Source organism: Nocardioides sp. NPDC101246 (assembly GCF_044767415.1).
Classification (GTDB): Bacteria; Actinomycetota; Actinomycetes; order Propionibacteriales; family Nocardioidaceae; genus Nocardioides.
Genome location: NZ_JBIWNX010000009.1, coordinates 114,681 through 228,682, shown reverse-complemented (window position 1 = coordinate 228,682; position 114,002 = coordinate 114,681). Strand labels below are relative to the sequence as shown.

Annotated in this window: 106 protein-coding genes (2 of these 106 cut by a window edge); 72 read left to right on the top strand and 34 right to left on the bottom strand. The window is 68.7% G+C overall.

Features of this window, described 5'->3' with window-relative positions:
* Positions 1-15, top strand: partial view of a MaoC family dehydratase gene (locus ACIRON_RS18465; RefSeq protein WP_402994154.1) — the 3' end only. Its footprint begins 402 nt before the window's first position; 15 of the gene's 417 nt are visible here — the last part of the coding sequence; its start codon lies beyond the left edge, outside the window; the stop codon is at positions 13-15.
* 7 nt (positions 16-22) lie between these two features.
* Here the strand turns inward: ACIRON_RS18465 and ACIRON_RS18460 are convergent, their stop codons facing one another.
* Complete coding sequence (locus ACIRON_RS18460) at positions 23-2,293, bottom strand: CoA transferase (RefSeq protein ID WP_402994152.1); 2,271 nt, start codon at positions 2,291-2,293, stop codon at positions 23-25.
* Positions 2,294-2,431: 138 nt separating this feature from the next.
* Between ACIRON_RS18460 and ACIRON_RS18455 the strand changes: the two genes are divergently transcribed.
* Both ACIRON_RS18455 and ACIRON_RS18450 read left to right on the top strand, forming a co-directional pair.
* Entirely contained in the window at positions 2,432-3,847 is a 1,416-nt protein-coding gene (locus tag ACIRON_RS18455; protein ID WP_402994150.1) for an aldehyde dehydrogenase family protein, read from the top strand.
* A gap of 93 nt (positions 3,848-3,940) precedes the next feature.
* Complete coding sequence (locus ACIRON_RS18450) at positions 3,941-5,665, top strand: amidohydrolase family protein (protein WP_402994148.1); 1,725 nt, start codon at positions 3,941-3,943, stop codon at positions 5,663-5,665.
* A 50-nt stretch (positions 5,666-5,715) separates the two neighbouring features.
* Here ACIRON_RS18450 and ACIRON_RS18445 read toward each other — a convergent pair whose 3' ends face one another.
* The gene (locus tag ACIRON_RS18445; protein ID WP_402994146.1) at positions 5,716-6,279 is read right to left on the bottom strand and encodes a nuclear transport factor 2 family protein; all 564 of its coding nucleotides are present in this window, start codon (positions 6,277-6,279) and stop codon (positions 5,716-5,718) included.
* A 61-nt stretch (positions 6,280-6,340) separates the two neighbouring features.
* On the opposite strand from ACIRON_RS18445, the gene ACIRON_RS18440 reads away from it, so the two are divergent.
* The 4 genes from ACIRON_RS18440 (at position 6,341) to ACIRON_RS18425 (ending at position 9,613) form a co-directional block, all read left to right on the top strand.
* On the top strand, positions 6,341-7,408 hold the full coding sequence (locus ACIRON_RS18440) for an aldo/keto reductase (protein WP_402994144.1): 1,068 nt from the start codon (positions 6,341-6,343) through the stop codon (positions 7,406-7,408).
* Positions 7,409-7,498: 90 nt separating this feature from the next.
* On the top strand, positions 7,499-8,704 hold the full coding sequence (locus tag ACIRON_RS18435) for a cytochrome P450 (protein WP_402994142.1): 1,206 nt from the start codon (positions 7,499-7,501) through the stop codon (positions 8,702-8,704).
* 49 nt (positions 8,705-8,753) lie between these two features.
* On the top strand, positions 8,754-8,972 hold the full coding sequence (locus ACIRON_RS18430) for a ferredoxin (protein ID WP_402994140.1): 219 nt from the start codon (positions 8,754-8,756) through the stop codon (positions 8,970-8,972).
* 122 nt (positions 8,973-9,094) lie between these two features.
* Positions 9,095-9,613: a zinc-binding dehydrogenase gene (locus tag ACIRON_RS18425; protein WP_402994138.1), complete on the top strand. Its 519-nt coding sequence runs from the start codon at positions 9,095-9,097 to the stop codon at positions 9,611-9,613.
* A 68-nt stretch (positions 9,614-9,681) separates the two neighbouring features.
* Here ACIRON_RS18425 and ACIRON_RS18420 read toward each other — a convergent pair whose 3' ends face one another.
* From ACIRON_RS18420 to ACIRON_RS18410, 3 genes are all read right to left on the bottom strand, one after another.
* Positions 9,682-11,301, bottom strand: coding sequence for a GMC family oxidoreductase (locus tag ACIRON_RS18420; protein WP_402994136.1), 1,620 nt, complete (start codon positions 11,299-11,301; stop codon positions 9,682-9,684).
* Positions 11,302-11,328: 27 nt separating this feature from the next.
* Positions 11,329-12,513: an epoxide hydrolase family protein gene (locus tag ACIRON_RS18415; protein WP_402994134.1), complete on the bottom strand. Its 1,185-nt coding sequence runs from the start codon at positions 12,511-12,513 to the stop codon at positions 11,329-11,331.
* Positions 12,514-12,598: 85 nt separating this feature from the next.
* Positions 12,599-14,251: a flavin-containing monooxygenase gene (locus ACIRON_RS18410; protein ID WP_402994132.1), complete on the bottom strand. Its 1,653-nt coding sequence runs from the start codon at positions 14,249-14,251 to the stop codon at positions 12,599-12,601.
* Positions 14,252-14,475: 224 nt separating this feature from the next.
* Here ACIRON_RS18410 and ACIRON_RS18405 point away from each other — a divergent pair, with 224 nt between their 5' ends.
* From ACIRON_RS18405 to ACIRON_RS18385, 5 genes are all read left to right on the top strand, one after another.
* Entirely contained in the window at positions 14,476-15,984 is a 1,509-nt protein-coding gene (locus ACIRON_RS18405; RefSeq protein ID WP_402994130.1) for a flavin-containing monooxygenase, read from the top strand.
* Between the two features lie 22 nt (positions 15,985-16,006).
* Positions 16,007-18,577, top strand: coding sequence for a CoA transferase (locus tag ACIRON_RS18400; protein ID WP_402994128.1), 2,571 nt, complete (start codon positions 16,007-16,009; stop codon positions 18,575-18,577).
* Complete coding sequence (locus tag ACIRON_RS18395) at positions 18,577-19,728, top strand: thiolase family protein (protein ID WP_402994126.1); 1,152 nt, start codon at positions 18,577-18,579, stop codon at positions 19,726-19,728. Before ACIRON_RS18400 ends, ACIRON_RS18395 begins: the two co-directional genes overlap by 1 nt.
* Positions 19,725-20,117, top strand: a complete 393-nt coding sequence (locus ACIRON_RS18390) for a Zn-ribbon domain-containing OB-fold protein (RefSeq protein ID WP_402994124.1) — start codon at positions 19,725-19,727, stop codon at positions 20,115-20,117. The genes ACIRON_RS18395 and ACIRON_RS18390 overlap by 4 nt, the downstream gene beginning before the upstream one ends.
* Positions 20,118-20,181: 64 nt before the next feature.
* Positions 20,182-21,396, top strand: coding sequence for a cytochrome P450 (locus tag ACIRON_RS18385; protein ID WP_402994122.1), 1,215 nt, complete (start codon positions 20,182-20,184; stop codon positions 21,394-21,396).
* 75 nt (positions 21,397-21,471) lie between these two features.
* Here ACIRON_RS18385 and ACIRON_RS18380 read toward each other — a convergent pair whose 3' ends face one another.
* Together ACIRON_RS18380 and ACIRON_RS18375 are read right to left on the bottom strand one after the other, a co-directional pair.
* On the bottom strand, positions 21,472-21,681 hold the full coding sequence (locus ACIRON_RS18380) for a ferredoxin (RefSeq protein ID WP_402994120.1): 210 nt from the start codon (positions 21,679-21,681) through the stop codon (positions 21,472-21,474).
* 1 nt (position 21,682) lies between these two features.
* The gene (locus ACIRON_RS18375; protein ID WP_402994118.1) at positions 21,683-22,888 is read right to left on the bottom strand and encodes a cytochrome P450; all 1,206 of its coding nucleotides are present in this window, start codon (positions 22,886-22,888) and stop codon (positions 21,683-21,685) included.
* 208 nt (positions 22,889-23,096) lie between these two features.
* On the opposite strand from ACIRON_RS18375, the gene ACIRON_RS18370 reads away from it, so the two are divergent.
* Genes ACIRON_RS18370 through ACIRON_RS18355 form a run of 4 tightly spaced genes read left to right on the top strand, consistent with a single transcriptional unit; the run spans position 23,097 to position 27,086 of the window.
* Positions 23,097-24,692: an FAD-dependent oxidoreductase gene (locus ACIRON_RS18370; protein WP_402994116.1), complete on the top strand. Its 1,596-nt coding sequence runs from the start codon at positions 23,097-23,099 to the stop codon at positions 24,690-24,692.
* The gene (locus ACIRON_RS18365) at positions 24,689-25,519 is read left to right on the top strand and encodes an alpha/beta fold hydrolase (RefSeq protein ID WP_402994114.1); all 831 of its coding nucleotides are present in this window, start codon (positions 24,689-24,691) and stop codon (positions 25,517-25,519) included. The genes ACIRON_RS18370 and ACIRON_RS18365 overlap by 4 nt, the downstream gene beginning before the upstream one ends.
* A complete protein-coding gene (locus tag ACIRON_RS18360) occupies positions 25,516-25,935 on the top strand; it encodes a hypothetical protein (protein WP_402994112.1) in 420 nt (139 codons plus the stop codon). Before ACIRON_RS18365 ends, ACIRON_RS18360 begins: the two co-directional genes overlap by 4 nt.
* Positions 25,935-27,086, top strand: coding sequence for an epoxide hydrolase family protein (locus ACIRON_RS18355; RefSeq protein ID WP_402994110.1), 1,152 nt, complete (start codon positions 25,935-25,937; stop codon positions 27,084-27,086). Before ACIRON_RS18360 ends, ACIRON_RS18355 begins: the two co-directional genes overlap by 1 nt.
* On the opposite strand, the gene ACIRON_RS18350 is transcribed toward ACIRON_RS18355, so the two are convergent.
* Positions 27,083-28,357: an acetyl-CoA hydrolase/transferase family protein gene (locus ACIRON_RS18350; RefSeq protein WP_402994108.1), complete on the bottom strand. Its 1,275-nt coding sequence runs from the start codon at positions 28,355-28,357 to the stop codon at positions 27,083-27,085. The genes ACIRON_RS18355 and ACIRON_RS18350 overlap by 4 nt on opposite strands.
* 118 nt (positions 28,358-28,475) lie before the next feature.
* Entirely contained in the window at positions 28,476-28,652 is a 177-nt protein-coding gene (locus ACIRON_RS18345) for a hypothetical protein (RefSeq protein WP_402994106.1), read from the bottom strand.
* A 152-nt stretch (positions 28,653-28,804) separates the two neighbouring features.
* On the opposite strand from ACIRON_RS18345, the gene ACIRON_RS18340 reads away from it, so the two are divergent.
* On the top strand, positions 28,805-29,002 hold the full coding sequence (locus ACIRON_RS18340) for a DUF255 domain-containing protein (protein WP_402994104.1): 198 nt from the start codon (positions 28,805-28,807) through the stop codon (positions 29,000-29,002).
* 78 nt (positions 29,003-29,080) lie between these two features.
* On the opposite strand, the gene ACIRON_RS18335 is transcribed toward ACIRON_RS18340, so the two are convergent.
* Positions 29,081-29,944: a phage integrase central domain-containing protein gene (locus ACIRON_RS18335; RefSeq protein WP_402994102.1), complete on the bottom strand. Its 864-nt coding sequence runs from the start codon at positions 29,942-29,944 to the stop codon at positions 29,081-29,083.
* Positions 29,945-30,081: 137 nt separating this feature from the next.
* Here ACIRON_RS18335 and ACIRON_RS18330 point away from each other — a divergent pair, with 137 nt between their 5' ends.
* The 5 genes from ACIRON_RS18330 (at position 30,082) to ACIRON_RS18310 (ending at position 34,327) form a co-directional block, all read left to right on the top strand.
* Positions 30,082-30,765, top strand: a complete 684-nt coding sequence (locus ACIRON_RS18330; protein WP_402994100.1) for a response regulator transcription factor — start codon at positions 30,082-30,084, stop codon at positions 30,763-30,765.
* A gap of 104 nt (positions 30,766-30,869) precedes the next feature.
* Positions 30,870-32,099, top strand: a complete 1,230-nt coding sequence (locus ACIRON_RS18325) for a cytochrome P450 (RefSeq protein ID WP_402994097.1) — start codon at positions 30,870-30,872, stop codon at positions 32,097-32,099.
* A gap of 14 nt (positions 32,100-32,113) precedes the next feature.
* Positions 32,114-32,317, top strand: coding sequence for a ferredoxin (locus ACIRON_RS18320; RefSeq protein ID WP_091046710.1), 204 nt, complete (start codon positions 32,114-32,116; stop codon positions 32,315-32,317).
* Complete coding sequence (locus tag ACIRON_RS18315; protein WP_402994095.1) at positions 32,281-33,522, top strand: NAD(P)/FAD-dependent oxidoreductase; 1,242 nt, start codon at positions 32,281-32,283, stop codon at positions 33,520-33,522. The genes ACIRON_RS18320 and ACIRON_RS18315 overlap by 37 nt, the downstream gene beginning before the upstream one ends.
* A complete protein-coding gene (locus ACIRON_RS18310) occupies positions 33,509-34,327 on the top strand; it encodes an SDR family oxidoreductase (protein WP_402994093.1) in 819 nt (272 codons plus the stop codon). Before ACIRON_RS18315 ends, ACIRON_RS18310 begins: the two co-directional genes overlap by 14 nt.
* Positions 34,328-34,329: 2 nt before the next feature.
* Here ACIRON_RS18310 and ACIRON_RS18305 read toward each other — a convergent pair whose 3' ends face one another.
* Positions 34,330-35,283, bottom strand: coding sequence for a LacI family DNA-binding transcriptional regulator (locus ACIRON_RS18305; protein WP_402994091.1), 954 nt, complete (start codon positions 35,281-35,283; stop codon positions 34,330-34,332).
* Between the two features lie 105 nt (positions 35,284-35,388).
* On the opposite strand from ACIRON_RS18305, the gene ACIRON_RS18300 reads away from it, so the two are divergent.
* From ACIRON_RS18300 to ACIRON_RS18275, 6 genes are all read left to right on the top strand, one after another.
* Positions 35,389-37,875 carry a glycoside hydrolase family 2 TIM barrel-domain containing protein gene (locus ACIRON_RS18300; protein ID WP_402994089.1) on the top strand — a complete coding sequence of 829 codons (2,487 nt, stop codon included), beginning with the start codon at positions 35,389-35,391 and terminating at the stop codon, positions 37,873-37,875.
* A gap of 37 nt (positions 37,876-37,912) precedes the next feature.
* Positions 37,913-39,187 (top strand): MFS transporter, encoded by a 1,275-nt coding sequence (locus ACIRON_RS18295; protein WP_402994088.1) that lies wholly within the window; start codon positions 37,913-37,915, stop codon positions 39,185-39,187.
* Between the two features lie 5 nt (positions 39,188-39,192).
* Positions 39,193-41,703 (top strand): glycoside hydrolase family 78 protein, encoded by a 2,511-nt coding sequence (locus ACIRON_RS18290; RefSeq protein ID WP_402994086.1) that lies wholly within the window; start codon positions 39,193-39,195, stop codon positions 41,701-41,703.
* A complete protein-coding gene (locus tag ACIRON_RS18285) occupies positions 41,700-43,919 on the top strand; it encodes a beta-glucosidase (protein ID WP_402994084.1) in 2,220 nt (739 codons plus the stop codon). The genes ACIRON_RS18290 and ACIRON_RS18285 overlap by 4 nt, the downstream gene beginning before the upstream one ends.
* A 5-nt stretch (positions 43,920-43,924) precedes the next feature.
* Positions 43,925-44,821 (top strand): glycoside hydrolase family 43 protein, encoded by an 897-nt coding sequence (locus ACIRON_RS18280; RefSeq protein ID WP_402994266.1) that lies wholly within the window; start codon positions 43,925-43,927, stop codon positions 44,819-44,821.
* A gap of 79 nt (positions 44,822-44,900) precedes the next feature.
* On the top strand, positions 44,901-45,743 hold the full coding sequence (locus ACIRON_RS18275) for a hypothetical protein (protein ID WP_402994082.1): 843 nt from the start codon (positions 44,901-44,903) through the stop codon (positions 45,741-45,743).
* A gap of 123 nt (positions 45,744-45,866) precedes the next feature.
* Here ACIRON_RS18275 and ACIRON_RS18270 read toward each other — a convergent pair whose 3' ends face one another.
* Both ACIRON_RS18270 and ACIRON_RS18265 read right to left on the bottom strand, forming a co-directional pair.
* Positions 45,867-47,627, bottom strand: a complete 1,761-nt coding sequence (locus tag ACIRON_RS18270; RefSeq protein ID WP_402994080.1) for an ABC transporter ATP-binding protein — start codon at positions 47,625-47,627, stop codon at positions 45,867-45,869.
* A complete protein-coding gene (locus ACIRON_RS18265; RefSeq protein ID WP_402994078.1) occupies positions 47,624-49,225 on the bottom strand; it encodes an ABC transporter transmembrane domain-containing protein in 1,602 nt (533 codons plus the stop codon). Before ACIRON_RS18265 ends, ACIRON_RS18270 begins: the two co-directional genes overlap by 4 nt.
* A 232-nt stretch (positions 49,226-49,457) precedes the next feature.
* Between ACIRON_RS18265 and ACIRON_RS18260 the strand changes: the two genes are divergently transcribed.
* Genes ACIRON_RS18260 through ACIRON_RS18245 form a run of 4 tightly spaced genes read left to right on the top strand, consistent with a single transcriptional unit; the run spans position 49,458 to position 55,147 of the window.
* A complete protein-coding gene (locus ACIRON_RS18260) occupies positions 49,458-50,918 on the top strand; it encodes an FAD-linked oxidase C-terminal domain-containing protein (protein ID WP_402994076.1) in 1,461 nt (486 codons plus the stop codon).
* Positions 50,919-50,959: 41 nt separating this feature from the next.
* Positions 50,960-52,129 (top strand): FAD-binding oxidoreductase, encoded by a 1,170-nt coding sequence (locus ACIRON_RS18255; protein ID WP_402994074.1) that lies wholly within the window; start codon positions 50,960-50,962, stop codon positions 52,127-52,129.
* 5 nt (positions 52,130-52,134) lie between these two features.
* Positions 52,135-53,463 (top strand): (Fe-S)-binding protein, encoded by a 1,329-nt coding sequence (locus tag ACIRON_RS18250; protein ID WP_402994072.1) that lies wholly within the window; start codon positions 52,135-52,137, stop codon positions 53,461-53,463.
* 43 nt (positions 53,464-53,506) lie between these two features.
* Entirely contained in the window at positions 53,507-55,147 is a 1,641-nt protein-coding gene (locus ACIRON_RS18245; RefSeq protein ID WP_402994070.1) for an L-lactate permease, read from the top strand.
* A 10-nt stretch (positions 55,148-55,157) separates the two neighbouring features.
* Here ACIRON_RS18245 and ACIRON_RS18240 read toward each other — a convergent pair whose 3' ends face one another.
* Both ACIRON_RS18240 and ACIRON_RS18235 read right to left on the bottom strand, forming a co-directional pair.
* The gene (locus ACIRON_RS18240; protein WP_402994068.1) at positions 55,158-55,691 is read right to left on the bottom strand and encodes a cupin domain-containing protein; all 534 of its coding nucleotides are present in this window, start codon (positions 55,689-55,691) and stop codon (positions 55,158-55,160) included.
* Complete coding sequence (locus ACIRON_RS18235; protein WP_402994066.1) at positions 55,691-56,587, bottom strand: LysR family transcriptional regulator; 897 nt, start codon at positions 56,585-56,587, stop codon at positions 55,691-55,693. The genes ACIRON_RS18240 and ACIRON_RS18235 overlap by 1 nt, the downstream gene beginning before the upstream one ends.
* 168 nt (positions 56,588-56,755) lie before the next feature.
* On the opposite strand from ACIRON_RS18235, the gene ACIRON_RS18230 reads away from it, so the two are divergent.
* From ACIRON_RS18230 to ACIRON_RS18190, 9 genes are all read left to right on the top strand, one after another.
* Positions 56,756-58,102, top strand: a complete 1,347-nt coding sequence (locus ACIRON_RS18230) for an LLM class flavin-dependent oxidoreductase (RefSeq protein WP_402994064.1) — start codon at positions 56,756-56,758, stop codon at positions 58,100-58,102.
* A 66-nt stretch (positions 58,103-58,168) separates the two neighbouring features.
* Positions 58,169-59,740 carry an ABC transporter substrate-binding protein gene (locus ACIRON_RS18225; RefSeq protein WP_402994062.1) on the top strand — a complete coding sequence of 524 codons (1,572 nt, stop codon included), beginning with the start codon at positions 58,169-58,171 and terminating at the stop codon, positions 59,738-59,740.
* A complete protein-coding gene (locus tag ACIRON_RS18220) occupies positions 59,737-60,765 on the top strand; it encodes an ABC transporter permease (RefSeq protein WP_402994060.1) in 1,029 nt (342 codons plus the stop codon). The genes ACIRON_RS18225 and ACIRON_RS18220 overlap by 4 nt, the downstream gene beginning before the upstream one ends.
* Positions 60,762-61,640 carry an ABC transporter permease gene (locus tag ACIRON_RS18215; RefSeq protein WP_402994058.1) on the top strand — a complete coding sequence of 293 codons (879 nt, stop codon included), beginning with the start codon at positions 60,762-60,764 and terminating at the stop codon, positions 61,638-61,640. The genes ACIRON_RS18220 and ACIRON_RS18215 overlap by 4 nt, the downstream gene beginning before the upstream one ends.
* Entirely contained in the window at positions 61,627-62,682 is a 1,056-nt protein-coding gene (locus ACIRON_RS18210) for an ABC transporter ATP-binding protein (RefSeq protein ID WP_402994056.1), read from the top strand. Before ACIRON_RS18215 ends, ACIRON_RS18210 begins: the two co-directional genes overlap by 14 nt.
* Complete coding sequence (locus ACIRON_RS18205) at positions 62,679-63,716, top strand: ABC transporter ATP-binding protein (RefSeq protein ID WP_402994054.1); 1,038 nt, start codon at positions 62,679-62,681, stop codon at positions 63,714-63,716. The genes ACIRON_RS18210 and ACIRON_RS18205 overlap by 4 nt, the downstream gene beginning before the upstream one ends.
* A 14-nt stretch (positions 63,717-63,730) precedes the next feature.
* Entirely contained in the window at positions 63,731-64,858 is a 1,128-nt protein-coding gene (locus ACIRON_RS18200) for an LLM class flavin-dependent oxidoreductase (RefSeq protein ID WP_402994052.1), read from the top strand.
* A gap of 35 nt (positions 64,859-64,893) precedes the next feature.
* Entirely contained in the window at positions 64,894-65,646 is a 753-nt protein-coding gene (locus ACIRON_RS18195) for an alpha/beta hydrolase (RefSeq protein WP_402994050.1), read from the top strand.
* A gap of 37 nt (positions 65,647-65,683) precedes the next feature.
* Positions 65,684-66,187, top strand: coding sequence for a flavin reductase family protein (locus ACIRON_RS18190; RefSeq protein ID WP_402994048.1), 504 nt, complete (start codon positions 65,684-65,686; stop codon positions 66,185-66,187).
* Between the two features lie 25 nt (positions 66,188-66,212).
* Here the strand turns inward: ACIRON_RS18190 and ACIRON_RS18185 are convergent, their stop codons facing one another.
* A complete protein-coding gene (locus ACIRON_RS18185; protein WP_402994046.1) occupies positions 66,213-67,721 on the bottom strand; it encodes an aminobutyraldehyde dehydrogenase in 1,509 nt (502 codons plus the stop codon).
* 307 nt (positions 67,722-68,028) lie between these two features.
* Here ACIRON_RS18185 and ACIRON_RS18180 point away from each other — a divergent pair, with 307 nt between their 5' ends.
* On the top strand, positions 68,029-68,232 hold the full coding sequence (locus tag ACIRON_RS18180) for a cold-shock protein (protein ID WP_091046756.1): 204 nt from the start codon (positions 68,029-68,031) through the stop codon (positions 68,230-68,232).
* A gap of 61 nt (positions 68,233-68,293) precedes the next feature.
* Here ACIRON_RS18180 and ACIRON_RS18175 read toward each other — a convergent pair whose 3' ends face one another.
* Positions 68,294-68,839, bottom strand: a complete 546-nt coding sequence (locus tag ACIRON_RS18175) for a YciI family protein (RefSeq protein ID WP_402994044.1) — start codon at positions 68,837-68,839, stop codon at positions 68,294-68,296.
* 82 nt (positions 68,840-68,921) lie between these two features.
* Here ACIRON_RS18175 and ACIRON_RS18170 point away from each other — a divergent pair, with 82 nt between their 5' ends.
* Positions 68,922-69,341, top strand: a complete 420-nt coding sequence (locus ACIRON_RS18170; RefSeq protein WP_402994042.1) for a DUF309 domain-containing protein — start codon at positions 68,922-68,924, stop codon at positions 69,339-69,341.
* Between the two features lie 49 nt (positions 69,342-69,390).
* Positions 69,391-70,764 carry a pyridine nucleotide-disulfide oxidoreductase gene (locus tag ACIRON_RS18165; protein WP_402994040.1) on the top strand — a complete coding sequence of 458 codons (1,374 nt, stop codon included), beginning with the start codon at positions 69,391-69,393 and terminating at the stop codon, positions 70,762-70,764.
* Positions 70,765-70,783: 19 nt separating this feature from the next.
* On the opposite strand, the gene ACIRON_RS18160 is transcribed toward ACIRON_RS18165, so the two are convergent.
* The 3 genes from ACIRON_RS18160 to ACIRON_RS18150 form a co-directional block, all read right to left on the bottom strand.
* Entirely contained in the window at positions 70,784-72,001 is a 1,218-nt protein-coding gene (locus ACIRON_RS18160; protein ID WP_402994038.1) for a hypothetical protein, read from the bottom strand.
* Between the two features lie 210 nt (positions 72,002-72,211).
* Complete coding sequence (locus ACIRON_RS18155) at positions 72,212-73,015, bottom strand: alpha/beta fold hydrolase (protein ID WP_402994036.1); 804 nt, start codon at positions 73,013-73,015, stop codon at positions 72,212-72,214.
* Positions 72,973-74,211 (bottom strand): MFS transporter, encoded by a 1,239-nt coding sequence (locus ACIRON_RS18150; RefSeq protein WP_402994034.1) that lies wholly within the window; start codon positions 74,209-74,211, stop codon positions 72,973-72,975. The genes ACIRON_RS18155 and ACIRON_RS18150 overlap by 43 nt, the downstream gene beginning before the upstream one ends.
* A gap of 142 nt (positions 74,212-74,353) precedes the next feature.
* Between ACIRON_RS18150 and ACIRON_RS18145 the strand changes: the two genes are divergently transcribed.
* From ACIRON_RS18145 to ACIRON_RS18125, 5 genes are all read left to right on the top strand, one after another.
* A complete protein-coding gene (locus ACIRON_RS18145) occupies positions 74,354-75,265 on the top strand; it encodes a LysR family transcriptional regulator (protein ID WP_402994032.1) in 912 nt (303 codons plus the stop codon).
* A gap of 138 nt (positions 75,266-75,403) precedes the next feature.
* On the top strand, positions 75,404-75,994 hold the full coding sequence (locus ACIRON_RS18140; protein ID WP_402994030.1) for a hypothetical protein: 591 nt from the start codon (positions 75,404-75,406) through the stop codon (positions 75,992-75,994).
* A 70-nt stretch (positions 75,995-76,064) separates the two neighbouring features.
* A complete protein-coding gene (locus ACIRON_RS18135; protein ID WP_402994028.1) occupies positions 76,065-76,691 on the top strand; it encodes a hypothetical protein in 627 nt (208 codons plus the stop codon).
* A gap of 3 nt (positions 76,692-76,694) precedes the next feature.
* On the top strand, positions 76,695-77,543 hold the full coding sequence (locus ACIRON_RS18130) for a hypothetical protein (RefSeq protein ID WP_402994026.1): 849 nt from the start codon (positions 76,695-76,697) through the stop codon (positions 77,541-77,543).
* 262 nt (positions 77,544-77,805) lie between these two features.
* Positions 77,806-80,658, top strand: coding sequence for a metallophosphoesterase (locus ACIRON_RS18125; protein ID WP_402994024.1), 2,853 nt, complete (start codon positions 77,806-77,808; stop codon positions 80,656-80,658).
* A gap of 26 nt (positions 80,659-80,684) precedes the next feature.
* Here the strand turns inward: ACIRON_RS18125 and ACIRON_RS18120 are convergent, their stop codons facing one another.
* The 6 genes from ACIRON_RS18120 to ACIRON_RS18095 form a co-directional block, all read right to left on the bottom strand.
* Positions 80,685-81,287 (bottom strand): hypothetical protein, encoded by a 603-nt coding sequence (locus ACIRON_RS18120; protein WP_402994022.1) that lies wholly within the window; start codon positions 81,285-81,287, stop codon positions 80,685-80,687.
* Between the two features lie 127 nt (positions 81,288-81,414).
* Positions 81,415-83,343, bottom strand: coding sequence for a caspase domain-containing protein (locus ACIRON_RS18115; RefSeq protein WP_402994020.1), 1,929 nt, complete (start codon positions 83,341-83,343; stop codon positions 81,415-81,417).
* Positions 83,340-83,747: a hypothetical protein gene (locus ACIRON_RS18110; protein WP_402994018.1), complete on the bottom strand. Its 408-nt coding sequence runs from the start codon at positions 83,745-83,747 to the stop codon at positions 83,340-83,342. The genes ACIRON_RS18115 and ACIRON_RS18110 overlap by 4 nt, the downstream gene beginning before the upstream one ends.
* A gap of 61 nt (positions 83,748-83,808) precedes the next feature.
* The gene (locus tag ACIRON_RS18105; RefSeq protein ID WP_402994016.1) at positions 83,809-85,761 is read right to left on the bottom strand and encodes a hypothetical protein; all 1,953 of its coding nucleotides are present in this window, start codon (positions 85,759-85,761) and stop codon (positions 83,809-83,811) included.
* Positions 85,762-86,184: 423 nt separating this feature from the next.
* The gene (locus ACIRON_RS18100; RefSeq protein ID WP_402994014.1) at positions 86,185-86,592 is read right to left on the bottom strand and encodes a DUF6188 family protein; all 408 of its coding nucleotides are present in this window, start codon (positions 86,590-86,592) and stop codon (positions 86,185-86,187) included.
* Positions 86,593-86,859: 267 nt separating this feature from the next.
* A complete protein-coding gene (locus ACIRON_RS18095; RefSeq protein ID WP_402994012.1) occupies positions 86,860-87,153 on the bottom strand; it encodes a hypothetical protein in 294 nt (97 codons plus the stop codon).
* A gap of 218 nt (positions 87,154-87,371) precedes the next feature.
* On the opposite strand from ACIRON_RS18095, the gene ACIRON_RS18090 reads away from it, so the two are divergent.
* From ACIRON_RS18090 to ACIRON_RS18065, 6 genes are all read left to right on the top strand, one after another.
* Positions 87,372-87,944 carry a hypothetical protein gene (locus ACIRON_RS18090; RefSeq protein WP_402994010.1) on the top strand — a complete coding sequence of 191 codons (573 nt, stop codon included), beginning with the start codon at positions 87,372-87,374 and terminating at the stop codon, positions 87,942-87,944.
* Positions 87,941-88,360: a hypothetical protein gene (locus ACIRON_RS18085; protein ID WP_402994008.1), complete on the top strand. Its 420-nt coding sequence runs from the start codon at positions 87,941-87,943 to the stop codon at positions 88,358-88,360. Before ACIRON_RS18090 ends, ACIRON_RS18085 begins: the two co-directional genes overlap by 4 nt.
* 176 nt (positions 88,361-88,536) lie before the next feature.
* Positions 88,537-89,328, top strand: a complete 792-nt coding sequence (locus tag ACIRON_RS18080; RefSeq protein ID WP_402994006.1) for a hypothetical protein — start codon at positions 88,537-88,539, stop codon at positions 89,326-89,328.
* A gap of 625 nt (positions 89,329-89,953) precedes the next feature.
* Positions 89,954-90,889 (top strand): hypothetical protein, encoded by a 936-nt coding sequence (locus tag ACIRON_RS18075; RefSeq protein ID WP_402994004.1) that lies wholly within the window; start codon positions 89,954-89,956, stop codon positions 90,887-90,889.
* Between the two features lie 345 nt (positions 90,890-91,234).
* On the top strand, positions 91,235-91,660 hold the full coding sequence (locus ACIRON_RS18070; protein WP_402994003.1) for an MmcQ/YjbR family DNA-binding protein: 426 nt from the start codon (positions 91,235-91,237) through the stop codon (positions 91,658-91,660).
* 187 nt (positions 91,661-91,847) lie between these two features.
* The gene (locus ACIRON_RS18065; RefSeq protein WP_402994001.1) at positions 91,848-92,393 is read left to right on the top strand and encodes a hypothetical protein; all 546 of its coding nucleotides are present in this window, start codon (positions 91,848-91,850) and stop codon (positions 92,391-92,393) included.
* A 26-nt stretch (positions 92,394-92,419) separates the two neighbouring features.
* Here the strand turns inward: ACIRON_RS18065 and ACIRON_RS18060 are convergent, their stop codons facing one another.
* A complete protein-coding gene (locus tag ACIRON_RS18060; RefSeq protein ID WP_402993999.1) occupies positions 92,420-92,803 on the bottom strand; it encodes an MmcQ/YjbR family DNA-binding protein in 384 nt (127 codons plus the stop codon).
* 79 nt (positions 92,804-92,882) lie between these two features.
* Between ACIRON_RS18060 and ACIRON_RS18055 the strand changes: the two genes are divergently transcribed.
* From ACIRON_RS18055 to ACIRON_RS18045, 3 genes are all read left to right on the top strand, one after another.
* Positions 92,883-93,338, top strand: coding sequence for a nitroreductase family deazaflavin-dependent oxidoreductase (locus ACIRON_RS18055; protein ID WP_402994264.1), 456 nt, complete (start codon positions 92,883-92,885; stop codon positions 93,336-93,338).
* A 1-nt stretch (position 93,339) separates the two neighbouring features.
* Complete coding sequence (locus ACIRON_RS18050) at positions 93,340-93,717, top strand: nitroreductase family deazaflavin-dependent oxidoreductase (protein ID WP_402993997.1); 378 nt, start codon at positions 93,340-93,342, stop codon at positions 93,715-93,717.
* Between the two features lie 181 nt (positions 93,718-93,898).
* Positions 93,899-94,528, top strand: coding sequence for a hypothetical protein (locus ACIRON_RS18045; RefSeq protein ID WP_402993995.1), 630 nt, complete (start codon positions 93,899-93,901; stop codon positions 94,526-94,528).
* Positions 94,529-94,545: 17 nt separating this feature from the next.
* Here the strand turns inward: ACIRON_RS18045 and ACIRON_RS18040 are convergent, their stop codons facing one another.
* On the bottom strand, positions 94,546-95,775 hold the full coding sequence (locus tag ACIRON_RS18040) for a hypothetical protein (protein ID WP_402993993.1): 1,230 nt from the start codon (positions 95,773-95,775) through the stop codon (positions 94,546-94,548).
* 152 nt (positions 95,776-95,927) lie between these two features.
* On the opposite strand from ACIRON_RS18040, the gene ACIRON_RS18035 reads away from it, so the two are divergent.
* A complete protein-coding gene (locus tag ACIRON_RS18035) occupies positions 95,928-96,470 on the top strand; it encodes an HDIG domain-containing metalloprotein (RefSeq protein WP_402993991.1) in 543 nt (180 codons plus the stop codon).
* Here ACIRON_RS18035 and ACIRON_RS18030 read toward each other — a convergent pair whose 3' ends face one another.
* The gene (locus tag ACIRON_RS18030) at positions 96,471-96,953 is read right to left on the bottom strand and encodes an NUDIX hydrolase (RefSeq protein ID WP_402993989.1); all 483 of its coding nucleotides are present in this window, start codon (positions 96,951-96,953) and stop codon (positions 96,471-96,473) included.
* Between the two features lie 6 nt (positions 96,954-96,959).
* On the bottom strand, positions 96,960-97,661 hold the full coding sequence (locus ACIRON_RS18025; RefSeq protein ID WP_402993987.1) for an XRE family transcriptional regulator: 702 nt from the start codon (positions 97,659-97,661) through the stop codon (positions 96,960-96,962).
* 206 nt (positions 97,662-97,867) lie between these two features.
* On the opposite strand from ACIRON_RS18025, the gene ACIRON_RS18020 reads away from it, so the two are divergent.
* The 7 genes from ACIRON_RS18020 to ACIRON_RS17990 all read left to right on the top strand — a co-directional run bounded on the left by ACIRON_RS18020 (position 97,868) and on the right by ACIRON_RS17990 (position 105,404).
* Positions 97,868-98,581 (top strand): TetR/AcrR family transcriptional regulator, encoded by a 714-nt coding sequence (locus ACIRON_RS18020; protein WP_402993985.1) that lies wholly within the window; start codon positions 97,868-97,870, stop codon positions 98,579-98,581.
* Between the two features lie 233 nt (positions 98,582-98,814).
* Positions 98,815-99,546: a hypothetical protein gene (locus tag ACIRON_RS18015; protein ID WP_402993983.1), complete on the top strand. Its 732-nt coding sequence runs from the start codon at positions 98,815-98,817 to the stop codon at positions 99,544-99,546.
* Between the two features lie 167 nt (positions 99,547-99,713).
* On the top strand, positions 99,714-100,046 hold the full coding sequence (locus ACIRON_RS18010; RefSeq protein WP_402993981.1) for a hypothetical protein: 333 nt from the start codon (positions 99,714-99,716) through the stop codon (positions 100,044-100,046).
* Positions 100,047-100,441: 395 nt separating this feature from the next.
* Complete coding sequence (locus ACIRON_RS18005; RefSeq protein WP_402993979.1) at positions 100,442-100,756, top strand: DMT family transporter; 315 nt, start codon at positions 100,442-100,444, stop codon at positions 100,754-100,756.
* Entirely contained in the window at positions 100,669-101,535 is an 867-nt protein-coding gene (locus ACIRON_RS18000; protein ID WP_402993977.1) for a TetR/AcrR family transcriptional regulator, read from the top strand. Before ACIRON_RS18005 ends, ACIRON_RS18000 begins: the two co-directional genes overlap by 88 nt.
* Before the next feature lie 300 nt (positions 101,536-101,835).
* Complete coding sequence (locus ACIRON_RS17995) at positions 101,836-102,468, top strand: hypothetical protein (RefSeq protein ID WP_402993975.1); 633 nt, start codon at positions 101,836-101,838, stop codon at positions 102,466-102,468.
* 638 nt (positions 102,469-103,106) lie between these two features.
* Positions 103,107-105,404: a hypothetical protein gene (locus ACIRON_RS17990; RefSeq protein ID WP_402993973.1), complete on the top strand. Its 2,298-nt coding sequence runs from the start codon at positions 103,107-103,109 to the stop codon at positions 105,402-105,404.
* 315 nt (positions 105,405-105,719) lie between these two features.
* Here ACIRON_RS17990 and ACIRON_RS17985 read toward each other — a convergent pair whose 3' ends face one another.
* The 3 genes from ACIRON_RS17985 to ACIRON_RS17975 form a co-directional block, all read right to left on the bottom strand.
* The gene (locus ACIRON_RS17985; protein ID WP_402993971.1) at positions 105,720-106,157 is read right to left on the bottom strand and encodes an NUDIX hydrolase; all 438 of its coding nucleotides are present in this window, start codon (positions 106,155-106,157) and stop codon (positions 105,720-105,722) included.
* Positions 106,158-106,300: 143 nt separating this feature from the next.
* The gene (locus ACIRON_RS17980; RefSeq protein WP_402993969.1) at positions 106,301-106,675 is read right to left on the bottom strand and encodes a DUF4345 family protein; all 375 of its coding nucleotides are present in this window, start codon (positions 106,673-106,675) and stop codon (positions 106,301-106,303) included.
* Between the two features lie 121 nt (positions 106,676-106,796).
* The gene (locus ACIRON_RS17975; RefSeq protein WP_402993967.1) at positions 106,797-107,159 is read right to left on the bottom strand and encodes a nuclear transport factor 2 family protein; all 363 of its coding nucleotides are present in this window, start codon (positions 107,157-107,159) and stop codon (positions 106,797-106,799) included.
* Between the two features lie 80 nt (positions 107,160-107,239).
* Here ACIRON_RS17975 and ACIRON_RS17970 point away from each other — a divergent pair, with 80 nt between their 5' ends.
* Complete coding sequence (locus ACIRON_RS17970) at positions 107,240-108,049, top strand: MerR family transcriptional regulator (RefSeq protein WP_402993965.1); 810 nt, start codon at positions 107,240-107,242, stop codon at positions 108,047-108,049.
* A gap of 116 nt (positions 108,050-108,165) precedes the next feature.
* A complete protein-coding gene (locus ACIRON_RS17965; protein ID WP_402993963.1) occupies positions 108,166-108,981 on the top strand; it encodes a TIGR02452 family protein in 816 nt (271 codons plus the stop codon).
* Between the two features lie 8 nt (positions 108,982-108,989).
* Here the strand turns inward: ACIRON_RS17965 and ACIRON_RS17960 are convergent, their stop codons facing one another.
* Positions 108,990-110,774, bottom strand: coding sequence for a beta-galactosidase family protein (locus ACIRON_RS17960; protein WP_402993961.1), 1,785 nt, complete (start codon positions 110,772-110,774; stop codon positions 108,990-108,992).
* 120 nt (positions 110,775-110,894) lie between these two features.
* Between ACIRON_RS17960 and ACIRON_RS17955 the strand changes: the two genes are divergently transcribed.
* The 4 genes from ACIRON_RS17955 to ACIRON_RS17940 all read left to right on the top strand — a co-directional run.
* Positions 110,895-111,677 (top strand): DeoR/GlpR family DNA-binding transcription regulator, encoded by a 783-nt coding sequence (locus ACIRON_RS17955; protein WP_402993958.1) that lies wholly within the window; start codon positions 110,895-110,897, stop codon positions 111,675-111,677.
* 91 nt (positions 111,678-111,768) lie between these two features.
* Positions 111,769-112,689, top strand: a complete 921-nt coding sequence (locus tag ACIRON_RS17950; RefSeq protein WP_402993956.1) for an SIS domain-containing protein — start codon at positions 111,769-111,771, stop codon at positions 112,687-112,689.
* Positions 112,689-113,609 carry an ROK family protein gene (locus tag ACIRON_RS17945; RefSeq protein WP_402993954.1) on the top strand — a complete coding sequence of 307 codons (921 nt, stop codon included), beginning with the start codon at positions 112,689-112,691 and terminating at the stop codon, positions 113,607-113,609. Before ACIRON_RS17950 ends, ACIRON_RS17945 begins: the two co-directional genes overlap by 1 nt.
* Positions 113,606-114,002, top strand: partial view of a 1-phosphofructokinase family hexose kinase gene (locus tag ACIRON_RS17940; protein WP_402993952.1) — the start only. It continues 512 nt past the right edge of the window; the window shows 397 of its 909 coding nt (coding positions 1-397); its start codon is at positions 113,606-113,608; its stop codon lies off the right edge, out of view. The genes ACIRON_RS17945 and ACIRON_RS17940 overlap by 4 nt, the downstream gene beginning before the upstream one ends.

Below are 114,002 nucleotides of genomic sequence, written 5' to 3'. Positions count from 1 at the left end.
CTGCCCGGGAGCTGAGCCGGGGTCAGCGGTAGCCGACCCCGACCACGGAGTGCATCGGCTCGCCGACCACGACGCTGCCGGACGTGATCAGCGTCTCGATCTCCGCCCCCGACAGCCCGGCCTCGGCGAGCAGCTCGCGGCTGAACTCACCGTGCCCGGTCGCCTTCATCACCGGGTGCGATCGGTGGCGGCTGAACGTGGCCAGGCGATGTGGCAGGAACGTCGAGTTGCCGTCGGGCCAGACGAGCTCGGTGACGTGACCGTCGGCCAACAGCGCTGGGTCGTTGACCACCTCACGGAAGTCACGCGCTCGTACGGCGGCGCCGCCGGCGCCGGTCACGACGGAGACCACCTGGTCCGACGTCATCGTGGCGAGGGCGCTGCTGATGGACTCGGCGACGTCGGCCTCGGGATCGGGGACGAGGCCGGCGGCGATCGCCTGGTCCGTGTCATGGAGGTGCACTCGCACCCACCCGTCGGCACACGGGTAGAACCGCGACAGCGGATCGGGGCCGGGGAAGTCACGCCCGCCGGTCTCGGCCGGGGGCCGGCCGGTGTAGCGGACGAGCTCGCCGCTCTGCATGAACGTCGCCGCCACCGCCAGGGAGGAGGTGACGTGCTGCCCGCCGCGACCGACAGCACGCTGGTAGAGCGCGACACAGGTTCCGAGCGCGGCCAGGCAGGCCACGGTCACATCGTTGATCGCAAGGGTGGAGAAGACCGGCTCGTCGTGGCCGCCCTGCGCCTTCATCATCCCGGACAGCGCCTGCACCACCGGGTCGTACCCGGGGTGGGTCGCCATCGGACCGGTCTCGCCGTATCCGGTGATCGAGGTGGTCACGAGGTCGGGCCGGGTCGTGCGCAAGGTCGCGTCGTCGATACGCAGGCGCCCGAGGACGCCGGGCCGGTAGTTGTCCAGCACCACGTCGCTGGCTGCCACCAGCCGAAGGAACGCGGCGTAGCCGTCGGGCTCGCGCAGGTTGATCCCCAGGCCGCGCTGGCCCCGGGCGATACCGTAGCCGCGTACGCGCAGCTCATCCCCGGTCACCGTCTCCACCTTCGCCACGTCGGCCCCCAGCGCGGCCAGCAGCATGCCGGCGTACGGCCCGGCGAGCACGGTGCCCAGGTCGGCCACCCTGATCCCGGCGAGCGGTCCGGTCCCAGGCGACGGCTTGTTGACCGGGGAGGGCTGCGCCGTGCGTGGCTCGCGCCAGGTCGCGTCGGCGTCGAAGGAGCGCGGCCGATGCTTCGGTACGCCGCCACACGTGAGTTCCGCGCCGACGCCGCCCATCACGGCGTGCCCGACGAGGGGATCTTCGAGCTCCACCCGCTGACCGATCGCCACGACCTGGGGGTGGTCGAGCCAGTTGTCACGGTCCCCGACCGGGCTGACCGGGCAGCCCGCCTCGGTCAGCTCGGTCAGCCACTCGGCACGGGTACGTCGCGCGAACGCCTCAGCGAGACGGGCACGCACCCAGTCCCGGTTGTCCGGTGCGTAGAGCCGCTCGCGCACGCCGTCGATCCGTGGGTCGGTGACGATGTCGGCGGTGTCGAGGTGCTCGAAGACGATGTCTTGGAACTTCGAGCCGAGGGCGCCGAGAAAGAGCCACTCGTCGTCGGCGCAGCGGTAGGTGCCGAACGTCGGGTTGGGGCCGCCGGGTCCGACGGTGGTGGCGGGCAACGGCTCGTCGGGACTGACCAGCATCGTCGTGATGGTGGTGGCCATCGAGCCGTGCAGCGGGTCGACCACGACCCGCTGACCGCGGCCGGTGCGCGCTCGCTCGACGAGTGCGGCGACGCCGCAGGTCGCTCCCCAAGCGCCCTGCATCGAGGACAGGAAGGGATAGACCGCGTCGACCGGACCACCGCTGAAGGAGGTCTGACGGCGAGCCGCTCCGAACTCGGCCGAGACCATGCGGTCGCGGGTGTAGGGGTCGATGCCCTCCTGCGCGTCGTTCCACAGAGGCAGATGCAGGTGAACGAGACCTGCAGGCGGCTCGCTGTCGAGATCGAGGCCGAGCGCGGCGGCCGTCCGTCCGTCTGTGGTGAGCACGATGTCGGCACCCGCGACGAGGTCGGCGCCGCGTGCCGGCGGCACGATCGTCTTGTTGCGATGCCATGCCACTGCCCCGGCGCGGCCGATGTCCTCGGGGTCGTCGAGCCTGATCACCTCGGCCCCGTAGTCGCCGAACACCATCCCGGCAAGCGGACCTGCCACGCCCCGGCTCGCATCCAGGAGCCGCACGCCGTCGAGCGCCGGTCGGTCGGGCGCGTTCCGGTTCGTCTCGTCCACTACCGGTCTCTCTTTCACGACTATTGTGTTACTAGTGACTTGCAATCTATATCATTGGTTCCCGACACATAATTAGGTCCGGTTGAGAATCGATGAAACACGATTGAATCGGCGCCTCCGACCCACCCAGGAGGGCACATGGTCCGCGAGCTTGATCACTGGATCGACGGCAAGAGCGTTCCGCGCGGAACGCAGTCGGCGATGACGGTCACCGGTCCGTTCGACCGCCGCCCCATCGCCCGCGTCTCCCTCGGCGGGCGCGAGCATGTCGACCTCGCCGTCGAGGCGGCGCGGCGTGCCGCGCGTGCCTGGGGCGACCGTCCACCTCTGGAACGTGGCCGTCTGCTCGCCGAGGTCGCCCGCCGACTCCGGGAGCGTGCCGACGAGTTCGTCGAGGTCGAGGTCGCGGAGACCGGCAAGCTGGTCACGGAGATGCGTGGTGGCCTCCAGGTCGCAGCCGACTACTTCGAGTACTACGGCGGTGTCGTCCGGGCTCTGTTCGGCGAGACGATCAATCTCGGCGCCGGGGATCACGCCTTCACCAGCCGCGAGCCGTACGGCGTCGTCGCGATGATCACCCCGTGGAACGGGCCCCTCACCCAGGCTGCTCGCGGGATGGCGGCTGCTCTGGCCGCCGGCAACACCGTGGTGATCAAGCCGTCGGAGTTCACCTCGAGCACCACCCTGATGCTGGCCCGGCTCTGTGAGGAGGTCGGCATCCCGCCAGGTGTCGTCAACGTCGTCGTCGGCGAGGGGCCGGAGGTCGGTGGACCGCTGACCGAGCACCCCGCGGTGCGGTTGATCGCCTTCACCGGCTCGGTCGTCACCGGCCGCCGTGTCGCGGAGACGGCCGCGCGGAGGCTGGTCCCGGCGATCCTGGAGCTCGGCGGCAAGTCGGCCAACGTCGTCTTCGCCGACGCCGACCTGGATCGGGTGGTCGAGCACGCGCTGACGATCTGCACCGGCGCCGGCCAGCAGTGCGCCGCACTGAGCCGTCTCCTCGTCCAGAACGAGATCCATGACGAGCTGCTGGAGCGGGTCGCCCAGGAGATGCGGGCTCGGATCCCCGGCGACCGGCTGGCGCCGATGACCACCGAGGCCCAGTTCGACAAGGTGCTGGAGTACTTCGACGTCGCGACCCAGGACGGCGCCCGCCTGGTCGCCGGCGGGCGGGCGGCGGCCGGCGCACTGGCGGCCGGTCGCTACGTCGAGGCCACGGTCTACGCCGAGGTCACCCCCCAGATGCGGATCTTCCGGGAGGAGATCTTCGGCCCCGTCCTCGCGGTCAGCCGATTCGCGACCGAGGAGGAGGGGATCGAGCTGGCCAACGACTCGGAGTACGGCCTGGTCGCGGGCGTCTGGACCGCCGACTCCGCCCGCGGTCTCCGAGTCGCCTCGCGGATCGATGCCGGGCAGGTCATCGTCAACGGCGGACGTACGGGTATCGAGACGCCGTTCGGCGGCTACAAGGCCAGCGGGCTGGGCAGGGAGAAGGGCTTCGAGTCGCTGCTCCACTACACCCAGCTGAAGACCACCGTCGTCTCGACGCGATGAGTGTCAATCATGTTGTAGTCGATTTACATGCATCTTGAACACATTTAGAGTCTCATCGTCACTCCATCGCAGCAGACCAGCAGAGGAGAGCAGATGAGCACAGCCGAGTTCGATCTCGTCGTTCGTGGCGGTGAGGTGCACGACGGCACCGGCGCCACCGGCAGGATCGCCGACATCGCGGTCAAGGACGGCCTCATCGTCGCCGTCGGCGACGTGGCCGGCAGCGGTGCGCAAGAGATCGACGCGACCGGGCGGATCGTCACACCCGGATTCGTCGACATCCACACCCACTACGACGGCCAGGCGGTGTGGGACGACGCCACCGCACCATCGTCGTACCACGGCGTCACGACCGTGGTGATGGGCAACTGCGGCGTCGGGTTCGCACCGTGCAAGCCGGAGGACCGCAACGGTCTGATCGAGCTGATGGAAGGTGTCGAGGACATCCCGGCTCCGGTGATGCACCAGGGCCTGACCTGGACCTGGGAGTCGTTCGCGGAATACCTCGATGTCCTGGAGCAGACCCCGCGCGACATCGACATCTGCGCGCTCGTGCCGCACGCCCCTGTTCGGGTGTACGTGATGGGGGAGCGGGCACTCAAGCTGCTGCCGGCCATGCCCGACGACGTCGCACGGATGCGCGAGATCGTCGCCGATGCGATCCGGGCCGGCGCCTGGGGCGTCTCGACGAGCCGTTCCACCGCCCACAAGAGCATCGGCGGCGACTACACCCCGACCCTGCTCGCCCGCGAGCGAGAGATCGTCGGCCTCGCGATGGGCATGGCCGACGCCGGCCGCGGGCTCTTCGAGTTCGTTGCCGAGGTGCAGGACCCGGACGTGATCGGTGAGTTCGAGATGGTTCGCCGAGCCCTGAAGAAGTCCGGTCTGCCGGGCGTCTACAGCCTGGTCCAGAGCGGGCAGACAGCCGCCGAGAACGAGGGCCTGTGGCGGGACCTGCTCAAGTACGCCCAGGAGGCCCAGGCGGACGGTGCGAACATGCGCCCGGTCGTCGCTCCCCGCGCGATCGGGTTGCTGTTGGGGCTGGAGGGCAGTCAGAACCCGTTCTCGGCGACCCCGACGTACCGCTCGATCGCGCACCTGCCGCTGGCCGAGCGGGTCGAGCGGATGCGCGATCCCGAGGTGCGTGCCCGGATCCTGTCCGAGGACCCGTACGCCGACAGCACGTGGCCGTTGCTCAAGGCACTGTCGTACTCGAAGATGTACCGCTTCGAGAACCCGCCCAACTACACCCCCGACGTCGCCAACTCGTTGCAGGCGATCGCCGACGCGGAGGGGCGACCGGTGACCGAGGTGGTCTACGACGTCCTGCTCGAGGACGAGGGGATGGGCTTCATCCACGTTCCGTTCGCCAACTACGCCAGCGGTGACCTGAGCGCGTGCCAGGAGATGCTCGAGGATCCGAACTCGATCATGGGCCTAGGGGACGGCGGAGCTCACGTCGGGTTCATCCTCGACGCCGGCTTCCAGACGTGGATGCTCACCTACTGGGTCAAGGACCGCGGGGTGATCCCGCTACCCGAGGCGATCCGCCGGATGACGTCCGACACCGCCGACGTGATGGGCCTCGCGGACCGCGGCCGGATCCGCGAAGGCCTGCGGGCCGACCTCAACGTGATCGATCTGGACAGGCTCGACTTCGGGTCACCGTACGTCGCCCACGACCTGCCCACCGGCGGCAAGCGACTGATGCAGAAGGCGGTGGGCTACGAGCACACCATCGTCGCGGGAGAGACCGTCTATCGCGACGGCGAGGACACCGGGGCCCGACCGGGACGTCTCGTCCGATCGGGACGCTGAGGAGACCCGAGGGGTCCGCACGTGGCGGCGTGCCGACCCCTCGGCCATCCTCACGAGTCCTGCACGCGCCGGTCCTCGGTGAGCAGCGGGCGGTCGTACGAGGTGTCGCTGCGATCGCGCGCGACGGTGCCGTTCGCCTTGCGGTCGACGGCGGGCAGGTCTGGTGTCGTGACTCCGCCGGTCCACTCCACCATCGAGACGCGGTGGGCGATGCGCCATTCCCCGTCTCGTCGTTCGAACTGGTCGACGTAGCGACCGCCGTGCAGGGTGACAGGCGTGCCGACCTTGTTGCGTCCGACCATCACGAAGTACGTCTCGGTGTGGGCGAGGTCGCCGTCGAGGTCACAGGTGTGGTTGGTGATGTAGTGCTGCTCACCGTGGTGGTTCGCGCGGTGCCCGGCGAAGGCCCAGGGGATGAACTCCTCGACAGGTCCTCGGAAGATACCGTGATCGTCGATCGCGCCCGGGTGGTATGCCGAGCGCAGCAGGTCCTCGTCGAGCCGATCCACCCCGCGGGTGTAGCGATGGAGGCAGTCGAGGATGTCCTGGCGGTCGAGGAGTTCCTGCAGTCGTACGGGATCGGGTCCGTCCTGCGTCATGTCGGTGATGGTCATGACGCCAAGTTAATGATGTTGTAGTTGTCATACAATCGTTTCGGGCGGGTATTCTGAATGGATGAGCGACCTTCCCGCGATGAACTACCGCCTCTTGGGGCGCAGCGGCCTGCGTGTCTCCGATCTGGCCCTGGGCACGATGACCTTCGGTGCCACCACGGGCTGGGGCGTCGAGGAGGCGACCGCCCGCAGCCTCTACGGGCTCTATCGGGAGGCGGGAGGAAATTACCTCGACACCGCCAACCAGTACGCGGGCGGTGCGAGCGAGCGTATCGTCGGCGAGCTCGTCGCCGGCCATCGCGAGGAGGTCGTCATCGCTTCCAAGTACACCAACGCCGCACCGCGCAACGGTGACCCGAACGCCGGGGGCAACCAGCGCAAGAACATGATGCAGTCCGTCGAGGCCTCGCTGCGCCGTATCGGCACGGACTACCTCGACCTCTATGTCGTCCACGCGTGGGACATGCTCACGCCGGTCGAGGAGGTGATGCGCGGGCTCGACGACCTGGTCGGCTCCGGCAAGGTGCTCCATGTCGGGGTCTCCAACACTCCTGCCTGGGTGGTCGCGAAGTCGAACACCCTGGCTGACCTGCGTGGATGGACGCGCTATGTCGGGCTGCAGATCGAGTACAGCCTGCTCGGACGGAGTGCCGAGGCGGAGTACATTCCGATGGCCGCGGACCAGGGCCTCTCCGTCCTGGCCTGGTCGCCACTGAAGAACGGGCTCCTGACCGGCAAGCACGCCGGCGGGGCGGCGGCCGGGACCCGGCTCGCCGCCGAGGTCTGGAACTCCTCGGCGATGGCGTGGACCGACCCGCACGGCAGCTCCGCGGGGCCGGTCGTCGAGACGGTGGTGACCATGGCGGCCGAGCTCGGGGTCACGCCGTCGCAGCTCGCGCTGGCCTGGTTGCGCCACCGCGAGGTGCACGTCGTCCCGATCGTCGGCGCCACCAGCCTCACGCAGCTGCGCGACAACCTCGGCTGCCTGCGGCTGGCGTTGACCGCTGATCAGGTGGCGCGGCTCGACGAGGTCAGTGCCGTACCGCTCGGCTATCCGCACCACTATCTGGCCAGCCCGATGGCGCGTTCGTTCCGTTCGGGCGGGATGTTCGACAGGATCGCCCGCTGACTCGACGCCTAGACTCAAACTAATTGTGTTCTTGCCTTTGATCAATTATGTTTGGGCGGGACCCAAGGCCGATACGGAGAAGGTTTGACGATGACATCGATGCTTGAGCGTGCGGAGGCCACCGGTCTGCCGATCCATCCCCTCAACCTCGAGGGCGACGAGCGACTGGGCGTCGACCCCTTCGCCGTCTGGGACGAGGCGACAGAGGTCGGCGGGCTGTTCTACAGCCCGGTCAACCGTGGCTACCTGGTTGCGGCCGACTACGACACGGTCAAGCAGGTGCTGCAGGACCCGCACACCTGGTCGAATCTGCCGAGCACGATCATCTACACCAAGGAGGAGGTGATCCTCGACGTCCCGCCGATCACGATGGACCCGCCGGTCCACACCAAGTACCGCAGGGCGTTGGCGCCACTGTTCGGGCCGAAGGCGGTCGCTCACCTCGAGGGGCGGATCGAGGAGATCTGCCACGAGCTGATCGACGCGATCATCGCCAAGGGGTCCTGCGACTACACCAAGGACTACGCCTCCAAGCTGCCCGCGCTCTTCTTCCTGGAGTGGCTCGGCATCGGAACCGACGACGTCGACCGGATGTTCCACCTCGCTGAGCGGGCGACCTTCGAGTTCCCGACGCAGGAGGAACGCGACGACATCGAGGCGCAGATCGACGCGATCGTGCGTGGCGCCATGAACGACCGGCGCGTCCACCCGCGTCCCGGTGATCTCGCGACGGCGTTCGTGGACATGACGGTGGACGGGGAGGAGATTCCCGAGGACCTGCTCGTCGGGATGGCGAAGCTCGCCTTCATTGCGGGCCAGGAGACGACATCGAGCCAGCTCGGCTTCATCATGTGGCACCTGGCCAGGAACCGCGACGACCGGCAGTACCTCATCGACGACCCCAGCCGGATCCCCGGGGCGATCGAGGAGCTGATGCGCTACTACAACACCGGTGGATCGGCAGGTCGCGTGGCCAAGCAGGACACCGAGCTCAACGGCTTCCCGGTCAAGGCGGGCGACCACATCTTCATCGCTCGTTCGGGCGCCGACCGCGCGTTGGCGGACGGCGTCGAGCTCAGCCGCACCGGTGTCCCGCACTCCGCGTTCGGCCTTGGCGTGCACCGCTGCATCGGCTCCCACGTCGCCCGTCTCGAGATGCGCATCGCGCTCGAGGTCTGGCACGAGCGGATGGCCGACTACAAGATCTCCGACGGCTTCGTCGAGGAGTACCGCTATGGCGGCTTCATGCAGCAGCTCCTGCATCTGCCGCTCGACTTCGAGGCTGTGCCCCGCTGAGCGGGCGGCCGAACGACACCCACCTCGAACCTGACGGAAGGAACAAACCATGACCGAGAACGCTGAGCAGGACCTGCGGTTCAAGATCGACACCGACCTGTGCGTCGGCCACGGGCGGTGCTACACGCTCGCGTCGCAGTGGTTCGACGCCGATGACATCGGCTACGGCGAGGTGAAGGACCTCGTCATCGGCGCCGATCAGCGCGCCGCGGCCGAGGACGTGGCTGCCGCGTGCCCGGAGGGCGCGATCACGCTCACCCTCTCCTGATCAGGTCTACGAGGGGCGCCGGACGAGCCAGTCCGGCAGCGCGGCGGCGGCTGCCGTGGTGAACAGCCGCCGCCGCGCGGACGTGGCAGTGAGAGCCAGGCCTCGACAAGTCCGGCTTCGCCGTGCGTCACGAACCGGCTGAAGGCGTCGGTGCAGACCGGCGACCCGGCGCTGTCGGGGATCGTCCCGAGGCCCGACTCGAGCGGGCCAAGGCCTTCGGTGCCACGCACGTGGTCAATTCGCGGACCACCGACCCCGTCGAGGCGGTCCGGGACATCACCGGGGGCGGCGCGGACCACGTCTTCGACTTCGTCGGGGCCCGCCCGGTCACCGCCCAGGCCATGCAGATGCTGGGTAAGGGCGGCGGGCTCTACCTGATCGGCGTCGCCGCCATGGACGCCGGCCTCGAGGTCAGCTCGATGGTCGCGCTGACGAACTCGCAGCGGGTCCAGGGCGTCTACATGGGCTCCTCGAACCTGAAGCGCGACATCCCGTTCTACGCCTCGATGTACCTCCAGGGCCGGATGAACCTCGACGACCTGGTCTCCAAGGAGATCGGCCCGACCGAGATCGAGAGCGGCTACGAGGCGCTCAAGGACGGTTCCACCGCTCGCGTGGTCGTCACCGACTTCTCCGTCTGAGCAGCCCGTCGGAACGAGGAGCCCGGGCTATCGGCCCGGGCTCCTCTCCGTGCCTAGGCGGTACGCCCTCAGCCCTGCTCGCTGAGGATGATGTCGGCGGCGATCCAGGCCAGCGCCATCGTCGGGGCGTTGTTGTTGCCCGACGGCTGGTCCTTGAAGACGGAGGCATCAACGACTCGGAGCCCTTCGGTGCCACGTACGCGCAGCGAGGCGTCGACGACGTCGTCGTCGTCGGGACCCATCGCGCACGTGCCGAGACCGTGCGCCCCCGCGTTGCCCTTGTTGATGGCGTACTCGACGATCTCGGCGTCCTCGGTGATCTGCGGTCCGGGCTGGAGCTCTTCCACGACGTACTGGGAGAACGGCTCCGAGGCGATGATCTCGCGCGCCTTCTGCAGGACCTTCGGCAGGATCTGCTGGTCCTCGGGTGTACTGAGGAAGTTCGGGTCCAGACGCGGCTCGTCCTTCAGGCCGGGGCCGGTGATGTGCAGCGAGCCCTGACTGGTCGGGTACATCGGCAGGGCGACGTACTTGAAGCCCGGCTCCTTGTCGACCACCATCTGCCCCGACATCGGGTTGACGCCCGAGGTGGAGATCGGGGTGAAGAAGACCTGGGTGTCGGGGTGCTCCGAGGCCGGGTCCGACTTGTAGATCGCGCTCAGCGCGAAGCCACCGTGGGCCACCATCCCGCTGCGGGAGAAGAGGTACTTGAAGCCGGTCCACAGGTAGCGCGGTGTGGAGGAGGCCTCGGCGTTGTAGCCCTTGATCCCCTTGAGCCGGCCCTGGAAGAGGATGCCGCGGTGCTCCTTGAAGTTCTCTCCGACCTTCGGGCTGGCGACCTTGACCGGCACGCCTGCCTTCGACAGGACCTCGGGGTTGCCGATGCCGGAGCGCTCCAGCAGGAGCGGGGAGTCGAAGGCGCCGCCGGACACCAGCACCTCTCGGGAAGCCGAGTAGGTGACCGTGCCTGCGGGAGTCCGGCAGAGCACGCCGGTGACGCGGGTCCCGTCGAGGACGAGCCGCTCCGCCTCCGTGTGCGTGACCACGGTCAGGTTCTTCCGCCTGCGAGCGGGCCGGACGTAGGCGCGAGCGGCACTCATCCGGGTGCCCTTGCGGATGTTGGAGGCGACGTACGAGACCCGCTCGCCACCGCTGCCGTTCATGTCCTCCTGGAAGGGAACGCCGTGGCGCGCGAAGGCGGCGATCAGTGCCTCGCAGGTGGCCTCGCGTGGTGCCGCGATCTCGATGTCGACCGCGCCGGCGCCGCCGCGGACGTCGTTGCCACCGAGCTCGTGCCGCTCCAGCTTCTTGTACGCCTCGAGGAAGCGGGCCCAGTTCCAGCCCTTGTTGCCGGCCTTCTCCCAGGCGTCGTAGTACGGCGCCCAGCCCCGGTTCCACACCATCCCGTTGATCGTCGACGAGCCGCCCATCACCCGGCCGCGAGGCAGCTTCTCGACGTGACCGTCCGGGAACTCGATGGTGGGGAAGAACTTGCCGTACCTCGGGTTGTTGAGGGTGAAGTAGAAGCCCTTCGGGACGAGATGCATCGGGTGCTTGTCACCGCCGCCGGCCTCGAGCAGCAGCACCGAGTTGTGTGGATCCTCGGAGAGCCGGTTGGCGAGCAGGCAGCCTGCCGAGCCGGCACCGATGATGATGTAGTCGTAGGTGGTCTGCCGAGGTTGAGCCATCGTGTGTCCGATCGAGGTGAGAGCGCGTCAGCGCAGGGTGCGGAAGGTGTCGCGGATGTCGGTGACGACGTCCTCCGGTCGCTCCATCGCGCCGAAGTGGCCACCGACGGGGTGCTCGACCTGGTGGACGACATCGGCGTAGACGGCCGGGATCCAGGCGAACGAGGCGCCCGGCGGGTTGTCGTCGAGGAAGAGCGAGAGTCCGGCAGGTGCCTGGATCACCGGGGTGCGGTCGTGCGAGGGCTGCCACGGATGTGCCGCTGCCTCGTAGTAGAAGCGTGCCGCGGTCGGGTAGGTCTCGGTCAGCCAGTAGATCATCGCGGTCGTGATCAGGAAGTCCTCCGGGAAGACGTCTTCGAAGGGCTGGGCCGGGTCGTGCCACTCCAGCCGCCGTTCGGTCAGCCAGGCGAGCAGGCCGATCGGGGAGTCGTTGATGCCGTGGGCGATCGTGCGCGGGTGCACGATCTGCGGTGCCAGGTGGCCTGCGCGGGTGCGTTCCCAGGCGACCACGGCCTCCCGGTTCTCCGGAGTCGATGCCTCGGCCGCCTTGAGCAGGAGGTCCCAGGGCCGGTCGGAGCTCCAGCCCGAGGGCAGGGCCACCAGGCTGCTGAGGTGGAGGCCGATCAGCTCGTCGGCGTACTTGTGCCCGAGCTGCGCGGTCACCAGGGCGCCCCAGTCGCCGCCGTGGGCGGCGTACCGGTCGTAGCCGAGCACCTCACGCATGAGGGTCGACCACAGGTCCGCCGTGCGTACGAAGTTGATGCCGGGCCGGGTGAGCGGTGAGGAGAACCCGTAGCCGGGCAGGGAAGGGATCACCAGGTCGAAAGCGTCGGCCGCGTCACCGCCGTGGGATGCCGGGTCGGTGAGCGGCCCGATCACTCGATGGAAGTCCCAGAACGTCCACGGGAAGCCGTGGGTGAGCAGCAGCGGGGTGGGTGAGGGTCCTTTACCTCGCACGTGCACGTAGTGGATCGGGATCCCATCGATCTCCACCCGATACTGGGGCAGCTCGTTGATAGCCCGTTCCTGGGCGCGCCAGTCGTAGCCGTCGCGCCAACGCGCCACGAGCGCCTTCAGGTGCGCGCTGGAGATCCCGGCGTTATCGGTGCCGTCGTCGATGTCGGGAGCGAACCGGGCGCTCGCCAGCCGGCGGTCGAGGTCGGCGAGGTCCGCGTCGGATACGTCTAGGCGGAACGGAACTGGCGTGCTCATGGTGCTCCCGGGCTGGTGGCTGATTGGTTGCGGGTCACGGACCGGGCAGATGCCCGATCCGCGACCCGCCGTCGAGGGGTGTCGGCTAGCTGACGAGGAAGCCTTCGTAGTCGTTGTCGCGGGCGTCCTCGAGACGCTGCACGAACTCCGGCAGCGAGCCGATGTAGGCGACGTACACCCGGGGCTTGCCGGGGATGTTGTCGCCGAAGAAGATCGACTTGGCCGAGGCCTGCAGGGTGCCGGCGGCCGTGTCGGTGACGCTCTTGGTCCAGGTGTCCTGCGCGACCGGGTCGGCTTCGACGCGCTTCCAGTCGTTGGTGAAGATGTCATCGACGACCTTGGTCACCCACTCGACCACCGGCTCGGAGCATCGCGGACCGTTGCCGTGCCCGCCCTTGCCGTGCGGGCCGCCCTCGATGAAGAGGTTCGGGAAGCCCGCGACCTGCATGCCCAGATAGGTGTGCGGGCCGTTCTGCCACGACTCGCGCAGGGTCTGCCCGCCGAGGCCGCGGATGTCGATCTTGTTCAGGGCGCCGGTGAAGGCGTCGAACCCGGTCGCGAGGATGATCATGTCGACCTCGAGCTCGCCGGCCTCGGTGCGGATGCCATTCTCGGTGAACTCGAGGATCGGGTCCTCCTTGAGCAGGACCAGGTCGACGTTCTCCTTGTTGTACGTCTCGTAGTAGTTCGTCTCGCAGGGGACGCGCTTGGTGCCGAACAGGTGGTCGTCCGGGACGAGCTTCTCGGCGAGCTCCTTGTCGTTGACCCGCTCACGGATCTTGTCGGCCAGGAAGGCGCAGTAGATCTTGTTCGCGTCGGCGTCGTAGGCGAGGTCGTTGTAGAGCCCGATCCACTTGGTGAAGCCGGGGGAGTTCCACGCCTCCAGGTAGCGTGCGTCCCGTTCCTCGGGGGAGACCTCGGTCGACTTGATCGGGTCCCAGCTGTGCAGGAAGCCGCTGAAGGTGTTGCGCAGGTGCGGGAACATGTCGTCGTATCCTGCGCGGATCTCGGCCATGTCCTCGTCGGAGAGCGGCCGGTTGCGCAGCGGGACGGCCCAGTTGGCGGTGCGCTGGAAGACGGTGAGGTGACCGGCGGTCTCGGCGACCTTCGGGATCACCTGGACACCGGTGGCACCGGTGCCGATCACGGCGACGCGCTTGCCCTCGAAGCTGACGTCCTTGTCCTTGGGCCACAGCGAGGTGTGGTGCCACTCGCCCTTGAAGTTCTCCAGGCCCGGGATGCGGGGGAAGTTCGGGTCGGAGAGGATCCCGGTGGCGGCGATCACGACCCGGGCGCAGTAGGCCCCGCCCTCGGTCGAGCGCAGGGTCCAGGTGTTGGCCTCCTCGTCGAAGGTCATGCTCTCGATGCGGGTGTCGAAGTCGATGTCGCGCCGTAGGTCGTACTTGTCGGCGACCCGGTTGTAGTACGCCTCGAGCTCGGGCTGGCCCGCGAACATCTCCTTCCAGCTCCACTCGTCGAGGAGCTCCTTGTCCCAGGAGTACTGGTACGAGTATGACTCCGAATCGAGCCGGGCGCCGGGGTAGGCGTTCCAGTACCAGGTGCCGCCGACGCCGGAGCCGGCCTCGATCACCCGGACGGAGAGACCGAGCTTGCGCACGAGCATCAGCTGGTACATCCCGGTCAGGCCTGCGCCGACGATGACGACGTCGTACGTGCGCACTCCCGCCTCCTCGGGCTGCGATCCTGCCGTGGCAGGGACGGTCGCGGTCTCGGTCATAGGTTCCTCCAATGAAAGTCTGGTGCCGACGGCCGCGAAAGTGGGGACCGTCGCGCTGTCCCACACGTGATGCTATCGGCTTACCCACCTATAACACCACAATGAGAGCATTGTAAACACGATAGCCCATGACTCGTGCCACGCCTCCGCAGTTGTGTTACTCGGGCGGCCATGCGTCTGGTCTTGCTTCCAACTATGTTAGAGTAATGGTGCTAACAAGTTGAGTGGATCTGGGAGGTCGTCCTGTGAGAGTGGGCATCATTGGTGCGGGTATGTCGGGGCTGTTCCTCGCGCATCACCTTGCCGAAGCCGGGATCGAGTATCAGATCTTCGAGAAGCGGGACGGCGTCGGTGGCACCTGGTACGACAACACCTACCCAGGTCTGCATGTCGACGTGATCACGCGGTCCTACGAGTTTCCGTTCGCCCGGAAGAACTACTGGTCCAAGCGCTACGCCCCCGGCTCGGAGATCCGCCGCTACCTGACCGAGTTCGCTCGCGACGAGGGCATCGTCCGACGGGTTCGGTTCAACACCGAGGTCCGCGAGGCGATGTGGGAGAACGGAGCCTGGACCCTGACGCTCCCCGACGGCACCACCGAGGTCTTCGACGTCGTCGTGGCCGCCACCGGGTTCCTGCACGTGCCCAAGCGACCGACCTTCCCCGGCGTCGAGGACTTCGAGGGCCACAGCTGGCACTCATCGGAGTGGGATCACGACGTCGACCTGCGCGGCAAGCGCGTCGGTGTCGTCGGCACCGGCTCCAGCGGCATCCAGATCGTCAGCGAGCTGGGCAAGCGTGGTCATGACGTCAAGCACTTCATCCGTACACCGCAATGGATCCAGATCCGGCAGAACAAGAAGATCTCGCCGCTCGAGCGGCTGCTGCTGAGGGTGCCGGCGCTCGCCGGCTACTGGGACCGACGCATCGCCAAGCTGCGCGTCGCGACCGAGGGCTCGGAGACCTGGCGGCTCGTCCCCGGCGCGGAACGGACCGTGCAGACCCAGCGGTTCTACGACGAGCTCGCCGAGGCGGTTCCGGATCCGGTGCTGCGCGAGAAGCTCACGCCGAAGGACCCTCCCGGCTGCAAGCGGATCCCGAAATCTCCCGACTACTACCAGGTGATCCAGCGGCCGAACGTGACGCCCGTTTTCGGCGGCGTGCAGCGGATCGAGCCGAACGGCATCGTCGACTCCGACGGTACCCGGCACGAGCTCGACGTCATCGTCTACGCCACGGGGTTCGACCCCCACGCGTACATGCGACCGATGGAGGTCACCGGACCGGACGGTCTGACGGTCGAGAAGATCTGGGCGGACGGGGTCTACAGCTACCGCGGTATCGGCCTTCCGGGGATGCCCGGCTTCTTCCTGCTCAACGGCCCGTTCGCGCCGGTCAACTCCGTGGCGATCCCGACCTGCCTGCGCGACGAGGTGGGCTTCCTGATGCGCCTGCTGGAGACGATGCAGCGCGAAGGGCGTGCGCTCGCCCCGTCCGAAGAAGCCACCGACGCCTTCTGTGACACCGTCCGGGCGGCGCTGCCCGGCACCACCTACTCGCTGTGCGACAACTGGTACACCGACAAGGGCGGCGTCCCCATCATCTGGCCCTTCACGCGCCAGCAGCACGCCGACCAGTACGCCGACGCCGACGTCGCCGACTTCGAGCGGTTCGACGCGCGTGGCGAGCTGGGCCGGCCGCCCGCCGCCGGCCGCCACCGGACCGCGTCCTGACGAACAGACTGGAGCAATCCCGATGACGACAACCCAGGAAACCGAAGACCAGTCCAAGCCCGGCCCTCTCGTCGGCGTGCGGGTCATCGAGGTCGGTGACCGGATCGGCGAGTACTGCGGTCTCGTGCTCGCCGGTCTCGGTGCCGAGGTGATCAAGGTCGAGCCGCCGGAAGGCGCCGAGAGCCGGCGGATGGGGCCGTTCGTCGATGACGTACCCGATCCGGAGAAGTCGCTGCACTTCTGGACCTACAACCGTGGCAAGCGGTCGGTGGTCCTGGATCTCGACACCGACGACGGGCGCAGCGGGCTGGAGGAGCTGGTCGCGGGCGGGGACGTACTCCTGGACGCGACGCCGGTTGGATACCTCGACGAGCGTGGCCTCGGCAGCGCGACCCTGCGCGGACGCCTCCCGGAGCTCGTGGTCGCCCGGATGACGCCGTTCGGCGAGGAGGGACCTCGCAAGGACTGGAAGGCCAGCGACCTGGTTCACCTGGCGCTGGGCGGTCAGGTGATGAACAACGGCTACGACCCGAACCCGTCGGGCGAGTACGACCTGCCGCCGGTGGCCGCGCAGCTCGACCACTCCTACGCCGTTGCGGGGGAGCAGCTGGCCTTCACCGTGATCGCTGCGCTGATCAGTCGTCGCCGGACCGGTCAGGGCCAGCACCTCTCCTGCGCCGTGCACGAGGCGCTGGCGAAGAACACCGAGGGCGACCTGATGTCCTGGGTCTGTCTGCGTACCCCGTTCAACCGGCAGACCTGCCGCCACTCCGCGCCCAACGTCTCGATCCACCGCTCGATCTTCCAGACGAAGGACGGCCGTTGGATCCTGGCCTCCACCCGCAATGCCAAGCTGCTCGGTCCGTTCCTGGAGAAGTACGGGATCGGCGACGAGATCAGCGACGGCAGCGACGAGAAGACCAAGGACTCCCGTGTCCTCCCCGGCATGGAGGGCGGCGCCGCCCGCAACATGGACGCCGTCGAGCACACCGTGCGGCGCTACCTCTTCGAGGACGTCCCGTGGCGGGAGGCCCAGGAAGCCGGCCTGATGTGGGTGCCCGTGCGCAAGCCGCATGAGTCGGCGTACGACGAGCACTGGCTGCAGCGTGGCACGTACGGAGACATCGAGCACCCTGAGCTGGGCCGTTCGCTGCGTTACCCGCTGAGCAAGTGGATCGCCACCGAGACCGCTTGGGTCAAGCCCGACCCGGCGCCGCGTCTCGACCAGCACGGCGACCTGCGCACCACGATCACGCCGCGACCGCTGGAGCGCTCCTCGTTGATCGTGCCCGAGCGGCTCTCACAGCACGGACAGCCGTGGGCCCTCCAAGGAGTACGCGTCCTGGACTTCACCTGGATGCTGGCCTCGGCCGGTGCCACCCGCTTCCTCGCCGCGCTCGGCGCCGACGTGATCAAGGTCGAGTGGCACAAGAACCTCGACCCGCGTCGAGGTGGTAACCCGGTCGGAGGCCGGGAGGCCCGCGAGGCGGCGACGGGACCGGTGCCCTCGCAGTGGCCCGCCGATCTGGGTGGCCCGGTCGGCGCGCAGTACAACAACAAGAACCCCGGCAAGCGCGGCATCTCGCTCAACGTGAAGCACCCCAAGGGCCTCGAGATGGCCCGCCGGATGGTCGCCGAGAGCACCATCGTGGCCGAGGGCTTCTCGCCGGGCGTCATGGAGAGCTGGGGCCTGGGCTACGACGAGCTGCGCAAGATCAAGTCCGACATCATCTACGCCAAGCAGTCCGGTATGGGCACGGCAGGCATCTACGGCCGCTTCCGCACCATCGGACCGGTGGCCCAGGCCTTCGCCGGTACGTCGGAGATGAGTGGCCTGGCAGACCCGTTCCCGCCGGCGGGCTGGGGCTACTCCTACCTGGACTGGTACGGCGCCTACAGCTTCGCGCTGGCAATCCTGAGCGCCGTCTACCACCGTGACGTCACCGGCGAGGGACAGGCGATCGACGCCTCCCAGAGCGAGGTCGGCATCTTCATGACCGGTGTCCCGGCTTTGGACTACCAGGTCAACGGACGGGAATGGCAGCGCGCGGGCAACCGCTCGCCCTATGCCACCGCCGCGCCGGAGGGTCTCTACAAGGCCAAGGGCCACGACCGCTGGATCGCCATCACTTGCGCCAACGACGCGGACTGGGTCGCGCTGGCAAAGGAGGCCGGTCACATCGAGTGGCTCTCCCATGCGGACTTCGCCACCGCGGCGGACCGGCACCGCAACCGGGCCGCGTTGGACAGGCTGATCCAGACCTGGACGGCCGAGCAGGAGCCGTTCGGCCTGATGCAGCGGCTGCAGGCCGTCGGGATCGCTGCCGGCGTCGCCCAGACAGCCCAGGACCGGGTCGAGAACGACCCGCAGCTGGCCTCGCTCGAGTGGCTGACCGAGCTCGACGCCACCAACTTCGGCCACTGGCCGGTGGCGGCGCCGTCGGTGAAGATGTGCGACACGCCCCAGTACGCGGGCGGCCAGGTGGGCCGCGGTGCGCCGATCTACGGCGAGCACAACTACGAGGTCTATGAGGAGCTGCTCGGGCTGAGCCGCGACGAGGTCGACGAGCTGGCCGAGGAGGATGCGATCTGATGGCGGCCACGCAACTGGGCGGCGCCATCCGGGGCCGGACCGCGATCGTCGCTGCCGGCAACACCGCCCAGGGCACGATCCCGGGGATCTCGGCCGACGAGCTCGCCGTGGAGGGGATGCGGATCACGCTGGCCGAGGCCGGTATCGACAAGTCCGAGATCGATGGTCTGATCACGTGCAAGTCGTACGGCGGCTTCGGGATCGACACTGAGATCGGCCGTCTCGCCGGCCTCAATCCGGCGTACAGCGCGACCCTCGACTACGGCACCTGCAACTTCTCGCTGCACCTGGCCTGCGCCGTGATCGACGCCGGCCTGGCCAGCGTGGTCGCGATCGTCTACGGCACCAACCAGCGCAGTGCGGGCAACAAGTTCTCGCACCCGTTGGGTCGCCAGGACGAGGCGTCGGTCTACGGCTTCCTCAACGTGGCCGGCCCGGCGGCGATGGCCTTCCGGCGCCACCAGAGCGTGCACGGCACCACCGAGGCCGACCTGGCCGAGATCTCGGTCTCGCAGCGGAAGTACGCCGTGGACAACCCGCTGGCGATCTTCCGTGAGCCGATGTCGGTCGAGGACTACCTCGCCGCGCCCTACCTGGTCGAGCCGCTGCGCCGCTCGGACCTGTGCATGATCTCCGACGGCGCCGCCTGCCTGATCGTGGCGCGTGCCGACAAGGCGGCCGAGCTGACCGACAAGCCGGTGCACGTGATGGGCATCGCTCAGCAGACGGGCCTGCGTGACCGGCAGAACGCCGATCAGTGGATGCGGCCATGGATCCAGCAGGTCGCCGATCGGATCTATCCGGCGGCCGGGATCGACCGGTCCGACGTCGGAGCGCTCTACATCCAGGATCCGACCAGCATCTGGGTGCTCCAGATGCTGGAGTACTACGGCTTCGTCGAGCCCGGGGGTGTCGGCGACGCGTTCCGCACCGGCGCCGTCGGCCACGGCGGGAGGCTGCCGCTCAACACTAACGGTGGACAGCTCTCCGAGGCGTACATGTGGGGCTTCCTGCATCTGTGCGAGGCCGTCCGGCAGCTCCGCGGCGAGGCAGGCGCGCGTCAGATCGACGGACTCACCACGGCGCAGTACGCATCGACGTTCGGCTTCATGAAGGCCGCGAGCACGATCCTCTCCCGGGAGCTGGCATGAGCTACGAGACCCCTGAGACCTCCGACGACTCGCGCTTCTGGGACGAGGCCGCGCAGGGCCGCCTGGTGTTCCAGCGCTGCGAGGCCTGCTCGTACGTGCGTTGGCCGGCCGCGGGCGTGTGCCCCGAGTGTCTGGACCGCCGCTTCGTCTGGGAGGAGGTCGAGCCCGCCGGAACGGTATGGAGCTACGCCGTCTATCACCGGGCCTATGCCGGTCACCTCAAGGAGCGGATCCCCTACAACGTCACCCTCGTCGAGCTCGACTGCGGAGTGCGTCTGTTGAGCACCCTCGTCGGCTTCGACGACGACGCTCCTGTGGGCGCGCGCGTGCGCGCCCGCTTCGAGGCGGTCGGCGACCACTCCGTCGTCCCCGTCTTCGGGCCTGCCTGAGCCTGCCTGTCGTAACGCTGACACGACGGGCCCACCCGGGGACCGTCGCCACGGAAGGAGCACGATGAACACGCCGCACGGTGTCCCCGTCACGGATTTCGACCACCACTCCCGAGCGTATGCCGAGCGACCGTTCGAGACGCTCGCCACGCTGCGCAACGACACGCCCGTCGCTTGGTCGACAGCCCACGACGGCTTCTGGGTCGTCACCGACCATGAGCACGTCATGGCCGGATTCTCCGACTACGAGACCTTCTCCTCGGCGCGCGGGCCGGCGATCCCGGCGCACCCGTTCGGCACCCGGCACATCCCGGTCGCCATCGATCCGCCGGACCACGCGATGTATCGCAAGGTGCTCAACTCCTGGTTCAGCAAGGCCTCGATCGACGCGCTGCAGCCGAAGATGAAGGCGATGGTGGAGGAGATCGTAGGAACGCTCGCGGCACGCGGCAGCTGGAACTTCGTCGACGACCTGGCGAACGTATCGCCGGGCGCGGTGACCCTCGACATCCTCGGGTGGGACGCGGGCCAGCGGATCGAGCTGCTCGACGTCATGACGTACGGCCTGATCAACATGGGCAACGCGGACCCGGCCGTGGTCGAGAAGAGCGCGGAGGGCAACCGCTGGATCCGCGAGCAGATCATGCGCGAGGTCGCCGATCGTCGCTCCGCCCCGCGCGAGGACCTGATGACGGTGCTGGCGACCGAGCCGATCGCCGGCGGCGAGATGCTGCTGGACGAGGAGATCACCGACATGGTCGTCCTGCTGCTGCTGGCGGGCTTCCACACCACCTCCGGTGCGCTCACCTCGCTGCTGGTGCACCTCGAGACGGACCCGGAGCTCCGCCGCCGCCTGGAGCAGGACCGGGACCTGATCCCGGCGGCGATCGAGGAGATCATCCGGGTCTACACCCCGGCCCCGCCGATCGCTCGGAACGTGGCCAACGACACCGAGCTCGGGGGCGTCTCGATGCGCGCGGGCGACTGGGTGCTGTTCGTGAACCAGGCCGCGAACCGCGATCCGTCGGCCTTCCCCGAGCCCGACGCCGTCGACCTCGACCGCAACCGGGCCAAGAGCGTGGCGTTCGGGTGGGGCGTACACCGGTGCCTGGGCCTGCACATGGCTCGCGCCATCCTGCGCCTGGAGGTCGAGGCGATCTTCGACCTGCTCCCGGGCTATGAGCTCGACCTGGATGCGGCGGTGCGTAGCAACGCCATGGGACAGGGATACTTCTTCACCTCCCTGCCGGCGCGTCTCCCGGCCGCAGCCGCCAGCTGAGAGCAGCCGTACGACCGAAAGACCGGTGCCCCCTCGCGAACCTCGCGAGGGGGGCACCGGTCTGTTGTATAGAGATCAGTCCAGGACGTCGATGGCGAGCCGGGGGCAGCCACCGACGGCTCGCTCGACCAAGGTCCGGTGCTCCTCGGCGACCTCGTCGCCGGGCCCGTGAGCTTCGGGCAGGACGCGCGCCTGATCCTGGTCATCGAGCTCGAAGACCAGCGGCGCGAGGGCCTCGCAGACGGCGTTGCCCTCACACAGGTCGGGGTCGATGGTGATGTGCATTTCAGGCTCCAGGAAGGTAGGCAGGAACGGAGTGGTAGAAGTAGCCGAGACCCATGTGATCGGACAGGACCGTGTTCTCCAGATCGATCCTGTAGTCAGGGATCAGATCGAGGCAGGCCTCGACCTCCAGCCGGAGGATCAGGCGGGCGAGATGCAGACCGAGGCAGCGGTGCACGCCCCACCCGAAGGCCATGCTCTTGGACCGGTCACGGTCCAGGTCGACCCGCTCGGGATCCGGGAAGGCTTCGGGGTCGTGGTTGGCTGCCATGTTCACGAAGAGGGTCCAATCGCCCTTCTTCATCTCGACACCGCCGAGCTCGGTGTTCTCGGTGACCCGCCGCGCGTGAGCGGTGGCGGGGGAGTAGATCCGGATGATCTCCTCGATCGCCGCGGGGATCAGGTCGCGATCCTGGTCGAGACGCTGCTTGACCTCGGGGTGCTGCTCCATGTGCACCATCAGGGCGGTGAACGCTCCGCTGGTGGTGTGGAACCCGGCGAGGATCAGCAGCACCACCATGTCCGCGAGCTCCTCGTCGGTGAGCTGCTTGCCGCCGACGATCGGCTCGGTGGCAAGGACCGTCATCAGGTCGTCGCGCGGCGCTGCGCGACGGTCGTTGGCCTCCCGCAGGATCTGCTCGCGGAACCAGCGGTTGCGCTGGGCGTTCTCCTCCTTGACCACCGGGTCGGGGTTGGCCTGGTTGCGCAGCGACACCGACATCACGTTGAGCAGCTCGACGCGTTGCGCGGGGTCCCAGCCGAGGATCGTCAGACTCACCGCGCCGGGTGAGACATTCGCGAGATCCGCGACGAAGTCCCAGCTGCCGCGCTCGGCGAGATCACCGACGAACCCCTCCACCATCGCCTTGATCTGTGGCTCTCGACGGGAGATCTCGGCCTTGCTGAACCACACGTTGAGCACCTTGCGGTAGGCCGCGTGGTCCGGGGGGTCGAAGGCCACCGGGATGTGACGAGCGCCGAACGGGTTCGCAGGAATCGCCGGCCCGGAGGCCGACGAGAACGTGCCGAAGTCGGCCAGCCCCTCGACGACGTGCTCGTGGTCGGTGATCACCCAGAAGCCGTCGTGCGCGGTCGACCACGCGATCGGTGCCTGGGTCCGCAGATCGGCGAGCACCTCGAAGGGACGCTCGGCGAACTCGGCGGCGTGGTGGTCGAAGTCGGTCACAACGACATCGGTAGGCGTGGACATCGTTCTCCTCTGTTGTTGCTGCTCGAATCGCAACTATGTTGTATCAGTACAGTTCCACTGGAAGAGGCTCCTGTCAACGCATCGGGAGCGCACACGGCATGCCATGGGGTGCGATTCCATTTGTGTTGCGTTATTATGAACCAATTGTGATGATCGGAGGAGGGGACTCCGACCCCACACGTTCCGCCCACCCGAGTACGGAGAGCCCATGACGTTCGTGATTTCGAAGGGATGCTGCAACGACGGATCGTGCGTCACCGTGTGCCCGGTCCAGTGCATCCGCCCACGCCCGGGCGACCCTGACTTCACCACCACCGAGCAGCTCTACATCGATCCCGACACCTGCATCGACTGCGGCGCGTGCATGGACGAGTGCCCCGTCGAGGCGGTGCACTCGGACTGGGATCTGCCGGAGGAGATGTCGGACTACCTGGCGATCAATGCCGAGTACTTCGCGATGAATCCGCTCGTCGGTGTCGGGCCTCCGACGTTCACCCGGCGGGTGCTGCCCGAGGACAAGCCCGCGCTGAGCGTCGCCATCGTCGGCACCGGCCCGGCCGCCTGCTATGCCGCCGCCACGCTGAGCGACATCAAGGGTGTCGCGGTGACGATGATCGAGCGGCTGCCCACGCCCTTCGGCCTGGTCCGGGCCGGCGTAGCGCCCGACCACGCCACGACCAAGAAGATCGCCGACCGGTTCGCCAGCGTGCTCTCGCGCCCGAACGTGACCTGCTACTTCAACGTCGAGGTCGGTGCGGACGTCACGATCGATGAGCTGCTCGAACACCACCATGCCGTGCTCTGGGCCGGTGGCGCGCGCGACGACCGCAAGCTCGGCATCCCCGGCGAGGAGCTCGATGGCGTGCACGCCGCTCGGTCCTTCGTCGCCTGGTACAACGGCCACCCTGACCACGCGTCCGAGCAATTCGACCTCAGCGGAGATCGGGTCGTCGTCATCGGCAACGGCAACGTCGCGCTCGATGTCGCGCGGACGCTGCTGCGGCCCACCGCCGACCTCGAGGCCACCGAGATGGCCGAGCACGCCATCGCCGCGCTGGCCGAGAGCAAGGTTGCCGAGGTGGTCGTCGCGGCACGACGCGGTGCTGAGCACGGCGCGTTCTCCCAGGGTGAGCTCCTTGCCCTGGAAGGGATCGAAGGCATCACCGTGGTGGCTGAGCCCGACGAGATCTCCGCCGACGGCAGCGGCCGCAAGCACGAAGCGCTGCTGCGCGCCACCCGACGCGACGGCTCCGACGGCCCGGCGATCCGGTTCCGGTTCGGTGTCGAGCCGGTGTCCATCGAGGGCTCGGACGGCGTCGAGGCGATCAGCTTCCGCCGCCCCGACGGCTCCATCGAGCAGATCGGTACCTCGCTGGTGCTCCGAGCCATCGGCTACCGAGGTACTCCGGTCGAGGGACTGCCGTTCGACGACGCCACGGCGACGCTGCCCAACGACGCCGGTCGGGTCGTCGATCCCGCGAGCGACGACCCGGTGCCCGGGTTGTACTGCTCCGGCTGGATCAAGCGAGGTCCCCGCGGCATCATCGGCAGCAACAAGCAGGACGCCGAGGAGACGGTCGACTGCATCCTCCAGGACCTGGGTGCGGGACGGCTGCGAGAGCCGAGCCGCACCTCTGAGGATCTGGCCAAACTGCTCGAGGATCGCGTCGAGGACCTTCTCGACAAGGCGGCCTGGGGCCGTATCGATCTGGAGGAGAAGCGTCGCGGTCGTGAGAGCGCACGGCCCCGGCAGAAGCTGGTGACGATCGAGGAGCTGCTCGCCGCGTCCCGGGTGCAGGCGTGACGTCGGCACCGGAGGCGGGAACCGAGCTGGTAGAGGTCGACGGCGTCGGCATCGCCTGGAGGCACCTGGGGTCGCCCGAGGCCGGCACCGTACTGCTCGTCCACGGGGGTGCCGCGCACTCCGGCTGGTGGGCAGAGGTCGCCCCGGTGCTGGCCCGAGATCACCACGTCGTACTGGCGGATCTGAGCGGGCACGGAGACAGCGACCATCGACCGGCGTATCGCGCCGGGCTGTGGGCCGAGGAGATGGCCGCCGTGCTGCGCGCCGCAGGCGTGGGTACGACGACCGGTCCGGCCACCGTGGTGGGGCACAGCATGGGTGGCCTCGTCGCGGTGGCGACGGCTGCTCGATTCCCGGAACTGGTGGAAGGCCTGGTCCTGGTCGACACTCGTCTCCCGTTGCGGGAGCTGCCGCCCCCGACCGCGCCGGCTCGCCTCTACGTCTCGGCACAGCAGGCGCTCGACCGGTTCCGGCTCCTGCCCGACCGGACCAACGCCGATTCCAGCCTGCTGCAGGAGATCGCTCGGATGGGTCTGATCGAGGCCGATCCCGGGTGGCGATGGAAGTTCGACCCAGCGGCCCGTCGTCGGTTGAGCAACGTCGAGGTGCGCGAGGACCTGGCGGGCGTTCGTTGTCCCGTCGGCTACCTGTACGGAGCGGAGAGCGACATGGGTGGGCCCGATTCGGCCGCCTGCCTGCAGGAGTGGCTCGGTCGGCCGGTGCCGGCCGAGGTCGTACCCGATGCCTTTCACCACGTCCCGCTGGACCAGCCGGCGCGCTGCGCGGAGGCGATCGAACACATGCTCGCCGAACTGGTGCGCCGATGAGCGGCTGGCGCGCGGTCGCCGGGTTGATCACTCGCCGGCGGTTGCCGACGACACCTGCGCTGGTGCCGGGCGAGCGGTACGTCTGTGACCTGGGCGGCCCGGGCGAGCGGCTGGCCGATCTCGAGCTCGTCCAGGTCGACCGTTGGGTCGAGGCCTATGCCGACGGCGTGCTGCACCAGGGCATGACGGCGCGCTTCCGGACTCCCCGGGGGGACAGCGTCGAGATCCCTCGTGAGGACGTGCTGTGGCACCGTGACCATCACCCCCTGATCGTGAAGGCGGCAGCTGTTCTCGACGTGCCGCTCGTTCCGCCGCGGCGACGGCCGTTGCCGCAGTGGCGAGTCGGTACGGCACGCGTCGGCTCGCTGGGCATGGTCGAGCTGGGCCGACTCCTGACGGGACAAGGTGAGCGATGATGCTCGGCGGGGACGACGTCCTGCCGTTCGAGGTCGATGTCGAGGATGACGTACTGACCGATCTGAGGCGTCGGCTGAAGCACACCCGCTGGCCCGACCAGATCCCCGGGTCCGGCTGGGAGCGGGGCACCGACGGCGGTTATCTGCGCACCCTGATCGACTACTGGCACGACGACTTCGACTGGCGAGCGCAGGAGCGGACACAGAATGCCTGGCCGCAGTTCGTGACCACGCTGGACGGCGCGCGCGTGCACTTCTTCCACGTACGCTCGCCGCATCCCCAGGCAAGGCCGCTGATGCTCACCCACGGCTGGCCGAGCACACCACTGGAGTTCCTCGGTGTGATCGGTCCGTTGACGGATCCGACGGCCTACGGCGGCCGGGCCGAGGACGCCTGCCACGTGGTGGCGCCGTCGATGCCGGGATTCGGCTGGAGCCTGCCGACCGCGGAGTCCGGCTGGCATGCCGGCCGGATCGCGAGCGCCTGGCTCGAGCTCATGCGGCGTCTCGGCTACGAGCGGTTCGTCTCACACGGGACCGACTGGGGCTCGGTCGTCTCCACCGAGATGGCGCGGCAGGCGCCAGAGCGCGTGGCCGGCCTCCACCTGACCCTTCTGATCAGTGGGCTACGTCCCGCGGACGGGGTGCTGACCCCCGAGGAGGAGGTGCAGCAGCAGGCGAACGACGCCTTGCGTGGCACCGAGCTCGGCTATGTGATGCTGCAGTCCACCAAGCCCCAGACCCTCGCCCATGCGCTCGCCGACTCGCCCGTCGGTCAGGCAGCCTGGATCGTGGAGAAGCTCCGGGGTTGGACCGACTGCGACGGCGACCTCGAGTCGGTTCTGAGCAAGGACGAGATCCTCACCAGCGTGACGACGTTCTGGGTCACGGGCACCGGCGGCTCGTCGGGGAGGCTCTACTACGAGGGACGCGTCGCCGCCGTCGACTCCGTGCCACGCCCTGGCCGGATCGAGGTGCCGACGGCCGTCGCACTGTTCCCGAAGGAGCTCTACCCGACCTCGCGCCGGATCGCGTCGGAGCACTACGACATCGTGCGCTGGACACCGATGGCTCGCGGCGGGCACTTCGGTGCGTGGGAACAGCCGGACCTGCTGGTGACGGACCTGCGCGCGTTCCTCCGCGGGCTCTAGTCCGCTCCCGGTTCCGGCTGGAGCTGCGAGTCCGCGCGGCGGGCTTCCCCGGCTCCGGGCGAGGCTGCCTCCAGTGCCGCGCGATGATCCGGGTGAGCGAGGCCGATCAGTCGCTCACGCCGCTGTGCCAGGGTGAGCCCGCGCAGCCGTGCAGCGCCGTACTCGGTGACGACCCAGTCGACCTCGCTGCGGGGTACGGCGACCGGGCCGTGCAGTTGCGGCACGATCGCGGAGCGACCACCGGCGGTCGCGCGCACGATGGTGATGGCGCCGCCTCCCGGAGACAGCATGGCCGGGCGGGCGAAGTCGAGCGCTCCGCCGGCGGCACCGACGTAGCGCCCGCCGGCGACCTCGGTGTTGACCTGTCCGGTCAGATCGATCTCGATCGCGGCGTTGATGGCGGTGAAACGCGGAAGTGAGGCGAGGACGGCGGGATCGTGGGTGTGCGCGGTCTCGCGCAGCGCGATGGCGGGGTTGCGGTGAGCGAGTCGGAACAACGCCTCCGACCCGAGAAGCAGACCGGCGACCGAGACACCGGTGTCGCGGGTCTTGTGGGCGTTGGTGACCACGCCGGCGGCGATGAGGTCGGCCAGGGCGTCGCCGAGGGCTCCGGTGTGCACGCCCAGGTCGTGATGACCGCTCAGACTCCGCACAGCGGCATCCGGCAGTGCCCCGATGCCCACCTGGAGGGTCGCTCCGTCGCTGACGATGCCGGCGACGTGTGCTCCGATCGCTGCGGTCCCCGTAGTCCGCGGGCCGCCGGGTAGGGGCGTGGGTAGGTAGGCGACCTCGACGAGAGCACTGATGCGCTCGGCCGGGATCATCGGTGCGTCCGGTGAGTGCGGCGCGGCGTGATTGACCTCGGCCACCACGACGCGGGCGTTGCGTACGGCGGCCATGAGGTACTCAGCGGCGAGAGCGAGGTGGTACGTGCCGGCGGTTGCGCCCGGGGTGACCTGGACGAGGGCGACGTCGACGGGCATGGCGCCCTCGGCGATGAGCTGCGGCAGATCGCTGTACCGGCTCGGGACGATGTCGAGGCGGCCGGCGTCGTCGAGGAGCCGGTTGACTCCGCCCCCGCCGTACGACTTGAAGCCGAGTCCGGCGGCGCCCACGGTGTCCTCGGCCGCGCTGATACCGACGAAGCAGCGTAGATCCGGGACGGCGCTCGCCGCCTCTCGGAGCGCGTGGGTCAGGGTGCGCGGCTCCGCGCAGCCTTGCCCCCAGACGACGGTGTCGCCGGCGCGCAGCAGTTCGGCCAGGTCGCGCATGGGTCCTCCGCTGATCTTCTCAAATGATGTTCAAAGTGTGCCCATCCGTATTCTTACCCCACGGTCTCGCTCGTACTGCGATGTCCTTATGGTGATCCGGCTTTGTGGAGGACGCCGATCACGCGGCGTCCTCCTGTGGCGTGTAGGGGCCTCGACGAGTTTCGCCGGGCATGAGCGTCGGCTTGCAGCCGCACTCGTCGTCGCACGCCAGGTAGATGTGTGCCGGGTGCCCGCACCACGGGCACGGCAGGTCGTGTGACAGATGGAACGGGTTGAACTGAACGACGTCCCACATGATCGCGCCTCCTCTCTGGTCTGTATCCGTTTCCGACGGTGAACAGTCCCTACCTTCCGTGCGTTGTGGCGCCTGTCACATCGGGCAGACTACGTACGTGGGTACGTAGATCGCGCCGGACCGCGACGCCGGGGCCGGCCCCGCCGGCACCGATGCCTCGTGCACGTGCGTGCAGGTCTGGGGGAGTGGCCAACCGACTCGCCTCCGCGACCTCGCCCTACCTGCTCCAGTACGCCGAGAACCCGGTCGACTGGTGGGAGTGGGGGTGGCGGCGTTCGACGAGGCGCGGCAGCGGGAGATTCCGGCCCTGCTGTCGTTCGGCTACGCCGCACGCCACTGGTGTCAGCTGACTTCGCTCCGCCGCCCGATCGCCAGTGCGTGCGGACTCACGCTCCAATCGGTGCCGTTTCGTGTCGATCCGGGTCGGTCTATGTCGAGGGCAGTCGGATGTGCTTGCGGAGTTTTCGTGCGTGCCGGTCATCGACCCATCGTCGTGGACCAGGATCAAATCCAGCGGTCCCGGTTCTTGACCCAGTTGGGCGCAGAGCGCGAGCATTCGGTTGTTGTCGCGGGTGATGATCGCGTCGCCGGCCGCGGCGCGGGTGCCGTTGGCGACGGTGATCGTTCGGCCGAGTGATGCACGGTGTCCACTCCAGATGCATGTCTGCGGCGACACGACTTCGAGCTGGGGAGTCACACAACGCGGGGCGCGTGCTGGTCGCTTGGCGAAAGCACCTCGTGGGCCGGAGACATCGGCCGGCGGGAGCCTGAGTCGGGAGGATCTGTGCGTCGTCGTGATCAGTTCCGGCTACAGCGAGGACGACTCCCGCAGGATCGACGCGTGGCGGGTCGACGCACGCACACTCGCTCTGAAGATGCGGAGCCGCCGGGCGGATGTCGTGACGCCGCGTAACAGAACCGCCGCCGCGCACCTTGGCGGGGTTGCCTGTTTTGATCAAGCCGCGTTCGACGGCCGTGCCGAGGATGGTTCGAAGTAGGCCATACGCCCGTGCCCGTGTGGTGTCCCGGCCGACTGCGGTGTTTCCGTACCACTTGTCGATGGCCTCGGAGGTGATGTCAGCGAGCGGAGCGTTGCCGAATGCGGGGAGGATGTGGAGGCGTAGCAGGTCCTCGTAGTCGGACCTGGTCCTAGGTGCCAGGGGTCGCCCTTTGACCATTCGTGCCGGCAGCCAGGCTGCCGCGTACTCCTCGAACGTTGTCGGAGTCGTTGTTCGGGCGGTCTTGCGTGCTTCGGGGGAGGTCGACGTGGGTGCGTCCGGATCCGGGCGCACCCACAACCCACAGAGGCGATCGTTGTCTTCCTCCCGTGTCCACTACGCGTTCACCGGCCAGGCTTCCGACTGCTCTCCGGACGGCTTCGTCCTGTCTGCCTGGCTACACTCGGGCGACGGTTCTCGGAAGGACGGGCATGGCAGCAGAGTTGGCGCGCGGGGAAGGTCGGGTCCTTGTCGTCGCGGCCGACGAAGAGCTCGTCGACCTGCTGATGAGCACGCTCTCGCTGGCTGGGTACGACGTCTCGCACGAGCCCTCCGGCCAAGCTGCCGTGGCCCGGATGCGGGCCGAGGGGATCGACCTGCTGGTGGTCGACATCGCCACGCCCGGACTGGTGCACATCCCACGGCTCAAGTCCGCCGAGCGGGAGGCGGCGATCCTGTTCCTGGCCACCGAGGAGAGGTTCACGGGCCTCCTCGACGAGGTCGGCTTCAGCGGCGAGGACTATCTGCTGAGACCGTTCCGGGTCTCCGACCTCCTCGCCCGGGTGCATCTCCTGGTACGCGACGGGGTTGCGGCGGCGCGCCGGTCGGTGCTCGAGCGTGGTGAGCTGCGGATCGATGACGGCTCCTACCGGGCTTGGCGGGGTGATCGCGAGCTCGGCCTGAGCCCCGCCGAGTACCGCCTGCTGCGTGAGTTCGCCCGCAACCCCGGCCTGGTGCTCTCAAAGGAGCAGATCGCGACCAGGGTGTGGGGCTGCTCGCGCGACGACAACGCCATCGAGCGGCTCGTCTCCCGGTTGCGGAGCAAGGTCGACCGCGAGGATCCGGCCCTGATCCGTACGCAGCGAGGGTTCGGATACTCGCTGGTCAGAGGGTGATCTCCGGCGCTCGCGGCAACTGTCAGGTTGCCGTCAGGTTCGTGTCCGGGTGGTGTCAGAACCGGCTGCTGTGATGGGGGACACCCGATCACAGGAGGCCGTTCGTGACCGACACGATCCTCGACGACTATCCGCTCTATCCCTCGCCGCGCGACCTGAGCTGCCCGTTCGCCCAGCCGGAGAACGTACTCTCGACAACGCGCGAGAATGCACCCCTCGGCAAGGTCCGCATCTGGGACGGGTCCACGCCGTGGCTGGTCTCGAAGTACGCCGACCAGCACGCGCTGCTGACCGACCCGCGTCTCTCGATCGACGAGAAGCGCGAGGGCTACCCGCACATGACGCGCGGGCGGAGCGAGTCGGCGAAACACACCCCGCCGTTGATCACGAACACCGACGCCCCTGAGCACACCAGGCTGCGCCGGATGGTGAACCTGCCGTTCACGGTCAAGCGGATCGAGGCGCTCCGGCCGCGGATCCAGTCGCTCGTCGGTGAGCTGCTCAACGAGATGCTCGCCGGTCCCCGCCCCGTGGATCTGGTGCAGGCCTTCGCGCTGCCGGTGCCGACCATCGTCATCACCGACATGCTCGGCGTCTCCTACGACAACCGCGAGGACTTCCAGCACGCCAGCCACACGCTGGTCAGCCACGACGCGACCCCGGACGAGTCCGCAGCAGCCGGTGCGGTCCTGGGCGGCCACATCGGGGCCGCGATGCAGGCCAAGATGGCCGAGCCCGCCGACGATGTGATGTCGGAGCTCGCTGCGCTGGTCAAGGCGGGGGAGATGTCGCCGCACGAGGCGCTGACGATGTCGACCGCGATCCTCATCGCCGGCCACGAGACCTCCGCGAGCATGATCGGGCTCGGCACCCTCGCGCTGCTGCAGAACCCCGACCAGCTCGACTACCTGCGCTCGGTCGCCGATGAGCCGAAGAAGGTGGCGGTCGCTGTCGAGGAGCTGCTGCGCTATCTGACGATCGTGCACACCGGCGTACGCCGGATCGCGAGCGAGGACATCGAGGTCGGTGGGACCGTGATCAGGGCCGGTGACGGCGTCGTGCTCGACGTCGCTGCGGCGAACTGGGACGCCGCCCGGTTCGCGGTGCCCGAGCGGTTGGACCTGGCCCGCGGTAATGCGCGGACCCATCACGCCTTCGGGTACGGCGCCCATCAGTGCCTCGGCCAGACCCTGGCCAGGGTCGAGCTCCAAGAGGCCTTCCGGGCGCTGGTGACCCGGGTCCCCGACCTGGCGCTCGCGGTGCCGGCCGCGGAGGTGGAGTTCGCGTTCGAGGGCGTGGCCTACGGGCTGCGCTCACTCCCGGTGACCTGGTGAACGGGGAGGATGTCATGACGTATCGCATCGAGTTCGACGAGCCGAAGTGTGTCGCGGCCGGCCAGTGCGTGATGGTCGCGCCGGACGTCTTCGACCAGCGCGACGAGGACGGGGTCGCGATCGTGCTGGACGAGACGCCGTCCGAGGACCTGCTCGACGAGGTGGAGGAGGCGGCAGCCGTGTGTCCGGCGGCCGCGCTGCGGGTGGTCCGCTCGTGACCTCGTCGGTGAGGCGGGTGGTGATCGTCGGTGCCTCCGCCGGCGGGCTGGCGACCGGCGAGGCGCTGCGTCGCGGTGGGTTCGACGGAACGATCACGCTCGTTGGAGACGAGCCGCACCTTCCCTATGACCGGCCGCCGCTCTCCAAGGAGATCCTGGCGGGGGAGTGGGACCGCGACCGGCTCCCGCTGCGGCCACCGGCCGACATCGAGGCGCTGGCGCTCGACCTCCGGCTCGGGGCCACGGCCACCGGCGTCGATCCGGTGCGTCGGTTGGTGGTGCTGGACTCCGGCGAGGAGATCGGGTTCGACGCCCTGGTCGCGGCGACCGGGGTGAGGCCCCGGCAGTTGCCGGGCGGCCAGGGGCATGTGCTCCGCACCCTCGAGGACGCCGTCGCGCTGCGGGACCGGCTGCGTCCCGGGAAGCGCCTGGCCGTCGTCGGCGCCGGGTTCCTCGGTGCCGAGGCGGCCGCGGTCGCGCGGAGGCTGGGGTGCGAGGTCACCATGGTCGAGCCCGCTCCGGTGCCGCTGGCCCATGCGGTGGGCACCGAGATCGGCACGATGTTGACACATGCCCACATCGATCACGGGGTGGATCTGCGTACGGGCATCGGGGTGAGCGCCGTGCACGACGGCGGCCTGATGCTGGCCGATGAGACCGAGGTCGAGGCCGACGAGGTCCTGGTCGCGATCGGGTCGGTGCCGAACACCGACTGGCTCGCGGCCGGCGGCCTCCCGGTCGACGACGGCCTGGTCTGCGACCGCTACTGCGAGGCCGCGCCAGGCGTCTACGGCGTCGGCGACGTCGCCCGCTGGCACAACGACCTGTTCGGTACGTCGATGCGCATCGAGCACCGCACCCATGCCGCCGAGCAGGGCCTGGCCGTGGCCCGCGCCATCCTCGACCCCGACCGGCGCCGTCCGTTCGCGCCCGTGCCGTACTTCTGGTCCGACCAGTACGACATGAGGATCCAGGCCTACGGCTATCTGCGCGGCCACGACGAGGTGCGGATCGTCGAGGGGAATCTCGACGAGCGTCGCTTCGTCGCGGCCTACCGCACCGGCGATCGGCTCGTCGGTGTGCTCGGGATCGGAACCACGCCGCGCACGCTGCGCGGCTGGCGCAAGAAGGTGGCCGACGCGGCGACCTGGGAGCAGGCGATGACGGACGTCATCGAGGAGGGAGTCAGCAGTGGCACACGATGAGGTGCTGGTCGTCACCGGCGCGGGCGGGATGGGGGAGGCAGTCGTACGCCGCATCGGCAGCGGCCGCGACGTACTCCTCGCCGACTACTCCCAGGAGGCCCTTGACCGCGTGGTCGCAGGCCTGCGGGACCAGGGGTACGCCGTCGAGGGCAGAGTCACCGACGTCTCCGACCGAGCGGCGCTGGACGAGCTCGCCCGAGCTGCCGCCGAGCGGGGACGGATCGCTGCTGTGGTGCACACGGCCGGCGTGTCCGCGGCCACCGCCGGGGTCGACCAGATGGTCGCCGTCGATCTGGTCGGTACCGCCCACGTGATCGACGCCTTCGAGCCGGTCGCCACCCCAGGCACGTCGCTGGTGTGCGTGGCGAGCATGGCCGGCCACTACGCCCAGCTGAGCGCGCAAGAGGAACGGCAGCTGGCGACCGCGCCCACCGACGAGCTCGCCACCCTTCCGTTCGTCCGGGCGCTCGCCGACGCCACCCGGGCCTACATCCTGGCCAAGCGGGCCAACCAGCTCCGCGTCCAGGCCGCCGCCCTGGCCTGGAACGGGCGGGGAGCACGGATCAACACCGTCAGCCCCGGCGTCATCTCCACCGCGATGGCCCGCGCCGAGGCCGTGTCGAGATCCGGCGGCCACATGCTCGGCATGCTGGACGCCTGCGGAATCGGCCGGATGGGCTCCACCGGCGAGCTCGCCGAGGCGGTCGCCTACCTGGCCGGCACCGGGTCGCGCTACGTCACCGGCACCGACCTGCTCATCGACGGTGGCCAAGCCGCCTGGATCCGCTGGCACATGGCGGACTAGGTTCAGGCGGTGCTGCCCGGCACGATGGTGAACTCCGGCGGCGCGGGGGTGTTCTCGGGGTCGCGGAGCCCGAGAACGGCGAGCACGTGCGCCGTCGAGGAGCGCGCGGTCGCCGCACGGTCGTAGGAGATCGTGGTCAGGGGCGGCACCGTGACCTGGCCGAGCGGCGTGTGGTCCATGCCGATGAGCGCCAGGTCCTCGGGCACCCGCCAGCCCCGCAGCGTCGCTGCCGACAGAAGTGCTGTGGCGACGTCGTCGTTGTAGCAGGCGACGGCGAACCCGGGGGAGCCGAGTTCGTCGAGTGCTGCCGCCGCCTCGTCGATGTCTATACCGATCCGAAGTACGGTCGGGTCGGGCAGGCCCGCCTCGCGGCACCGGTCGCGTACGCCGCGCTCGCGGGCGGTGCCGAACGGGTCCTGTCGGGCGTCATGGAGGTGGGCGAAGGCCAACCGCGTGTGGCCGCGGTCGATGAGCGTGCGTGCCTGGAGGGAGCCGATCGCCTCGTTGTAGTCGGCGTGCCCCTGGGTCGACGGGTCGACCGTGGCGACGCCACGCTCCGTCAGCAGCTCGCGCTCGGCGCTGGTGAACGGGGTCAGCGCGTGCACGGCTGCCGGCCTCAACGTGCTGACGAGCCGGTCCAAGGACGACGTCGTCGGCGTGGCCAGCCGCAGCACCAGGGTGAGGCCGTGCTCGGCGAGCTCCTCGGTCATCCCTTCGAACAGGTCCTGGAGGTTGTCACCGAAGGTCGTGTTGGGGATGAGCGCGATGACGACGTCGCTGGATCCCCGGGCCAGGGTCCGGGCCGCAAGGGACGGTTGGTAGCCGAGGTCGACGGCTGCCTGGCGTACGCGTTGCTTGGTCTCCTCGGAGAAGCGCGCGTCGCGCCCGTTGAGGATCTGGCTCACCGTGGCGCGGGACACCCCGGCGCGCTCGGCGACATCCGCACTCTTGATCACCTGAAGCATCTTAGTAGGTGACACGCGTCACCTGCAGGTGTTGACGCGCGTTACCTCGCCTGCGTACGTTAGTAACGCGCGTCACCAACACCCATGGAGAACCCGATGATCGAGCACGACGATGTGCGCACCGCAGCGACCGGTCGCACCGACTTCAACCGAGGCTGGTCCTACCGGACCCGGACCACGGCCTTCCAGGAGCTCGGCGGTGGTTCCGGCGCCGAATGGGTCGACGTCCCCCTGCCCCACGACGCGCTTGTCACCGAGGAGCGCCGCGCAGATGTGCCGCGCGGGGACACGACGGCCTACTTCCCAGGAGGCGCGTTCGAGTACCGCACGACGTACACAGCTCCCTCAGACCTCGCCGGCAAGCGGGTCAGCCTCGAGTTCGACGGTGTCTACCGTGACGCCCAGGTCTTCGTCGGGGGCGCGTTGGCGGGGCAGCACGCGAACGGCTACGCGCCGTTCGAGGTGCGGATCGACCCCTTCCTGGAGTGGGGCGCGGACAACGAGATCCGCCTCGAGTGCCGGGCTCACCTCGACAGCCGGTGGTACTCCGGCGCGGGCATCCACCGCGACGTCCGGCTCGTCGTCAAGGAGCAGAGCCACATCGCCTACCGCGGCGTACGGATCACCACACCGGACGTCGACGACGACCTGGCCACGGTCGAGGTCGAGGTCACGGTCGTGAACGACGGTCCGGTCACCAAGACCCTCACCCTCGACGTACGCATCGATGCCCCCGACGGGACTCCGGTCGCCGCGGGATCGTCCCCGGTCACACTCCTGCCGAACGAGTCGGCCACCGTCCGACAGCGTCGCTACGTCCAGGAGCCACGACGATGGAGCGTCGATGATCCCCACCTCTACACCGCCCGCCTGACTCTCGTCGACGGCGAGGAGGTCCTTGACGCCGAGACCGAGCCCTTCGGCATCCGCACTCTTCGGCTCGACCCGGTGCGTGGCCTGCGGATCAACGACGAGTCGGTCACGCTCCGTGGAGCCTGCCTCCATCACGACAACGGCCCGCTGGGCGCTGCCGCGATCGGGCGCGCCGAGGAGCGCCGCGTCGAGCTGCTGAAGCAGGCCGGGTTCAACGCGATCCGCAGCGCGCACAACCCGATGAGCGAGGCGATGCTGGCTGCCTGCGACCGGCTGGGGATGCTCGTCATGGACGAGACCTTCGACATGTGGACACAGGGCAAGTCCGACGACGACTACGCGTTCGACTTCACCGGCTGGTGGGAGCGCGACGTCGAGGCGATGGTCCTGCGCGACCGCAACCATCCCAGCGTCATCCTCTACTCGATCGGCAACGAGATCCCCGAGACCGGCACCAGGTTCGGGGCCCGTCTCGGCCGCCGGATCGCCGAGAAGGTCCGTACGCTCGACCCGACCCGCTACGTCACCAACGGCATCAACGGCTTCGTCTCCGTGCTCGACGAGATCATCCCGGCGATGCGGGCCCGGCGGGAGGAGTCCGCTGCGGACGGGGGTGGCGTGAACGCGATGATGGCCGGTTTCGGGGCGATGATGGACCACGTCCAGACCTCCGAGATGGTCACCACGCGTACGGCCGAGTCCTACGACGTGCTGGACGTCGCCGGGATGAACTACGGCGAGGCCCGCTACGAGCCCGACCGGGAGACGTTCCCGGACCGGATCATCGTCGGCACCGAGACCTGGCCGACGGTCATCGACCGCAACTGGGCGCTGGTCAGCGAGCACCCCCACGTGCTCGGCGACTTCACCTGGACCGGGTGGGACTACCTCGGCGAGACCGGTATCGGGATCACCAAGTACGCGGACGACCCCGAGGCCGGCATCGCCTCCTTCTCGACCGGCTACCCGGGCCTGACGGCGTGGTGCGGCGACCTCGACATCACCGGCCACCGCCGGACCGTGTCCTACTACCGCGAGACCGTCTTCGGCCTGCGCGACGAGCCGTACCTCGCGGTCTTCCGGCCCGAGCACCACGGCAAGGAGATCGCCCTGGCGACTCCGTGGTCGTGGAGCGACACCGTGTCGAGCTGGTCCTGGCCGGACTTCGAGGGCAGCCCGATCCGGGTCGAGGTCTACAGCGACGCCGACGACGTCGAGCTCCTCCTCGACGGCGAGCCGGTCGGCCGGGAGAAGGTCGGCGAGAGCCGCGCGTTCCGGGCGGACTTCGAGCTCACCTATGCGGCCGGAGAACTAACCGCGATCGCCTACCGGAACGGCCAGGAGAGCGGACGTACGTCGCTGCGGAGCGCCGCGGCCGACGACCTGCGACTGACCCTGGTGGTCGAGCACGACCGGGTCGCGGCAGACACCGCCGACCTCGCGTACGTCCAGATCTCGCTCACCGACGCCGACGGGACCGTGCACACCGCTATGGACCGCGAGGTCACCGTGAGCGTCGCGGGCCCGGGGGTGCTGCAGGGTCTCGGAAGCGCCGCCCCGGTGACCGACGAGCCCTTCAGCGGGCCCACGCGCCGCACCTTCGACGGCCGCGCCCTCGCCGTCGTACGTCCCACCGCCCCCGGTGACATCACCATCTCGGTCTCGGCTCCCGGCTGCGACGACGTCTCCGCGACCGTCCACGCCGGCTGAACCATCCCCCCGCAGCTCCACCGACCAAGGAGTCCCCATGTCCGTACACCCACCGCCGACCCGAGCCACCGACGACCTGCCGCTGGTGAGCACGCGGTTCATCTGGACCTACCTCGTGGCCAGCTTCGGCGCGTTCCTCGCGTTCGTGACCCCGATCGCGATCTCGCTCGCGATCCGGGTCAAGCAGATCGCGCCGGACAACGAGGAGCAGCTCGGGTATGTCATCGGCACCGCCGCCGCGGTGACGGTGTTCGCGGGTCCGGTCATCGGGATGCTCAGCGACCGCACCCGGTCCCGTCTAGGCCGACGGCGCCCATGGATCCTCGGGGGAGCGATCCTCGGTCTCCTCGGGCTGCTCGTCCTGGCGGTCGCGCCGACGGTGCTGCTGCTCGGTGTCGGCTGGGTGATCGCGGCGCTGGGCTGGAACACGGTGCTGAACATCATGGTGACGGTCGCGGCCGACCGGCTTCCCGAGTCGCAGCGCGGCAAGGTGTCCGGGATCGCCGGTTTCATCACGATGGTCGCCCCGGTCGCGGGTGCGGTCGTCGGCGGCGCGCTGACCGGGAGCCCGCTGCTGATGTTCCTGGTGCCCGGTGTCCTCGGCGGTGCCCTCGTCATGGTCTTCGTGCTGCTCTTCCGCGACGAGGACAGCCGTGACCTGCCCATCTCCGAGCCACTGACGCTGTCCAGGATCCTGGCCAACTTCGTGTTCGACCCGCGCAGGCACCCGGACTTCGCCTGGAACTGGCTCGGGCGGCTGCTGTTCTACTTCGGCCTGACGCTCAACACGACGTTCACGGCGTACTTCCTGGCTGCGCGCAGCGGCCGCGGCGTCGAGGAAGTCAGCACGATCGTGGCGGTCAACGGTGGGCTCTCGGTCGTCGCGGTCATGATCGGTGCCCTCTCCAGCGGTGTCATCTCCGACCGGATCGGGCGTCGCAAGCCGTTCGTGCTCCTCGCCGGTGCGCTGTTCTCGTCGGGCGCCCTGATCATGGCGTTCGCACCCGGCCTCCCCGTCATCCTCGCCGGCTCCTTCGTCGCCACCCTCGGCCTCGGTCTCTTCTCCGCTGTCGACCAGGCCCTGCTGCTCGACGTGATGCCCGAGCGGGAGACCGATGCCGGGAGGTTCGTGGCGATCAACCAGTTCGCAACCTCGATCTCCCAGGCGGTGGCGCCGGTCCTGGCACCGCTCGTGCTGACCTTCGGCGTCGTCGCCGGTGGCGAGAAGAACTACACGCTGCTCTACATGGTCGCGGCCGTCTTCACGTTGCTCGCCGGGGCCGCCGTGATGCGCGTGAAGTCGGTACGGTGATGGCGATGACACCCGAACCCGCTCGGTTCATCAGCGCAGACGCCCCCGCCGACGGCGGCCCGGCGCTCTACTTCCGCACCGAGTTCGATCTCGGCGACGGCCTCCGCCAGGCGACCCTGGAGGTCACCGCGCTCGGCATCGTCGTGCCCTGGCTCAACGGCACCCGGGTCGGCGAGGAGGTGCTGGCACCCGGCTGGACGTCCTACAGCCACCGGGTCCACGTCAGCAGGTTCGAGGTGACCTCGCTGGTGCACGAGGGGGCCAACGCGTTCGGCGCCGTCGTGGGCGAGGGCTGGGCGGTGGGCCCGCTGACCTGGGAGATGCGCCGCAACAACTACGCCGACCGCCCAGCCCTCTGGGCGCGCCTCGTGCTGACCTACGCGGACGGGACGGAGCGCGTGATCGGCACCGACGAGTCGTTCCGGGTCGGTGAGGGTGGGGTGCGCAGCAACGGGATCTACGCGGGAGAGACGTTCGACGCGCGGCTCGAGCCGAACGGCTGGAGCTCGCCGGGGTTCGACGACTCGGGCTGGTCCGCCGCGCAGCCGGTCGACCGGGACCTCGGCATGTTGGAGGTCGGCGCCGCACCGCCGGTGCGTCGCATCGAGGAGATCGCGCCGGTGACGATCTCGACGGCGCCGTCCGGGGCGAGGATCGTCGACTTCGGCCAGGTGCTCTCCGGGTGGGTCAGGCTCCATGTCGAGGGGCCGGCCGGGCAGACCATCACCCTGAGCCACGCCGAGCTGCTCACCCCGAAGGGCGAGCTCGAGCGGGAGACGCTGCGCAACGCCGAGGCCGTCGATCGCTACACCCTGCGTGGTGGCGGACCGGAGACCTGGGAGCCGCAGCTCACCTTCCACGGGTTCCGCTACGTCCAGGTCGACGGCTGGCCCGGCGAGCTCACCGCCGACGCGCTGCGGGCGGTCGTCGTGCACTCCGAGATGCGGCGTACGGGATGGTTCGAGTGCTCCGACCCGCTGGTCGACAAGCTGCACGGCAACGTGGTGTGGTCGATGCGGGGCAACTTCGTCAGCGTGCCGACCGACTGTCCCCAGCGCGACGAGCGACTGGGCTGGACCGGCGACCTTAACGCCTTCGCGCCGACGGCGGCCTTCCTCTACGACGTACGCGGCGTGCTCGGGTCGTGGCTGCGTGACCTCGCTCTGGAGCAGGCCGCGAGCGGCACCGTGCCGTGGGTCGTGCCCGATGTGCTCCCGCAGAAGTCCTCCGCCGCCGCGTTGTGGAGCGATGTCGCGGTGAGCCTGCCGTGGACCCTGTTCGAGGAGTACGCCGACATGGAGATCCTCCGCTCGGCCTACCCGTCGATGACCGCGTTCATGACGGAGGTCGAGGGGAAGCTCGACGAGGCAGGGCTGTGGAGCGAGGGGTTCCAGTTCGGCGACTGGCTCGACCCCGACGCACCGCCCGACAACCCGGCCGGCGGCAAGACCGACCCCCACCTGGTCGCCTCCGCCTACCTGTGCCGCACCACCTCGCAGCTGGCCCGAACCGCTGCCCTTCTCGGACATCGTCAGGACGCCGAGCGGTATGCGGCCCTCGCGCAACGGGTCCGCGCCGCCTTCCGTGCCGAGTTCGTCACCGCGAACGGCCGGGTCACCGACGAGTCGGCCACGGCGTACGCCCTCGCGATCATGTTCGACATCCTGGACGAGCCTCAGCGGCGAAAGGCCGGCGCCAGGCTGGCGGCGATCGTCGCCGCGGCCGACCACCGGATCTCGACCGGTTTCGCAGGCACCCCGCTGGTGGCCGATGCGCTGTCGAGCACGGGACACCTCGACACCGCCTACTCGCTGCTGATGCAGACCGAGTGCCCGTCGTTCCTCTACCCGGTGACGATGGGCGCCACCACGATCTGGGAACGCTGGGACGCCGTGCTGCCCGACGGCACCCTGAACTCGACCGGGATGACCTCGCTCAACCACTACGCGCTGGGCGCGGTCGCCGACTGGATGCATCGGGTGGTCGGCGGGCTGGAGCGGCTCGAACCCGGCTGGCGGCGCATCCGCATCGCGCCACGTCCGGGCGGTGGGCTGACCTCGGCCCGGGTGCGTCACGAGACGGTGCTCGGGCCCGCCGAGGTGAGCTGGCGCGTCGAGGACGGCGTGGTGGTGCTCGAGGCGACGGTGCCCGAGGGCGCGACCGCTCTCGTCGAGCTGCCGCTGTACCCCGACGGACGGTCCGAGGAGGTTGGGCCCGGCGACCACGCCTGGCGCTACCCGGCGCCGGCGGGCTACGGCGAGGAGCCCGAGCTCTCCCTGGACACCCCGATGGGTGACCTCCAGAAGCGCCCGGAGATCTGGGCCGCCGTGCTCGAGGTGATGAGGACGCACGTCCCCGGCGTCCCGTTCGAGGCCGGCGCCTCCCACCTGGCCGAGATGACCCTGAACATGGCGCTGGAGCGCCTCCCCGCGGCCGGCGACGGCTTCGCGGACGACCTGCGCGCCGCCCTGGCCGGGGCAGCGCGCGCCGACGACGAGAGGACGGCCGACCGATGACCGTGGAGACACTCACGCTGGAGCAGAAGGCCGCGCTGCTGAGCGGCGGCGGCTTCTGGTCGACGGCGGCACTGCCGGAGGCCGGCGTAGACGAGGTCGTCCTCACCGACGGCCCGCACGGCGTACGCCGCCAGATCCAGGGCACCGACCACCTCGGCATCTACCACAGCGAGCCGGCGACCTGCTTCCCGCCGGCCGTAGCCATCGGGTCGAGCTGGGACCCGAGCGTCGCCGAACGGCTGGGGGCGGCACTCGCCGCCGAGGCCCGGGCGCTGGGGGTCGGCGTACTCCTGGGGCCGGGGGTGAACATCAAGCGGTCCCCACTGGGCGGTCGCAACTTCGAGTACCTCTCCGAGGACCCGCTGCTCTCCGGGGTGCTCGGCGCGGCCTACGTCCGGGCGCTCCAGGCCGGCGGCGTCGGAGCGTCCCTGAAGCACTTCGCGGCCAACGACCAGGAGACCGAGCGCATGCAGATCAGCGCGGACGTCGACGAGCGGCCGCTGCGCGAGATCCACCTCCCCGCCTTCGAACGGATCGTGACCGAGGCGAGCCCGGCGACGGTGATGTGCTCCTACAACCTCATCAACGGCGTACGCGCCTCCGAGGACCACCGGCTCCTGACCGGGATCCTGCGTGAGGGGTGGGGCTACCGCGGCGCGGTCGTCTCCGACTGGGGCGCTGTGCACGACGCGGTCGCGTCACTGGAGGCCGGTCTGGACCTCGCGATGCCGGGAACGGGGCCGGCGCACGCCGAGTCGGTCGTCGAGGCGGTGAGGTCCGGCAGGCTGGAGGAGTCCGTCGTCGACCGGGCCGCGGAGCGAGTGCTGGCGCTCGGGACGTACGCGGTGGAGACGGGCTCGGTGGGGTCCGGGATCGACGTCGAGGCTCATCACGCTCTCGCGCGCGAGTTGGCCACCGAGAGTGCGGTTCTGCTCCGGAACGAGGTCAAGGACGGGGCCGCGACGTTGCCGCTCTCGAACTCGTCGTCGATCGCCGTGATCGGGGCGTTCGCCTCCGAACCGCGCTATCAGGGCGGCGGCAGCTCGCGGGTGAACGCCACCCGGGTCGACATCCCGCTCGACGCGATCTGTGCCCACGCCGAAGCAGCGGGAGGCACTGTCACCTTCGAGCCCGGCTTCACGATCGAGGGTGCTGACGAGGCGTCGCACGCTGCCGCGGTCGCCACCGCGGCCACTGCCGACGTGGCCGTCGTGTTCGCCGGCATCCCCGAGTCTGCAGAGTCCGAAGGCTTCGACCGCGACTCGCTCGACCTTCCGCCAGAGCAGGTACGCCTGATCATCGACGTCGCCGCCTCCGCCCCGCGGACCGTCGTCGTCCTGTCCAACGGAGGCGTCGTCTCCCTCGAAGGTTGGCACGACGACGTCGACGCGATCCTCGAAGGATTCCTCCTCGGCCAAGGCGGGGGGCAGGCCATCGCGGATCTGCTCTTCGGCCTCGCGAACCCGTCGGGACGGCTCTCCGAGACGATCCCGCTCAGGCTTCAGGACACCCCGGCGTACCTCAACTTCCCCGGCGAGCAGGGGCACGTCCGCTACGGCGAGGGGGTGATGGTCGGCTACCGGCACTACACGAGCGTCGAGGCCCCGGTCCGCTACTCGTTCGGACACGGGCTGTCGTACACGACGTTCGGAGTCGACGATCTGACGGTCACCGTGACCGGACCCGACTCGGCGACCGCGTCGGTCACGGTGGCGAACACCGGCGACGTGGCAGGAAGGCACGTCGTGCAGTTGTACATCGCGACCGATGCCGGACCGGTCCGACGACCCGCACGGGAGCTGGCCGCCTTCAGCAAGATCGGCCTGGAAGCGGGGGAGTCCACCACGGTCACGCTCGACCTCGACCGACGATCCTTCGCCTACTGGGACATCGAGCTCGACCGCTGGACCGTGCCGGCGGGGGAGTATCGGGTCCAGGTCGGCGAGTCGTCGGCCGAGGTGTCGAGGGAGCAGACGATCACGCTCGAGGGTGATGCCGTCGAGGCTCAGATCTCACTGAGCTCCTCGGTCGCCGCCTGGCTCGCGCACCCCGTCGCCGGCCCACTTCTCGCCGAGCGGATGGAGGCATTCACCTCCGGAAAGGAGGAGCAGTTCGCGATGGTGCGGTCGATGCCGATGATCCAGATCCTCGCGTTCACCGGCGGCCGGATCGACGGCGACTGGCTCATGGGCCTCGCCCGCGGTGCGGACGCGTGACGGCGATGAGGCTGAGCGAGATCCAGATCCGTGACCCCTACCTCGTGCGTGATCCAGCGAGCGGCGACTGGTTGCTGTTCGGCAGCACCGACCCGAACATCTGGGAAGGCCCGGGCATCGGCTTCGACACCTATCGCAGCGCCGACCTGCAGGAGTGGTCCGGACCCCACCCGGCGTTCCGGCCGCCTGCGGACTTCTGGTCCGATGGTCAGTTCTGGGCACCCGAGGTGCACCGGAATCAGGAAGGTTGGTTCATGTTCGCCACGTTCACCGGACCGGACGGACGCCGAGGCACGCAGGTGCTGAACGCGGAAGCACCCGAGGGGCCCTATCGGCCGTGGAGCGACGGCCCGGTGACGCCGCGCGTATGGCAGTGCCTCGACGGAACCCTGTTCGTCGATGACGACGGCGACCCGTGGATCGTCTTCTGCCACGAGTGGATCCAGATCGGCGACGGGGCGGTCTACGCACAACGGATGTCCGCGGACCTCAAATGCGCCACCGGCACGCCCGTTCACCTCTTCGACGCATCCTCCGCCGCGTGGGCCGAGCCGATGCCCGGAGGGCCCGTTCCGGCGTACGTCACCGATGGTCCGTTCCTACATCGCCTCGCGGACGGTGGGCTGGTGATGCTCTGGTCGAGCATCGGCAGGCAGGGATACGCCATGGGCGTCGCCCGTTCGACGACCGGCCGGGTCACCGGCCCCTGGACACAGGAACCCGAACCGCTGTGGCCCGCCGACGGAGGCCACGGGATGATCGCGCGTCTCGACGAGGGTGAACTGGTCCTCACCCTCCACCAGCCCAACGACACCCCCAACGAGCGCACCGTCCTCCGTCGCCTCATCGAGACCAACGGCACCATCGCCATCGCGCCTGAAAGAGAAGACTGGCGAGCTTGATCGGGTCGGCATGCGCGCACCGATGCGGCGACCGAAGCGGCCGTCGCCGAGGACCTCGAGGGCGGGCAGGTGCAGGCCTGTGCTTGACCGTCAGCTCGACCGCGGATTGAATCGGCTTTACTTACATGAGCGCTTTGAAAGGGTCAATCGGGTGGCCAAGTTCAAGTCATGGCGAGTAGCGACGACGATCGTCGCGCTCTCCTTGTTCGCGACGGCATGCCAAGGGGGCGAGGGCGCCGCGGCCGGCAAGGGCGAGCCAACGAGCAGCCCGTCGAGTAGCCCGTCGGAGGAGGGATGCCTCTCCTGGTCGGTGCCCTGTTCTCGGGGACCGTCGGGGTCGCCCACCCCCGACGTATGGCCGGCGGTGTCCACGTTGTCCTACAAGTCCGCCACCGTCAGGCTGCCGGGCACGGGGTGGACGGCGGTGCCGGAGGGCGAGGACATGGCGGTGATGCCGGCAGGAGCCTTGGACGAAACGATCTCCAAGAGTGCCGCCCTCGTCTATGACGACAGCGATCCCGACCGTCGTAAGAGCAAGGCGACGGTCAGTCTGGAGATCCACAGCTACGACCCGCACGCCGAGGGCAATGATCTGGACGTCGACTACATGCGCCGTGAGGTGGTCAAGATCGCCTTGGACATCCGGGAGGGCGGGGGGCCGGTGACTCAGAAGCCGTCGATCACCAAGGACGGTGTGGTCTACGACGTCATCGCCTCGGGCCAGGAGTCGTCGTGGAAAGACGAGCGAGGCAAGATCGACACCTGGCGGTGGGAGTACGTCGGGGTTGTCATGCGCAAGGGCGGCAACGAGGCCGCCGGCATCAACACCGTTGTCGAGTGCCGGGGCGAGTTCTACACGGAGAAGAAGTGCGCGAAGCTGGCGAACGACGTGTTCGCGACGCTGCGAGTGAAGAAGCAGTGACGGCGGGGATCCGCCGGCACATTGCCTCGCCGCAGGAGTAGGGATCGAGGTAGTCCCAGACGTTTCAGCCCGTCCACCCAGCGGTAATGGGCTGGAACGTCTGGGACCATCTCGGCGGATGCCTCAGCGGCCGGCGTCGTAGGCGGTCCACATCTGGGCGTAGATGCCGTCGGCCTCCAACAGCTCCTCGTGCGTGCCGGTCTCGATGATCGCTCCGTCGGCCATGACGAGCACGCGGTCGGCGTGCTGCGCCTGCTGGAGGCGGTGGGCGATGACGAGCCCCGTGCGGCCGGCGAGGACGGCGGCTGCGGCGGACTCGAGGCGGGCGGCGCCGCGGCTGCCGGACTCGGCGGTGGCTTCGTCGAGGAGAAGTACGGCGGGGTCGGCGAGGGCGGCGCGGGCGAGCGCCACTTGCGCGACCTGCTCGGCGGTGAGCGCGTGGCCGAGCTCGCCGACGGAGGTGTGGATGCCCTCGGGCAGCGTCGCGACCCACTCGTCCGCGCCGACCAAGGTCAACGCCTTCGAGACGTCCTCGTCGGTGGCGTCGGCACGGCCGAGGCGTACGTCGTCGACGAGCGGTCCCGCGAAGACGTGCACCTCCTGCGAGACGAGCACGACCGGGCGGGGGTGCGTGCGGGCGTACCGCTCGATCGGGCTTCCGCCGACGGACACGGCGCCCTCGTCGGGGTCGGTCAGGCCCGCGAGGATCGTCGCGAGCGTCGACTTTCCGGCGCCGCTGGGGCCGACGAGCGCGATCTGCTCGCCAGGGGCGACCTCGATGGAGACCTCGTGGAGCACCTCGTGGTCGCCGTAGCGGTGGGTGACCCGGTGGCCCTCGATCGTGCCGGACGGCTTCTCGGCGACCGGAGGTACGGCTTCCAGGGACCGGCCGGCCTCGATGACGCCGATCATCCGCTGGAGGCTGGCGGCGGCGGACTGCATCTCGTCGAAGCTGAAGATGATCAGGCCGAGCGGGTTGAAGAGCCGGTGGAAGTAGAGCGCGGCGGCGGTCACCGCGCCCACGGTCGCCGCCTCGGTCGAGACCAGCACGAAGCCGGTGGCGATGATCGCGCCGAGCCCGACGGCCTCGGCGATGTTCATCCACTTGCCCCAGCCGGTGGCGAACCAGAGTACGTCGCGCGACAGCTTCCGCGCGCGGTCGGAGGCGGCGGTGATCGTGGCGACGTGGGCGTCCTCGGCGCCGTAGGCGTGCACGGTCTGGCGGCCGTCCAGGGACGACACGAGCGCCTCGGCGCGGTCGCCGAAAGCGGCGCGCTCGGCGCTGTAGCGCGGGGCGGCGCGGGGGAGGTACCAGCGCAGGGACAGTACGTAGACCGGGATCGAGGCCAGGCCGGCCAGCGCCAGCCAGGGGTTGAGCGCACCGAGGCCGGCGATCGTCAAGACGACGGTCAGGGCCGCGCCGACCCAGGGTGCCAGCAGGCTCGCGATGACCTCGCTGACGACGCCGACGTCGTCGCCGACACGGCTGGCGAGGTCGCCGCGCCCGGCCTCCTCGAGCTGTCCGGGTGGCAGCCGCAGCGCGGTGGAGACGACGTCCTCGCGCATCCGGGCGAGGACTCGCTGTCCGACCCGGGCGACGAGCGCGGCACTGACCGCGGTGAGCACGGCGCTGAGGGCACCGGCCCCGGCGACCCAGGCCGCGAGAGTGATGATCTCGCTCCTCTCGCCGCCGCTCAGGACCGCGTCGACCATGAGCCCGATCGCCCACGGGGCGACCAGGCCGGAGAGTGCGGCGGCCGCGGCCAGCACGATCGTCGTGGCAGTGAGCACCCGATGGGATCGGACGTAGTGCCGCAGGGCCTGGCGTACCTCGCCCGCGGTGGCCAGGGGCAGGCGTACGTGCTGCGGTTCGGTGGCGGTCATCCGAGGATCCTCGTGCGGTAGCTGTCGTGGCTCGCGAGCAGTTCGTGGTGGGTGCCGTCGATCGGCTCCTCGCCGGCGCGGAGGACGATCACGCGGTCGGTCCTCGCCAGCAGCACCGGGCTGCTGGTGACCACCACGGTCGTGCGCTCCGGCTGAGCGTCGCCGTGGCGCAGCTCTCGGATCCCGTCGGCGATCAGGTTCTCGGTCATCGAGTCGACCGCGGTCGTCGGCTCGACCAGCACGAGCACCTCGGGGTCGGTGTGCAGGGCCCGTGCGAGCGCGAGCCGCTGCCGCTGGCCGCCCGAGAGGGTCAGCCCGCGGTCGCGGAGACGTTCGTCGACGCCCGCGGGCTGGGCGTCGATGAACTCGCGGGCCCCGGCGGCGTCGACCGCGTCGCTCGGGTCGCTGGGGTCGACCTCGGTGTCCGCGCGGCCGAGGGCGAGGTTATCCGCGATGGATCCCGCGAAGAGGTCGGCCCGGTGCGGCTCGACGTGCATCCGGGTCCCGTTGGGGGAGCGCAGCGCCGCCGCGACCCGGTCCAGGTCGCCCGGCTCGGCGACGATCCCGACGAACTCACCGGGCTTGAGGTCGATCCGGCTGTCCTCCGAGGGCTGCTCGGCAGCGGGCGCCGGTGACTCGGCCAGCACCGCGCCCAGCCGGCCCGCGCTCGCCTTGGCCGAGGCGCCCACCTGCAGGTAGAGACCGATCGCCGTCAACGGCTCGGCGATGAACTGGGCGGCGCCGACGGCGGCCACGAACGCGCCGACGGTGATCGCCCCGTCGAGGGCGAGCAGGCCGGCGACGCCGACGGAGACGGCGAGGACGATCGTCCCGGCGAGCACGCTCGCACCCTGCTGCAGCGACTTCGCCATGCCGGCGCGGATTCCCGCGATCTCGGCCGCGTGGCTGACCGTCCGGTAGCGGGCGGTCGCGTTGTCTTGGGCTCCGAGGCCGTGCAGGACCCGCAGCCCTGCCATCAGGTCGGTCGCCAGCGCGGAGGCACCGGCCAGGCTCTCCTGCTGGTCTCCGACCCGACGTGAGATCAGCGGCGAGAGCGCGTTGAGCGCGAGGGTGACCACGACCGCGGTGGCGATCAGGATGGCGCCGAGCCGCAGGTCGATGCTCAGCAGTACGCCGCAGCTGACCGCGAGCGCCGCGCTCGCGCCGACGATCCCGGAGACCCAGATGATGCTGTCCGCCGACTGGTCGGCGTCGGAGGAGGCGATCACCAGCAGCTCGCCGTGCTTGCGCCGGCTAGCGCCAGGAGTCAGGACCTTCCTGGCGAGCTCGGCGCGCAGTGCGTGGCTCTCGTCGATCACCGCCCCCTGCGCGAGCCGCGCGAACCAGCGATAGCACATCGTGAGGACCGTGAAGAGCAGGGCGATCCCGGCCAGGCTGAGCGTCAGCATTGGCACGCTCCCGCTGACCACGGCCGCGTCGATGGCCAGACCGATGGCGACCGGCACGAGGGCCTCGCACGACTGGTGTCCGACGAGACACAGGGCCGAGCCGACGACCCGGGGCCGCTGTCTCCTGAGGATCTCGCGGCGCAGTGACTCCGGCTTCGTACTGCCGGGGACGGGGACGGACGTGACCATCGGGGCCTTTCTGGGGGAGGACGCGGGTCCAGGTTAGCCTCACCTAAGTAATGCGCGTGCCTCGGCGGCCATCAGGTCGAGCGCCGGGCGGCATGCCCGCCTCGAGCACGAGCGACGCGCGCAGAATTTTCGGTGACCTGAGTCACACGAATCCATTGCCCTTCGTGACCCTGTCCTCTAAAGTTCCAGGGGGTAGAAGATCGCTTCCACGATACGGAATATGGGGGCCGGTGTGGCACCACTGGAGACTCTGATCCGGCGGGCGCGGGCGCTCCTCCCCGACGAGGGCGTGATCACCGACCGCGCCCGGCTGCGGACGTACGAGTGCGACGGGCTGGCCCACTACCGGGTGACGCCGGCGCTGGTCGTGATCCCGGAGACCGCCGAGCAGCTGGCCGAGATCGTGCGGTGCTGCGCCGAGCAGCGGATCCCGTACGTCGCGCGCGGCTCCGGCACGGGGCTCTCCGGCGGCAGCCTGCCCCATGCCGAGGGCGTGCTGGTGGTCACCTCGCGGATGCGGGCGATCAAGGAGGTCCGGCGGGCGGACCAGCGTGCCGTCGTCGAGCCCGGGGTCATCAACCTCGACGTGACCCGCGCGGCGACGCCGGAGGGCTACTACTACGCGCCGGACCCCTCCAGCCAGCAGGTCTGCTCGATCGGCGGCAACGTCGCGGAGAACTCCGGCGGCGCCCACTGCCTCAAGTACGGCTTCACCACCAACCACGTGCTCGGCGCCGAGTTCGTCACCGCCGGCGGCGACCGCGTACGCCTCGGCGGGGACGCGCCCGACAGCCCCGGCTACGACCTGCTCGGCGCCGTCGTCGGCTCCGAGGGCACCCTCGGGATCGTCACCGAGGTGACGGTGCGGCTGGTCCGGCTGCCGGAGAAGGTGGTCACCCTGCTGGTGGGCTTCGACTCCACCGACCGCGCCGGTGCCGCGGTGTCTGCGATCATCGCGGCCGGCATCGTACCGGCGGCGATCGAGATGATGGACGCGCTCGCGATCGAGGCGGCCGAGGCCGCGGTGCACTGCGACTATCCCGAGGGTGCAGGCGCGGTGCTGGTCATCGAGCTGGACGGCCCGGCCACCGAGGTCGACGCGGAGTACGCCGACGTGGTCCGGTTCTGCGAGGAGACCGGCGCCTTCGAGATCCGCACTGCCAAGACCCCCGAGGAGCGGGTCCTCATCTGGAAGGGCCGCAAGTCCGCCTTCGCCGCCGTCGGCCGGATCAGCCCCGACTACATCGTCCAGGACGGGGTGATCCCGCGCACCGCCCTGCCCGAGGTGCTGCGCGCGATCGCAGAGCTCTCCGATCGCTCCGGCGTACGCGTCGCCAACGTCTTCCATGCCGGCGACGGCAACCTGCATCCGCTGGTGCTCTTCGACGACGCCGTCCCCGGGGCGGGGGAGGCCGCCGAGGAGGTCAGCCGCGGGATCCTCGACCTCTGCCTGCGGCACGGCGGCTCGATCACCGGCGAGCACGGGGTCGGTGCCGACAAGGCCGCCCACATGCCGAAGATGTACGCCCCCGACGACCTCGACACGATGCAGCTGGTCCGCTGCGCCTTCGACCCGGACCGGATCTCGAACCCGGGCAAGATCTTCCCCACCCCGCGGCTGTGCGGGGAGCGACCGGGTCGGCGGCAGGGAGCGCACCCGTTGCAGCAGGCCGGCGTGGCGGAGGTCTTCTGATGAGCGATTCCCCCGCTGGTCGAGCCGTGAGCGAAGCGAGCGTGTCGAGACCAACACGGTCCATCTCCGGGGTACGTCCCGGCCGCATCGAGCACCCGACGAGCACCGCCGAGGTCGCCGAGGTCATGCGCGCCGCGGCGGCCGCGGGGGAGACGGTCGTCCCGACCGGGGCGGGCACCAAGCTGGGCTGGGGAAACCCGCCCACCTCCGCCGACATCCTGCTCGACCTCTCCGCGCTCGACCAGGTCAGCGAGCACGCCTCCGGTGACCTGATCGCCACCGTGGGGGCGGGGACGCCGCTGGCCCGGCTGAAGGACCACGTCGCCGCCGCCGGCCAGCGCCTCGCGCTCGACGAGACGGTCGCCGGCGCGACCGTCGGCGGCACCCTGGCTACCAACACCAGCGGCCCGTTGCGGATGCTGGCCGGCACCATGCGCGACCTGCTCATCGGGGTGACGATGGTGCGCGCCGACGGGGTGGTCGCCAAGGCGGGCGGCAAGGTCGTCAAGAACGTCGCCGGCTACGACGTCGGCAAGCTCCTGGTCGGCTCGATGGGCACCCTCGCGGTGGTCACCGAGGCGACGTTCCGGCTCCACCCGGTCCCGCAGACCTCTCGCTGGGTCAGCCTCGACGCGCGCGACGCCGCGCACGCCGCCGAGCTCACCCAGGCGGTCCTGCACTCCCAGACGGTGCCCTCAGGTCTCGAGGTCGACGCCACCGCCGGCGGGGTGCGGGTCGATGTCCTGGTCGAGGGACGCCCGGAGGGCGTGGCGGGACGTACGGCCGTCCTGACCGACCTGCTCCCCGGCTCCGAGGTCAGCGAGCACGCACCTGACGGCTGGGGCCGATATCCATGGGACGACACCGAGACGCATCTCGGGATCAAGGTGACCTTCCGCCTCTCGGGCCTCGCCGACCTCATCGAGGCGGCCGGCGAGCACGGGCTGCGCGGCTCGGCCGGCGTCGGGGTGGCGTACGTCTCCGTCCCGGCCGAGCAGGAGATCACCGAGATCCAGACGACGCTCGCGAGGCTGCGCGAGGCCACCGCACGCCACGGCGGCAGCGCCGTCGTCCTCGACGCTCCCGGCGCGGTCAAGCAGCAGCTGGACCTGTGGGGACCGGTCCCGGCCCTGGACCTGATGCGCCGGGTCAAGGACGAGTTCGACCCCGATCACCGGCTCAGCCCGGGCCGCTTCGTAGGAGGGATCTAGCCGACATGGCAGACATCGACATCCGGCAGCTGGGTGCCTTCGACGAGCAGCACCCGCCCGACCAGCAGCTGCTCGACGACTGCGTGCACTGCGGCTTCTGTCTGCCGACCTGTCCGACCTACCTGCTGTGGGGCGAGGAGATGGATTCCCCGCGCGGGCGGCTCTACCTGATGAAGGAGGGCCTGGAGGGCGAGCCGATGTCGGACTCGATAGTGCAGCACTGGGACAACTGCCTGGGCTGCATGTCGTGCGTGACCGCCTGCCCCTCCGGTGTCCGCTACGACACCCTCATCGAGCAGACCCGCGCCCAGGTCGAGCGCAACCATCCGCGTACGCCCCAGGAGAAGGCGCTGCGGAGCCTGATCTTCGCGATCTTCCCGCACCCCAAGCGGCTCCGGGCGATGCGCGGTCCGCTCCGGCTGCTGCAGCGCACCGGCCTGGACCGGTGCCTGCGGCAGACCGGCCTGCTCGAGAGGATGGCGCCGCACCTGGCCGCGATGGAGCGGCTCACCCCGACCATCACCGAGGCGGCCCCGCTGCCCGAGCGAGTGCCCGCGGCGGGGGAGCGGCGTGCGGTGGTCGGCATGCTCACCGGCTGCGTCCAGGGGGCGTTCTTCCCGGGCGTCAACGCCGCCACCGCCCGGGTGCTCGCCGCCGAGGGCTGCGACGTCGTCATCCCGCCCGGCCAGGGCTGCTGCGGCGCGCTCTCGGTGCACAACGGCCGCGAGCAGGAGGCCCAGACCTACGCCCGCCGGATCATCGACGCCTTCGAGGACGCCGGTGTCGAGCACGTCGTCATCAACGCCGCCGGCTGCGGCTCGACGCTCAAGGACTACGCCCGGCTGCTCGCCGACGACCCGCTCTACGTCGCGAAGGCCGAGGAGTTCGAGGGCAAGGTCCGCGACATCGCCGAGATCCTCGACGAGCTCGGCCCGGTCGCCGAGCGTCACCCGCTCGACCTCACCATCGCCTATCACGACGCCTGCCACCTCGCCCACGCCCAAGGCGTACGCACCCAGCCGCGGGCCCTGCTGAAGGCAATCCCCGGCGTCGAGCTGCGCGAGATCGCCGAGGGCGAGATCTGCTGCGGCTCGGCCGGCATCTACAACATCCTCAACCCCGAGCCCGCCCGCGAGCTGGGCGAGCGCAAGGCGCGCAACATCGTCGCCACCGGCGCCGACGTGCTCGTCACCGCCAACCCGGGCTGCCTGCTCCAGGTCGCCTCCGCGATCACCGCGCAGGGGCACCAGCTCGGCATGGCCCATCTCGTCGAGGTGCTCGACGCCTCGATCAGCGGCTCCTCACCCGAGGGGCTGCGCCACCGCACCATCTGATCCACCCGACAGCTCAACAAACCCCCACACTCTCGGAGTCGCCATGTTTGAGCCAGTACCCGACCAGGTCGGCGGTTCGCTCGTCCTGAGCGCCCTGTGCGGCGCCCTACCGCTGATCACCATGTTCGTCCTTCTCGGCGGCCTCAAGATGAGGGCCTGGCTGGCCGGCCTCATCTCGCTGGGCGTCGCTCTGGTCGTCGCCGTCGCGCTCTTCGAGATGCCGGTCGACGACGCGCTCCTGTCCAGCGCCCAGGGTGCCCTGTTCTCGGGCTTCTTCCCGATCATGTGGATCGTCATCAACGCGGTCTTCGTCTACAACCTGACCGTGCACACCGGCCACTTCGACGTGCTGCGCCGGGCGTTCAGCAAGGTCAGCGACGACCAGCGGATCCAGGCCCTGATCATCGCTTTCTCCTTCGGGGCGCTGCTGGAGGCGCTGGCCGGGTTCGGTACGCCGGTCGCGATCACCGTCGTGATGCTGATGGCGATGGGCTTCAAGCCGGTCAAGGCGGCCGCGGTTGCCTTGATCGCCAACACCGCCCCGGTGGCGTACGGCGCGATGGCCTCTCCGATCAACGCGCTCTCGACCCAGACCGGCTTCGACGTCGACACGCTGGGTGCGATGGTGGGTCGCCAGACCCCGATCCTGGCGGTCGTGGTGCCGCTCATCCTGGTCTTCGTGGTCGACGGCAAGCGTGGACTCCGGCAGACCTGGATCCCGGCGCTGCTCTGCGGCGTCAGCTTCGGCATCGCGCAGTTCGTGGCCTCGAACTACATCTCCGTCCCGCTGGCCGACATCGTCGCCTCGCTCGTCTCGGCCGTGGTGATCGTGGGCCTGCTGCGGGTGTGGCAGCCGAGCGAGAAGATCCGTGCCGAGTCGCTGGTCGGCGCCGGCTCGGGCCCGGGTGCCGAGGAGCATGAGGTGCGCGACAGCAGCAGCGAGATATTCAAGGCCTTCCTGCCGTACGCGATCATCATCGTGATCTTCGTGATCGTCAGCATCCCCGCGATCAAGGACGCGCTGGCCCACCGGCCGTTCACCCTCTCCGGGACCGACTACACCCCGACGGTGGTCTTCCCGGGTCTCGGCGATGTCGCCGGCGCCCAGGGCGGCATCAAGTTCGACTGGTTCCCGGCCGCCGGCACGATGCTGCTGCTCTCGGGCATCATCACCGCGATCTGCCTGAGGATCCGGCCCGGCGCGGTCGCGGCGATCTACCGCGACACCTACCGGCAGCTCGCCACCGCCATCGTCACCGTGATGGCGGTCCTCGGCCTGGCGTACGTCATGAACTTCTCCGGGCAGACCGGCTCGATCGGCGCCTGGCTGGCGGGCGCAGGAAGCGCGTTCGCCATCCTCTCGCCGATCCTCGGCTGGCTCGGCGTGGCGGTGACCGGCTCCGACACCTCCTCCAACGCCCTCTTCGGTCTCCTCCAGGTGACCACCGCCAAGGAGGCCGGACTCGACCAGGTCCTGATGGCCGCCTCGAACTCGTCCGGCGGTGTGCTCGGCAAGATGGTCAGCCCGCAGAATCTCGCCATCGCCGCGGCGGCGGTGGGCATGGCCGGCAAGGAGGGCGAGATCTTCCGCAAGGTCTTCGGCTGGAGCATCGCCATGCTGGCCTTCATGTGCGTCCTGGTCGCCCTGCAGTCCACCCCGGTGCTCGGCTGGATGGTCCCCTGAGGACGGGGTCCTAGGTCTGGGCGTCCTCGGTGAGGCGTACCTCGGACCAGTCGAGCCCGTCGAGATTGACGACGATCGCCTCCTGGGTGGTGCGGGCGATCACGACGACGGCCTCGGAGTCCGGGTCGGGGTTCTCCTCGCGGTGGGGGACCCACGGGGGGACGAAGATGTAGTCGCCGGGGTTGGTCTCCACGCGGGTCTCGACGGGCTCCTCGCCCTCGACGTCGAGGAAGACGAAGACCGGGTTCCCGGAGACGATGTAGATCGCGGTCTCGGAGGCGCCGTGGTGGTGGTTGGCCGAGGCGGTCGAGGCCGGGACGTGGGTCTGGCCCATCCACAGGTTCTTCGCGCCGACGGTCTTGCCGCTGACCGCCTCGAGGCGTCTCATCCCCGAGGTCTGCCCGGTCTGGTCGACGAGGCCGGCGGGGGCGATGTGGTGGAGGTGCCGGTGGAACGGGTCGATCTCGGCCGGCACCAGGACCCCGCTGGGGGTCCGGATGTGCTCGCCGTCCGAGGATCCGGCGGGGATGTGAATCGCGGGCATCAGGCTCCCTTTGCGAGTGTGAGGACGGTGTCGTTCCTGGGTGTGGTGAGCAGTGGCCGGAGGACGGAGGCGACCTGCGTCGCCGTCTCCTTGGGCAGGCCCGGGCGGGCGCTGACGTAGAGGGGGAGCGGGTCGGGAGGTGGCAGGTTCGTCACCGGCGTCAGACCGTCGGGTACCTCTCCGAGAGTAGCCATCAGCGCTACCCCGAGGCCGGCGCCGACGGCCGCCTGAACGCCTGCCAGCTGGAAGGCCTCGGCGCCGATGGCTGCCGGGATCGAGTGCTCGGCGAGCGTGTCGAGCGCTCGGCTCCGGAGCGCGCACGGTTCGTCGAAGGCGACGACGGGCACCGGCTCGGAGGGCGTGGGGCGCCGCCAGACGGGGGAGGCGAACCAGGCGAGAGTCAGGTCGCCCACGTAGATGGCCTTGGGGTCGTCGGCCTGCTGGAGGAGGAGGGCCAGGTCGATGCTCCCGGAGGCGAGGCCGTCGCGCAGCTTGTTGCCCCGGTCGATCCGGAACCGGAAGTCCCGCTTCGGCACCGTCTGCGCCAGGGCCGTGGACAGGCTGGGGAGCAGCTGGGCGGCGGCATGCTCGGTCGACCCGATGCTGATGGTCGTCGGGCCGCTGACGCCACCGGGCAGGAATCCCGCGACGGTCTCGTCGTGGAGAGTGATGATCCGGCGTGCCTGGGTGAGCAGCAGCTCGCCGTCGGCGGTGAACCGTGAGCCGCGGCCGTGCCGTTCGACCAGTGGGCGGCCGATCACTGACTCCAGGCGGCGTACGTGCTGGCTGACGGCGCTCTGGGTCAGGTGCAGTGCGGTGGCGGCGCGCTGGAATCCGCCGAAGTCCGCGACAGCGACGAGGCTGCGCAGCGGGGCGATGTCCAGATTCCGACTCATGTCGATCAGACTAATACACAATTGATGAGCGTTCGTGATGGTTCAACATCGTGGAACGTCGTTGGACCGAGCACCTTTTGTCTATCAAACTCATAGACATAAGGCTCTCTGAAACGGAGGGCTGCCGTGGCCGGCATCAGGCCACGGTTCGACCATCAGGGAGGCAGCATGTCGCGACGGACGATCAAGCTCGGCGCCGTTCCGTACGGCACCGGCGGCCCGGGCCAGCACCGGCTCTGGCTCGACCCGGAGATCCCCGGTGACGCGAGTGTGGACATCGACTGGTTCATCCGGATCGCCGAGCTGGCCGAGCAGGGCCGCTTCGACCTGATGTTCATCGTGGACAGCCAGTTCATCACCCCGCACAGCCCGCCCCACTACCTCAACCGGCTCGAACCCCTCACCCTGCTGTCCGCGGTGGCCACCCACACCAGACACCTCGGCCTGGTCGGCACCGCGACCACGAGCTTCAACAGCCCGTTCAACCTCGTGCGCCGCTTCGCCTCCCTCGACCTGATCAGCCACGGTCGCGCCGGCTGGAACGTGGTCACCACCGGTGACGCGGGCACCGCGACCAACTACGGACTCGAGGAGCACTACGACTACGACACCCGATACGGCCGCGCCCAGGAGTACGTCGAGCTCGCCCGAGCTCTGTGGGACTCCTACGAGGACGACGCGTTCGTACGCGACCGTGAGACCGCGACCTTCCTGGACCCGGCCAAGCAGCACGCCCTCAACCACGAGGGCACCTACTTCGACGTCGCCGGCCCGCTCAACCTGCAGCGCAGCCCGCAGGGTCATCCGGTCATCTTCCAGGCCGGTGACTCCGACCAAGGACGCAACCTGGGCGCCTCGGTGGGGGAGGGGATCTTCACCCACGCCCCTGACGTCCCCAGCGGGAAGGCCTTCTACGACGACCTCAAGACGCGCGCGAAGAGCTTCGGCCGCGATCCGGAGGAGCTGGTGATCATGCCGGGCGTGAAGGTGGTCGTCGGCGACACCGACGAGGAGGCTCGGGAGATCGAGGCCGCGAACCACGAGCGTGACCACGGCTTCGAGGAGGCGCTGGCCGAGTTCGGCCGGCCCTTCGGGTGGCACGACTTCGGCCAGTACGACCTCGACGCGCCGTTCCCGGCCCAGGCGCTCGCGCACGGCGAGCGGTCCTTCTTCACCCAGGCCACGAGGATCACCGAGCGTGCGGTCGCGAACGGCTGGACGCTTCGGCAGGCCGTCGAGGCCAGCCGGGTCTTCCGCAAGTCCGAGTTCGTCGGCAGCCCCGAGACCGTCGCCACGAGGCTGCAGGAGTGGTGGGAGGCGCGGGCCTGCGACGGCTTCAACATCGGCGTCGATCACCCCGCCAACTTCCGGCGGATCGTGGAGGAGGTCATCCCGATCCTCGCCGAGCGGGGCGTCTTCCGTCGCGAGTACGAAGCCACCACCCTGCGCGGGAATCTCGGCCTGCCGATCCCGGAGAACCGCCACACGGTCGCTCGCCGCGCTCAGCCGAGCTGACCCCGACGCGCTCGGGCGCCACGACACGTACCTGACCGTCAGACACACAGGAAGATCGATCACCCCATGGCCAACAAGGCACTCACCCGGACCGACAACCCGCTCGCATCGTCCCCGACCCCCGCTATGGCCATGACCCGGCGCGGCCTGCTCGGGATCAGCCTCGGCGCCGCGGCCGCCTTCGCGCTGGCGGCCTGTGGGTCCGAGACCGGTGCCGGCGCCGCCGGCGCCCGGATCACCTGGGCCTGGCAGCTGCCCACCACCTGGGACCCGGTGACGTCCTCGGCCGGCTCCGACGTACAGATGCTGGCTCTCGTCTACGAAGGCATCACGGGGTTGGACGAGAAGGGGAACCCGGTGCCGTGGCTGGCCGAGAAGTGGACGTACGACCCGACCGGCACCCGGGTGACGTTCACGCTGAAGAAGGACCTGAAGTTCAGCGACGGCACCCCGCTGGATGCCACCGCGGTGGCCAAGTCGATCGAGCGCGGCCGGACCGCTGACGGGTCGCTGATCGCGCCGCAGATGATCGGGATCACCAAGGTGACCGCCTCCGGCGACGTCGACGTGGTGCTCGACCTGGCAGAGGTCGACTACCAGATCCCCGCGCTGTTCGCCGGGAAGACCGGGATGGTCGTCAACCCGGCCGCCTTCGAGAAGGACCCCGCGTCATTGGCCACCGCACCGGCCGGGTCGGGTCCGTTCAGCCTGACCACCTTCGTCGAGAACGACCATGCCGAGCTGGTCAAGAACACCCACTTCCAGCTCGCCGAGGAGATCCAGGTCGACGAGTTCCACCTCTACCCCCAGCCCGATCCGGCCACCGCCGTCGCCTCGGTCCAGTCCGGCCAGTTCAACGTCGCCCGGATCTCCGGCGCCCAGGTCGAGCAGGCCGAACAGGCCGGCCTCGACGTCCAGATCCTCGACTCGATGTTCGTCTCGTGCCTCGACGTACACGCCGGGATGAAGCCCTTCGACGACCCTGCCGTCGTCGAGGCGCTCAAGTACGGCATCGACCGCGAGAAGATCAAGAAGGTCGCCAACTTCGACATCGGTGACGTCAACTACCAGCCCTTCCCCAAGGGGTACGTCGGCTACAACCCCGAGCTCGAGGGCATCTACGACTACGACCCGGAGAAGGCCAAGCAGGTCCTCGCCGAGGCCGGCCACACCGGCACCGTCAAGGGCGAGTTCACCAGCGCACAGCCCGTGGCCGCCGTCGAGCTGATCCAGGCCCAGCTCAAGGAGGTCGGGATCGAGCTCACGATCAAGTCGATCCCGGCGACCCAGCACACCCAGCTGGTCTACATCGAGCACTCCCAGGCGCTCACCTACGACGGCTTCGCCGGTCGCGAGTCGCCGGTGCAGGCGTTCCAGGTCCTCTTCGGCAAGGAAGGGCTGATGAACCCCAGCCGCCGCACCGACCCCGCCCTGGAGGCACAGCTCAAGAAGGTCCGGGCGACGCCGACCGACGACCCCGCCTACCCGGCGATCCTGCAGGAGGCGACGAAGATCGCGATCACCAGCTTCCCCAACACCTTCCTCTACAACGCCCCGCGGATCATCGTCCGCAAGAAGGTCTCCGAGCTGCCCGCCTCACCCAGCCTGCAGCGGTTCGAGGGAGTGACGACCTCGTGAGCGTGGCCCAGGCCACGAACCCGGTCGTGGCACGGCCGACGGCCGATGCCGTCGGGAGCTGGGCGCGGCGGATCCTCAATCTGGTGGCGATCACCGCGGCAGTCCTGCTCCTGGCCTCGGTCATCACCTTCGCGCTCGGGGCGATGGCGAAGACCAACCCGGCGGCAGCGGTGCTCGGTGAGACCGCGACCGACGCCGACATCGCCAGGCTCGACCATCAGTTCGGTCTGGACCGGCCGCTCGTGGTCCAGTACGCCGACTGGCTCGGCTCCGCGGTGCGAGGTGATCTCGGGGTCTCCTGGTTCACCACCGTCCCGGTCTCCGACAGCATCGCCCAGGCGCTCCCTGTCGACCTGTCCATCGCGCTGCTCGCGATCGTGCTGGCGATCCTGATCGGAGGGGCCGCCGGGATCGGCGCGGCCTTGAGCAACGGCGGGATCTTCGACCGAACGGTCACCATCGTCTGCTCGCTGCTCGGCACCTTGCCGCCGTTCGTGATCGGGATGGCTCTGATCGTGGTCTTCGCGGTCAAGGCCGACCTGCTCCCGGCCGGCGGGTACGTCCCGATCCAGGAGGACCCCGCCGAATGGCTCCGCTTCGCGATCCTTCCTTCCTTCGCGCTCAGTCTCGACGTGGCCGCCTCGATCGCCCGACAGCTGCGTACCTCGCTGGTCGGGGCGCTGCGGGAGAACTACGCGATCGGTGCGCAGATGCGCGGCTTCAGTCGCAGGCGAGTCCTCTTCGGCCACGTTCTCCGCAACGCCGCTGCTCCCGCCCTGGCCGTCATCGGCCTCGCGATCCCGCTGGTCATCGGCGGCGCCGTGATGACCGAGAAGCTCTTCGGGCTGCCCGGCATCGCCCAGCTGGCGCTGCAGGCCTCGGAGAAGGGGGACGTCCCGGTCGTTCTCGGCACTCTCCTGGTCACCGCCGTCGTGGTGGTCCTGGCGAGCCTGGTCGTCAACGTCGCCCAGACCGCTCTCGACCCGGCCTCCCGCCGTGAGCCGGCGAAGGGTGGTCTCGGGTGAGGACCCTGAAGGCTCTGTGGGCGCAGCCCGCCAGCCGCTTCGCCTTCGCCACCCTGAGCGTGATCACGTTCCTGGTCGTCTTCGGTGGTGCCGTCGCTCCGTACGACCCGCTGAGGCAGTTCAGCGACGAGGTCCTCCAAGGACCGTCGGCCAAGCACCTGCTCGGCACCGACTACGTCGGTCGCGACGTCCTCTCCCGGCTCCTCGCCGGGACCCGGCTCTCCGTGGTCGGAGCCCTGGAGGCGGTGGTGATCGCCGCGGTCCTGGGCGTCCCGTCCGGGTTGGCATCGGCGTGGATGGGACGGGTCGGCGAGTGGGTCTCGCTGCGGATCGCCGACACCCTGATCATCCTGCCGTTCACCGTCTTCGCGATCGCCGTCGCCGGCACCATCGGCAACGGCCTGCAGCAGGCCATGGTGGCGGTCGGGGTGCTGATCAGCCCGATGTTCTTCAGGGTCACCCGGGCGGTGGCGCTCGGTCTGAGAAGGACGCAGTACGTCGAGGCGGCCGAGCTGATGGGCGCCACCCAGTGGTGGACCCTGCGCAAGCACATCTGGAGCAAGGTGCTTCCCAACGTCGCCGTGGCCGCGGCGCACGCCACCGGCGCCAGCCTGCTCGTGGTCGCGTCGCTCTCGTTCCTCGGAATCGGAGTGCAGCCACCTGCGCCGACCTGGGGCGGGATGCTCTCGGCCGACCTCGGCTACCTCGCCCAGCAGAGCTGGGCTCCGATCTTCCCGGCGCTGCTCATGATGGCGACCGTCGGCTCCCTCAACATCCTGGCCGACGGCATCCGCGACGCCGGATCCCCGCGCCGCCGCCGGCCCGGCCTCGTCGCCAGGCTCCAACGGAAGGAGACCATCGATGTCGCAGCCTGACTACGACACGTACGCCACCAGCCCCCGCACCCTCGAGGTCGAGGACCTGCACGTCAGCGTCGGTGACCACCTCGTCGCAGTGAGTGGCGTCTCCTTCCAGCTCCGCCGTGGCGAGGCCGTCGGCCTGGTCGGCGAGTCAGGTAGCGGCAAGACCCTCACCTGCCGAGCCGTCCTCGGGCTGCTGCCGGAGACCGGCGAGGTCGACCGCGGGTCCATCGTGCTCGGTGAGCGCGATGACCGTGTCGACCTCATCGCGGCGGGACGCACCGTCTGGGACCGCGTCCGCGGGTCCCGGATCGGCGCCGTCTTCCAGGACCCCGGCTCCTATCTCAATCCCGGCATCACCGTCGGCCGCCAGCTCGTCGAGCAGCTCCGCGTACGCGGAGGCCTCGGCAGGACCGAGGCCCGTGAGCGAGCGGTCGGCCTGTTCACGGAGGTCGGTCTCCACGATCCCGCCGGCGTCTTCCACCTCTACCCCCACCAGCTCTCGGGCGGCATGCTCCAACGCGTCCTGATCGCCATCGCGATCTCCTGCGAGCCCGAGCTGCTCATCGCCGACGAGGCCACGACCGCCCTCGACGTCGTGATCCAGGCCGAGATCCTCGAGCTCGTCGCCCGGCTGCGTCGCGACCACGAGCTCTCCCTGCTGCTGGTCACGCACGACCTCGCCGTGGTCGCCGAGACCTGCGACCGGATCCTGGTCATGTACGGCGGCGAGATCGTCGAGTCCGGCCCGACCGAGCAGGTGCTCACCGACCCGCGGCACCCCTACACCCGGGCGCTGCTCGCGGTCGCCACCATCGGGGACTGGACGCGCCGCACCCTCGACGTCATCCCCGGCCAGCCGCCCCCGGCGGGGGAGGAGATGCCCGGCTGCCGGTTCGCGCCGCGCTGCCGCTACGCCACCCAGGCGTGCGTCAGCGCTCCGGTCGCGACGACCGAGATCGGCCCGGGGCGCAGCGCTCGCTGCGTACGTCTCGACGAGCTGGACACCGAGCACGGTGCCGTTCTCGTCCAGGACCGGATCGAGGCCACCGCATGAGCACACCGCTGCTGCGCATCACCGACCTCTCGGTCAGCTACGCGCTCCCACGGCAAGGCACCGGGCTCGGCACCGGGGCCGCGCTGCGCGAGGTCAGTCTCGACGTACGCGCCGGCGAGATCCTCGGGATCGTGGGGGAGACCGGATCCGGCAAGACCACCCTGGCCAGAGCCACGGTCGGCCTGGTCACCCCTGCCACCGGCACCATCACCTTCGACGGCGTCGACATCGGCGGTCTCCAAGGATCCGCGCTGCGTGGGTTCCGTCGACGTGGGCAGATCCAGCTCGTCTTCCAGGACCCGCTGCGTTCTCTCGACCCCGACCTCACCGTCGACCAGCTCGTCTCCGAGCCGCTTGCCATCGCCGGGGTGCCCCGCAGCGAGCAGCGCGCTCGGGTCGAGGAGGCCATCGGGCTCGTCGGCCTCGACCCGAGCACCATCCACGACCGGCTCCCACGCCAGCTCTCCGGCGGCCAGCGGCAACGCATCGCGCTCGCCCGCGCGATCGTCACCCGCCCCCAGCTGCTCTTCTGCGACGAACCGGTCAGTGCGCTCGACGTCTCCAACCGGAATCTCGTCCTCAGCCTGCTGGACCGGCTTCGCCGCGAGCTCGGCCTCGCGGTCGTGATCATCGCTCACGACCTGTCCTCGCTGGCCGGTGTCGCGGACCGGATCGCGGTGTTCTACCGCAGCCGTCTGGTCGAGAGCGGACCGGTCGAGGAGGTCCTGACCAGGCCGGCGCACCCCTACACCGGGCTGCTGACCGCGTCCGCGCCCTCGGTCGCCCACGAGGACCGGCTCCGGCCGGCCGATCTCCGCCTCGAACAGGGCGCCGAGCCACCGAAGGGCGGTCCGGACAGCTGTGTGTTCCTGACCCGATGCCGGTTCGCGCACGACGCCTGCCACCAGCAACCGCTCACGACGCCGCTTTCCGGCACCGCCGACCGCACCGCCGCCTGTCACGCCGCCACCACGTGGCCCAGCCAGATCGCAACCACCTCCACCGGCGCTGCCCAACCGGCAGCTGCCGGCTGACGAAAGGACCGAGCATGACCTACTACGACGACGTCGAGATCCTCGGCATGATCGGCACCGCCGACGCCTCCGAGATCCGTCCCTCCGACGGCACCGTCATCGACCCCGAATACACCGCCCGCTTCGCCAAGGCGCACGAGGACGGCGGCTTCGACCGCGTACTCATCGGCTATGGCTCCGGCTGGTCCGAGGGGACCCAGGTGGCCGCGTACGCAGCCGCTCACACCGAGCGGCTGGGCCTGCTCATCGCCCACCGGCCCGGCGTCGTCCACCCGACCCTCGCCTCGCGGACCTTCACCACGCTGGACCAGTTCACCAAGGGCAGGGTCGCGCTCAACATCGTGACCGGGAGCAGCAACGTCGAGCAGCGGCGCGAGGGCGACTACGTCCCCCACGACGAGCGCTACGCCCGCACCGACGAGTACCTCCAGATCCTGCGTGCCTCCTGGGACACCAAGGGTCCACGGGACTTCGACGGCACCTACTACCGCTTCGAGGGATTCACCCCGCAGGTCTTCCCCTACGGCGACCGCCACCTCGAGCTCTTCTTCGGAGGCAGCTCACCCGCGGCCTACGGCGTCGGGGCCGAGCACGCGGACACCTACATGCTCTGGGGCGAGCCGCTGAAGCAGACCGGCGAGCAGATCGCCACCATCACCGAGAAGGCCACCGCCGCCGGACGTACGCGGCGCCCCAGGGTCTCGGTCTCCTTCCGGCCGATCCTCGGCAGGACCGACGAGGAGGCCTGGGAGCGCGCGCACGCCATCCTGGACACGATCAACGGCGAGATCGGCTCGCAGTTCAAGCAGAAGGTCAACAAGCTGCATCCCCAGGGCTCGGCCCCGGAGAATGCCGGATCGCAGCGGCTGCTCGCCGTCGCCGAATCAGGCGACCTGCACGACCGCTGCCTGTGGACCCCCACCACCACCGCGGTCGGTGGCGGAGGCAACTCCACCGCCCTGGTCGGCTCACCGGAGACCGTGGCCGCCGCGATCCTCGACTACGTCGAGATCGGGGTCAACACCGTCCTCATCCGCGGCTACGACCCGCTCCAGGACGCCATCGACTACGGCCGCGACCTGCTCCCGCTGGTTCGCCAGGAGCTCGCCCACCGCGCGGCCCGACCGAGCGTCGCGGTCTGATCCGAGTCCGACCCGCACCACCGATTGGAGCACACATGACCATCACCTCCGAGGCGAGCAGCGCGAGCGGCTGGGACGAGCCGCCCGGCGGTACGCCACGCGGCACCCTGATCCTGCTGACCGGACGCGGTGAGACCGCGGCCACCTACCAGCGCTTCGGCAGGCGGATCTCCGCGGACGCCTACAAGGTACGTCTCGTCGAGGCCGACCTGGACGACGTGACCACAGCGCGCGCCGAGATCGAACAGCACCTGGCCGATGCGGCCCTGCCCGCACCGAAGGTCCTGGTCGGCAGCGACACGGGCGCGACCCTGGCCGCCACGCTGGTCGACCAGGTGGCCGCCGATGCCGCGGTCATCGCCGGAATCGTGCTGCCCGAGTCCGCCGCCATCGACGGCTGGGAGGAGGAGATCGAGGCCCGGAGCGCATGTCCCGTCCACCGCAACGTGATCGGACAAGACGGCGCCTTCGGCCGAGGGACCCTGGCCAGCGGCCTCGGCGGCGAATGGTCCGAGCTGACCCTCCCGGTCCCCGACAAGCCGGTGCTGGTCGTGCACGGTGATGCCGATCCGGTCACTGCGGCCGAGCAGGTCACCAAGGCGTACGCCGATGCGCCCGGCGTCCGCCGCCGTCTCGTCGCCGGCGGGCGCCATGACATCCTCAACGACCTCTCGCACCGGTCGGTCGCCGCCACGATCATCCTCTTCCTCGAGTCCCTCAAGCTCGGCAGCGACCTGCCCGCCATCGTCTACGCGGCAGACGAACCGACCCGATCGGACGCATCGTGACCACGCCGAAGGTCGCCGCGCTGCTCGGGACCAGGTCATGACGACCCTGCGGACGAACCAGGACCTGGACCCTGCCGCCCTTCGTCAGGCGTTCGGCGTCTTCCCCACCGGGGTGGTCGCCGTCGCCGCCGAGGTCGACGGAGCGCTGACGGGCCTGGCCGCCAGCTCGTTCACCAGCGTGAGTCTCGATCCGCCGCTGGTCTCCTTCTCGGTCGCCACGACGTCGAAGACCTGGCCCGACCTACGTCGCTCCTCGCACCTGGGTGTCAGCGTGCTCGCCGACCATCACGACGAGGTCTGCCGTCAGCTCGCCGGGCCGGTCGAGCACCGCTTCGACGGGATCGCCCTGAGCATCTCCGAGAACGGCGCGGTCGGCCTGGACGAGGGGGTGGCGCAGTTCGACTGCACCGTCTACCGCGAGGTCGAGGCAGGTGACCACATCATCGTGCTCCTGCAGCTGCACGCCGTCACCGACCCCGGCACCGGCAACCCCCTCATCTTTCACCGCAGCGGATTCGGGAGACTCGCGGACACCGCCTGATCCGGAGGTGCGATGGCGGCCGACGTCAGGAACGGGCGTGGTTGTGCATGACGTGCTTGGTGCGGGAGTAGTCGTCGAGGGCGTAGAGGGAGAGGTCGCGGCCGTAGCCGGACCCCTTGAAGCCGCCCCACGGGACCTCGTTGGCGAGGACGAGGTGGGCGTTGACCCACACCGTGCCGGCGTCGAGCCTGCGGGCGACGTCGTGGCCGCGGCGGCCGCTCTCGGTCCAGACGGAGGCGGAGAGGCCGAGAGGGGTGTCGTTCGCGCGGCGGATCGCTTCCTCCTCGGTGGAGAAGGTCTCGACGGTCACGACGGGGCCGAAGATCTCGTCGCGGGCGCACTCGGCACCCTCGGGTACGTCGACCAGGACCGTCGGGGCGATGAAGTAGCCGGTTCCCTCGAGGGCGGCGCCGCCGACGGTGGCGCGGACACCCTCCTGCGCCGCCCGCTCGAGGAAACCGGCGACGCGGTCGTAGTGCGCCTTGGAGACCAGCGGGCCGATCTCGACGTCGTCGCCCGCGCCGGGCTGGCCGACGACGATCTCCTGGACCTGTGCGCTGAAGAGGGCGACGAACTCGTCGGCGACCGACTCCTCGACCAGGACCCGGCACGCGGCGCCGCACTCCTGCCCGGAGTTGTAGAAGCCGGCCGCCCGCAGCGCCTCGGCGGTCGCCTTCAGGTCGGCGTCGGCGAAGACGACGACGGGTGCCTTGCCGCCGAGCTCGAGGTGTACGCGCTTGAGGCTCTCGGCCGCACCGCGTGCCACCGCGCGTCCGCTGTTGACCGATCCGGTCAGGGCGACCATGTCGACCTCCGGGTGGGCGGTCAGGCCGGCTCCGACGACGGGGCCGAGGCCGGTGACGACGTTGAGGACGCCTGCGGGGACGATGTCGGCCAGCAGCTCGGCGAGCTTCAGCGTGGACAGCGGGGTCTGCTCGGAGGGCTTGATGACCAGCGTGTTGCCCGCCGCCAGGATCGGCGCGATCTTCCAGGCCGCCATGAGCAGCGGGTAGTTCCACGGCGTCACCACCCCGACCACGCCGATCGGCTCGCGCAGGATCAGGGAGAGGTGGTCCTCGGCGTACTCTCCGGCTGCCATCGAGGTGGTCGCCCGCAGCGCACCCGCCATGAAGCGGAACGTGTCGACGGTTCCGTCGACGTCGTCCTGGGCGACCGAGAGGGGCTTGCCGGTGTTGGCGGACTCGAGGCGTACGAGGACCTCGGCGTGCTCGGCGATCCGGTCGGCGATCCGGTGGAGCATCTCCGAGCGGGCCTTGGGCAGGAGCGCACCCCACGCCGGCTGGGCGGCCCGCGCGGCGGTCACGGCGCGCTCGACGTCGGCCGCGGTGCCGTTCGCCACCTGGGTGATGACCCGCTCGGTCGAGGGGTCCACGACCTCGGTCGTGTCGGCCGCCTGCGACGTCACGAACGAGCCGTCGATGAAGTGTCCGGCCGGCGGGAGGTCCGCGGGAGTGAGCAGGCTGTCGCCGGTGGCACGCTGGACGGTTGCGGGCTTCAGGTCGGTCGGAGTCATCGGATCGCTTTCGTCGTCGGGAGAGTGGGGCTGATCACACCGTAGATTGTGATCACAGATCACACAATCCTGATGTCCAACTTCCGGGAAAGCTTCCGGCAGACCGGGATCGTGGAAGCCACGATCCCGGTCCCGGTGCCGTACTGTTGATCTCGTTGAAGGGACGGCTCTGTAAGCCGTCCTGGCCGCACACCACGTCGCGGCTTGTATCTCTTATCTGGTTTTCGGTTCGCTGGACATCAGCACAGATGGATGTCTTCAGCGGCTAGGGGCACGGTGTCCCTAGCACCGAACAGAGGAAAAGATCATGGCTCAGGGAACCGTCAAGTGGTTCAACGCTGACAAGGGCTTCGGCTTCATCGCGCAGGACGGCGGCGGCGAGGACGTGTTCGTTCACTTCTCCGCCATCCAGGGCAACGGCTACAAGTCGCTCGACGAGAACCAGAAGGTCGAGTTCGACGTCACCGCCGGCCCCAAGGGCCCGCAGGCCGAGAACGTCCGCGTCTCCTGATTGACCACGAAGTGCCCCGACCGCAGCTGCGGTCGGGGCACTTCGTGCGTGTGGGGCCCGTTCAGGCGGGTCGCCCGCCGAAGTCCCACTGGTGGACCTCGATCGCGGTGAAGCGAACAGGGGAGAGGACTCCGTGTGCGTCGTCCGCGGAGGCGGCCGCCAGCAGCACTGCCGCCCCGACCACCACGGCTCCGTCGTCGGACAGGAGCGGTCCGCAGGCGATCAGCTCCTCGCCGCCGGGCAGGTCGATGTCGTCCGTCGTCGGTTCGCAGAAGCCGAGGACGAGGTAGCGGTTGCCGTCCGGCCGGCCGTCGCCGAAGTCCCACATGGTGCGGCCGAGTGTGTTGCGCCACCGCCGCAACAGCACGTCACGGTAGGCGCCGGCCTGGTAGCCGGGCTCCGCGAACGCGAACGCGCGAGCCGCGGTCGCGTCCGGAAGGTCGAGGATGTGCACGCTCCCGGTCAGGGTTTCGTCGCTGGTGAAGGTCGGGCCCCGGGCGATCATCGTCGCCGCGAACCGGTCCATGTACGTCCAGTGCTCCTCCACCATCTGGGTGCGCAGCGGCGTCGACCCCGGGCGGTCGCGGTGATAGCAGAAGAACTCCATGGCCCGAGACTCACCCGCCCCGCCGTCCCGCGCAATCGGTTATCTCAGCGGGTCCGTAGGGTGGGAGCCGAGGAGGGCTGAGATGGTGAGCGATCGCGACCGGAACGAACAGGGGCGGGCACAGCAGGCCCGACCCCGCGACGCGCTCGGCCGCCCCCTGCCGTACGGCGAGGTCGGCGTCGAGCCCATCTCCGAGGAGCCGCTCCCGCCGGCGGAGACCCTGGCGTACGCCCGCAGCCTGCTGGACGAGGGGCGCCCGTTCGCCGCCCACGAGGCGCTCGAGGTCCGGTGGAAGTCGTGCCCGGAGGAGGAGCGCGAGCTGTGGCAGGGTCTCGCCCAGCTGTGCGTCGGCCTGACCCATCACGAGCGCGGCAACGCCGTCGGTGCCTCGCGGCTGATCGAGCGGGCGGCGCGGCGGCTGGAGACGTACGAGCGAGGCGGTGGCCCGAGGTACGGGCTCGACCTCGGAGCACTCGTCGCGTGTGCCCGAGACCGGGTATAGCCCATCTGCCTATTGACCCCGAACCTCGGCGCCGTGCTTGGCTGGAGACATGAGCCGCACGGTCGAGGTCGACTATCTCGTGGTGGGTGCCGGCGCCATGGGGATGGCGTTCACCGACGCTCTGATCGACCACGCCGACGTGCGGGTGGCGCTGGTCGACCGACGCCACGGTGTCAGCGGGCACTGGCTGGAGGCGTACCCGTTCGTCCGCCTGCATCAGGCCTCGGCCTTCTACGGCGTCGCCTCGACCCTGCTCGGTGGCGGGCAGCTGCAGCAGCGCGGACCCGAGGAGGGTCTTCAGGAGAGGGCCAACCAGCCGGAGATCTGCGCCTATTACGCACGGATCCTCGAGCGGATGGTGGAGTCGGGCAAGGTCGAGTTCTTCTCCAACAGCGACTACGTCGGTGACGGCGCCGTCGTCTCGCGCATCTCCGGCGAGCGGCTCGAGATGCCCGGCGCCCGGATCGTCGACGCCCGCTATCTGGCCCCCAGCATCCCGGCCGAGAAGCCGCCGCCGTTCGCGGTGGCCGACGGCGCCCGCGTGCTGCCGGTCAACGATCTCGCCCGGCTCGAGGAGACGCCGAGCCAGTACGTCATCGTCGGCTCCGGCAAGACCGCGACCGACGCGTGCATCTGGCTGCTGGCGCACGGCGTCGACCCCGACGCGATCTGCTGGGTGCGGCCACGTGACCCGTGGATGCTCAACCGTGCCCTCATCCAGCCCGATCCCGCGATCTTCCTCGGCATGGCCGCCGACACGATGCAGATCGCCGAGAAGTCGACCTCGCCCGAGGACCTGTTCCTCGGGCTCGAGGACGCCGGCATCATGCTCCGCATCGACCGGTCGGTCATGCCGACGATGGCCAAGGCGCCGACGCTGGCGACGTGGGAGCTCGAGAAGCTGCGTACGGTCGAGAACGTCGTACGCCGCGGCCACATCCAGCAGGTCGACCGCGGCTCCCTCACCTTCGTCGACGGATCCGTCGCCGTCGCCGAGGACGCCCTGGTCGTGCACTGTGCCGCGGACGGCCTGAAGTATCCGCCCCTGCTCCCCGTCTGGCGCCCTGAGGCGATCACGCTGCAGCCGATCCGTGCCGGCTTCCCCTGCTTCGGCGCCGCGGTCACCGGCTACGTCGAGGCCACCCGCGACACCGACGCCCAGAAGAACCGGCTCTGCCCGCCGAGTCCGTTCCCGGACTCGATGGCGACCTGGGCGCTGATGAACCTCCTGGGCACCCAGGCGGCCATGTCGTTCTCGTCCGAGCCGGACATCAAGGCCTGGTCGGACGGGGTCGCGCTCAACCCGGCTCGGATCCCGCCCGGACATCCCGGATCCCCGGCCCTCGACGACGCGCGGGAACGCCTGGCGAAGCACACCAAGCCCGCGCTCGCCCGGCTCGCTGAGCTGGCCGGCTCGACCTGAGCCGACGGGAGGGGTCGGGTCACTCGACCGGTGGGGGACAGGCGATGCGTACGAACTCGTCGTACTCGTGCGCGAGCTCGGTGGCGACCTCCGCGAGCTGAGCGAACCCGGCCTGGCTGGCGCTGCTGGCCTCGGCGTGCATGAGGGCGGCCGACTCCTTGTACTGCGAGCACAGGACTCCCAGCGGTTGGGGCGCGGGCAGCGACTCGGGCTCCTGCCGTTCCTCCTCCGGCAACGCCTCCCACTTCTGGTTGGCGGACTCGATGGCTGATCCCAGGCGATCCACCGGGTCGCGCGGGATGTTGGTCGTGTCCATCCTGCTGGCGGAGAAGCCGTTGCCGATCTGGTTGCCTTGATGGGGTCCGTCGAATCCCAACGACCCGGTCGGGTCCTGCTCGCCGTTGCCGCCGTAGCGGAGCCAGCGCAGGTCGCCGTTCGCGTCGACGAAGTAGAAGACGCGCGCAGGCGCTGCCTGACCCTCGAGTCCGGGGCGGTCGGTCAGCCCGCCGAACAGGTGGCGCACCGTGTCGAAGCCGTTGCCGATCTGATTGCCCGAGTTGTTCTCCGCGAACCCGTTCGTCCCGGACGGATCGAGTTCACCGTTGCCCGTGTAACGGAACCAGATCAGGTCGCCGTTGTCCCGGACCGCGATGAACGCGCCGTCGCCGACGCCCACGATGCGGCGGAAGCCGAGGAAGCCGTTGCCGATCTGGTTGCCCTGGTTGGGTCCGGGGAATCCGCGAACCCCGGTGGGGTCGTGCTCGCCGTGGCCCTCGTACCGGAACCAGAGCAGATCACCGTTCTCGGCGACGGCGAAGATGGTCGTCGCCGTGGTCTGTCCTTCACGGGGAGAGACGAACAGGTGGCGGAAGCTGTGGAAGCCGTTGCCGATCACGTTGGCGGGGTTGTTCTCCACGAAACCGTTCGTTCCGGACGGGTCGTGCTCGCCCGCTCCGGTGTACCTGAACCAGGTGAGGTCTCCGTTCGGCGCGACCGCGAGGACGATGCCGTTGCCGCCGCCCAGGACGTGGAGGAAGTGGTCGAAGCCTCGGCCGACCTGGTTGCCTGAGCCGTTTCCCACGAAGCCGTTCGCGCCCGTCGGGTCCAGCTCGCCGAACCCGTCATATCGGAAGTAGCGCAGAGCACCATCGTCCTCGACCGTGAAGAAGCGGCCGACGTGGGGGCGCGCGACGCCCGGGGGCGCGGTGCCGTTACCGGTGTAGAAGATGTGCCGCATGGGTCGGCCTCCGATCGCCCGCTGCCTTCGCTCGTTCGAGCGTGTCAGTGGCGGTGCTCGTCGGCATCGCTCAGATCGAGGAAGTGTCGCTCCGGCGAGGTCAAGACGCTTGCCGGACCGTGTCGGCGCCGGGCACAGTGCACAGTGGCGGGGCCGCCAGGGTTGGCGGCGGCCGCCCACACCACCGAACGACGCCGGGACGCCGCTCGGTCAGCCGAGTTCGTCCTTCAGCCGCTCGGCGAAGGCCTCCGGATGGTCCACGAAACCGGTGTGGTCGCCGGGGAACCGCGTCGCGGTGAGTCCGAGCCGCGCGGCGAGCGCCTCGGTCGTACGTTCGCACAGCTGACCGGCCGACTCCTCGCCGATGCCGAGGACGATCCGCGGGCCTCGGCGCAGCGCTTCCTCGTCCGGCTCCCACCGCACGGACGCGGGCAACTCGTCGGCGTACCAGAACGCCTCCTCCGCCAGGTCGCTCGAGCTGCGCTCGCCGCCGAACATCGCCTCGAGCATGCCGTCCGGCACGACGATGTTCGCCTGCTCGAAGAACATGCCCCACGCGCCGATCACGTCGCCGTCGGCGTGACGACGCCTCATCGTGTCCGTCAGCGTGCGCTGCTCCTCCCGGTCGTCGAGAAGCTCCAGCAGCGGGGGCTCGTGCGCCACGATCGTCGTGGCGAGCTCGGGATGTCGCTGGGCGAAGGCGAGGGCCGTCACGGCACCGCCGCTGGAGCCGAGGATCGCGACGGGTCCCAGGCCCGTGCGGCGTACGAGCTCGGCGAGATCGTCCGCGCGCTGCTCGGGAGTGGAGCCGACGGACCGATCGGCCAGGACGCTCCCGCCGTGGCCACGTGGGTCGTGGGTCAGGACGGTGTGGCCGGTGGCCAGCGCATCGGCGAGCGGCGCGAACTCCTCGGCGGTCATCGGCGATCCGACGAGCGCGAGGGCAGGCCCGGATCCGCGGAGCTGGTAGCTCAGGCGTGTTTCGGGCAGGTCGATCTGGACGGGTGCGTGCATGGCGTTCTCCTCGGTGTCGGTATCGGTGATGGCAGTGGTCGGGTCTGGGCTGGGCGCAGGAGCCGGGAGACGAGCGGCGGCGCGGCGGTCGCGAGCAGGACCGTGAGCACCGCGGGGAGCACCATCGCGCCGGCCAGCCCCACCCCGGCGGCGAGCCCGCCGATGAGAACGGGGCCCACGAACCCGCCGAGGTATCCGATCGTGGTGACGACCGAGAGCCGTCGCGGGTCGATCCGGGTGGCGCCCAGGCTGCCGATCACGATCGGCCAGACGAGGGCCGTGCCCGCGCCGGCGAGCGCCCATCCTCCGGTCGCGACCACGACCCGTGACGCCTCGGGGGCGGTGGGGGAGAGGAGCACCACTACGAATCCGAGCATCGTCACCCCGGCTGCTGCGGCCACGAGGATCGGTGCGGTGACCAGGTCGCGCAGACGGTCTCCGGCGAAGCGGACCGCGGTCATCGCGGCGAAGAAGACGGCGTACATCGTCGCTCCGGCGGCCGGGTCCGCGCCGAGGACGCGAGTGGTGTGGATCCCCGCCCAGTCGGTGGCGGCACCTTCGACCACGAAGGCAGCGGCGGCCACGGCACCGGCGCCGAGGAGAACCGGGTTCGCCGCGCGGGTCGGCCCCGGAGAAGCCGCCGGATCCGCGGCATCGCCCGGATCGGTGCCGGCCGCCGGAAGCCGCAGTGCCAGCAGAGTGAGCACGGTGCCGGCGCTCAGCGCGGCCGCGGGCAGGAGCAGGTGGCTGTCCCCGCCGGCGCGCAGCGCCGCTGCCAGTGCCGAGGATCCGAGGACGGCGCCGAGCGTCCAGAATCCGTGCATCCGGGCGATCACGGGTCGTCCCGCTGCGCGCTCGGCGGCCGTGGCTCGCGAGGTGAGCCCGACGTTGATGGCGCCGCAGCAGAGGCCGAAGACGCCGGCGAGCGCGATCATCGGCTCGGCCGTGCGCATCGCGCCGATCGCGGCGAGGAGGAGTGCTGCGGTGGGGAGGGCGACGCGGAGCACGGTGGCGTCGCTCCAGCGGTGGGCGAGGTGTCCGGCCAACGGCATCGCGATCGCCGCGCCCAGCGCGAGAGCGAGGAGCAGGAAACCGAGTCGCGTGGGACCGAGGTCGACGCGGGCGTCGAGGACGGGAAGCCCCGCGCCCCAGACCGCGACGAGCATGCCCACCCCACCGTGCAGCGCAGTGATCACGCGCGTGCTTTCCCTGGATGACGACATGCCTCCAGGTTGCTCGCGGCTCCGGACGCGCGTCCAACACCGGCACAGCACGGATCGACGCACTTCTGTTGTCGATCCGCTCTCGCCCGGTTCGCCGACCGGACAGAATGGGCCCGTGGCGGGCGACCTCGAGATCAGGCTCCTGCGCCGCTTCGTGGCGGTCGCGGAGGAGCTGCACTTCGGGCGTGCCGCCGACCGGCTCTTCATCGCCCAGCAGGCGCTCAGCCGAGACGTACGCCGGCTCGAGGACGCCGCGGGCGTCCGCCTCCTCGACCGCTCCTCGCGCCGGGTCGCACTCACGCCGGAGGGCCGTCGTCTCCTGGACCGGGCGCGTGAGCTCATCGCGCTGCACGACCGTGCCGTACGCGACCTGCGTGCCGATACCGGCAGCCTCGTCGTCGACGCCGTCGCGCCGGGAACGACGCCTGCCCGCGTACTGGACGCGGCTCGGCGAGCGGCCCCCGACATCGAGTTCATCGTCCGCTACGGCGGCGGATCCGCGGACACGGTGGTCGGGGCCGACGTCGGCTTCGGTGCCACCCCGCATGGCGCCTCGGCCCCGCGCCGGCAGGCGGTACGTCATGAGCGGATCGTCGTGCTGCTGCCCGACGACCACGAGCTCACCGCGCTCGACGCGGTCCCGCTCGAGGCCCTCCGGACGGCCCAGGTGTGCACGCGCTCCGGCGACCACGTGACTCCCGCATGGGCCCGCGCGATGGGGCAGCTGCTCGCGCCGTTCGGCGTGGACCCGACCGACGGGCATCCCCACGTCCTCGGCGGTGCCGAGCTGGGCGCGCACCTGCGGCTGCACGGTGCGCCGGGCCTGGCCCTGGAGAGCCAGCCGCCGGTCGAGGGCCTCGTCATGCGTCCGCTCGTCGAGCCCGCCGCGCTGTTCCCCTGGACGATGCGCTGGCGTGCGGATCTGGACCACCCCGGTCTCGACGTGCTCAGGCGCAGCGCACGGGCGCTGTCCGAGGCGCAGGGCTGGACCACGGTGCCCGACGGCGCCCTGCTCCTGAGCTCCTGATCGGGAGCGGACGAGCAGCTCAGCGGCGTGACGGACGTCGGTCACACACCGCGATGACGAAGGCCCCTCGTCGGCCACGTCGTCGTGGCGTTGTGTTGGAAGCAGCACGTCGCGCCCGCCGGACGAAAGGATCAGCCGATGAACACGGACAGACCGAGCTCGACCCCCGTCGGCGCACGATCAGGTCCGCTGCCGCAATCGACCGCGTGGCGCGCGGTGGCTCGCTGCGTCCTCGAGTCGGTGCGGATGCTGACCACGCGGGCGGTGCACTGGCCGCGCATCAACGTCGGCCGCCGACTGCGGTTCGCAGACGGGACCACCGGTGAGGTGTATCGAGAGACAGCGGTCTCACGGGCACCTCACGAGGCGTGCCTGCTGGTCGTGTGCTTCCGGCTCCGCTTGGTCCGCGGCCGCGGGCACGTCCTGTTCCGGTGGGAGAGCTGGCTGAACACCCCGCTGTTCGTGGGGTTCCCGGGATTCGTCTCCAAGCTCTGGCTCGCCGCCGACGAGCAGGGCCGCTACCGCGGCATCTACGAGTGGGACGGAGCCGACCGCGCCGAGCACTACGCCCGGTCTCTGTGGAGGGTGCTCGCGCTGGTGAGCGAGCCGGGATCGATCGACTTCCGGATCGTGCCCGGACTGCGGCGCGACGAGGCCCTCGCGGATCCCGGCCTGCTCGAAGCCGGCACCTCGGCCCCCGACTGGTGGTGCCCGATCGGGCCGTCATGAGCGCCCTGCCCGGCCGTATCAGCGGTCGGCGGCAACACCTCCTAACTCTCAGGAGGTGTTGATCATGTGGATGAGTCGTTCACTCCTCGCTGGCATCGCCAGCACGCTGCTGCTCCTCTCCGCCTGCGGCTCGAGCGACGAAGGGTCGGAGGTGGAACTCACCGACGCGAGCTCTGCGACGAACGGGCAGGTCGATCCTGATCCCGACGACCCGACCGATCCCGACGAGCCGGTGGTGGCCGTGCCGACGCTCCCGATCGGTGGTGGGTCCTACCCGCTCGACGGCACTCCCGGCGTGGTCTGCGCCGACGTCAGCTGGCTCTGGCCGAGCGACGACCCGTCGGTCCCCGAGGGCGTCTCGGTCCTGGTCACCGGCTATGTCGTCGACCCGGATGTCTTCGAGCCGGCCGACGCGTCGTGCGAGGGCGCATCCTGCCTGGATGGATTCGTCTTCACCGCCGACTCGCTCAGCTGCCAGGTCGCGATGCTCTCCCTGGTTCCGTGGACCGATGAGCAGGAGGGCGAGGACGCCGTGCTCCGGCTCAGCGGTGAGATGACCTGCGATGCCGTGCCCTGCGTGCTCGAGGACGCCGAGGGCGGCGACACCGAGGTGTTCTTGGACGCGCCGGAGGTCGAGACGGAGTCGGAGGAGTCGGAAGAGTCGGAAGACTCGACGCACTCGAGCGAATCAGGCTGAGTCATGCCCGAGACGCCGCCGTCAGGGGTCGATCGCTGGGTGAGCCTGGCGACGAGCTTCGTCGCGCCGGTGACCCTGATCAGCGCCGTCCTCTTCTACTTCGGGTACGTCGCCGCCCGCGCCCAGTACGACTACTTCGGCCTCGACGTCGATGTCATCGGGCTCAGCACCCGCGCGTACGTCATGCGCAGCCCACAGCCGCTGCTGACCCCGATGCTGGTCCTGGTGCTGGGTGGCGTCGCGGTCGTGGCCCTGCACCGCTGGGTCCGCGGGCATGCCACTGCGGGGTGGTTCCGCCGGCTGGTCACGGCCGTCCTCGGCGCCGGGCTGGTTCTGCTGGCGGCGGGGACGGTGCTGCTGGCGGGTTTCACCCTCGTCGGCGGCTGGGCCTACTACTCGCTGGTGACGCCGGTCCTGCTCGGTGGCGGCGCGGCGCTGGTGGCGTACGCCCTGCGGTTGCGACTGGGCGGCCGGCTCGAACCGCGCATCGTGCTGCTCTGGGTGGGCGTGGCCGCCTGCGTGATCTGGGCGACCGCCACCACCGCGCAGTGGACCGGGCGTGGCCTGGCGATGGAGCAGGCCCGCAACCTGCGCAGCCTGCCCAGCGTCGTCCTCGACACCAAGGAGCGGCTCTACATCCCTGCCGGCGCCGGCGTCCAGGAGGTCGTCCGAGCCGATGCCGGTGAGGACGAGTACCGCTTCCGCTACTGGCGACTGAGGCTGCTGATCCAGGGCGAGGACCGGATGTTCCTGGTGCCCGACACCTGGAGCGCAGGCGGCACCACCATCATGGTGCGGCTCGACGATGACGTACGGGTCCAGTTCCAGTTCCGGAACTCCCCGCCGGACTGATCGGAGCTGTCAGTGGCCCCTGCATGCCTCGCCGGGCTTCCGTCTTCGGTGCCCCTGACCCTGACCTGCCGTGGCACCGAGATTCGGTTGGCGTTCGGGGGGTTGGATTTTCATCATCTGTCCGGCGTCGACGTGTTGTCATACGCCAATCTGGGGGAGTACCACGCGCTACCGATCTGCCGGGTGGCGATCTGTCTACACCTGTTGCATGCGGTCGCGCGGGGTCCACACCGACCAGTTCCGTCCTACGGAAGGGATGTCCATGGCTCAGGGCGATGACACCGAGACCGGAACCACGGACTGGGGGCTTACGAAGGCCTATCTGCAGAGCGACCCGACCAAGTGGAACAGCCTCTCCTGGATCACTGCACGCTCCCTCGTCGACTCGGTCAACGACATCTTGGGGCGAGGTACGCAAGGGCTCGTCGAGAACCTGCGTGCGCACTGGACGAAGAACGACGAGGACCTGACGATACGTCGCCCGGGGGTCTCGAGGTTCCTGGTCATCGGCGACACCGGCGAGCAGGACCCGTCCCAGTACGTGGTCGCGCCCGCCCTGGCCCGAGCCGCGGCCGAGCGCCTGGACCGGCATGGGCGCGTGGAACAGCGACAAGCCGGCTTCGTGCTCGTCCTGAGCGACGTGATCTACCCGTCGGGCAACGTCAACGACTACGTGGACGGTTTCTACAAGCCGTACCGGGCGAACCGGGTGCAGGGCCTGCGGGCGCCCGTCGACGTGCGGGACAGGTTCGCGCTTCCCGAGAGCGTTCCGATCTACGCGATTCCGGGCAACCACGATTGGTACGACGGCCTCTACGGCTTCGCCCACCAGTTCCTGTACGCGGCGAACGAACCTCCGACCTGGCCCAGCGATCTCCTGGCGCCGTCGTTCGACGACACCCTCGGGCCGCGGCAGCTGATCCGGGACCGGTTCGGCCGGAGCATGTGGCGTACGCCCAGCGAACCGGCCGGCACCACCGCGCCGGCGCGATGGGGAGAGCCGGCCGACGAGGGCCGCCCGGCACTAGAGGCTCGGCTGCAGCCAGGGCCGTACTTCGTCATCGAGACCGAGCATGTGGACCTGGTGTGCATCGACACCGGTATCGACGGGATGATCGACGGGCCGCAGTTCGACTGGCTGAGCTCGCTGCGTGGTGAGATCCCGAAGATCCTGATGACCGGCAAGCCGCTGCTCGTCAACGGTGAGCGCCACAAGCGTGATGTCTCCGGACGACCCGGCAAGACCGTCTACGACGTGGTAGCCGAGACCAAGCGCCGCTACGTCGCGACGCTGGGCGGTGACACGCACAACTTCCAGCTGTACGACCCGCAGAGCGAGGGCAGCTCGCGCGACGGCCTGTGGCACTTCGTCAGTGGTGGCGGCGGCGCGTACACGCACGCCACCCATCCCATCCGGACGGCCGCCGCGGACGCGCGAGCCGATCTACGATTCCGGCCGACCAAGCTCTTCCCGCGGTCGGCGGAGTCGCTGTCGTACTTCGCCCAGCAGCTGGTCCCCAGCATCTGGCGGCTGCTGCTGACCGTCGTGCTGTTCGGAGCTGGCGTGGCCTTGGGCCCGTGGCTCGCCGGCGCCGGGGGAGTGGCCATCGCCGCGATGATGGTGCTGATGCTGCTGCACCAGCTGCCGCAGCGTCCCGGCCGCAGCCGCTTCCTACGCCGCCTGCTCGTGTGTCTTGAAGCGCTGGTCATGGGGGTGTTGGCCTCGCTGTTCCTGCACCAGTACCTGCCTGATGCGTCCGGAGCGCTGCTGGCGCTGTACGGGTCCTGCACCCTGTGGATCTGCCTGAACGCCTGGTGCATGCGCTGGTCGAGATGGTGGAGCCCTGTCGAGACGGTCACCCGTTGGCATCACGTCGCGTTCGGGTGCGTACTGGCGGCTCTCGTGGTCCTGGCTCTGGTGCCGTGGGCCTTGGCGGGACGAGGCTCGGACGACGGACGCACGGTGCCCTGGCTCCTGGTCGTCGCGGTCGGCATCTACGCCATCGTGGGGATCGTCGGGTGGCGCAGACGGATGGTCACCACCGTGAACGGCGCGAGAGCGGCGAGCTGGCTCGAGCGCTCGGTCGTGTGGGCCGTGCTCGCGCAGGCGGCCGTCGTGTTCGGCGAGATGTTGCGCGTGCTGAGCGGCGAGGGCCGGACCCTGCTGTTCTTCAGCGGCCTGCTCGGACTCGTGCCGCTGGCGGTGATCGCGGTGGTGGTGCTCGCAGCGCTTCTGGCCCCGGATCTCCTGACCCGCCACCTGCGAGACGATCCCGTACGCCGGGCGCAGGCCTGGCTCAGCTGGCGGCGTTGGATGGTTCAGCCCCTCGTGTTCCTTGCCGCGCCCGTGACGCTGGTGCTCTGGGCGTGGGTCGCCGGCGCCTTCGACTCGGACTGGATGCGAGCCGCCTTCGCCCTGCCGACGCTCATCACGGTGACAGCGATCGGCCTGCTGGTCATCGACTGGGTACGCCGGGAGCACGAGCTCCTGTACGCGCCGCTGATGATCGTGGTCGTCCTGGCCCTCGGGGGCTTTCTGCTGGGAGCGGCGGAGCCGGGCGTGCTCGACGTTCTGGGCTTCGAGGATCCCGGCCGTCTCGCCGACGACCTCAGGACATGGTGGCCGGCCGTGGCGGTCGGCGGCGCCCTCTTCACCGTCGTCGCGGTCGGCGCGGCTGTCCTCCTCGCTCACCTGGTGTTCGTCGGCGCCTACTTGCTGATCGCGGACCCCAAGGCGTGGGTGAGTCCCCGCTACCGCCCGGGTGGCCCGACTCCGTTCGACTTCATCAGCGAGGCGGACGCGACGTCCATCATCGAGGCCGAGCAGGAGGAGATGGGTGGCGAACCCGCCGTCGTCGAGGGCGTCGATCGGCGCACCAGACGTCGCGCGCAGATCGCTTTCCCCGGCCTGAACCCGCCCTTCGGGCCGATCCAGAGATTCGTCTCCGAGATCTACTCCCTCGACGAGCCGCCGTTCTTCAAGCACTTCCTCGAGTTCGAGACCTCACCCACCGAGGTCGTGGTGAAGATCCACCGCGTACGCGGAGACCAGCCGGTCGAGATCGAAGAGGTGGCGAAGATCAGTCTCACGGAAGCGGCCGTCGTACGTCGCTGATCGCTCCCAACCGGCTGAGGTCGTCCTCAAGCCATCTCGGGGACGTGCAGGTGTGCGTAGGCGAGGTCGAACTCGTGCACGTCGAGGATCTCGCCGCCCGCCTCGCCGGCGGCCCGGCTGCGCATGTCGTCAGCCGCCGAGCGGCTGGCCTCCATCGCGGCGCGGGTCTCCCAGGCGGTGGTCGCGCAGCCCAGGCCGCTCGACCGGTTCACGAGCAGGCTCGCGCTGCAGAAGCCGGGAGTCTGCTCGAGCTCGGGAAGGATCCCGACGCGGAAGATCTCCGTCATCGCGGCGAGGTCACCCTGCAGCCAGCTGGCTCGGCAGCACTCGCCGTGGTGGGTGCGGTGCATGACCTCGATCTCCCACTCGTCGACCTGCATGGTGCCGCCCAGGATGTCTCGGCCGCGGTCGCGGATCGGGCGCAGCTGCTCGTCGCTGGCGAGCATGGTCGCTTCGTTCTCCCAGGAGCTGGTGGCGATGCAGTGTCCGGTCTCGCGGTCGACCAGCATCGAGAGACCGCGACAGCCCTCGACCTGGTCGAGCATGGGCCCGACCTCGGTGTTGACGAACGTGATGCCCGCGTCGATGTTGGCGGGCCTGCCTTGGAATGTGGTGGAACGCGCGTACACGGCCCACTCCTCTCGGGACGGGGCAGCGCCCGGTCCGGCACTGCCGGTTACTCCCTGCCTACGCCCTCCGAGGCGAGGATGCAATAGCCCGTTCGTCGGTCCCCGGCCCCACCTCGGCGAATCCGGGTCAGGTCGTGCCGGACCCCGCGCCGCCCCGTGTCAACGACTGCTGGATCTGCCATGCGGCGAAGGCGGCCAGCAGGCCTCCGGCGATGCCGACCCACCCGGCGGAACCCACCTCGCCTTCCTCGCCGATCGCCTGCCAGGACGCGATGACGACCCCGACGTAGTGGACTGCGGTGAGGGCGCCGGTAGAGATCAGGACGGCGGTGGCGAACCGACGACGGGAGGAGAGAGACAGGATGCCGAGGGCCAGGCAACCGACCACTGCCGCTGGCTCGAAGACGTACTCGGCGCTTGCGCCTTCCTCGACCTCGGTCCAGTACGAGCTGAAGCCGTCGTACGGGATGAACAGCGCGAGGATGGCCAGTCCGGCGCCCGCCAAGGCCACTACCAGCCAGACGGGCTCGACGAGACCGAGGTCGCGATCCCGCGACGACACGCTCAGGCACGCCCGGCCTGCCACGACAGCCCCCGCTGCGCCGCACACGACAAGGAGACTCAGTACGACACCGACGGCGCCGATGTCCTCGAGGGAGAACTTCACCAGTCCGATCCCGGCGGCGCCCAGGAGGATCCCGACCACGATGAACAGTCCCGCTGCGTTGGCGGTGGCCAGCTGCTGACGGCGGAGCTGACTCGCAGCGACGAGGAGAGCAAGGGCGGCAATCGCCACCTCGAACGGCGTGACGACCGCGAACGAGTTCCAAGACGTCGGGGCCTCGGCCAGCAACGGCAACGGAATCGCGGCCAGCAGCCCCACGGCAGCGAGTGACGCGACGGCGGGAACCCACGCGGCGGGCTGGGGCTCGGTAGCCGCCACCGGCCGCGGGCGGGGCTCGGGCTCGGGTTCGCGCGCGACAGCGGCTTCGGCCGCCGGTGCGGGTGTGTCGGGTGGCGGCGGCGCGACCGTCGGCTGCTCCGGGGTGGCCGGTGGCGGTGGCGGTGGCGGTGGCGGTGGCGGCGGGGGCTCGGCGGGTCGGCGAGCTCGTTCGGCCGACCCTCGTACGAGACGCTCTGTGTCGTGCTCAGCCATGTCGTCCAGCGCCATGCGGGCCGCGGCGGCGCGAGCCGAGTCCGCCTCGTCCAGCAACGCGGCCAGCTCCTCCACCGCACCGAGACGTACGTTGGTGAAGGGACTCGAGATGGCACCACGCAGGTCGGCCAACAGGTCCACCGGTTCAGGTGGGCGGTTGCTGCGGGCGATGTAGAAGTCCCCTTGGACGTCGAAGACCCACTTGCCCGGAGTCTGCGACGGCGTGACGGTCCGCACCCGGTCGAAGGCGAAGTCGTACAGCTCGTCGACTGACACAAGGCCGTCACGATCCAGGTCCGCCTCGCCAGTGGCCAGACCCTCGACCAGAGCCGAGGTGAACACCGACGGCTTGCCCTGGCCGGCAAGCTGGTCCCCCTCGAATGAGTACTCCATCGCGCTCGACGCCGTCAGCACGATCCGCCCGCGGCCATCGAAACGCTCCATGATGTCCATGCGCTCATCGCCGCGATTCATCTTCCCGCGCGCGAACGCGCCGCTGTAGCAGCAGTCCAGGAACAGCACGATGCGCCGGGATCGACTCCTCGTCATCTGCCTGTTCACGTAGTCGGCGGGCAGGGACGTGGCGTCCAGGTGGTCGACCTCGGTGTCCGGCGTAGCGAAGTAGAGCCTCCCGTCCTCGTCCTTCACCCCGTGGCACGAAAGATGCAGCAGGAGGAGATCGTCAGGCCCGCGGTCATCGAAGAAGCTCGAGACCTTGCGTCGGACCACATGCTCCGGCTCGTTGAGTGACACCTCGACATCAAAGCCCCCGATCTCGGCGTTCCGGAGCACGCCTGCCAGTTGCTCGGCGTCGCTGGCGGGCGCGCGAAGCCTGCTCAACCGCTGGTCGTGGTACGTGTCGTTCGCCACCACCAGGGCGCTGCGCCGCCCCGCGGTCATGGCACCGGTGAGGAAGCAGGTGGGTCCGGCTCCCCTGAACGGTGCAGGGCCGCGACGAACTCATCGATGAGTCGATCCTGCTGCTCCAGCGACGCCGAGTCGATCTTGAGTGTCTGGCCGCCGATGGTGAGCTCGACCGCGCGGGCCCCGCGAGTAGACGACACCCACCCCCGGATCACCCCCACGATGGCGGTCACGGCGACCAGCGGCTCTTGGAAGGCCACGAGCAGAACTCCGATCGCCCCGACGTCGATGCCACGGGCGCCGGTAGGCGCCTCGCCCGCGCTCGCGCGCTCGACATCATCGACGCCGAGGTCCAGCAGCTCCCGGCGCAAGACCGAACTGAGCTCATCGAGACGCTCCTCATCAGGATCGTGGATCGTGATGGTCATCTGGCGACTCATCCTCGGCTCCTCGCTTCAAAGGACTCCCCTTACGTCAGTGTCCTCCCAGACAGGGGGCTCGTCACCAGCCGGTGCCGATGACGTTTCCCGAGCGAGCGATGAACCCGCTCGCGCCGGTCTCGTCCCGTTCGCCCTGACCTCGGTAGTGGAACCAGCGGAGGTCCCCGGCCCGGTTGACTGCGAACATGCTGTGCCCGAAGCCACCCTGATTGGTGACCCCGCCGAAGAGGTGCACCACATCACCGAACCCGCGGCCGATCGGGTTGCTGGTGTTCGAGGCCCAGCCCAGTACGCCGGACGGGTCCTCCTCACCGTTGCCGGAGTAGGAGTACCAGCGCAGCAGGTTGTCCTCGGTGACCACGAAGAACACGTTCGCCGAGGCGTACACCAGGCGTACGCCCTGCCAGCCCTGCCCGACGATGTTTCCCGAGTTGGGGTGCCAGCCCATCGTGCCGCCCGGGTCGTGCTCGCCGTTGCCCGTGTACCGGTACCAGCGCAGGAAGCCATCGGTCTCGACGGTGAAGATGTTCATCCCCTGGATGCCGATGCCGAGGCGCGGCGCGACGAACATCTTGGTCACGTTCCCGAACCCGCTGCGGATGGTGTTGCCGGAGTTCGGTACGAACCCCGCGGCGCCGGTGATGTCGGGCTCGCCGTTGCCGTCGTAGCCGAACCAGCGCAGCGTCCCGTCGGTTTGGACGACCAAGATCACCCCGTCCCCGGCGCCGACGACCTGCTTCAGGTGAGCGAACCCGCGGCCGATCAGGTTCCCGGTGTTGGGGGACCACGACTGGAGGGCCAGCGGGTCACCGGCCTGCTCGCCCTGGCCGTTGTAGCGGTTCCACTCCAGGTTGCCTTCGGTCGTCACCCCGAAGAAGACCCCTTGCCGGGTGAGACCACCGACGCCGTCGGAGCCGTTGCCTCCGTGGAACAGCCGCAGGTGCCGCACCGAGCTGTCGTGGGTCAGCGCCTCACCCCAGGAGACGCGCACCCGGCCGTCCGGGGCCGCGGCGAACTTGAGGGTCACGTTTGTCGTCGTCCCGTCGGACCAGGCAAGTGGGGGCGTCTCCTGGCCCACCTGCCAGACTCCCTGGACGCCGGCCAGCAGGTCCGGCGGGCGCAGGTTCTGGACGATGGGTCCGTTCGGGGTCGACTTCTGCACTCGCCAGACGCAGACACCGTCACCGGGGAAGTCGGCGTCGTAGCGCCGGGCCGGCCCGGCGGACCTGCGGCGCTCGACCAGGAAGTACTCGCTGTCCCGCCGGCTCTCGTCCCAGAGGATGAAGGCCCCGTCGGCGGTGTCGTCGCGTACGTCCTCGGACCGTTGGCTCTTGAGCGCGAACCGGCGTGGTTCCGCCCAGCCGAGCTGCATCTTGTGCCACATGTCGAGGTGCACGATGACCTGATCGTCGCTGGTGAAGGAGAACGAGCTCATCAGCGTCATCAGCACGTTGCCGTTGTTGGGCTGCTGGCCCATGTTGTACATGTCGATCGTGCGCAGCAGGTGGGAAGTCTCGTGGGCCAGCTGATAGAAGGGTGTCAGGGGGCCGCCTCCCGCCAATCGGATCCGAACCTGGATGCCGTCAGGGAGGAAGGGGGTGGTGCTGCCGGTCAGGGTGAAGACCTCGTTGAAGGCGATGCCCGGCAAGGCGCCGGCGAAGTTCTCCACCATCACGATGCTGAGCTCGCTCTCCTCGAGCATGGCGTCAGCGTCGACGTTGTGCTGCGCGAGCATGTTGGGCGGAAACTTCTCCAGCACCTGCCTGCAGCGTTTGGACGGCACCCCGTCCGGAATCGTTGATCCCATCGTGACCTCGAACAGGCCCACCCGGGTGTAATTGAATCGGCCCAGGCTGTTCTCCCGAAAGTAGTCGGAGAGGCTGGCCGGGTTGACCGGGTTGGCCGTCGAGAACGGCGGCGCCGGGTTGCCGAACGCCAACTGCTCGTAGTAGCCCAGCCCGTGGAAAGTCGCGATCTTGCTCGGATTGCTGTCCCAGTCGACAAGCAGGGCCATCAGTGGACGAGTGCCCAAGGCTTTCGTCCCGTCGCCCAGAGTCATGGAGCCGTGGCCGAAGTCGGCCAAAGACGCAGGAAAGAAAGCCATAACCCATCGAACTGCCGCTGATGTGCGGAGTCATGCCCCATCTGGGCGAAGTGGACGTGCCCCTGCTCAGCGGTCAGGCGCCGGCGACGTAGGCAGTGAGGAAGTGGACTCCGTGGGGTCGAGGTTCCTGCGGGCGCGGTCGTAGTGCTTGTTCGTTCTGGGGTCCGCCTGCCCGGCCAGGATCTGGGGTTCACGGAGCGGAACACCTGCGTCGAGGGTGTTGGTGATCGCTGCGCGCAGTAACGAGTACGGGCTGTTGATGTGCCGCGGTAACCCGGCTCACCCGCGCCGACACGCGGCGGAAAGACGCTCGCTTCGCGGCAGGAGCGGGCACTAGCTCCCTGACCAAGTGGAGAGTCCGCCGCCTGGCATTGACACCAGGAGATGCCCGGACGGGAACGCGAATTGCCAGGGCTCGTAGCGATCGTCTGCCGGGACCCGCAGGACTATTCCAGGACTGAACACAATGCGCAGATGTCCAGTCTTGAATGCGACGGCTGACAGAACCGTGTGACCAACCAATCCACTGAACGAGTCGGCCGTCGCAGACGGATTAGCCCATAGATCGAGCCGTTCTGCGGAGCGAGCCGTCGGCCCGAGTGTCGCTGCGCCTTCGATCGTGAGCTCGGCCCGTCCCACAAACGCGACGAAGAGCCGGAACTCTTCACTGAGGGCGGACTCGACCGCCGCATCACGAAGCCCGAGGAGCCAGCGGTCCTCAAGCTCGGTTGCAATCGCCACAGGCGCAGTCTCCCACCGCTGGGGCAGCAGGCGGGCGCGCGGCAGGCGAATGTCAGAGCACTCCAATGCGACGATCTGTTCATGGATCCGTCGCTGCCAAAGATCGCCATCGAGCTCTGGCGGGCAAATGCCGTCGTGCTCCTCGACTGGCTCATGTCAGTTTGACCTCGACGCAGTTCCGATCGGGCACCCTGCGGTGAAGCAGGCCCTCACACCTCTGTGTGAACCCTGCACGCGGCGGAGTGACGCGCCGGAGGCCGCCGGGGTTTATTGGCCGTACGAGTAGCGCAGATCGGCGAACAGCAGCTGGTTCATTCTCTTGCGGATGTGCCCGGTCTTGCTGTCGTCGGGCGGGTCGCCGGCACTGAGGAGGATGAATGTCAGCGCCGACTCGCCGTGATGATCTGCGAGCTCGAACACGACGTGGTCGTCGGGTCGACTCGGCCAGAGTGAGGACCAGATGAGGTGCTTCGGTGGATCCGTGTCGAAGACTTCGGGCTCGACCTCATCGGGCAGGAGCGCGAGCCAGGAGCGGGTGCCTTCGCGCTTGGGGTGGGCCAAGTCGGCCCAGACGACCCTCGGTGGAGCGGGGAGTCGTCGTGTCCTTCTGCCGTACTCGATCACCCTGCAAAGGTAGGAGGTCGCGACCGTTTGGCCCACGTGTTTCTCTCGCCGAGAGCGGCCTGACCCGTTCGCGGCGGTGTGACGCGTTCGTTTCGCGGTATGGAAGCTCGGATCCGCGTGTCTGGCGGGCCTCGGAGACAGGCATGATGCGGGGCATGTCTTCATCAGTTGCCCAAGTGATGGCGGAAGTCCGTGCCACAGACTGGTCAAGGTTCAGCATTCCCGCCGAGAACCATCTCTGGGACTATGAGGCGTCGCGTGTTGTTCCAGCCTTCGAGCAACTTCTTGAGGTGTTCGACGAGGAAACACGCCAACGTGCTGTCTGGGCGCTGCTTGGAGCCCTCGGGCACAACCACAGCGGCACGCCTTCCTTGGCCATGGTGAGGGGCGGCGAACTTCTCGTCGAAATGTTTCCGTACCTCGACGCCTGGGCCTTGGATGGGGTGATCGAGGTCCTGACAGACTGCTATCTATTCGTTGCGGGCGTTTCGGACTACCGGACCGCCGACGGCGCCGTGCACGACCTGACTGTGCTGCAACCGGTGATCGCATCACTCCGGCCAAAGTTGAGCGCACTCGCCACCTCAGGACCGGTGGAAGTCCGCTCCAGCGCTGCTGAACTCGCTCGGACCATCGATGAGGTTCCGTGGGTGACTGAGTCGCGCGGCTCTGGGCAAGCGCGGTCCGTGCTCGGTGCTTCTCCCGGGTGGGGAGAGGATGCAAGGTGAGGGTGGACATGACGGCGAGAGATGCGGCAGTCGATGCACTGATTGCGATGTCGCTAAGCCCCGACTACCACGACCGCGCGGACGCTGGAGTCGCGCTGGCCTCCCTCGTTGATTCGCCCCAGGCACCTGAGCGCTTGCGCCAGTTGGTGCTCGACCCCGACGATACGGTTGTCACTCGAAAGACGGTGGAGGCTCTCACGCACCGCGGAGGCTCGGCGGCTCTCACCGTCATCGCCGCTGCACTGGCTTCGGCTGACATCGACCGTCAGGAGTGGATCGCCACGGGCGTCCGCGATGCTCTCGGGTGGGCTGACTGGGAATGGGGCGAGAGGATCGCTGCTTGCGAAAGGTTGCCTGACCCAAGTGAGTCGTCACGACTCCGCGGGTTCCTGCTCGACCTGCGGCCCCAGGGGTAACGCGGCCTGGGGACTTGAACTGTCATCTGCAGATGCTCCGTGCGCCCGGCAAGCGGCGGAATGACGCAGGCGGGAGGGCGGCCTCCCCGCGTGATGCAAAGCGCATGGGCGAGTCTCCGGTGAGTCCAGCCGCGAAGGACTCACGACTGTCGGTTGGACTCCGTAGGCTCTGCCCTGTGGCGAACTTAAACAACCCGGCGGGTCGGCTGGTCTACTGGTTGGAGAAGGGCCAGCAGCGGGAGATGAACCAGTCCGCGATGGGCGAATGGTGCAAGGTCTGGGGGCTCGACGCCGGCCGCGCGGTCGACCGTGTGGAGTGTATGCGTCGCGGCGCGATGCTGATGCAGTTGGCGCAGGACGTTCGCCATGAAGCCGAGCAGTTACCAGACGCGTACCACCCCGAGGTCATGCTCACGCACTTTGGCGAGATTGAGACTGCGCTCGATCAGTTCACCGTCCTGCCATCCAACGCGATGCAGGCCATGTTTGGCCAGATCCAGGGGACTGGCTGGCAGTGCCTTCGCATGCTTGACGCGATGCTGTCAACGCATCGGTTCGAGAGGATCGTGGCCGAACCTGAGGTGAAGGACCACATTGACCAGGTGCGCGAACTCATCGCGGAAATCCTCGGAGATGAGGACTTGGACCGAGTTCTCAAGCGGTACATCGTCGCGCGGCTGCGAGATGTGGAAAGGGCGCTCATCGACGCGCTCATCACCGGCAGCGGCGGACTGGAACTCGCGGCCAATAGCCTGTTTGGCGCGGCACAGCGCGAGCATGACCTGTGGGACCGAATTGCGGGGACCAAATGGGCACCACGGATCGGGGCGGCGTGGATGGCCATCGTGACGACGTTGGGTGCTGTGGGCGCCGTGCCTGCGCTATTGCCTGGGGATGACGCCAAGCCGATCGAGGTTAACAACACAGTAGTTGTCGACGATTCCGAGTCCGGCATCGCCGATCCATAGGACGTTGTGGGCTCGGAACTCGTGCACAATAAGACGGGTCCGCAAGGCCTAGTCAGTCTCCGGGGCTTGTGCCGCGGCACTCAAGCGGCGGAATGAAGTTTCCTTCGCGGCCGCTGAGTGCAAGGTCATCGACCCGTCAGTTGGTGGCGGGCTTGTGGCCGCAGCGTCGCCCTGGCGCCGTCGCCTCATTGCCCAGCGGAAGATTGGACGTCGTATGCACGTTGTGATGGAGGGCGCGAACCCCACGCTCATTCAGTTCGGCCCGCCGACTCCAACATCGCCACTCCAAGTGACTTTGGTTCGGCATGGGCCGGCTGACGTCCACTGGTTCGGGTCCGGTGAGGCAACCGTCGCGGCCGGCCGGGCAGCACTCGCCATCTCCCTTGATTACAGCATTATCAACTCGGACGACTGCCTTGAAGTGCGAGCACAGGACGAAAGCGGATCTGCGATCGAGCTAGACGAGGTGTTCTTTACACACGGTTCTGAGGGTTGGCAATGCACTCCTGACCGCCCTGGGGAGCTTCGGGTAGCGCGTGAAGCCTATTTCGCGCAGCCCCTGACTGCTCCCGATGCGACGACCGCAGTCCGATCCTTTCGCGCGGTTGCGTTGGTCGAGGGACTCTTGCTCACTCAGAGCACCAGGGTTCCTGGCATCGAGGTCTACGCACTACAGCAGGCGCTTGGCAGCGAACAGGAGACGGTCAGCTACCTCAGCAACGTGACCAGCGAGCTCTTCGGTCGCACGTTTTCGGCTCAGGCGCCCTCTGACAGAGGTCTGCCCTGCGTTGCCCTAAAGTTCAGCGATGTACGGGCGGACACGGCTGAGATGGTGGTGCCGTTTGCCCGCGACTTGGCGTCTCGGATGACTGACCTTCTGGGGTTCAACCGGAGTGCAAGGCCTCAGGTGATCGCGCTAGTGGTTCTTGATCCCGAAGACCCGGCCTCGATCCGTGGCTGGGTTGACCCGCCGAGGTCTCAATACACAGGAAACCTCGCCGGCGGGTTCATCGCGGGCGAGAGCACGCAAGACTTGCTGCAGCAGTGGAGCCACATGCAGGCCGATCCACGCGTTTCGCTTTGGTTATCTCAGATGAACGACGCTCGCGCTGAGCGCCGCTGGGAGTACCGTGTGCTCCGCTACTTCAATCTTCTGGAAGGAATGTCCAAGGGCTCGCTCGGGGTGAAGGTCGCCGTGCTGGACGCCCAGGGGCAGCAACTCTTACAGTCCAACGGCAAGCCATACACGACTAAGGAAGCTCGCGGAGCCGTCTACATGGTTATCGCTGGCCTGTGTCGTTTCCGGGGCGACATCGACGAGGATGGATTCTGCTCCCATGCCCCTCTTTGGGAGCTCTGCCAGCACTGGACAACAGTGAGGAACCAAGTTGCTCACGCGGGTGCTTGGGACTCGGACTTCCAAGTCAGCGGGACAGGGAATGTTGACGCCTTCTTGAAGGTAGCGCCTAGGGAGCGGCGCGCTGATCTCGAATCAGCCCTCGCAGAGTGTGTCCGCATGGTCATAGATGGCGTGATCTTCCGTGGCTACCTTCCCCTTTAAGGTTTCTAGCCCGGCGCGTGTTCCCGCCGCAACCACGGGGTCACCCGCAGGAAGAACCCTTCACGGTTCCGGCCCCATCTCCAGTTGGTGTGTCGACTCGCCGGCTGCCGTGGAGTGGATCAAGGGAGCCATCTGGGATCAGATCCGGAAACGCTAGCGACGGTGTCGTTTGGCCGCAACCCGCAACCCGCAACCCGCAGCCCGCAGCCTTGCCGTCGACGCGATGGCAAAGACTCATTTCGCACCAGTGCATCTCGCCAGGGCAGGATGCACCGGCGTCATAGTGGGCGAAGTGACGCACGCGGAGGTCGCCCGCGCGTTGACCGTGACACCTAATCTGACTGTGTGAGGAGAACAGGCGGCCGGCCGGCGCGGGTCGAGGACGTGCACGAACTTGCCCTTGGCATGCCCCACGTCCGCGTCTACGCGGGCACTCAGAACAAGCCCATCTATCAAGTGGGCGGAAAGTCGTTCGTCTTCTTCCGGAATCCGCGTCCTGACGCTTTCGACCCGGACACAGGCCAGCGCTACGAGGACGTCATCGTCTTCTGGGTGCCTAACGAGGGTGACAAGCTTGCCATGGTGCAGGATGAGGCCTCGCCGTTCTTCACTACTCCGCATTTCGACGGCCACCCGTCGGTCCTAGTCCGAGCGGGCCGGCTTGGGGAGATCAGCTTTGACGAGCTCGCCGAGGTCGTGCAGGAGGCTTGGCTCTCGCGCGCATCAGCTCACCGAAGAGCGACCTGGCTCGAGGAGCACCTACCGGACTAACGCGGCCATCGGGTGGCCGTGGTGAACCCAACTTGGGGGATCGGGCACCCGGCTGTCCGGATCTCGACACGATAAACGCGACGATGGGCTCCACCGCGGCGGAGCGAAGATTCGGCGCCGCGAACGAGCTGCTCGGGGCACACATCCTGCTCCGACCACGCGCGGCGGTTTCGATAGGAGTGAGCCGATGAATCTCCCTGAAGTACTGCTGACGTCGTTGCTGGGGCTTCTAGCGGGGTTGATCACCGCTTGGCTAGGAGCTCGGTGGTCGTACGGCCGGAAGTTGCAAGAGCTCAAGTTCCAAGCGGCGCACGAAGCCAGGCGCGGGACGTATGAGTCCACCCTGCAGTGGGTTCGAGCTGCGTCCCTGGCTTCCCGACTGCAGGCGGAGCAAAGCCGGCACGGGGGCGCCGAGGAGATCGACTACGACCACTGGCCGCAGCCCAGGCCTGAGCAATGGGAGCTGTACGTATCCGATCGCGTCAAGCACCTTCATCACAGGTTCCTTTCGGCGGCCGCACGCGTGCATACGACCGCGGGACGTCTTGGCGCGAACCGTGAACTCCATGAGCGCTTCTCGGGTGTCGATTCCCCTGACCTGACGCCACTCGCGAAGCTGGCCACCGGACGAGACTCGCTGGACGCCGAACTGACCAGGTGGTTGGTAGAGCTCGTCGATGCGCAGTCGGCTCTGCTAGAGGCGATGAGGTCAGAAGTGATCGGCGACAACTAGGCTCGATCGTCGTTCGTCTCAGTGACTCAGCCGTCGAAGGCCTCGACCAACTCAGCTGGGGCGGAGGCGAGCCAGGCGTCGACCAGCAGGTCGCGGAGGTCTCCTGGCGCGATGACGTTGAGCTCGATGAGCACGGCGGGGTAGTTGTTGAAGTGCTCGATGGTGAAGACGCCGTCGATGCCGGCGGCGAGGACGCCTTCCTTCTCGTGCAGGTCGGCGGTGTTGACTGCGAGGATCGGTGGGTCCGGGGGAGTCTGGTCGCCGAAGCGTTTGATGTCGGCCTTGCTGAACGGGCGCAGCCAGGCGATGCTCTTGCCGCGTACGGACCAGGTCGGGTGTCCGTAGCGCTCGCCCTCGGCGGCCTCGGGCAGTTCGCCGATGACCCGGGCGAGGTCTTCGAGGGTTGCCATCTTCGGAGCGTAGCTCTTGGCTCTGCTGGTTTGAACCGGATCGACAGGGTGAGTGAGTAAGGTCCCTGACGTGACGTCGATGATCGACTCGATCGCATCCCGGCTGCTGCGGACGCGCGCCGTCGTACGTGCTCCGATCTGGCTCTATCGACACAACGCCGGGTGGCTCTTCGGCTCCCGGATGCTGATGCTCGAGCATGTTGGCCGCCGATCAGGGGCGCCGCGGTACGTGTGCCTCGAGGTCGTCGAGCGGCCGAGCGCGGACGAGATCGTGGTGGTGAGCGGATTCGGCACCGGCGCGCAGTGGTACCAGAACCTTCGTGCCGAGCCTGTCTGCCGCGTCAGCATCGGGTCGCGAAACAGCGTCGCGACGCAGGCGAGGTTCCTCACGGAGGAGGAGTCCGCGGGCGCGCTGGGTCGCTATCAGCAGGCACACCCGAAGGCCTGGCAGCGCCTACGCGGCGCAATCGAGACGGCGGTCGGCCACGAGGTCGAGGGACTGCCGATGGTCAACCTGAAGCTCGAAGGAGACTGAGATGCGTCGCAGGTGGCTGTGGCTGCTGAAGAACACGCTCAACCGGGTGACGACCCGGGTGGCCCGCTCGGGCCACGGCCCGTTCTCGCTCGTACGTCACGTTGGGCGGAAGTCGGGGAAGACGTACGAGACGCCGATCATGGTCGCGCGGGTGCCGGAAGGGTTCATCGCGGAGCTGACCTACGGCGAGGACGTCAACTGGTACCGCAACATCGTCGCCGCCGGCGGCTGCGAGCTGTTCGTCGACGGCCAGTGGCATCAGGTCTCCGCGATCGAGCCCTATCCGTCCGAGGCCGGCCGGGACGCCTTCGGCTATCCGGCCAAGCTAGTTCTGCAGGTGCTGCAGCGGCACGAGTTCAGGCTGCTGCGTACGGCCTGATCAGCCTGCTTCCGCGCGTTGCCGCCGGTGGCGTGTGCTGGTCGAGCGTGATCGGCCGAAACCAGTTGAAACTCAGTCGTGGCGAGGTCGGCGTGCCCCCTACAGTTCTCCTGCGCGTCGGACGGGAGAGGAGTGGGCATTGAAGCTAGCGGGCCAGACCTGGCACACGACACTGAGTCATGTGTCTCTCGGCGCAGAGACCTATCGCGTGGTGCAGCCCGCGAAGACCCTGGCGCACGCGTCCTTGCACGATGGATACCACGGCTGGCATCTGTCAGCAGACAGGCGCGCATCGCTCGATCTGGCGGCCGCCTGGTGGCTCGCCGCCCGGTCTCGGCACTCGCTGATCTATCTGCCGCTCCGATCGAGCCCGGCGCTTTGCGGGCAGGAGTACAACGGGGGTCGCCTCGACCTCGTGCTGCTACACCACAGCTTGGCCTTTCCGGTTTCGCGCTGGAAGCGGGTGCGTGGCGGCTTGGGCAAGGGCCGACCCCACAAGATCACGCTCCCGGAAGGCGGGTTCCCGAGATTCTCGGTTGAGGAACACCGCCAGGAGTTCCACCGCGAGTTCCGGGACCGACTCGATTGGCGCGTGGCAGCGGACACGCTGTTCGTTGTCGGCAGCCAGCGGGCCTTCGAGCTTCGGGCAAACGAGATTCGGCGGTTCGCCGAGGAGTGCCCGGCCCACCTCCACGAGAACCCCCAGACTCATTGCTGCGCCGAGATCGACATCGGCGACCGCTGGCGCTATCGCGCCAAGCGCAACGCACAATCAGAGCTACACATCCAGGCGTGCAACGAGCACTGGTGACTTCGCGGGCGGCGGATCTACGCCCCCGGCGCGCTGAGGGCGCGTAGGTGGTTGCGGAAGTCGGCGCCGTCGGCGGGGGAGCGGTACTCGAGCTCGTGGGCAACCTCGCCGGCGACGAGCAACAGGCTGGGTTGTGATCGCCGTTCGTGGTTCAGTGCGGCCTCAGCGAGTTCGAGTGCGGTGACCGGGCTGCCATCGCGAGCAGCCAGCACCGCCTTGGTCAGCTGCGCCTCGGCGAGTCGCATCGGGCTGATGACGGTGCCGTCCGGGCGGGTGCTGGTGGCGATGACCGTGTCGGCCATGGCATCGGCCATGCGTTCGCGGCCGTGCAGGGTGCGGTAGGCGTCCATCGCGTAGAAGGAGGCCTTGGTCGGGTCGACGTTGAAGTGATTGCGTACGTTCGACGGCAGGTCGTTGCTGTCGAGGACCTCGCGCACGCGGTCGAGGGCGACCTCGGTCTTGTGGCTGTCCTTCATCCGGGCGTACGCCTTGGCCTTCTGCGCATGAAGCTGCGCGGCGACCGATGCATTGGGGGCGCAGCGAATGCCGGCGTCGGCGGCGGCGATCACGTTGGGCATGTCGCCCTGGGTGAGTGCCATCCAGGCGCGGATCTCCCACGTCCACGCGGCCATCACGTTGTCGCCCAAGTCGGCGGCGAAACCTTCGGCGGCGACCCGGGCCTGGTGGGTGGCCTGCTCGTCGCCCTGGTCCCACATCAGGCACGCCCGGAGCAGCGACAACCAGCCGGTGAGGTGGATGACGCGTTCGTGGCCGGCGAGGGAGACCCGCCCTTCATGTACGAGAGAGGCGAGCTCCTTGAGCCAGTCGTCGACCTCGACGGTCAGCGACCGGGCGTCTTGAGCCGAGTAGGCGGTGCACAGGCGTTCGACCTCGGCCTCGGACTGCGCTAGATGAGCCTCGCCCACCTTCGGCATGCGCAGCGCGGCCACCAGGTCGGTGAACTCGGTTGGGCTCAACCGGTCCGGGACGTTCTGGTTCGCGAGCGGGCGCTGCGCGAAGAAGTCGGCGACCGGCAGGTCGAACATCGCTGCGATGGCCTGCTTAGTCTCGGGCGAGGGGTTGGCGATCTCCCCACGCCGGTAGCGCTTGAACGTCGCGATGACCGAGTCCAGCTGAGTCTCTTCGTGGAACGGCGACAGTGCGATGTAGTGCATCGCCGTCTCCCGGTTGCTCCAGCCCTTGGCGGCCTGAAGACGTACCAGCCTCTCGTGCCACTGCTCAGCCATCCGGCCTCCCGATGCGTTCGGTGTCTCGTCGCGCGTGCCGAGGCGACGGGACGACTCGCACGAACCTAACAACGAAGACCGGAGAGTGGGGGAGCGTGGGATGAGTTCAGGCTGCTGCGTACGGCTTGATCATCTGAACTAGGCTTCCGCGGGTGTCGAGCAAGCTGAGCAGTGCCCGCAGCGAGGCGCGTCGGCTCGTGGAACCCCTGGGGCGGCGCTGGTTGCACGTTCAGACGGTGGCTGCGTCGGCTGCTGGTGTCGCCGCCAAGTTGGGGTTGGACTCGGAGACGCTGGTCGCCGCGGCGTGGCTTCATGACGTCGGCTACGCCGACGAGCTGCGCGAGACCGGCTTCCATCCCGTTGATGGCGCCCGCTTCTTGAGGCGCACCGGGTGGAGCGAGGAGGTCGTACGCCTCGTAGCACACCATTCGTGCAGCAGGTTCGAGGCCGGGCTGCGCGGGATGAGCGACGAGCTCGGCGAGTTCCCTCGCCCGTCTCCCGAGCTCGAGGATGCGCTGTGCTTCTGCGACATGACGACGGGGCCCGGAGGTGAGCGAGTGACGGTGGCCGATCGGCTGGCCGAGATCCAGGCGCGCTACGGGGAGCGCGACGTCGTCGGTCGTTTCGTGGAGGCTGCGCGTGACGAGCTCGTTGGAACTGTGCGCCGGGTTGACCGTCTTCTGACAGCGGATTGATCAGGGGTTGGGATCGAGGTGTGGGTAGCTGCGGTTGAGTGCCCAGTCGATCCTGACGCGTTGGCTGCGGTCCATCTGAAGGCTTGGCACCTTGTCCGGTGAGACCCACTCGACATGAGTGCTCTCGGCTGACGGTGTGGGTTCGCCCGCGCGATAGCGTCCGGCGTAGATGATCGTGAACTCCTGACGGACCTCGCCGTCGGAGGTGTACTCGATGCGATGGCGAGGATCGGTCCAGATTCCGACGAGGCCCGTCACCTCGATGCTGACACCGGTCTCCTCGAGGGTCTCGCGAACCGCGCAGGCAGTCAGCGACTCACCCGGATCCATCGCCCCGCCCGGCATCGACCAGTTGCCGTTGTCGTCGCGACGGATCAACAGGATCCGGCCAGGGTCGTCACGTACGAATGCGCCGGCGCTGGGTTTGATGCTGTTGACCTCGGGAGCGGAGGGGTCGTCGTACCAGTCGATTCTTCGGCCCATGCGCAATCACCCTATGGGGGCCGGGGGAGTGGCGGTCTCCCAGACACGGTCGAACGCCTTCTCGTAGTAGCCGAACAACCCGCCGGTCCCGACCCGTTCGTAGTGGAAGACCGGGGAGTCCTTGGCGCCGATTCCATGGGTGTGCGGGTTGACGAGCATGTCGTCGTCGAAGCGGTAGATCGAGGCGTACAACGGCACGTCGTGGACCCGGATCTCGACACCCGGAAGGTCGCGTACGTCCCGGAGATAGTCAAGCGTCGAGGCTGCGCGCGCGGGAAGGGTCGGGAGACCCTCAGCCACACCTCGCCGCCGGACCTCTTCGGAGTCGGAGTTACCGAGCAAGATCCTGACTCTGCCGTCGTCGGCAGCCATCCGTCTGATCTCGCGAGGTAGCCCGAAGGCCTCGACGACGAACCCGCCGGAGTAGACCAGCACCTCGAGCCTGTGGCTGACTCGCGACGAGAGCGAGCGCCACACATCGCCCGGGACGCTGTCCCGCGTGGGCCACACGCTGACCAGCTCCGACGCTGTCACCGCCGGCGTGCCCAGCCCGTCCCGAAGGCTCGGCCACAGGTACGTCTCGTCGTGGCCGAGCGCGGTTGCGACGCGGGCGCGGGTGCCGCGGTGCGGGACGCGGTCCTGGGTGAGCCATCGCTCCACGCTCTTCGGATCGACTCCGACAGTGGCGGCCAATCCAGCGGTGGTCATGTCGTGAGCCGCGAGGGCGGATCGGAGCCTGTGATTCGGCATGTCTGCAACGTACCGGACAAACGTCCCCATATGTCCCTGGCAGGAGGTGCAAACGTCCCGGGCTTCGAGGCGATGGTGGTTCAAGTCCCCGGCGCACTGGGCTGGAACGGCGTCGGAGCGCTGGGGACTTCCAGCTCGACTCTGCTCCCTTGAAAAGGAACCCGATGAGCACGTACGCGACTGCAGGTGCCACCCGCCCGGGCCGGCCTCGGGTGATCCCGCGCGCGGCGAGCGCGGCGGCTCCCCGCGATGAGATCCTCAACGTGGCGGCCGAACTCTTCGTGAACCGTGGGTTCGCGGCGACCTCGACCCGGGACATCGCGGAGAAGGTCGGGATCCGGCAGGCGTCGCTCTACTACCACTTCGCGGGCAAGCCCGGGATCCTCGCCGAGCTTCTCGAGCTCTCGGTGCGGCCGAGCCTCGAGAAGGTGGAGAGGATCGAGGGGGAGTGCCCGGGCGACATTCCGGAGGCGGCGCTCTATTTGCTGGCGCTGATCGATGTGGAGACACTCGCGACGGTGCCGCACAACATCGGCAAGCTCTATCGGATGCCTGATGTCAGGAACAGCGAGGTCTTCGAGGAGTTCGAGCCTGAACTCCGGGAGCTGACCGCTGCGTACGGTCGGCTGGGAGCCGCCGTCGTCAGCGGTCCTGTCGCCGCGACTGTTGGCGTGGACCAACTGGGTGGCCTGCTGGTTCAGGCGGTCGAGGTGGTGATCCGAATCCGGTCCGGCGGGGAGGAGATCACCCGTGCTCATGGACAGGCGATCGCGGCGACCTGTCTGCGGATCTGTGGCGCGCCGGAGGAGAGTATCGCTCGCTCAGCGGTCACGGCTGACGATCTCTTGTTGCGCTTCGCCGAGCAGCGGCAGGCGTAGCGGAAACGGGGAGTTGTTGGCGCCGACTCGCGCGGCGGAATGACGCGCCTCCGTCGAAGCACCGGAAGCCGGAGCATCGGTCATCGTGGTGCTCCGTTCGCGGATTTTGTGGGAGGTTGACTCGAAGGATCACCCGGTGACCGCCGCTGCTTTCGTCAACAACACTCACCGGGGTCGTACCCCACTATCTAGGACTTCACCTTTTGAGGCGTTCGGGGTGGCAGGATCAATCCGTGGGCTCAGATTGGGCGGCGCTATTGGTCCCGGCAGTGATCACCGTGGGCGGTGGACTAGCGGCGTTCTACCGCTGGTCGGCACAGCGTCAGATTGAGCGTTCGCAGGAGCAACAGCGCATCAATTCCCTTTACGTAATGCCCACTCTGTTTGCGGCTGAAGACCTGCAGAGCAGGTTGTACAACCTCTTGGACCAGTCTGGCCTAGTCCCTCTACGTAGGCGGGATCCCGGCGGCCAGTATGCCGTCGAGACCGTCTATCTGCTCGCGCGGTATCTCGCCTGGGAACAGTTGTTTTTGCGATTCACCTACCTAGCGACAGATCCGAAGGTCGCGGGGATCACTGGAAGAATTCGACGGGATCTAGCTTCCGATCGTTTTGGGACAGGTCCGTGGACGGTGTTCCGACCAACGCAGATGTCGCTCGGTCAGGTCGTCACGTACTGGCACGACGGTGCGTTGGCCGACACGATTTCGTTCCTAGAGTTCAAGCGACGGTGGGGAGACGGGCTCGGGTCGGAACTGGGTTTGGATGACGCCGTCGATGCTCTCCGGCTGGTGTCGACGATCGATGAGTTGCCGCCGCTGACGGTTGAGAGACTCGCGCGGTTGCAATCGAATCTCGTCGAACTCCTAAACGAACTAGAGATTCAAATGTCGGTGAAGGACGCCGTGCGATTCACCGTCGGCCAGGGCGCAGCGCGTCGGGTCTCCGCACGATCACCAGGCTAGAGAGGGCACTCGACCAAGCACCGTGCTCACCCCGATGCGCGTGCAGAGCCATCGCCGCCGCATCGGCTGGTCGGTGGCGCCTACGCGGCGGTATGACGCGGGACCCTTTCTGTCAGCCGGGGTTGCATGCCAGACCAAAGTTCGATGCGTGATGGCAAGATGACTACATGGCATCGGACTCCCGGATGGTGGCATTGGGTTTCGGAAAGTTCGCGCGCGCCGACCGTATCTTCGCCCTGGAGCGCATCACTGGGGAGGAGCGCGGAGATGGCCGCCGCACTCGCGTCTGGATCGACGGGGTCACCGATCCCTTGATCGCGTCCAGGACCGAGGTCACAATCCTTCGTGATATGGGCCAGGAGTCCGCGGTCACCGCACCCGAGCTCGACGAGGCAATGAACCTTGCCGCGCGTCTGGCGGCCGCGGCTGAGGAGGGTCGGGTGGATCTGAGCGATCTGGGTCGTCGTGCGCGACGCCTCCTCGCCACGACGACGCCATAGGAAAGGGAGACCTCGACAGCCCCTTCGGTGAGTGACCCACCGCGGCGATGTAGCGCGCTCGCGGCGGTGTGACGCAGCCCGTTGCCGGCTACCGCAGTCTGGCCCTTCAGCGCGGACGTGACGACGAACAGCGTCAGCGTTCATCGACCCCGGAGCCTCTTTCCGCAACCTGGAGGCGTTGGTTCGTCGCCATGGTCAGTCGCTGTGAGCGGGGAGCCGGGAGGGTGCGCAGTCTGGGGCCAACGGTCACTCAAATGACCTGCCAGCGACACATGGGCTCGCCGGTAGGGCCGCCGCACGATCGTGGTGGCGTAGCGCTCTTGACTTTCGCGAAACGCGTGCGAAACTTACGCCCCCTTTGCCCACCTGTCAACCTATAGAAAAGGCGGCTCGAGTTGCCCTGGCTGGTCCTTGCTGTATCAGGAGTACTCGAGGCCGTCTGGGCGCTTGCCCTGGCGCGCACCGATGGATTCCAGCGGCCTGTCCCCGTGGCCGTCTTCGTAGTGGCGCTGGCGGCCAGCATGGGTGGCCTGGCGTACGCCATGCAATCCGTGCCGGTAGGAACGGCTTACGCGGTCTGGGTGGGGATCGGGGTGGCCTTGACCGTTGCCTACTCGATGGTGTGGTCCACCGACTCGATAAGCGTGGTCCGGGTCCTGCTCGTGGTCGGGCTCGTCGGCTGCGTCATCGGTTTGAAGCTCACCCACTGACTTGTCCTCACCGCTGGCGTCGGGAGCCTGACTCTCCCGAAGCTGGCGAAGTCTACATCCCACGCATATGCCCACCACTGGAAGAAATAGGCGATCGTACGTTGACACACATCTCGCCGCGACCGGGCCCCGGCCGTCCACGCCGGTTGCCAGGACCGCGTGCGGCGAACCCACAGGAGCAGCTCCTCGACTCAGCCGCAGAGACGTTCGTCGGACAGGGCTACGCAGGAACGACCACCCGCGAGGTCGCGGAGCTTGCCGGGATGCGTCAGGCCTCTCTCTACTACCACTTCGACGGCAAGGAGGACCTTCTTGCTGAACTGCTGCGCCGCTCCTTCCGGCACCGCGTCGAACGAGCTCGCGTGATCGCGGCGGCTCTCGACGGGGTCGCACCTGCCATGGCTCTGTATCAACTGGCGGCCAGCGACGTGAGCGCTCTTGCCGCGATGCCGCACAACATCGGTGTCCTCTACCGGTTGCCCGACGTCATCGCCTCACCCGTCTACGGTCAGTTTGCAGGGCTTCGTGGCGAGCTCACCGCGATCTATGGGCATGCCGGCATGCGTGCGGCACCGCCGGAACTTGCACATTGCCTGGACGAGTATGGGCTCGGTGAACTGTTGGTACAGCTCGCGGATGCGGTCACCAGCATGCGAGCTGTGGGTGAGATCGATCCCTACACGACCAAGACGATCGCTGCCGCATGCCTTCGTCAGTGTGGAGTGTCAGAGAAGACGATTCATCATGTACTGACCCATGCCGATGATGGTGTGCGATGACCGGATGAGTCCGACCGTGCCCTGAAGGCGGCAGTCGGGCGGTGCGGCCTCCGAGACGCAGATGATCTAGGTAACTGGGTGTATCTATCAGTCGCGCAAGAATCTGGGGTGAGGCGTCCTGGTCTCCATGGTCGGGTGCCGGATCACGGATCGTTTGGGTGGCCCGAACCTCCGCCCGAGCAGCGACAGCGCGGGCCGCGGTGAGGTTCGCGCGCCCGCACCGGGCACGCTGACTGGTTGCGACGAACAATTTGGTGAAGCCTCTGCGCCGAAGTTCCCGAACAAGGCATGATTTGCGTCGTGTCAGCTGATCACGACGAAGACGTCGAAGCCGCACGTTTGAATCTGGCTCAGATCGCCGCTGCGCCAGACGTCTGGCGTGCTCGAGCAATCTCGGCGGGCGGCTTTCTCGGTGCCGCCGCCGCCGTGACACTTTGGAGTCTGGCGCAGCAGGGTTCTCGGGTAGTCGGTGCAGTTCCCTGGATCGTGGCTGGGGCTGCGCTTTGCTATCTTCTCGCGGTGATTTTCTTCCTGATCGCCAGCATCCTGCCGACCCCTGAGTTCGATGGCGCTGACATCGTAGGAGCTGCGAACCAACTCCACGCGTCGGCGACTCAGGAGTCCGGTCGGATTAAAGCGATGGTGTTCATCGGAGCGGGTGTTGGATGTATGGCAATTGTTCTGACTTCTGTCAGCATATTCCTCATTCTTATGATTCCAGTGACGGAGCGGGCGTACGTCACTTTCAGCGACGCAGCGAAGAGGGATGCTGCTGAACTCCTTTGCCCCGACCTCCCTAGTACCTTTCTGGCCGAGGTTACCGACGAGGGACTGGGGATGGTGCGCATAACCGTCGTAGGGAAAACTTGCCCGGACGGACGCACTGAACTAGTTGTTCCGAGAACTTCTATTGTTCGGGCCGTTTCTGGATAGATGAGTATTCTGATTGCAGAGTTCTCGGCATGGAATGACCTAGAACTAACGCAGGCCTTCAGCGCCGCAATTAAAGACGTTTCCTCACAAGGCGAGATTACGGTCGTCGACCGGAGGCATCTAGAATCGGGCTCGCAAGTGCGGGTCGAGTTGGCGATTCGTGCGGCTGACCGGGCCGTCGTTGACAATCAGATGTGCTTGGCTTGGTTAGGTGAACTTGTCACGCGACAGGCAGATGATATTCGGCTTTCAATTGGGGTCGCACTCACCAATGGTGCAGCGGATTCTGATGCTGTGTCCCTATTCAATGCTTTAGGGATTCCTCCGGCAGGCGCTTGGCGAGAAGTTCGACCCGCTCATGGCGTCACTGAACTGTACGAATTAATAGTCCGATGGATATATGACATAATTGCGGGTCGTCCTGAGTATGGGCAGGCCCCTGATTTGGCCCAAGACTCAATAAGCACAATTAACGAGAATCTTCCTGTTTCCGTGCATGATCGTCCCGCGTCTCCTAGGATCAGACAGAAGCCATGACAAATCTAGCCTGGCTCGCTTCGTTGCTTTGTCCTCGTAGCGTCAGCCCTCATCCAAACTTCAGTAGCGTCGATAAAGTAACTGGACCTGGCGTCCTTGGCTTGGTCATCTCTGGAAACGGCGGCGATGTCGACGACGCTTTAAAGCGCATGGATCAGGAATTGTCCGACCATGAACTGCAGGTCATCCGTGGCGCAAGGAAAGCAATTTCTGTTGGGTCGGTGGAAGAGGGGGCGGTGGAACTAGCCGACCTCAGTGGCGCGCGAGATCTCGGCGACCCTGCCCTTCGTTCGGCCGCCGCATTGATCGCCGCAGTATCGCTAGCCGAGGTGGACCGCCATCGAGATGCTGTCGATGTTATCCAGAATGCGAGTTCTTTAATCGACGGTAGCCAGAGTGATGGCAGACTGCTCTTGGGTGCGCTTAAGCAACAGGAGGCTTTAAGAGCCCTCGAAGCCGGTGTTGAATGGCGACTGCAACGAAGTGAAGCGAAAGGCATCCTGGCGTCTGTAAGGGTACCGGAACTCTCTGTTTACGTGACTAGTCTAGGTGCGCGCTGGAACGCGCGATTGACGAATCAGAATATGCTTCGAGCCTTACGGGAATCAAATACGGATCTTTTCAATGCGGAAATAGGGTTTCCGTCGGCGGCAGAACTGAGGCGACTGCTCAAGGAGATGTCGCCGCTCGCGTCCAGTCACCTATTGACTGAGCGTTCTGGTGCTACCGCTTTTATCGATGAATCGTTTGCGCGCTTCGTGATGAGTGCTGATCGCACGATTCGAAACCGGGATCCTGTTGATCAGCCTGTTTGGCGTTCGCAAACGTACTTTGAGTTGGTCGGAAATCGCGGTCAGGCCCGCGCGAGGCGGCGAAATCTGGGGCAATTGCGTCTAATGAGAAGCCCTCGTCTCGAGGTGGCTTCTTTCAGTGAGGGACTGCGCTTGCTCCGTCAATCCGGTGACACAAAGCTGCTCCGGCTCGCCCATGGCCTAGTGCGTAGTGGCGGTCCCTTGCTTGCACTGGTAAACGAAGTCGAGACGATCGTCGAAAATCGGTTGCTCCCGACCCAGTTGCGAGCGGGCGAATTGGCAACTTTGGAGGCCGGCGCGCAACTTCTGTCGCTCGAAGTTGCGAGCACTGCCCTGACAGCGGTATTTGCGGCAATGGATGCGATGCCAATTGCATTTGACTTGCAGCGAGAAATTTCGTCTGTCCATTTCGAGCGATTGGCGAAATCTGCGGCCGCGCTCGCGCCGGTCGCGGGCCGTGTTGACGATCTTGCTGCAAAGGTTCTTGATCTTGTCGACCAACTTGGTGCAACGAGTGACGAGTTGCTGGTGCGCGCTATGGCTGTGGCCGTGTCGAATGTGGATTGGTCTGAGACTTCGAGATCAATCCGCGACCGCTGGACCATTTGGCTCTCCGATGCGGCGGGCGTAGGGGGGTGGTCCCCGCTTGTCAACCTGCTCTCTCCGCTACTGATGCAGGATGAGCCTGATGCGGCTAGCGTCACAGACTCTCTCACTCTGGAGCGTGTCGGGCACGAACTGAATGCGGTCATCGGTGGGGTGGCTGATCCTCCTTACTGGCTTCGTGATCCGGCGTCAGAGCTCGTGGAGGCACGTCTGCGAGAAATTCGGCAACAGGCGGCGAATGGCGTTTTTAGCGGCTATGTTTCCGACGCTGCGGATCTAGGCGTCGCCCTGGTGCACCTATTGGATGCCGACCTGTGGGACCCGGTGACTGATTACTTGCTGGATTCGCGGGTGCCGCGCTCAGCAAAATCCGATGCTTTCCTCAGAATCGCGTCGCGTCCCGAGATTGTTCCGCCCGCTATCCGGGAAACGTTTGGCAGGAATGTTAATGAACTGCTGAATGCAACGTCTTTCCAATCGCCGTTTGACCCGCCTGCCGTGGACCCAGATCCCGCGGCCGTGCGCCTGTTCACAGCTCTAGGAATCTACACGTCGACAGACGCTCTAGAGGCGGTCGCAAGTCTCGCCTCGGCCGGGACTCGGGAGCGCCTGGAGGCCTGCCGCATTCTTACGACCGTTCTTCTGAGTTCCGAACACGCGCCGGAGTGGGGCGTGTCAATGGCGATTCAACTTAGTACTGATCCGAATGAGAACGTTAGGGCCGAGACAGGGCGGAATCTGGCTCTAGCTCTTCAAAGGTCGACGTTCGCAACTGACGTGCTTGAGCGGCGCCTTTTCTCATTGCTCGAAGAAGATGGAATCCTGGTGCCCTTGTTGGCGCTGCGTGGCCTATCCGACGAGACTGTGCTGCGGCCCGGCCCGCTTCGGGACCATATCGAGCTAATGGCTGAGCAGCATCTGGTCTTTGGGGTTCGGATTCAAGCTCGCAGCGTGTTGGGTCACAGTGCGCCACCGAGGTGAGCATTGCTCGCGCACTCGAGTGCGGGGAACTGCCCGCGCCTAGTCCAGGCGACTCATCTTCTGCGGTGCGTCCGCGTTATTCTTGGCGGTATGCTCACGCAGCGAATCCGGGCCGAGATCACGGATCGTGCCTACTTAACGCTCCAATGCAGGGGATGATGATCAGGTGTCCGTGATCGAGCCCTATCCGCCCGACGCCGGCCGGGACCTCTGCGGCTGTCCGGCCAAGCAGGTGCTGCGGCGGCACAAGATCAGGCTGCGGCGTACGGTTTGATCCTCTGACGTCGGCGACATCCCCGAGGCGACCGGCAGGGATCAAGGATTGGGGTCGAGGTGGGGGAAGTTGCGGTTGAGGGCCCAGTCGATCCGTACGCGCTGGCTGCGGTCCATCTGGAGGCTGGGGACCATCTCGGGATAGAGCCACTCGGCGTGGGTGTTCTCGGCCGAGGGGGTGGGCTCGCCGGCGAGGTAGCGGCCGGCGTAGATGATGCTGAACTCCTGGCGTACCTCGCCGTTGGCGGTGTACTCGATGCGGTGGCGGGGGTCGGTCCAGATGCCGACCAGGCCGATCACCTCGATGGTGATGCCGGTCTCCTGGAGCGTCCCGCGGACCGCGCAGGCGGTGAGTGACTCGCCCGGATCCATGGCGCCGCCGGGCATCGTCCAGTTGCCGGTGTCGTCGCGGCGTACCAGCAGGATCCGGCCCGGGTCGTCGAGTACGAAGACGCCGGCGCTCGGCCTGATGGTGTTCACCTCGGGCGCCGAGGGATCGTTGTGCCAGTCGACTCGTCGGCCCGAGCCGCTCACCTCAGGGGAGCGAGGGCGCGGCGGATATACAGACGCGTCTAATGTCGGCCGAGATCCCACGGTGGCGAGCATAGCCGAATCTGCCGAGGTCAAGCGCAAAGAAACAGGGCTGTCCCGGCCACGAGTTCGATCCAGAAGTAGAACCAGATCGGATAGAAACCTACGGGGGTATCGAGCAGTCGCGAGACGAGTCGGCCGCCGGCCATCCCGATCAGGGCGAGGCCGACGGTGGTGACCGCACCGGTCCGGATCTCGCCGATGTCGAGTGCGGCGGCGCCGAGCACGGCGGCCGTGGCGATCCCGAACCCGCCGTAGACCGAGCGGACCTCCGATCGGGACTCCGGCGCCTGAGCCGAGAGGCGGAACGGGGCGACGAGGGCGCCCGGGGAGATCAGCGCGTACGTCCCCATCGCGAGGAAGAAGAAGCCGACGACAGCGATGGTCAGGGTGGCCACGGTGTTCACCGAACGATCATGAGGTGCATGGCGGATCGCCGGGCCATGTCAGCGCTACCTTCCGGGCGATGTTCTCCGCATCGTGGTGATGGAGCCGTAGCGTACGAAGTCGTGAGGGTGCAGCGGCAGTTCAGGGCTCGATCGTCAGAGTCTTGATGAGGCCATCATGCAGATTGAACCGGAAATGCAGGTTGGCGACGCCGCCGGGGAAGTCGCCCTCGAGGTGATGGATCACGTCGTAGTGGGTGTCGTCGATCCGGGAGGCGCTGGTCACCTCGGTCGTGTAGGTGAACTCGCCGGCCGCGTTCGTGAGCCAGTCGCGGATCGTGTCGAGACCATGGAAGTCGTGGCCCTCGTCGGTGACGACGGCATCGGGTACGAAGAGCGGGACGGCGGTCTCGGCATCGCGGGCGACCTGGGCGGTCAGGAAGCTCGAGATCACCTCGGGAAGGTCGGTTGGGTCGATGGGGGTGGCGGAGTGCTGTTCGATCATGGCTGCCATGGTTGGGTCTCCCGTAGGGAGAGGGTCAACGGCATTGACTCTCTCCCCAGGAGAGGGTTGAAGGTGTGGGTATGCGGGCGGGACTGACGATCGGAGAGTTCGCGGCGCTGACGCAGCTGAGCGTGCGTACGCTGCGGCGCTATCACGACGCGGGCCTGCTCGAGCCCGCCAGCGTCGACCCGTTCACCGGCTATCGCTACTACGTGGCCGGCCAGATCCCCTCCGCCCAGGTGATCCACCGGCTCCGCGAGCTCGACGTACCTCTGGCAGAGGTCAAGGCGGTCTTGGCCACTGACGACCCGGGGCGGAGGGCGGAGATGATCGCCGGCCACCTCGAGCGGCTCGAGGTCAGCCTCGACCGCACCCGCGCGGCCGTGACGTCGCTACGGCAGTTGTTGCGCCCCGGAGTCGAGGACCTGGAGGTCGAGCTCCGTTCGGTGCCGGTGCGCGAGGTCGCCGCGATCACCGCCGAGGTCGACCTGGACACCGTCACCGTCTGGTACGACGCTGCGATGAGCAGGCTCGATGCGGCCGTCCCTCCCGAACAGCGCAGCGGCCCGCCTGGCGGCCGCTACGACAACGAGCTGTTCACCGAGGGCAGCGGCACGGTGTGTGTCTTCCGGCCCTTTCATGATCTGTGCCCAGCGGGCGGAGTCGAGATTCTCGAGCTCCCGCCGGTCGAGCTCGCGGTGACCGTCCACCGCGGCCATCACGACGACATCGGTGTCCGCTACGGCCGCCTCGGCGAGTGGGTGGTCGACCACGCCCTCGCTGTCGACGGGCCTGTGCACGAGACGTACGTGGCAGGGCCGCGCGACACCGACGACCCTGAGGCTTGGCGTACCGAGATCGGCTGGCCGATCTTCCGGCTCACGCCTTAGCGCATCGGCGATCGCGTGCGGTCGAATTAACCTGGTTGCGTTGGAAACCTCGAGGGCCGGACGATGCGTACTGTGAAGCAGATCGAACGCTCCGTCGTCACCGCCAGGGTGACCGGATGAGCGCGCGGCTGCGCGCGCTCGCGCGGGAGAACCAGCACCTCATCGAGGCCGGGTACTACCGGCGTACGGATGGCACGAAGGCGGTCATCGGCGAGGCCGTCCGGGCGGCGCGAGAAGGAACCCGGCTGTACGGACCGGAGCCGGTCGAGGTGCCTGCAACCGAGCCGGTGAAGACCCGGTTCGCGGTCACCGGAGGGAGCAGCCTGTGGGAGGCGCGGCGGCTGCCGGGATCGGTGGCGGTGCTGAACTTCGCCTCGGCGAGGAACCCCGGCGGCGGGTACGTCAACGGAGCCCAGGCGCAGGAGGAGGCGCTGTGCCGGGCGTCAGCGCTGTACACCTGCCTGCTGGAGGCGCCCGCCTACTACGTGCATCATCGCGCCATGCGCGACCCGTTCTACAGCGACCGCGTCATCCACTCGCCGGGCGTACCGGTCTTCCGCGACGACCGCGGCCAGCTTCTCGACGAGCCGGCCGAGGTCGGCTTCCTGACCTCGCCGGCGCCGAACGCAGGCGTCATCCGCCGGAAGGCTCCGGAGCGCATGGACGAGATCCCGGCCGTGCTCGCCGGCCGGGCGGCTCGGGTCCTGGAGACCGCGGCCGCCAACGGCTATCGCAGCCTCGTCCTCGGCGCTTGGGGCTGCGGGGTGTTCCAGAACGGCCCCGCCATGGTCGCCGGGTCGTTCCGGGACCTGCTCGGCCCGGGAGGCCGGTTCGACGGGACCTTCGAGCAGGTGGTGTTCGGGATCCTCGACCGTACGCCAGGAGCAGTCGTCCGGCAGGCGTTCGAGGATTCCTTCGCGGACCTGTCGTAGACGCCGACTCACGTTCCGGTCGGCAGCGTCTCGACGTACTCCTCGGTCGGCCCGAAGTCGGGGTCCGGGTGGACCTCGACGTAGGCCGCAGGTGCGGTGAGGTCGAGGACGGCGACCTGGTTGGCGCCGGGGTGCCACAGGGGAGCGGGGGCGTAGAGGCGGCGTTGGGGTCCGCGGGCCCACAAGCGGCCGAGCAGGGTGCCGTTGAGCCAGATGAACCGGTCGCCGTCGCCGGGGACGGCGAGCCAGCCGTCGGCGGGCGTATCGATGTCGATGACCGCACGGGGGAGGCCGTCGAGAGCGTCCCAGCGGTCGAGGGGAGCGGGGTGGTGGTCCCAGCCGTGGACGAGGCGCCGGTCGACCTGGACGCCGCCGAGGATCCCCTTGTGATCGCCGAGCAGCGGGCCGTAGTTGATCCGGCCCAGCGCCTCGACGACCAGAGTCAGCTCGGCCGCCCGGCCAAGGCCGGGAAGCGTCAGCACCGAAGCCTCGGCGTCGTCGCGCTCGAGCATGCCGAGCGCGTCCCCGTCGAGGAAGACGTACGCCACATCGTGCAGCCCGCGCACGGTGAGATGGACGTCGTGGCCGGGGAGCGTGACCGAGGACCGGTACGTCACCAGCCCGGCCTCGATGCCGAGCTCCTCGAAGCTCAGCGGCCGAGCGGCTCGGGTCGCGGCCCCCCGGGTCATCAGCGAGAGCAGGTCGGTCCCGGACGAGATCGGCGCCGAGGAGAACCCGAGGCGAGCGGGAGTGGGCGGCAGCGCGGGGAGTGCGTCGACCGTGCGACCCGTGGCGGGCGCCAGGATCTCGCGGTAGAGCCCGAACTTCTCCGAGACCCGGCCGTCCTCGCCGACCGGGGCGTCGGAGTCGTAGCTGGTGACGGTGGGCTGGATGCGGCGGCCGTCGTGGTTGGCACCTGCCCAGAGCTCGAAGTTGGTGCCGCCGTGGGCCATGTAGACGCTGACCGAGCCACCGAGGTCGACGATCTCGCGCAGGGTCGCGGCGGCGCTCGCGGGGGAGCGGACATGGTGGTTCTCGCCCCAGTGGTCGAACCAGCCGTTCCAGAGCTCGGCGCACAGGAACGGCTCGCCGGCCCGCCGCGACCGCAGCATCGCGTGAGCCTCGGTGGCGCGGCTGCCGAAGGTCGCCGCGGCGAGCGTGCCCTCGAGCATCCCGGCGTCGAGCATGACCTCGGTCGGGCCGTCGGCGGTGTAGAGCAGCTCGGTGACGCCGCGGTCCAAGAGAGCCTGCCGGATCCAGGCGAGGTGCGCGGCGTCGTCGCCGTAGGAGCCGTACTCGTTCTCGACCTGCACCGCCACGACCGGCCCGCCGTGAGCGGCCTGGAGCGGGACGAGCTGGGGGAGCAGGACGTCGAACCAGCGCGAGACCGCGTCCTGGTAGACCGGGTCGGAGCTGCGCGGGGCCCGGGTGCGAGCGGTCAGCCACGACGGCAGCGCGCCGTTGGTCCACTCGGCGCAGATGTAGGGGCCGGGGCGCACGATCACGTCGAGGCCGAGATCGCCGGCGACGGTGACGAAGCGGGCCAGGTCGCGCGGCCCGGTGAAGTCCGGGGACCCCTCGTCCGGCTCGTGGAAGTTCCAGGCGACGTAGGTGTCGACGGTGTTGAACCCGGTGGCGGCGACCCGGCGCAGCCGGTCCTCCCACAGGTCCGGATGGACGCGGAAGTAGTGGATGGACCCGGACAGGATCCGGTGGGGAACGCCGTGCTTCAGAAACCGGCCGTCGTGCCAGGTCAGGGCCGGGTTCTGGGCGGGTGTCTTCGCTGCGGTCACCTGGACAGGGTAGGGGCAGGGTGACGACTTGTGCGCGCAACCCCGTCGATCCGAGCAGAACCCTGCAAGCGGGCGGCGCTGGATCTGCGTAGGCTGTCCGGGACCCAGGAAGGGGAGCCGATGAGGCAACAGCGACTCAACCAGCTGCTCGAGCTGATCAGCGAGCACGGGCACGTCTCGATCGCGGAGGTGGAGAGCGCGCTCGGTGTCTCGGCGGCGACCGCCCGCCGCGACATCGGACACCTCGCCGACCAGCGGCTGGTCACCCGGACACACGGCGGCGCGACGGCGCTCGGCTCGGCGTACGAGCTGCCGTTGCAGTACAAGATCGGCCGCCAGGCCGAGGCCAAGCGCGCGATCGCGGCCGCGGTCGCCGACCTGCTCGTGCCGGGGGAGACGGTGGCGCTCAACGGCGGGACGACCACCAGCGAGGTGGCGCGCGCGATCGGGCGCCACCCGGATCTGGCCGAGGACGACAGCATCACCGTGGTCACCAACGCGCTCAACATCGCCTACGAGCTCTCGATCCGGCCCAACGTCAACATCGTGGTGACCGGCGGGGCCGCGCGCACCCAGTCCTACGAGCTGGTCGGCCCGCTGAGCGAGGGGGTGCTGTCGAAGATCCACATCGACTCCGCGATCCTCGGCGTCGACGGCATCAGCACCCGCGCCGGCCTCACCACGATCCACCCGGCCGAGGCCAAGATCAGCGCCGACTTCATCGCCGCGGCTCAGCGCACCATCGTCGTGGCCGACAGCACCAAGCTCGAGCATCCGACCTTCGCGCGGATCTGCGATCTCGCCGGCGTCTCCATGCTCGTCACCGACCGAGCCGTGCCCGAGCCGCTCGCGAAGGCACTGGCCGACGGTGGGGCGGAGATCGTCATCGCGACTGAGCGATAATGATCATTTGATGCGCTCAATTGACAAAAACGAGCAATCGGTTGGATGATTCCGGTCCAGCCGGCAACACATCGGAGAGTGACCCGACGCCATGACCGCATCCGCACCGACGACGCATCTCGCCACCGAGGTGGCGAGCCAGCCCGCCAACTGGCTGGCCGCCCGGGAGACCGCCGAGCGCTTCGCCGCTTCCCTGCCGAAGGCGGGGGAGAAGGTCGCGGTCGTCGGCTGCGGCACCTCGCTCTACATGGCGCAGGCCTACGCCGCGCTGCGCGAGGAGCAGGGCCACGGCATCACCGACGCCTGGACGCCCACCGAGGCCCGGATCGGCCGCGGCTACGACCGGCTGCTCGCGATCACCCGCTCCGGGACCACGACCGAGGTCGTCGACCTGCTGACCCAGGTCGAGGGCCGGATCCCGGCGACGGTGATCTCCTCCTCGCCGGGCACCCCGGCGCTCGAGGTCGCCGAGCCGATCCTCATGCCCGAGGTGGACGAGAAGTCGGTGGTCCAGACCCGCTTCGCGACCACGACGCTCGCCCTGCTCCGCTGGCACCTCGGTGAGGACCTGAGCCGGGCCGCCGAGCAGGCCCAGCGGATCATCGAGGCCGGCGAGAGCGCGTTCGGTCCGGCGCTGAGCGCCGACCAGATCACCTTCGTCGGCCGAGGCTGGACCAACGGGGTGGCGCAGGAGGCGGCGCTCAAGCTCCGCGAGTCCGCACAGCTGTGGACCGAGTCCTACCCGATGATGGAATACCGCCACGGTCCGCTCTCGATCAGCGCTCCCGGCCGGGTCGTGTGGGCCTTCGGCGACCTGGTGCCCGGCTTCGCCGAGGACGTCGCGGTCACCGGCGCCGACCTGATGCACGCCGACGTCGACCCGCTCGCCGACCTGGTGCGCGTCCACCTGCTCTGCCTGGCACGGGCCCGTCGCGCCGGCCTCGACCCCGACGCACCGCGCAACCTCACCCGCTCGATCATCCTGAGCCCGGCTGACGCCCCGCCCGCGTGATGCTCGCCCTCGCTTTCGACGTCGGCGGCACCTCGGTGCGCGGAGCCGTGGTCGGCGCCGCCGATGTGGTGCTGGCCGAGTCGCGGTTCGCCACCCGGCCCGGTCCGGCCGTGCTCGACGACATCGGGCGGATGGGCGAGGAGCTGCTGGCCGGCTTGAGCCCCGCGGCCCGGGCCGGGGTCGCCGGGGTCGGGATCGCCTTCCCCGGTCTCGTCGACACCGACGCCGGTATCTCCCGCAGGGCCGTCAACCTCGGTCTCGCCGACACCCTCGTGGCGGCCCCGCTTGCCGAGCGCCTGGGCCTTCCGGTCACGGTCGCGCACGACACGGCCGCCGCCGCGGGTGCGATCTGGGCGGACGCCGGGTCACCGGCCTCCGCGCTCGTCGCCGTGCTCGGGACGGGCGTCGCTGCGGTGACGTACGTCGAGGGGAGGGCGGTCGTCGGCGTCTCGGGGCAGGCCGGAGAGCTCGGCCACCTGGTCGTGGACCCGGCCGGGCCGCCGTGCGTCTGCGGGCTGCGCGGCTGCGTGGAGACGCGCGCGGGAGCCCGCGCCATGCTGAAGACGTACGCCTCGCGGGGCGGTGACACCGGGGTCACCGGCGTCGCCGACCTGGTCGCGCGGACTCGGCACGACCCGTTCGCCGCCCGCGTCTGGTCCGAGGCGATCACCGCCCTCGCCGACGGTTTCCTCGCCGTGGGAGCGCTGCTCGCGCCCGGCGAGATCATCCTGGGTGGCGGCGTCGCCGAGGCCGGGGGAGACCTGCTCGACCCGCTGCGGGACCGGATGCGCGAGCGCGCCGGCGTGACGGCGGTCCCGCCCGTACGTCTCTCCGCCCTCGGCGGCCGGGCCGGCCTGATCGGTGCCGCCAGACTGGCGCTCGCCGCGACGGGGCCGGAGTCCCCGGAGAAGCGCGCATGATCATCACGGTCACCCTCAACCCGGCGATCGACGTGACCTACCGGCTCCCGCGGCTGACCGTCGGCGAGGTCCACCGCGTCGCCGAGGTCAGCACCCGGCTCGGGGGCAAGGGCGTGAACGTCGCCCGGGTGCTCCACCAGCTGGGCGAGCCGACCCACGCCGTCGGCCTCGCCGACGAGGTATTCGCCGACGCCCTCGCGAAGCAGCTGCCCTCGACCTTCCTGCCGGAGCTGGAGGACGTACGCCGCACCCTGGTCGTCGTCGCCGAGTCGACGACCTCGCTGTGGGAGCCGGGTCGACAGGCTGCCACCGGGGCCGACCGCAGGCTGCTCGACCTGCTGGCCGAACGGATCCCGGGCGCGACCGCCATCGTCGTCTCCGGCAGCCTGGCAC

Bases quoted from the DNA above. Each gene is read 5' to 3' on its own strand.
- ACIRON_RS18125 (WP_402994024.1), top strand. From the start codon at position 77,806: ATGGCTCAGGGCGATGACACCGAGACCGGAACCACGGACTGGGGGCTT.
- ACIRON_RS18355 (WP_402994110.1), top strand. From the start codon at position 25,935: ATGCTCGGCGGGGACGACGTCCTGCCGTTCGAGGTCGATGTCGAGGAT.
- ACIRON_RS18170 (WP_402994042.1), top strand. From the start codon at position 68,922: ATGGTGAGCGATCGCGACCGGAACGAACAGGGGCGGGCACAGCAGGCC.
- ACIRON_RS18455 (WP_402994150.1), top strand. From the start codon at position 2,432: ATGGTCCGCGAGCTTGATCACTGGATCGACGGCAAGAGCGTTCCGCGC.
- ACIRON_RS18160 (WP_402994038.1), bottom strand. From the start codon at position 72,001: ATGCGGCACATCTTCTACACCGGTAACGGCACCGCGCCCCCGGGCGTC.
- ACIRON_RS18430 (WP_402994140.1), top strand. From the start codon at position 8,754: ATGACCGAGAACGCTGAGCAGGACCTGCGGTTCAAGATCGACACCGAC.
- ACIRON_RS17950 (WP_402993956.1), top strand. From the start codon at position 111,769: ATGACCGCATCCGCACCGACGACGCATCTCGCCACCGAGGTGGCGAGC.
- ACIRON_RS18320 (WP_091046710.1), top strand. From the start codon at position 32,114: ATGACGTATCGCATCGAGTTCGACGAGCCGAAGTGTGTCGCGGCCGGC.
- ACIRON_RS18415 (WP_402994134.1), bottom strand. From the start codon at position 12,513: ATGAGCACGCCAGTTCCGTTCCGCCTAGACGTATCCGACGCGGACCTC.
- ACIRON_RS18130 (WP_402994026.1), top strand. From the start codon at position 76,695: ATGCCCGAGACGCCGCCGTCAGGGGTCGATCGCTGGGTGAGCCTGGCG.
- ACIRON_RS18055 (WP_402994264.1), top strand. From the start codon at position 92,883: ATGATCGACTCGATCGCATCCCGGCTGCTGCGGACGCGCGCCGTCGTA.
- ACIRON_RS18030 (WP_402993989.1), bottom strand. From the start codon at position 96,953: ATGGGCCGAAGAATCGACTGGTACGACGACCCCTCCGCTCCCGAGGTC.
- ACIRON_RS18185 (WP_402994046.1), bottom strand. From the start codon at position 67,721: ATGACTCCGACCGACCTGAAGCCCGCAACCGTCCAGCGTGCCACCGGC.
- ACIRON_RS17970 (WP_402993965.1), top strand. From the start codon at position 107,240: ATGCGGGCGGGACTGACGATCGGAGAGTTCGCGGCGCTGACGCAGCTG.
- ACIRON_RS18410 (WP_402994132.1), bottom strand. From the start codon at position 14,251: ATGACCGAGACCGCGACCGTCCCTGCCACGGCAGGATCGCAGCCCGAG.
- ACIRON_RS18300 (WP_402994089.1), top strand. From the start codon at position 35,389: ATGATCGAGCACGACGATGTGCGCACCGCAGCGACCGGTCGCACCGAC.
- ACIRON_RS18040 (WP_402993993.1), bottom strand. From the start codon at position 95,775: ATGGCTGAGCAGTGGCACGAGAGGCTGGTACGTCTTCAGGCCGCCAAG.
- ACIRON_RS18330 (WP_402994100.1), top strand. From the start codon at position 30,082: ATGGCAGCAGAGTTGGCGCGCGGGGAAGGTCGGGTCCTTGTCGTCGCG.
- ACIRON_RS18205 (WP_402994054.1), top strand. From the start codon at position 62,679: ATGAGCACACCGCTGCTGCGCATCACCGACCTCTCGGTCAGCTACGCG.
- ACIRON_RS18200 (WP_402994052.1), top strand. From the start codon at position 63,731: ATGACCTACTACGACGACGTCGAGATCCTCGGCATGATCGGCACCGCC.
- ACIRON_RS18115 (WP_402994020.1), bottom strand. From the start codon at position 83,343: ATGACCGCGGGGCGGCGCAGCGCCCTGGTGGTGGCGAACGACACGTAC.
- ACIRON_RS18395 (WP_402994126.1), top strand. From the start codon at position 18,577: ATGGCGGCCACGCAACTGGGCGGCGCCATCCGGGGCCGGACCGCGATC.
- ACIRON_RS18435 (WP_402994142.1), top strand. From the start codon at position 7,499: ATGACATCGATGCTTGAGCGTGCGGAGGCCACCGGTCTGCCGATCCAT.
- ACIRON_RS18195 (WP_402994050.1), top strand. From the start codon at position 64,894: ATGACCATCACCTCCGAGGCGAGCAGCGCGAGCGGCTGGGACGAGCCG.
- ACIRON_RS18380 (WP_402994120.1), bottom strand. From the start codon at position 21,681: ATGCACATCACCATCGACCCCGACCTGTGTGAGGGCAACGCCGTCTGC.
- ACIRON_RS18280 (WP_402994266.1), top strand. From the start codon at position 43,925: ATGAGGCTGAGCGAGATCCAGATCCGTGACCCCTACCTCGTGCGTGAT.
- ACIRON_RS18110 (WP_402994018.1), bottom strand. From the start codon at position 83,747: ATGAGTCGCCAGATGACCATCACGATCCACGATCCTGATGAGGAGCGT.
- ACIRON_RS18065 (WP_402994001.1), top strand. From the start codon at position 91,848: ATGAATCTCCCTGAAGTACTGCTGACGTCGTTGCTGGGGCTTCTAGCG.
- ACIRON_RS18450 (WP_402994148.1), top strand. From the start codon at position 3,941: ATGAGCACAGCCGAGTTCGATCTCGTCGTTCGTGGCGGTGAGGTGCAC.
- ACIRON_RS18190 (WP_402994048.1), top strand. From the start codon at position 65,684: ATGACGACCCTGCGGACGAACCAGGACCTGGACCCTGCCGCCCTTCGT.
- ACIRON_RS17955 (WP_402993958.1), top strand. From the start codon at position 110,895: ATGAGGCAACAGCGACTCAACCAGCTGCTCGAGCTGATCAGCGAGCAC.
- ACIRON_RS18090 (WP_402994010.1), top strand. From the start codon at position 87,372: ATGTCTTCATCAGTTGCCCAAGTGATGGCGGAAGTCCGTGCCACAGAC.
- ACIRON_RS18270 (WP_402994080.1), bottom strand. From the start codon at position 47,627: ATGACCGCCACCGAACCGCAGCACGTACGCCTGCCCCTGGCCACCGCG.
- ACIRON_RS18390 (WP_402994124.1), top strand. From the start codon at position 19,725: ATGAGCTACGAGACCCCTGAGACCTCCGACGACTCGCGCTTCTGGGAC.
- ACIRON_RS18285 (WP_402994084.1), top strand. From the start codon at position 41,700: ATGACCGTGGAGACACTCACGCTGGAGCAGAAGGCCGCGCTGCTGAGC.
- ACIRON_RS18385 (WP_402994122.1), top strand. From the start codon at position 20,182: ATGAACACGCCGCACGGTGTCCCCGTCACGGATTTCGACCACCACTCC.
- ACIRON_RS18265 (WP_402994078.1), bottom strand. From the start codon at position 49,225: ATGGTCACGTCCGTCCCCGTCCCCGGCAGTACGAAGCCGGAGTCACTG.
- ACIRON_RS18155 (WP_402994036.1), bottom strand. From the start codon at position 73,015: ATGCACGCACCCGTCCAGATCGACCTGCCCGAAACACGCCTGAGCTAC.
- ACIRON_RS18290 (WP_402994086.1), top strand. From the start codon at position 39,193: ATGACACCCGAACCCGCTCGGTTCATCAGCGCAGACGCCCCCGCCGAC.
- ACIRON_RS18345 (WP_402994106.1), bottom strand. From the start codon at position 28,652: ATGTGGGACGTCGTTCAGTTCAACCCGTTCCATCTGTCACACGACCTG.
- ACIRON_RS18440 (WP_402994144.1), top strand. From the start codon at position 6,341: ATGAGCGACCTTCCCGCGATGAACTACCGCCTCTTGGGGCGCAGCGGC.
- ACIRON_RS18420 (WP_402994136.1), bottom strand. From the start codon at position 11,301: ATGGCTCAACCTCGGCAGACCACCTACGACTACATCATCATCGGTGCC.
- ACIRON_RS18060 (WP_402993999.1), bottom strand. From the start codon at position 92,803: ATGGCAACCCTCGAAGACCTCGCCCGGGTCATCGGCGAACTGCCCGAG.
- ACIRON_RS18235 (WP_402994066.1), bottom strand. From the start codon at position 56,587: ATGAGTCGGAATCTGGACATCGCCCCGCTGCGCAGCCTCGTCGCTGTC.
- ACIRON_RS18210 (WP_402994056.1), top strand. From the start codon at position 61,627: ATGTCGCAGCCTGACTACGACACGTACGCCACCAGCCCCCGCACCCTC.
- ACIRON_RS18445 (WP_402994146.1), bottom strand. From the start codon at position 6,279: ATGACCATCACCGACATGACGCAGGACGGACCCGATCCCGTACGACTG.
- ACIRON_RS18340 (WP_402994104.1), top strand. From the start codon at position 28,805: ATGCCTCGTGCACGTGCGTGCAGGTCTGGGGGAGTGGCCAACCGACTC.
- ACIRON_RS18240 (WP_402994068.1), bottom strand. From the start codon at position 55,691: ATGCCCGCGATTCACATCCCCGCCGGATCCTCGGACGGCGAGCACATC.
- ACIRON_RS18225 (WP_402994062.1), top strand. From the start codon at position 58,169: ATGGCCAACAAGGCACTCACCCGGACCGACAACCCGCTCGCATCGTCC.
- ACIRON_RS18105 (WP_402994016.1), bottom strand. From the start codon at position 85,761: ATGGCCCTGCTTGTCGACTGGGACAGCAATCCGAGCAAGATCGCGACT.
- ACIRON_RS18180 (WP_091046756.1), top strand. From the start codon at position 68,029: ATGGCTCAGGGAACCGTCAAGTGGTTCAACGCTGACAAGGGCTTCGGC.
- ACIRON_RS17975 (WP_402993967.1), bottom strand. From the start codon at position 107,159: ATGATCGAACAGCACTCCGCCACCCCCATCGACCCAACCGACCTTCCC.
- ACIRON_RS18245 (WP_402994070.1), top strand. From the start codon at position 53,507: ATGTTTGAGCCAGTACCCGACCAGGTCGGCGGTTCGCTCGTCCTGAGC.
- ACIRON_RS18250 (WP_402994072.1), top strand. From the start codon at position 52,135: ATGGCAGACATCGACATCCGGCAGCTGGGTGCCTTCGACGAGCAGCAC.
- ACIRON_RS18350 (WP_402994108.1), bottom strand. From the start codon at position 28,357: ATGCGCGACCTGGCCGAACTGCTGCGCGCCGGCGACACCGTCGTCTGG.
- ACIRON_RS18360 (WP_402994112.1), top strand. From the start codon at position 25,516: ATGAGCGGCTGGCGCGCGGTCGCCGGGTTGATCACTCGCCGGCGGTTG.
- ACIRON_RS18165 (WP_402994040.1), top strand. From the start codon at position 69,391: ATGAGCCGCACGGTCGAGGTCGACTATCTCGTGGTGGGTGCCGGCGCC.
- ACIRON_RS18295 (WP_402994088.1), top strand. From the start codon at position 37,913: ATGTCCGTACACCCACCGCCGACCCGAGCCACCGACGACCTGCCGCTG.
- ACIRON_RS18020 (WP_402993985.1), top strand. From the start codon at position 97,868: ATGAGCACGTACGCGACTGCAGGTGCCACCCGCCCGGGCCGGCCTCGG.
- ACIRON_RS18010 (WP_402993981.1), top strand. From the start codon at position 99,714: ATGGCATCGGACTCCCGGATGGTGGCATTGGGTTTCGGAAAGTTCGCG.
- ACIRON_RS18050 (WP_402993997.1), top strand. From the start codon at position 93,340: ATGCGTCGCAGGTGGCTGTGGCTGCTGAAGAACACGCTCAACCGGGTG.
- ACIRON_RS18025 (WP_402993987.1), bottom strand. From the start codon at position 97,661: ATGACCACCGCTGGATTGGCCGCCACTGTCGGAGTCGATCCGAAGAGC.
- ACIRON_RS18400 (WP_402994128.1), top strand. From the start codon at position 16,007: ATGACGACAACCCAGGAAACCGAAGACCAGTCCAAGCCCGGCCCTCTC.
- ACIRON_RS17965 (WP_402993963.1), top strand. From the start codon at position 108,166: ATGAGCGCGCGGCTGCGCGCGCTCGCGCGGGAGAACCAGCACCTCATC.
- ACIRON_RS18175 (WP_402994044.1), bottom strand. From the start codon at position 68,839: ATGGAGTTCTTCTGCTATCACCGCGACCGCCCGGGGTCGACGCCGCTG.
- ACIRON_RS17945 (WP_402993954.1), top strand. From the start codon at position 112,689: ATGCTCGCCCTCGCTTTCGACGTCGGCGGCACCTCGGTGCGCGGAGCC.
- ACIRON_RS18375 (WP_402994118.1), bottom strand. From the start codon at position 22,888: ATGTCCACGCCTACCGATGTCGTTGTGACCGACTTCGACCACCACGCC.
- ACIRON_RS18140 (WP_402994030.1), top strand. From the start codon at position 75,404: ATGAACACGGACAGACCGAGCTCGACCCCCGTCGGCGCACGATCAGGT.
- ACIRON_RS18230 (WP_402994064.1), top strand. From the start codon at position 56,756: ATGTCGCGACGGACGATCAAGCTCGGCGCCGTTCCGTACGGCACCGGC.
- ACIRON_RS18370 (WP_402994116.1), top strand. From the start codon at position 23,097: ATGACGTTCGTGATTTCGAAGGGATGCTGCAACGACGGATCGTGCGTC.
- ACIRON_RS18135 (WP_402994028.1), top strand. From the start codon at position 76,065: ATGAGTCGTTCACTCCTCGCTGGCATCGCCAGCACGCTGCTGCTCCTC.